Here is an 81,625-nt window from a genome sequence, read left to right on the forward strand (position 1 = left end):
GGTCCGACCCCGGCTTGTTGCCGCTGGGGTCCGCCAGCCTCCCTGGCGCCTTGCATACCAAAAAAAAACCGCGCGTCGGGCGACGCGCGGTTTTTTGTGCTTGGCCGGCAGGCCGGGTCAGAAGTTGGTCTTGAACTGCACGCCCAGGGTGCGCGGTTCGTTGGTGATGGCCGCCAGGTTGTTGATGTCGATCGCGCCGACCACCTGCACCTTGTCGGTGATGTTGCGGGCGAAGGCCGCCACCTCGTAGCGGTCCCACTTGTAGCCGACCCGCAGGCCGCCCTCGACCAGCGACTTGGCCTTGTACTCCTTGGCCTCGTACAGGAACATATTGTAGGTGCTGCGGTAGGCCCAGTCGGTCAGCGCGAAGAACTCGCCGTCGCCCATGGCGGTGCTGTAGCGCAGCGTGAAGTTGCCCTGCCACTGGGGCGCGCGCGGCAGCGGGTTGCCGTTGACGCGCGAGGTGCCGGCGGACGGGCCGGCCGGGTTGGTCGGCGTGCAGGGACCGCCGCAATAGCTGATGAACAGCTTGTCGTCCTTGATCTCGGTGTCGTTGTAGCTGCCGCCCAGGGTCAGGCGCAGCGAGTCGGACAGGTTGGCCTGGAAGTCCAGCTCGATGCCCTGGCCGATCACCTTGTCGGCGTTGATCAGCTGGTTCTGGTTGACGACGCCGCTGCCGGCGGTCAGCTGCTTGTCGGTGACGCGGTACTGGAACACGCTGGCCGACAGGCGGGCGCGCTTGTCGAACAAGTCCTGCTTGACGCCGCCTTCGACCGACAGCACCTTCTCGGCGTTGGCCACGGTCGGCCGGTCGCCCAGGCCGTACAGGCGGCCCTGGATCGACGGCGCGCGGTAGCCGGTGGCGACGCGGCCGAACAGGTTGCTGTTCTTGTCCAGTTCATAGGTGCCGGAGACGTCCCAGCTGACGTTGGACGAGTCGCGGTTGACCTGGAACGGGCCGGCGGTGACACCCTCGACCCGCTTGGCGGCGAATTCCTTCTTGTCGCTGGTGTAGCGCAGGCCGCCGCGCAGTTTCAACTTGTCGCTGACGGTGTAGTTGAGCGAGCCGAAGGCGGCCCAGGAGCGCGCCGTCTGGTTTTGCTGCGAATACGAGGACTTCTGCGGATTGCCCGGCAAGAAGGTGTCGAAGGCGATGCTGTCGATCTGCATCTCCTCCTTGAAGTAGAACAGGCCGGCGATCCACTGCAGCGGTCCCTTGTAGTTCGATTCGACGCGCACTTCCTGGGTCAGCTGCTTGTGGTCGGGCAGCAGGTCGGCCGTCTCCAGCGCGAACGGGATGGTGCCCGGCCCCATCGGCAAGGCGTAGGCGGCGCCGTAACCGCCGTCGACGTCGGCGCGGCTGTAGAAGTCGGCGCTCTCGTAGCCGCTGATCGAGTGCACGGTCAGGCCGTCCAGGTCCCAGCGCAGGTGCAGGTTGGCGCCCTTGGTGCGCAGATGCTGCGAGTTGGCGCCGTCGGTCGGATAGTCGCCGTAGTTGAAGCCGTCGACCAGCTCGCTGCTGCCCTTCTTGATCGCGTTGGCGCGGAACAGCGTGGCGCTGCCGTTCATGTTGCGGCCGTGCAGATTGAGCAGCGCGCTGAAGTCCTTGCCCGGCTTGACCAGCAATTGCAGGCGGCCGGCGTTGTCGTGGTAGCCCTCGAAGTCCCGGGTCGGCGCGTTCGGCTGGTTGTTGTGGACGCGGTTGTCGCGGTTCTGCGATTGCAGCGACAGGCGCAGCGCCACCGTGTCGCTGAGCGGCAGGTTGTAGGCGCCCTCGGCGTTCTTGGCGCCGTAGTTGCCCAGGCCGATGCTGGCGTAGCCCTCGGTCTTGAAGACCGGCTTGGCCGAGTCGAATTTGATGACGCCGGCCGGCGAGTTGCGGCCGAACAGGGTGCCCTGCGGTCCGCGCAACACCTCGACCTGGTCCACGTCGAACACCGGGAAGCCCTTCAACATCGGGCTTTCCTGCACGATGTCGTCGACCACCAGGCCGACCGGCTGCGAGGCGTTCAAGTCGAAGTCGGTGTTGCCCTGGCCGCGGATGTAGAAGCGCGGGAAGGAGCGGCCGTAGTCGGATTCGACGTTCAGGCTGGGCGAGCGGCCGGACAGGAAGCGGATGTCCTGGCCGCCGGAGGTCAACACGTCGAGCTTGTCGCCCTTCAAGGTGGTAATGGCCATCGGCACGTCCTTGATGTTCTCGGCGCGCCGCTGGGCGGTGACGATGACGGTCTCCAGCTGGTTGCCCTGCCTGGCGGCCGGCGCCGGCTCGGCGGCGGCATTCTCGGCGGCGGCGTCGGCGGCCCAGGCGGCCGACTGCGGGAAGGCGGCGGCGACCGCCAGGGCGATCAGCGAACGGGCGGCGAAGCGGTGTGTCTGGTTCTTCATCATGGACCAACTCCCTCGGGATGTGCGTGGATTAAGCGTGGATCGAATCGGATGCCGCCATGCGGGCGGGCCGCGTCGGACGACGGGCCGGTGCCGGATGGAAGATGTCAAATTATCCACCAAGCAGTTTGCAAAAAGTGCGGCTTCGGAAATGCTAGCATGAATAAAAATTGACAGGAAATCACTTTCTTCCGGTATTTATTCATATGAATTTCATATAAATAGACAAATAAAAACGTATTTGTCGAACATATAAATCCTGTGCATAGTTGTCAGCATAGCGTCCCAAGCGGGTGGCGGCGGCGCCCGCAAGGGGCTGGCGGACAGGCCCGCCGCCCGCCGGACGCGGCGCAGCGGCGCCGGCGGCGGTCTTGCAACGGCGCCGCGACAGGCCGGCCGAAGCGGCCCGGCGGTGTGGTTTTTTGCGCGCAACTGCCGAAAAAACCACAGTCCGGCGGCGCCCGCCAAGGCGCCGCTGTTGTTGCGGTGGCACCACAAGGAGCGCGGCGGGAGGCGAAGCCGGCGACAACCAAGTCTCGCTGATTTTGTTTTTACCAACAATTCGACGCCGCCGGCGTTTTCCATCGGCGGCGTTTTTAATGATGGTTGAACAATATTTTGGCGCGGCGGCGCCGAGGCGGGCCTCTAATAATCGGGCTTTCGGCGCCCCGGCCGGCCCCAAAGTACATGTTTAGCCCAATAAAAATATACAATATCGAACTTCCAGGAGCCAATTCATGAAACTTACACAATTTAGTTTGACGATTGCAGCATTGTTCGTTGCTGCCCAAGCGTCCGCGGCTGACCCAAAACTGGGCATCGTGTATGACGCAGGCGGCAAGTTCGACAAGTCGTTCAACCAGTCCGCTTTTGAAGGCGCCACGCGCTTCCAGAAGGAAACCAACATCAAATTCATCGAGGTGCAAGCCTCCAGCGACACCCAGGCCGAGCAGGTGCTGCGCGGCCTGGCGCGCAAGAACCTCGACCTGATCGCCTCGATCGGCTTCGCCCAGACCCAGGCGGTGCAAAAGGTCGCCAAGGAGTTCCCCAAGGTGCGCTTCGTGCTGATCGACGGCGTGGCCCAGGGCGCCAACGTCAACTCGGTGACCTTCAAGGAAGAGGAAGGTTCCTACCTGGTCGGCGTGGCCGCCGCCATGGCCTCCAAGAGCAAGAAGCTCGGCTTCATCGGCGGCATCGACATTCCGCTGATCCGCACCTTCGCCTGCGGCTACACGCAGGGCGCCAAGGCCGCCTTCGCCAAGGCCGAAGTGACGCAAAACATGGTCGGCACCACCTCCAGCGCCTGGAACGATCCGGCCAAGGGCGGCGAGCTGGCCCGTTCGCAGTTCGACCGCGGCGTCGACGTGGTGTTCGCCGTCGCCGGCGGCAGCGGCATGGGCACGCTGCAAACGGCCAAGGAAAAGGGCAAGCTGGCGATCGGCGTCGATTCGAACCAGAACGGCCTCTACCCCGGCAGCATCCTGACCTCGATGGTCAAGCGGGTCGACAACGCCGTCTACGACTCCTTCATGCAGATGAAGGCCGGCACCTGGAAGGCCGGCGTCACCGCCAAGGGCCTGAAGGAAGGCGGCGTCGATTGGGCGCTGGACGACAACAACCGCAAGCTGATCAGCCCCGAGATCGAGAAGCGCGTACTGGGTGCGCGCAAGGACATCATCGACGGCAAAATCAAGGTCATCGACTATCGCGTCGGCAATAGCTGCCCGGTTTAATTCCCCTCTTCACCACTGAACGCGCCGCCGGGGTCCGTCCCCGCGCGGCGCGTTGTTAATTAAAATCGATCCTATGCAGCCAGCTGTAGAATTTCGCAACATCTCCAAGCACTTTGGACATGTGAAGGCGAACACGGACGTCAGTTTCACCATCGCCAAGGGCTCGATCCACGGCCTGGTGGGAGAAAACGGCGCCGGCAAATCGACCCTGATGAGCATCCTGTACGGTTACTATCGCGCCGACGGCGGCGATCTCCTGCTCGACGGCCAGGTCCACCAGATCCGCAACAGCCAGGAGGCGATCCGCCTGGGCATCGGCATGGTGCACCAGCACTTCATGCTGGTCGAGAACATGACGGTGCTCGACAACGTCATGCTGGGCACCGAGGGCGGCTTCCAGCTGGCGCGCCACCGCGCCGCCACCGAGGCCAGGCTGCGCGAGATCTGCCAGCGCTACCGGCTCGACGTCGACCCGCTGGCCGTCATCGCCGACTTGTCGGTGGGGGCGCAGCAGCGCGTCGAGATCCTCAAGCAGATCTACCGCAGCGCCAACATTTTGATCCTCGACGAGCCGACCGCCGTGCTGACGGCGCAGGAGACCGCCTCGCTGTTCGAGATCCTGCGCCTGTTCAAGGAGCAGGGCAAGACCATCGTGCTGATCACCCACAAGCTGCAGGAGATCCTCGACATCACCGACACCGTCACCGTGATGCGCGGCGGCCGCGTGGTCGGCGCCGTGGCCACGGCCGGCACCTCGAAGGAGGAGCTGGCCAACATGATGGTCGGCCGGCCGATCGAGAACAACCTGCCGCGCGCGCCCTACAATCCGGGCGCGGCGATGCTCGAAGTGAGCGGCCTGCAGTTGCAAGACGCGCAGCAGGTCAAGCTGCTGAGCGACATCGGCTTCACCCTGCGCGCCGGCGAGATCGTCGCCATCGCCGGCGTGTCCGGCAACGGCCAGAGCGAGTTGATGGAGATTTTGTCGGGCATGCGCCTGCCCACCTCGGGCCGGCTGCGCTTCGAGGGCAAGGACCTGCCCTTCGCCAAGCGCGCCGACGCCGACGGCCTGCCGCGCACCTTCCGCGAACTGGGCATCGCCCACATTCCGGAGGACCGCCTGCGCGACGGCGTGGTGAAGAGCTTCTCGGTGATGCACAACACCATCCTCGGTTACCAGGACCAGCTGAAGAACCGCTGGGGCCTGTTCGACTTCAAGGCCATCGCGGCGCGCTGCGCCGCGTTGATGCAAACCTTCGACGTGCGCCCGGCCAACGGCGACCAGCGCATCGGCCTGCTCTCCGGCGGCAACCAGCAGAAGGTGGTGATCGCCCGCGAGGTGCTGGCGCAACCCAAGCTGATGCTGGTCGGCCAGCCGACCCGTGGCGTCGACATCGGCACCATCGAAAGCATCCACAAACAACTGCTGGCGCTGCGCGATAGCGGCGTGGCGATCCTGCTGGTGTCGGTCGAACTGGAGGAGGTGCGGGCGCTGGCCGACCGCATCCTCGTCATGTGCGGCGGGCGCATCACCGGCGAACTGAAAATTGAAGAATTCGACACCACCCGCATCGGCTTGCTGATGGGCGGGATGCACAAATCATGAACAACCACGACCTGCCACGCTGGGCGAGCGCCTTCGTCCTGCCCGTTTTGAATCTGCTGTCGGCCCTGTTGGTGGCCGCCCTGGTGATCTATCTGCTCGGTGAAAACCCGGCCGAGTCGCTGGGCATCCTGGTCAACAGCGCCATCGTCAACCCCGAGGGGCTGAGCTACACCCTGTTCTACGCCTCGACCTTCATCTTCACCGGCCTGGCCGTGTCGATCGCCATGCAGGCCGGCCTGTTCAACATCGGCGCCGAAGGGCAGATGTACTTCGGCGGCCTGGGCCTGACCTTGGCCATGCTGGCCTTCGACGGCTCGCTGCCGGCCTGGGCGCTGATCCCGGTGGCGATGGGCGGCGCCGCCCTGTTCGGCGCGCTGTGGGGCTTCTTGCCCGGCTATCTGCAGGCCAAGCGCGGCAGCCACGTGGTGGTGACGACGATCATGTTCAACTTCATCTGCGCCTCGCTGATGAACTTCATCATCGTCAAATACCTGATCCCGGCCGGCGAGCAAAACACCGCCAGCCGCGCCTTCGCCGACAGCGGCGCCATGCCGCGCCTGAACACCTGGTTCCCGATCCTCGGCGAGACCCCGCTCAACATCAGCTTCCTGCTGGCGATAGGCGCGCTGGCCGTGTACGGCCTGATGGTCAAGCGCTCGGCCTGGGGCTTCAAGCTGCGCGCCACCGGTCTGAACCAGCACGCCGCCCACTACGCCGGCATCCGCATCAGCAAGATGATCATCACCGTCATGCTGATCTCGGGCGCGCTGGCCGGCCTCGGTTCGGTCAACTCGATCATGGGCTCGACCCACTACCTGAGTTTGAACTTCGTCGGCGGCGCCGGCTTCGTCGGCATCGCCATCGCGCTGATGGGGCGCCAGCACCCGGTCGGCATCTTCCTGTCGGCCGTGCTGTTCGGCGCGCTGATCCAGGGCGGCTTCGACCTGTCGCTGGAAAAGCCGAACATTCCGACCGAAACCTTCATCTTTATCCAGGGCCTGATCATCCTGTTCTGCGGCGCCATGGAGAATTTCTACGCGCCGACGATCGCCGCCCTGCTCAAGCGCAACAAGGGATAAGGGAACCATCATGACATTCGACGACTTCCACTTCGCCAGCATCCTGGTATCGACCGTGCGCAACGCGCCGGTGCTCATCTTCGCCGCCATGGCCGGCCTGTTCGCCGAACGCTCCGGCGTGATCGACATCGGCCTGGAGGGCAAAATCCTGGCCAGCGCCTTCACCTCGGCGGCGGTGGCCTTCGCCACGCAGAACCCGTGGTACGGCGTGGCCGCCGGCGTACTGGTCTCGGTGGCGCTGGCCACCCTGCAGGGCTACGTCAGCATCACGCAAAAGGGCAACCAGCTGGTGGCCGGCATCGCCATCAACATCGCCATGAGCGGGTTGACCTTCGTGGTGGCGCAGTTCTTCTTCCAGCAGGGCGGCCGCACGCCGGACCTGGGCCAGGCGCGCCTGTTCGACGTGGTGTTGCCGGGCAGCGCCGCCGTCGAGGGCATCCCCTTCATCGGCTGGTTGTACGCGCATTTGATCGGCGGCCACTCGGTGCTGGTGTACCTGGCCTTCGGCCTGGTGCCGCTGGTGCACTGGGTGCTGTACCACAGCCGCTTCGGCCTGCGCCTGCGCGCCTGCGGCGAGAACCCGCACGCCGCCGACGCGGCCGGCGTCAGCGTCGAGCGGCAGCGTTACATGGCGATGCTGGTGGCCGGTGTGCTGTGTTCGTTCTCGGGCGCCTACCTGGCCATCGTGCAGAGCGGTTTCTTCCTGCGCGACATGTCGGCCGGCGCCGGCTACCTGGCCTTGACGGCCATGGTGTTCGGCAACTGGCGTCCCGTCTACACCTTCCTCGGCTGTTTGATGTTCGGCTTCTTCGGCGCCGTGCAGATCCAAATCGAAGGCGTCGACCTGCCCGGCATCGGCCGCATCCCCGGCTCGCTGATCCAGATGGTGCCGTATGTGGTGACGGTGATCGTGCTGGCCGGCCTGATGGCCAAGTCGGTGGCGCCGAAAGCGCTGGGCACGCCGTTCGTCAAGTCGCGCTAAGGCGCGCTTGACCCGAGGCGTGCGCCTCGTTTTGATTGATTGAGAAGCAAGCGATGGCGGTCCCGCAGAAGATGCGGACCGCCATTTTCATTGGCGATGCGACGGCGGCAATTGCCGATGAGCGGAAAGCACGTTCATGATTTCCACCAACTGCGACGTCTCGCGGTAAAGCACAATGTAGTTGCGGCGCACGACCATCTCGCGCATGCCGTCCAGCCGAGCCGACATCTTGTATAGCTTCGGATACTCCGGAAGCTTGCTGACTTTCTTCTCGATCTCCTCTTTCAGAAGTTGTGCGGCGTCGGGGTTGTCGTCGGCAATGCCGGCGACAATTCCCATAAGGTCAAGGCGGGCGCGAAGCCGCCACTCAAGACGCGGCCTTGTCGGCATGCTGTTTCCGCTTGGCGTCAATCACGGCTTGTACATCGGCCATGACCTGTTCATGCGAGAGATTGGAGGATGGGTCCGCGAGCGATTCGGCAAGCTGTTGCCTCATCCATTCGGTATGCGCTTCATCCTCGCTCGCGGCACGCATGCGCTCCAACCGCACAGCCAAAACCTCATCCATGTCGGCATCCTCGTCAAGGCTGGCCAGCAGTAACTGAGCGAGTTCCGCTCGCTCAGGCAAGGTTAGCTTTAAGGCATCAAGTGCCAATCGTTCAAGTTGAGTTTGCATGACACAGCCTCCGAACCGCAAATTTGAATTCTACTGCGGATTCGCACGAGCGAACGATGGCAGCGATTTGCGGACTTGGCCGACATCAAAAAAATGCCAAGACAAAGTGCGAGTGCGAGTGCGAGTGCGGCACGTGCAAATTCACCCCTCACTCGTCCACGCGCCTAAAACTCTTCCCACTCGCTGTCGGCGCTGGCCGAGGCCTTGGCCTTGGCGGCCGGACGCGCCGCCGGCTGGCTCGCGGCGACCGGCTTGGACGCCGGCCGTGCCGAAGCCAGCTTGACCGGCGTGGCCTTGGCGGCCGCCGCGCGCATCGGCGCGGAAGCCGGCGCCAAGGCGCGCGGCGCCGCCCTGCTCTCGTCAAGCTTGAACACGCTGACCGCCTGGGCCAGATGGCTGGCCTGCTCCTGCAGGCTTTCCGCCGCCGCCGCCGCTTCTTCCACCAGCGCGGCGTTCTGCTGCGTCACGCCGTCCATCTGGGTGATGGCCTGGTTGACCTGGGCGATGCCCTCGCTCTGCTCGTGCGTCGCCACGGTGATCTCGCTCATGATCGCCGTCACCCGGCGCACGCTGCTGACCACCTCGTCCATCGTGCTGCCGGCTTCGTTGACCAACTTGCTGCCGATGGCCACCTTGCCGACCGAGTCGTCGATCAAGGCCTTGATCTCCTTGGCCGCCGAGGCGCTGCGCTGGGCCAGGTTGCGCACCTCGCTGGCGACGACGGCGAAGCCGCGGCCCTGCTCGCCGGCGCGGGCCGCTTCGACCGCCGCGTTGAGCGCCAGGATATTGGTCTGGAAGGCGATGCCGTCGATCACGCTGATGATGTCGACGATCTTGTTGGACGACTGGTTGATCGAGGCCATGGTGTCGACCACCTGGGCCACCACGGCGCCACTCTTCTGCGCCACCTCCGAGGCGGAGCCGGCCAGCTCGTTGGCCTGGCGCGCGTTCTCGGCGTTTTCCTTGACGGTGCTGGTCAATTGCTCGATGGAGGCGGCGGTTTCCTCCAGCGCGCTGGCCTGCTGCTCGGTGCGGGCCGACAGGTCGCTGTTGCCGTGCGAGATTTCGGAGCTGCCGCGCGCCACGTTCTCGGCGCTGACGCGCACGTCGAGCAGCACGCTGTGGATCTTCTCGACGAAGGCGTTGAAGCCGGCGCCGATGACGGCCAGCTCGTCGGTGCCCTTGACGGCCAACTGGACGCTGAGGTCGGCCTCGCCGCTGGACAACCCGGTCATCGTCGCGCCCAGGGTGCGCAGCGGCGCGGTCAGGCGGTAGACCACGCCGATCAGGATGACGGCGGTGGCCACGGCGCAGATCAGCGCCACGGCCAGGGTGTACCACAGCAGTTCGCGCGCCGAGGCGGTGGCGACGCTTTTCGGGAAGCTCAGCTGCACGCTCCAGGGCGCGCTGTCGGCGTGGATGAACAGCGGCTGCAGCAGGTGGATGTAGCCGGCGGCGTCGGAAAACTCGAAGCCCTGGCCGGCGCGCACGGCGGCCAGGCCGGCCTCGGGGATGTCGTCGGCCTTCTTGCCGAGACGCTCGGCCAGCGGGTTGCTGGCGTACAGGCCGCCGTTGGAAACCAGGCTGAGCTTGGCGCCGTCGATCACCTTCAGCTCGGCCAGGATCTTGCTCAGCCGGGTCAGCATGAAGTCGGCGCTGGCGACGCCCTGGAATTTGCCCTCGACCATGATCGGCGCGACCAGCGAGGCCATCAGCACGTTCTTGCCGTCGACGGGATAGTTGTAGGGCTCGGTGAAGAACACCTTGCCGCTACGTTTGGGAATGTCGTACCAGTCGTTGGCGCCGGGCGCGCTGTCGAACACGATGGGTTCGATGTTGACGGCGCCGCCGTTGCCGCGCGTGAAGTAGGGCATGAAGCGGCCGCTGGCGTCGTACCAGGGCTTCTTGTCGGCGAAGTCGGCGTCCTTGCCGTCGAGCGCGTTCGGCTCCCAGGTGACGGCGGCGCCGATCAAGTCCTCCGAGCCGCCCAGCGTGGCCTTGACCATGTCGTGGATCTGCTCGCGCGCCAAGGCATGGCTGGCGCCACGGGTGGCGCGCATGGCGCCGGACAGGTTGATGACGGCCGACAGGTTGGTGCCGATGCGGCTTTGCAGCGCGCCGGCCACTTCGCGCGCCGAGGTGCGCGCCAGCTCCATCGCGGCGGCCTCGGCGCTGGCGCTGCTGCGCACGCCGATGACGGTGGCGGTGATGCCCAGGCTGAGCACCACCAACGCGGTGGCGGCGGCGCAGATCTTGCTGTTGAGCGACAGTTGCAGGGCGCGGCCGTTGGCGAAACGGCCGGGGCGCTGGGCGGAGGTGTCGAGGTTCATGCGGGATTCCTTTGTGGATCAGGGCGCGGCGGCGGGCGCCGCGCCGCTCGTTCAGAACGTCTTGGTCAGGGCCAGCACCAGGGTGCCGTCGGCCGGGTTCGAGGTCTCGACCACGCCGGCCGAGTTGGGAATGCCGAGCGTGTAATTGTCGTAGGCGTTGGTGGCGCCCTTGGCCTTGGTGTAGGCGGCCGCCAGCGTGAAGCCGCCCGGCAGGGTCTTGCTGACGCCCACTTTCAGGTCGCGCCAGTTCCACATGCTGTTGTTGGCGACGCGGCCGTCGCCGGCGTGCAGGTTCAAGGTGTAGCCGTCGCCTAGGTCGAGGTTGGCGCCGATGTCCAGGTAGCCGGTGCCGCGCGCGTCGACGATGCCGAAGAAGTCATGGCTGATGGTGTAGTTGTACTTGGCGTACAGCATCTTGTAGGTGGCGCCGAAGGACAGCTCGCTGTAGTCGTACTTGGTGGCGCTGGCCTTGTATTCGGCGCCCGGATACTTGTAGTAGTAGACGGCGGCGCTGTAGCCGAGGTCGCCGGCGGCGCCGGTGTAGGCGCCGTACAGGTCCCATTCCAGCGTGCCGTTCTCGATGTAGCGGTTGCTCATCGTCGACAACCAGGTGCCCACCGAGAAGCCGTTGGGAAAGGCGTAGTCGGCGCCGCCCTGCAGGGCCGGCTGGCCCCAGGTCTGGCGGAAGCCGCGCGAGATGTATTGCGACGCCAACGTGACGTTGGCCGTCAGCGGCGCGGCGGCCGGCGCGGCCGGCGCGCCATCGGCGGCGGCGCCGGTTTGGGCTTGCGCGGTGAAGGCGATCAAGCCCAGGCAAAGCGGCAGCAGCCGTTGCAAAACAGGTTTCATGTTCCATCTCTCCGTATCGTTGCCGGCGGCGCCATGTCGGCGCGCGCCGTTGTAGAGGTTTCCGGTCAGGGAACCGTGCTCGGTTCCGGCCGGTGACTACAATCTGCAGGCGGGGTTGAGGCCATGAAGAATGGTTGCCTGTAGGGGCGGCGAGCCTCCCCGCCGTCCGGCCGGACGGCGTGTGGAAAACTCCTAGCCCTAGCATACGAAGAATGCGTGGCGCATGTCAAACGTGCTCGGCCAAATAGCCGAATTCTGTTGCTAATTTGCAATTTTCAGAATTTTCTCCGGCATGGCTGGAACGGCAACAAATTGTGTGTTAGATACTGTTTCCATGTATCAACTTACTTCACGCGGCATCGGCGCCGGCGCGGCGGCGAACAGCGCCAGCGCGGCGTATTGCAGCAGCATGATGGTCTTGCCATCGGCGATCTCGCCGGACGCCACCATCGCCATCGCCTGTTGCATCGGCAACTCCAGCACCTCGATGTCCTCGCCCTCCTCGGCGAGGCCGCCGCCGGCGCCGACGCGCGCGGCGGGCGCATATTCGGCGACGAAGAAATGCAGGCGCTCGGTCACCGAGCCGGGACTCATGAAGGCTTCGAACACCTTGCGCACCGCGCTGACGCGGTAGCCGGTCTCCTCCTCCACCTCGGCCTGGATGCGCTGCTCGGCGCTGGCGTGGTCGAGCAGGCCGGCCGGCGTTTCGATCAAAAAGCCGTCGTGCCGCGGGCCGTAGCAGGGGAAGCGGAACTGGCGGATCAGGATCACGCTGCGCCGTTCCAGGTTGTACAGCAGGATGGTGGCGCCGTGGCCGCGGTCGTAGGTCTCGCGCGTCAAGGTTTGCCAGCGGCCGTCGCGGCGGCGGTAGTCGAAGGTGGTTTTTCTCAGCACATACCAGTCGTCGGACAGGGTTTCGACTTGGTGGATGCGGACGTGTTCTGAAACCTGTTCTGCGGGCATGGCGGCGCTCCTGGCGGGGTGGATGGGACTTGCATATTTAAACAATATCATGCAATATCGTGCAATATCAAGAAATTTCATGCAAAGGAAGCCGCCATGTTGACCCGCCAGCGCAAGGAGTTGCTGCTCAACCTGCTCAAACAGGACGGCCAGATCGTCGCCAAGGCGCTCAGCGAACAACTCGGCCTGTCCGAGGACACCATCCGCCGCGACCTGCGCGAGCTGGCGCGCGAGGGCCTGTTGCAGCGCGTCCACGGCGGCGCGCTGCCGCTGCCGGCCTCGCCGGCGATGGCCAACTTCGCCCAGCGCCAGCAGATCGCCGGCGAGGCCAAGCCGGCCATCGGCCGGGCCGCCGCCGCCATGGTCGAGCCCGGCCAGGTGGTGTTCATCGACGGCGGCACCACCGCCGTGCAACTGGCCCGCGCCCTGCCGGCCGAACTGCGCGCCACGGTGGTCACGCACAGCCCGTCGGTGGCGCTGGAGCTGGTCGAGCACGCCCACATCGAGGTGATCCTGATCGGCGGCCGCCTGTTCAAGCACTCCATCGTGACCATGGGGCCGGCGGCGCTGGAGGCGATCGCGCAAATCCGCACCGACCTCTACTTCATGGGCGTGTGCAGCCTGGACCCGCAGGCCGGCATCACCACCGGCGACTACGACGAGGCCGGCGTCAAGCGCGCCATCAGCCAGGCGGCGCGGCGCACCGTGGTGCTGGCCTCGCCGGAGAAACTGCGCACCGCCTCGCCCTACCAGATCGCGCCGCTCAGCAGCGTCGGCGCCATCGTCGTCCACGCCGGCGTCGACGAGGCCCTGCTGGCACCCTACCGGACCATGGGCATCGAGGTGGTGATGGCTGGAGGAAATTGCCTAAAAGCTTGATCCATTACTGTCCGGCATGGCACACTGACGGGGATTCTTCCCATGGACCGAGCAAGCGATGAAGCACACAAGGGCTGTCCGGACCGCCACCGCCTGCTGGGCGCTGCTGGCGGGACTGTGCGCGCCCCTCCCCTCCGCGGCCACCGATAGCCATCTGGTCTATCCGCTGACCACCTTCAACATCGACAGCCGCTACGACTACGACTGGACCGTGTTGCGCACCGCGCTGGAAAAAACCAGCGCGCGCTTCGGCTCGTTCGAGATGCGGCCGGCCGCCGCCAGCATGTCGCCGCAGCGCATCACCCAGGAGCTGGCGCAGCCGGCCGGCCGCATCAACATCTTCGTGCGCGCCACCGACGCCGAGCTGGAACGGGCCTTCCTGCCGATCCGCATCCCGGTCGACAAGGGCTTGCTGGGTTACCGCGTGTTCCTGGTGCGCCAGGAGGACCTGCCGCGCTTCGCGGCGGTGCGCGGCGTCAAGGACCTGCGCGGCCTGCGCGCCGGCCTGGGCAAGGACTGGGCCGACGTGGCCATCCTGCGCGGCGCCGGCATCGAGGTGGTCGAGGGTTCGACCTACGATGGCTTGTTTGCGATGTTGGACGCGAAACGTTTCGATTTCTTCTCGCGCGCCGCCGACGAGGCCGGGCGCGAATTCGCCGAACGCAGCGCCAGCCAGCCGCAACTGGCGTTGGAGCCGACCTTGCTGCTGCACTATCCGCTGCCGCGCTACTTCTTCGTGCGCCGCGACGCCGAGGGCGAGCTGCTGGCCAAGCGCATCGAAACGGGGCTGGAAACGATGATACGCGACGGCAGCCTGGACGCGCTGTTCCAGCGCTACAAGGGCAAGATCATCGAGCGCGGCGGCCTGCACCGGCGCCGCCTGATCGAGTTGCACAACCCGACGCTGTCGCCGCAAACGCCGCTGGGCCGCGCCGAGCTGTGGTACAACCCGCTTACCGACAAGTAAACCATGCGATAAGGGCCGCGACAGGCCTTCAGGTACAATGCCCATAGGCTGATGCGACTATCGCGCGGGAGTATGGTGATGTTGACAAATGAAATGAAGCGCCAGGTCTTCCTGAAATTCCGTACCGAGAATTATCGGGCCAGCCTTCGCCTTGAAGGCTTGGTTGAGCGCACGATAGACCTCAATAGGCCGGCGGTTGAACCGACCGCGACCACGCTCAAGACCAAGCATGTCCGCTAAATATGGAACAGGCCAGGACGGACAATATTGCTATCCCAACTCGGACGTACTGATCAACAAACTTGGCATTACTGACAGAGATGCCCTGGACGCTGCGGAAATCGAACTGAGCCAGGCCCGCATTGAGCAGTACGAGCCAAATTTCGATGACATTTCCCTGCCTGCCCTTCGAGAAATTCACTTCCATTTATTTCAGGATCTTTATGACTGGGCCGGCGAGCTTCGGGCAGTCGACATCAGTAAGGGCAACACACGGTTTGCGAACGCCAGCCGCATCGTGCCTGAAGCGAACAAACTGTTCCAACAGCTCGGGCAAGAAAACTATCTCATCGGTTTGCCGCGCGCACAATTCCTTGCCCGCTTGGCACACTATTTCGGCGAGCTCAATGTTATTCATCCATTTCGCGATGGCAATGGACGGGCCCAACGGCTGATGTTTGAAGTGATCAGCATCAATGCCGGCTTCGCACTGCGCTGGGCGCCTATTGAGCAGGCGGAATGGGTCGAAGCCAACATCGCCGCATACAACTGCCGGCTTGAACCGCTGACCGAACTGCTGAATCGCGCACTGACTCCCTTCTGAACACGACGCCGGGCGCCGACAAATCCCTGTGCAAGGCGCATCCTGGCGGAATCAATGGCCGGGAATCGCACTCTCCGGGCAAGAGGCCACACACACTTACGGCCAGATGGCCTGCAACAGCGCGGCCAGATGGTAGCCACCCTTGATCAACTGCTCCTTGGCGATGGCCGAGCTGGCCACCGGATAGTTGTCCGGCACGCTCAGCGCCCACACCTGGTAGACCTCGCCCTTGCCGCTGGTTTGATACGCCACCTTGCCCGGCGTGGCGTCGGCGTAGGCTTGCTTGGCGACGACCAGCGCGTCGTCGGCCCACTGGTGCGGCCAGCCGGCGGCGTCGCCGCCGTTGGCCGCCACCACCGGCTTGCCGGCGATGACGATCTGGGCGAACTGCTGCGGCGTGCGCGCGCCGACGCGGCGCATCGCGTAGTCGACCACCGTGCTGTCCCAATATGCGTGGAAGGGCCGGGTCAGCTGCCTGGGCTTGTCGCCGGCCGCCGCCGGCTTGACGGCCGCGACGGCCGCGTCGGCAGCGTCGGGCGCCGGCCGGGCCGGAATCAGCTGCGCGCCGGCGGCGCCGAGCTTGACGTCGTCGAGCAGCAGGTTGTTGCCGCCGCGCGCGTCGAACATGTTCACCGCGTCGATCTGCTTGGCCGCGCGCGGCAGCGCGTAGCCGCCGTCCTTGCCGACATAGGCGGCGCCGACGTGCAGCGGCTGGTGGATGTCGCCGGCCAAATGGGTGACGATCAACAAGGCCTGGCGCGGGCTGAAGCGCGGCGGAGTGCCGCCCGCCTCGCCCTTGCCGCGCAACACGGCGATGGCCTGGCCCAGCATCTGCACGATGTCGTCGTCGGCCGTGCCGACGGCGTGGTCGCGGTATTGCGTGTCCTGGAAGGGCACGTCGGTGTAGTGGTACTCGCTGTGCTTGGGATTGGCCGCCGTGTAGGCCTGCATTTCCTCGGTCTGCGGGCCGCAGAAGCTGCCCTTGACACAGTCGGCCCAGTTGGCCACCTGCTCCAGGCTCTCGCCCGGCAGCAGCAGGGCCGCCACTTGCTGCTGGGCGCGGCTGCCGGCGATCAGCTGGTCGGCGATGGCGCCGACGGCGCGGTGGCCGTCGCCGCCCCAGGCCAGCGCGTCGGCCGACAGGAAGATGCCGCCCAGCGCGGCGATGCGGGCCAGGCGCCTCATTCCGGACTCCCCTTGCTCGGCTTGGCGTAGAGCTTGTTGATGTCGAGCGGCTGGGCGTAGGCCGAGCTCCAGGTCTGCTCGTGCAACGCGGCCAGGCGCTGGGCCATTTTCTCGTTGCGCATCACCACCTCCAGGTTGCGCGACAGGTCCAGATAGCCGCCGCTCCAGTTGCTGGTGCCGACCCAGCCCAGTTTGCCGTCGATCACCATGGTCTTGCTGTGGATGACGCGGGCGAAGGGGATGAAGCCGGTCGAGGCGAGCGGCAAGGTGACGACGCGGATCTCCACATTGGGCAACACGGCCAGGCTTTTCAGATAGGACTGGGCCGGCATCTCCAGGTTCCAGTTCGACACCATCAACTTGATCTTGACGCCACGGTTGGCGGCCGCGCGCACCGCGTTGTCGATCACCGCGTAGTAGGGCCGCGTGCCTTTCGGACCGTAGCTGAGCGGGGCGTAGTCGAGCAGCTGGATGCGCACCTCGCCGCGCGCCTCGGCCAGCAGGGCCGGCAGGCCGCTCTCGGAGTCGCCGACGCCGGCCGGGTTGTAGGCGTTCGGGCTGGCCAGCAGGTAGGCGTCCTGGGTGTAATCGGCGGCCACCGGTTTGCTGTTGAGCACGGGCACCGTCCGGCCCTCGCTGCTCAAGGCCTGGGCGCGCCAGTCCTGCTCGAAGATCGCCTGCACCTGGCCGACCACCTTGGCGTCGCTGATGCGCAGGCCGGTTTCGTGGATGTGGCTGAACGAGCGCCAGTCGAAGTTCTGGCTGCCGACATAGGCGACGGCGCGGTCGACCACCAGATACTTGGCGTGGATGATGCCGTTGCCGGTCAACTTGCTGAAGTCGATGATGCGCAGGTCCAGATTGGGGATCGCCTTCAACTGGGCGATGGTGGCCGGCTCGGACAGGCCGACACCTTTCTGGTCGAGCAGGAAGCGGATCTTGACGCCGCGCTTGCCGGCCGCCGCCAGCCGTTCGACGACGCGCTCGAACGCGCTGCCGGCCTGGTTGACGACATAGAACTGGCCGATCACGATCTCGCTCCTGGCCTGGTCGAACAGCTCGCTCCAAACCGCCGCCGCGTCGCGCAGGTCGGGCGTGGCCAGGCTGGTCTCCAGCGGCGCGGTGTGGACCAGCTCGTAGCCGGGAATGCTGAAGTCGGCGTGGGCCAGACCGGCGGCGCCCAGCAGGGCGGGAAGTAATAGACGACGCATCGCAGGGGTTTCCTTCAGATGAAATAAGGGCGGAACCGGTGCTGCCGGCGCCGCGCCGTGGTGTTGTGTGGACTTAAGGGCACCTCGAAAAACCGTCATTCCCGCGCAGGCGGGAATCTATACCCCGCATATCCATTGGCTCAGCATGGGTTCCCGCCTACGCGGCGGTCCGCCGATGCGGAACGACAATTTGGTGGTTTTTCGAAGTGCCCTTAATAGGTGCTCTGGATGCGGCCCAGCGGTGCGGCGCTGCCGGCCCGCTTGCCGATCTGCTCGCGCATCTGCAGGTAATCGCGCAGCGCGTCGATGTCGCGGATGCCGGTGTTGGCGCGGCCGCCGCCCTGGATGAACAGCGGGTAGGCGTCGCCGCCTTCGGCCAGGAAGGCGTTGGTGGCGATGCGGTAGGAGCTGGTGTTGTCGAGCGGCACGCCGTTGAGCAGTACGCTGCCCGGCACCACGCGGCCGCCGTCGGGCTGGTTGCGGTTCCAGCTGTAGGCGAAGCCCTCGGACACCTGCAGCAGGCCACGGGCGGCGCTCTTCGGCCCGCTCCACTGCTGTTCCAGCAGGGCGATGATCTGCGCGCCGGTCAGGTTCATCACCACCAGGTCGTTGTTGTAGGGCAGCACGGCCTGGGCCTGGCCGGCGCTGGCCAGCAGGCCGCTGCCGGCGGCCAGGTCTTGGCGCATGCCGTGGTTGTTCATGAAGGCGATCTGGGCGCCGAAGTGGCGCGCGCCGACCAGCATCGAGTCGGCCACCAGGTCGCCCAGCGCCGACTCGCCGTGTTCGTTGAGGGTGCGCGTGACGGGCGCCAGCGCCAGCCGCGCCACCGGCTGCGCCAGGGCCGCCGCGCTGCGCTCGCGCACCTTTGCCAGGTAGGCGCTCAGCGCCGGATCGGCCGGGTACTGGCCCGGCGTCATCACCACGTTGCGCGCGCTGACCTGGCGCACGGTGTTGCTGGCGGTGTCGACCTGCAGCTGGATGCGGGTCAGCACGCGGCCGCCCATGTCGGCCTGGGTCACCAGGCGGTCGCCGACGCGGCAGGTGTAGCCGGTGTGGGTGTGGCCGCTGACCACCAGGCGGATCGCCGGGTCGAGCCGTTTGATGATGTCGAGCAGCGGCCCCTGCAGCTGGCTGCACTCGGCCTTGTCGAAGGCCTCGTTGGTGTGGCCGCCCTGGTGGATCAGCAACACGAAGACGTTGACGCCCTGCTTGCGCAGCTCGGGCAGCACGCGGTTGACGGAGTCGGCCTCGTCGGCGAAATTGAGGCCGGCGATACCCGACGCCAGCACCATGCCGACGGTGTCCTTGAGCACTGCGCCGATCAGGCCGACCTTCACGCCGCGCACCTGCTCGATGCGGTAGGCCGGCAGCACCGGCTTGTTGGTGACCATGTCGATGACGTTGGCGGCCAGGTAGCTGAAGCGCGCGCCGGCGTAGTCGGCGGCGAACTTGCAGGCCTTGTCGGCGCGCGGCGAGGCGCAGCCGCCCTTCTGCTGGCGCAGCAGCTCGACGCGGCCGGCGTCGAACTCGTGGTTGCCGACCGAGCTGGCGCGCAGGCCCAGCAGGTTCATCGCGACGATGCTCGGCTCGTCGGCCCACATCGCCGACATCGACTGGCTGGCGCCGATCAGGTCGCCCGAACCGACCAGCAGCAGTTCCGGGTCTTCCTTGCGCCACGCCTGCAGGGCCGCGCCCAAGGTGTCGATGCCGCCGGCCTGGACCGTGCGCTGGCCGCCGAACAGGCCGCCGGCGCTGCTGAACTTGCCCGCCTCCAGGTTGCCGTGGAAGTCGTTCAGGCCGACCAGGTTGATCGTCACCGTGTTCGGTGGCGGACGCTGGGCGCAGCCGGCCAGCAGGACGGCCAGCGCGGCGGCGGCGATCGGGCTCAGGTATTTTTTCATTGCTTCGGCACTTGGAGAGAATGGAATATTGTACAGCGCAAACATGACAATCCGCCCCGTCCGGCGGCGGCGGAAACAATTTACCGCGCCGGCGCCGGCGCGAAAAAAAACGGCCGATGTCGCCATCGGCCGTTCTGCGGATTCACGCTAGCGTGGCGGCGAGCTTAGAACTCGTACTTCAGGGTCGCTTGCACGGCCCATTGCGACTCGCCCTTGACCTGGCGCACGTCGAGGCTTTCCACCGCGTCGCGCACTTTGTAGATGTAGCGGCCTTGTGGGTCCAGACCGACGTAGTCGACGAAGCTGCGCGCCTGGCCGCCGTTCGATTGGAAGCCGACCTCGTTGATACGGCCCCATTTCTTGTTCAGCAGGTTGCCGAAGTTGAAGATGTCGAAGCTGAAGGTGGCCTTGTTGCCTTTGAACAGACCAGGAATTTCCTGGGCGATGCGCACGTCGAAGCTGTTGGTCCACGGTGCGAAGTCGGTGTTGCGACCGACCACGCCGCCGGCGTTTTTCTTCAGCACGCCGTTGGCGTTGACGATGGACCAGAACTTGTCTTCGTTGGCGTGGTTGCTGGCCGTGTCGCCGAAGAACGTCACTTGGCCCGAACCCGGCGCCGAAGGGATGTACATCAGATCGTTGCCGCCCAGACCGTCGCCGTTCAAGTCGTTGTTGATGGTCCAGCTGTACGGTTTGCCCGCGCGGCCTTCATAGAACAGGCCGACGGTGGTCTTGTAGGTGCCGAAGAAACGCTTCTGGAAGTTGACCAGGGCGTTGATGCGGTCCTTGACCAGGTAGCTCGAGTTCGAGTTAGCTTCTTCGTTCGGGTTGAACACCGAGCGGCCGTTCCAGTTCGAGGCCGACACCGACGAGGTCAGCGGCGACACTTCCTTGGCGTCCGTGTAGGTGTACGACACCGACCATGACAGGCCGTTGGTCATCGGACGGCTCAGCGAGACGGTGGCCAGGCTGCTGCCGCCCTTGCTGGTCTTGGTCGCCGCCAACACGTTGTTGTAGTTCGGGTTGTTCAGCGAGCGGTTCAGGAAGCCCGAGCAGACGCCGCTGGTGATGGTGCCGCCGGTGGCGGTCCAGCATGCCGGGTTGAAGCCCTGGGTGTTGTAGTACAGCTCACGACCGTCGGTGCCGGTCTTGGTCGCCGCGCCCAGGTTCAGGTTGCGGTAGTAGATGCCGTCCTTGTTCTTGGTGTACAGCGCCTCGGCGCTGAAGACCAGGCCGTACCATGGCAACTCGGTGTCGAAGGCCAGGTTGGACTTCCAGACCGACGGCTGGCGCAGACCGGGCGCCAAGAAGTCGACGTTGACGGCCGGCGAACCGAAGGTCGGCTGCTTGTTGATGTCAGGCGAATACAGGCCGGCGGTGCTGCCCGAGCAGGCCGGGAAGCCGGTCACGCCGCAACCCATGATGCGGGTGGCCATGCCGGTGTTGGCGAAGGGGTTGGACAGCCAGACGGTGGCCGCCGCGCCCTGGAACAAGCCGGCGCCGCCGCGCACCTGGGTCGGACGGGCGCTGTCGAAGGTGTAGTTGAAGCCGGCGCGTGGTTGCACCAGGTTTTGGCCGTCGATGGTCAGGGTGTTGTCCAGACCGAAACCGCCGGACTGGCGCGTGTTGCTGGCGGCGTTGGCTTGCACCAGCGGCAGGCCGGCCGCCGCGTTGCGGGTCGGACGGTCGCTCATGCGGGCCGAGTCGACGCGCACGCCGTAGCTGACGGTCAGGCGCGGCGAGACGGTCCAGGTGTCCTGCAGGAAGAGGCCGTAGTTTTTCAAGGCGAACTTGGCGGCCGAATCCTCCTGGCTGACGCCGGGATTGAGCAACTGCACCTGATAGCCCGAGAAGCGGCCACGGCTGTAGTTCTCCAGCACGGCCTGTTCGACCAGGGCGGCCGGCGCGCTGGCGCAGGTGATGGCGCCGAAGCTGTAGGTGAAGCTGGCGCTGCTGTTGGTGCAGTTGAAGGTGTAGTTGCCGAAGACGTTCTGCAGGAACACGTTGTACACCTTGTTCTTGCTGTAGTCGCCGCCGAACTTGACTTCATGGTCGCCCAGCGACCAGTTGGCGCCCAGATAGGCGTCCTGGGTCTTGGTGCCGAGGACGTTGACCATGCGGCTCTGGTCGGTGCCGAAGTTGAGGAAGCGGGTGCCGCTCGAGACCGTGCTCGGGGTGCCCGGTGGCAAGGCGCCGGCCACCGAGAAGCCGACCAGCGGCAGCTGGGCGTTGACCGTCGGTACGCTGTCGTAGTCGCGCGAGGAGACCTTGAATTCGGTCGAGAAGCTCGGCGTCCAGTCGGCGGTCCACTGGCCGACCATGGTTTCGATGGTCTTGGCCTGGTTGTACCATTCCGAGTTCAGCGACAGGCCGGTGGCCGTCAGGCCGGTGAAGAGAGGCTCGTTCTGCGTCGTCTTGGAGTAGCGGAACATGGCGCGGTGGTCGTCATTGATGTTCCAGTCCAGCTTGACCAGGGCGTCCTTGACGTCGAGCTTGGTGCCGCTCGGGATGGCCGAGGTGCCGATGTCGATGCCATACTTGTTCTTGGCGATCGATTGTGCCGAGCTGATCAGCGAAGGCGTGATGCCGACGTTGGTCAGGCTGCTGCCCAGCGGGCCGAAGGCCGGCGCCGAACGGGTCGACTCGAGTTTTTCGTAGTTGGCGAAGATGAACAGCTTGTCCTGGATCAGCGGCGCGCCCAGGGTCACGCCCTTGGTGGTTTCTTTGAACGGCGCCGGTGCGGCGTAGCTGTCGGTGGTGGCGTTGTAGCGGTCGCCGGCCATGCTGTCGTTGCGGAAGACGTAATAAACGCTGCCCTTGACGGTGTTGGTGCCGGACTTGGTGACGGCGTTGATGTTGCCGCCGGTGTAGCCTTTTTGGGTGACGTCGTAGTTGGCGACGTTGACCTGCACCGACTGGATCGCCTCGATCGAGATCGGCTGCTTGGCGGTCGGACTGCCGTTCGACTCTATGCCGAAGGTGTCGTTGACGGCCACGCCGTCGATGGTCAGCGAGTTGTAGCGCGAGTTCTGGCCGGCGACGGACATTTCGCCGCGCTCCTTGTCGGTCTGCGACACGCGCGGATCGCTACGGGCGTAGTCCTGCAGGTTGCGCTGGATCGAGGCCTGCATGGCGATTTCGCTGGCGCTGATGCTGGTGCCGGCGCCCATCGTGGTCTTGGAGAATTTTTCCGAACGGCCGCCGGCGGTGCCGGCGATGGTCACGGTCTGCACGGCCGGCGCGCCCAGGGTGGCGTCGACGTTGGCGGTTTCGGCCAGCTGGACGAAGACGTTCTCGCGCTTCTCGCTGACGCCGTTCTTGGTGATGGTGATCGTGTACGGGCCGCCCACGCGCAGGCCACGGGCAACGTAACGGCCTTCGGCGTCGGTCACCACGTTGTTGACCGAACCGGATTCGGTGTGCACGATGGTGACAGTGGCACCACCGGCCGGCTTGCCGTCGGTGGCGAAGATGCGCCCGCCGATGGCCGAGGTGGTGTTCTGGGCGAAGGCCGGTGCTGCCGCCAAGGCGATAGACAAGCTAAGCGCGATTTGCGTTAGCCGAAGCCGTTTGTGATTGATCATTGTATAACCCCAAAAAAGACTAATAGTTGTTTGGAACCCCAGCTGGTGGCAGGGGTCCCCTCTTTACTGTGTTGCAACTGGTCGGCCCGCCCATCGCTGGCCTGTCTTCGTGCCAAGACAAAAAATTCTGTGCCACCCTCTTCCATTCGGCGCCGCCATGCCTATCTGTGACTGGACGGCCCGCGCAGGTGCGTCCGCTACTACCGCGAACGTCGCGCTTCATGCGTATTTCTTGCACATATATCATCGAACGCGTCGCTCCCTCTGGGGCAACGCATAAGTGTAACGGTGCAATATTTCAAGCCTGTGACGTCTTTATGACAATCTTGTGACAGCCAGACCGGCCGCGCCGGCGGCGCCCGCCATCGATCTGTTCCACTATGAGAAAAGCAATAATCTTGCTTTTTTGGATCATTTCATCCCACTATGCATTAAGGCAATATGCATGACAAATACGATTTAATTTAGGAATTTATACGATAAACATATAAATAGCCCCGGCTTGTGCGGCGTTTTTCAGGCCGCCGGGCGTCTGCCGGGCCGCGCAAGGGCGGGATTATAAATGAGCCTTGCGCACTTGAAATTGTTTCATGTGGAAAATATTCAAAGCTAGAGGCGGCCCACCAATTTTGTGTAGTTTGCCGGCCACATTTATCGATGACGGCGAGGTGGTGGATGAATATGAATTTTATGACAAGGGACGGACGTCCATTGTGCGCACGGATGAAAAGGCGGCTGGCCTGTCATCCAGTGTTGTTATTTCGCCCGCCGGCGCTGGCGCCGGCGGGTTTGGGCTGCTGAACTGCCACTCAACCGCCACTCACGTTCCAGCGACTTACTTCTTCGATTTTTGCCCAGCTGCGGCGATCTCTGCCTCAAATTTCGCGAACTTGCCGTCCAGCGCCTTCAACAGGCGCTGTTTGTCGTCGCCCGCCAGGAAGGAATAGCGCAGGCTGTCATATGACAGTTTTTTGACTTCGGCGTAATCGGTCTTGTAACGGCTGGCGAACAACACGTACTCGCCGGACAGATTGTTACGCGACACGCCGGCGTCGTCGGTCGAGATGACGAAGGGCACGCCATATTTGCGGTACAGGGTGATCGGGTGGGCCTCGTCCTTGACGCCGAGGATGAAGTCGTTGCTGCTCAGGTTGATCTCGACGGCGATCTTCCGATCACGCATTTTTTTCATGATGGCCAGCGGATTGCTCTCGTGGGCGATGTCGATGCCGTGGCCGATGCGCTGGGCGCCGGCGACGTCGATGGCGTCCTGGATGTGCGAGGTCAGGCCCTCGGGCGGCACCACGCCGAGCGCCAGCTCGCCGGCGTGCAGCGCCAGGTTGACCTTCGGATACTTGGCTTTGAGGAACTTGAACATCTGCATGTGCAACATATAGTCGCGCATCGAGACGTTGACGCTCTCCTGGCCGACGATGTTGACACCGACGATCTTCGGACTCTGGCTGGCCAACTTGAAGCTCGACAGCATCGCCGAAAACACCTGCGACGGCGACAGCAGGCGCACCACGAAGGACTGGTAGCGCAGCGTGAACTGGGCGTCGTCGATGCCGGCGCCGCCGGTGTTGACGTCGTCCAGATAGGCGGTGATGCCGTCGTTGAAGCCTTTGTTCTGCTCCAGTTCGGCGCTATAGGCGGCCAGCATGGCGTCGTTGACGCCGCCGGCGATGGCCTGCTGGTCGAACTGCGCGTTCTTGTCCATCGGCGCCGAGTGGAACATGGTCTCGATGTAGCTGAGGTTTTCCTGGATGGCGCGCTGCTTCAGGCGTTGCAGGCCGTCGGCCGTGTTGAACGAGGAGATCGGACCGAAGTAGCCGAAGGTGTCGAAGAACTGGCGGTCCGGCGGCGACTGTTGCGTGCTGTGGTTGTAGAAGTCCTTGTCCGACCAGCGCTGCAGCAGCTGGGCCAGCAGGGTGTTGTTGTTCATCACGGCCGAACCGCCGACGCAGTCGCCGGCCGGGGCGTGGGTTTCGATCTGGTAGCTGGCCTGGTTGACGCAATAGCCCTGCTTGTCGATCCATTCCAGATACTGCTCGGCGTAAATCGCGCCGGAATAATGGTGGTGCAGGTCGCCGCCCTTGGGCATCAGGGTGAAGAACATGGTCAGCTCGGCCAGCTTGGGCTGGGGCGCGGCGACCAGCGCGGCGAAGTGGCGGCGGGTCAGTTCCGCGTTGCTGGCCGCTTGCGCGCTCAGCGGCAGGACGACCATGGCGGACAGCGCGGCGGCGACCATCAGGCTAGCGATTTTCTTTTGCATGGGCTCTTCTCAAGGTGGAGGTGGATGGGATTCAGGCGGCCTCGCGCGCGTGCACGCGGCGGCCGGCGGCGTAGGTGGCCGCCACCGCGCGGTCGTCGCCCAGCAGCGCCAGCGCGAACAACAACTCTTCCAGGCTGTCGCAATGGGCGCTGCGGCGCTGCAGCAGCGGCGTGGCCTGGGCGTCGAGCACGATGAAGTCGGCCTCGGCGCCGGCGGCGAAGTTGCCGATCGTGCCTTCGAGCCGCATGCTGCGCGCCGCGCCCAGGGTGGCCAGGTAAAACATGCGCAAGGCGGGCAAGTAACTGCCTTTCAGTCGCGCTACTTTATAGGCTTCATTCATTGTTTGCAACATGGAAAAAGAAGTACCGGCGCCGACGTCGGTGGCCAGCGACAGCAGCATGCCGGCCCGGTCGGCGCGGTCGAAGTCGAACAGTCCACTACCAAGAAACAAGTTGGAGGTCGGGCAGACGGCCGCCGCCGCGCCGCTGTCGGCCAGGCGGGCGCGGTCGCCGTCGTCGAGCCAGATGCAATGGCCGTACATGGCGCGCGGGCGCAGCAGGCCGACCTGGTCGTAGACGTCGAGGTAGCTGCGCGCCTGCGGGAACAGGCTCTTGACCCAGGCGCACTCGTCCTGGTTTTCCGACACGTGGGTCTGCACGAAGGTGTCCGGATAGGCGCGCGCCAACTCGCCGGCCAGGCGCAACTGCTCATCGCTGGAGGTCGGCGCGAAGCGCGGCGTGATGGCGTACAGCGCGCGGCCGCGGCCGTGCCAGCGCTGGATCAAGGCCTCGCTGTCGCGGGCGCCGGACTCGGCGCTGTCGCGCAGGAATTCGGGGCAGTTGCGGTCCATCAGCACCTTGCCGGCGACCATGCGCAGATCGCGCTTTTCGCTGGCGGCGAAAAAGGCGTCGACCGAGGCGGCGTGCACGCTGCAATACACCATCGCCGTCGTGGTGCCGCAGCGCAGCAGCTCGTCGAGGAAGAACTCGGCCACCTCGGCGGCGTGGGCCGGGTCGCCGAACTGGCGCTCGGTGGGGAAGGTGTAGCTTTCCAGCCAGGGCAGCAGGCCCGGCGCCGGCGAGGCGATCATCTCGGTCTGCGGGTAGTGGACATGGGTGTCGATAAAGCCGGGCACGATCAGCTTGCCGCTGTAGTCGTGCACGGTGGTGCCGGGCGGCAGCGTGGCGTGCAGGGCGGCGTAGTCGCCGGCCGCCCGCACCTTGCCGTCGGCGACGATCAGCAAGCCGTCCTCGTGCCAGGCATGGGCATTGTCGTGGAAGGCCGGATCGGCGTGGAAATGCAGCAAGCTGGCGCGGTAGGCTTGCAGTGGGGTGGTGGACATGATCTGCTTTCTAGTGCGAAGACGGTGGAGATGTTGGCTGTGGCGGTAGGGCGGTCGCGGCGAACTGGGCCTCCCATACCGTCATCAATTGGGCGCAGACGGAGGCGGCGATGACCGCCGGCGCCTTGTTGCGGATGCCGGCCAGGCCGATCGGGCAGACCATCGCGGCGATGCGTTCGGCGGCGTAGCCGCGCTGGCGCAGCCGGTGCTCGAACTGCATGCGCTTGGTGTGCGAACCGATCAGGCCGAACCAACCCACTTCGGCACGGGCCAGGATGGCTTCGCTGAGGCGCTGGTCCAGCGCGTGGCTATGGGTCATCACCAGATAACTGGCGCCGGGCGGCGCGGCGGCCACCAGCGCCTCCGGCGTGTCCGACGCCTCGGCGACGACGTTGGCCGGAAGGTCGGCCGGGAACATGGCGTCGCGCTCGTCGATCCAGCTGACGCGGCAGGGCAGCTCGGCCAGCGCGCGCACCAGGGCGGCGCCGACGTGGCCGGCGCCGAACAGCAGCAACTGCGCGCGCGGCGCCAGGCAGGGGTCGAGCAGCCAGCGGCGGCCTTGCGGCTCGGCCAGGATCAGGGCGGCTGTCGGCATGGCGGGCCGGCTTGGCGCGACGGCGGCATGGGCCGGCGTCGAGCCGGCGGCGCCCCGCCCCGTCGAGGCTGGCGGCAACAGAACGGCCAGGGCGGCGCCCGCCTCGGCGCGCTGCGCCGGCGCGCCGGCCAGCGCGGCGCCGTCACGGTCGAACAGCGCGGCGACGGCTGTGCCGTCGATGGCGCTGATGCGCAGGCAGTCCTGGTCGGCGTGGCCGCGCAAGCCGGCCAGCACCTCGGCCAGGGCGCCGTCGACCCGCTCGAACAACAGGTGGACGACACCGCCGCAGCACTGCCCCAGGCTGGGGCCGAGTGGAAAACGTTCGAGCCGGGGCGCGCCCCGATGCAACATGGCGCGGGCGATTTCCAGCGCGCGCATTTCCAGGTGGCCGCCGCCGATGGTGTCGCACTGGCCGTGCGCGGTCACCAGCATCTTGGTGCCGGCCTCGCGCGGCACCGAGCCCTCGCCCTTCGCCACGGTCACCAGGACCGCCGCTTCCCGGCAGGCGTTGAGCCAGGCGTTCACGCTGTCGCCTTCAAATTCCGGCGGCCACGGCCGCTTCCACCGCCGTGATGGCGCGCAGAATTTCTTCGCTGGTGGCCGGCGCGTTCAGCGGCGGATTGACGCGGTGGCCGCCGACGCTGGAGATGGCGTCGCGGATGGCGAAGAACACCGAGAACGGCAGCAACAGCGGCGGCTCGCCGACCGCCTTGGAGCGGTGGATGCTGTCCTCGACGTTGCGGTTCTTGAACAGCCGGACGCGGAAGTCCTCCGGGCAATCGGACACGCCGGGAATCTTGTAGGTCGACGGCGCGTGCGTCATCAGCTTGCCGGCCGGATTCCACCACAACTGCTCGGTGGTCAGCCAGCCCATGCCCTGGATGAAGGCGCCCTCCACCTGGCCCAGGTCGATGGCCGGGTTGAGCGACTGGCCGGCGTCGTACAGCGCGTCGGCGCGCAACAACTTCCACTCGCCGGTCAGGGTGTCGACCACCACCTCGGCGACGGCGGCGCCATAGGCATAGTAGGAGAACGGATGGCCGTTCATCGTCTTCGGGTCCCAGTGCAGGCCGGGCGTGGCGTAGAAGCCGTCCGACCACAATTGCACGCGGGCCAGGTAGGCCTTCTGCACCAGCTCGGCGAACGGCACGGCGTGGCCGTTGACGTGGACAGCATTGGCGGCGAAGCGCACGGCGGCCACCTCGCCACCGTACAGCTTGACGGCGAAGGCGGCCAGCCGCTCGCGGATCTGCCGCGCCGCGTCCTGCGCCGCCTTGCCGTTCAGGTCGGCGCCGGTGGAGGCCGCCGTGGCCGAGGTGTTGGCGACCTTGCCGGTGTCGGTGGCGGTGGCGCGCAAGTGCGCCATGTCCAGCCCCAGCTCGTGGGCGACCACCTGCATGACCTTGGTGTTGATGCCCTGCCCCATCTCGGTGCCGCCGTGGTTGACCAGCACCGAACCGTCGACATACACATGCACCAGCGCGCCGGCCTGGTTCAGGTGGGTGACGTTGAAGGCGATGCCGAACTTGAGCGGGGTCAGCGCCAGGCCCTTCTTCAGCACCGGGCTGGCGGCGTTGTAGGCGTCGATGGCGGCGCGGCGGGCGCGGTAGGCGCTGCTGCGCTCCAGTTCGGCGGTCAGCTCGACGATGACGTTGTCGACGATCTCCTGGCCATAGGGCGTGACGTTGCGGCCGCCGGCCGGCTGGCCGTAGAAGTTCAGGCGGCGGATGTCGAGCGCGTCGCGGCCCAGGTTACGGGCGATCTCGTCGATGATGTATTCGATGGCGATGGCGCCCTGCGGTCCGCCGAAGCCACGGAAGGCGGTGTTGGACTGGGTGTTGGTCTTGCCGCAGGCGGCGCGGATGTCGACGTCGGACAAGTAGTAGGCGTTGTCGAAGTGGCAGACGGCGCGCGTGGCGACCGGCCCGGACAGGTCGGCCGAATAGCCGGCGCGCAAGGTCATGTCGACCCGGGCGGCGAGGATCTGGCCGGCGGCGTCGTAGCCGACCTCGTACTCGTAGTAGAAACAGTGGCGCTTGCCGGTGACCAGCATGTCGTCGTCGCGGTCGGCGCGCAGCTTGACCGGACGCTTCAGCTTGGAGGCGGCGATGCTGGCGGCGGCGGCCCACAAGGCCGACTGCGATTCCTTGCCGCCGAAGCCGCCGCCCATGCGCCGGCACTCCACCTGGATCTTGTGCGCGTGCACGCCCAGCGCATGGGCGACCACGTGCTGCATCTCGCTCGGGTGCTGGGTCGAGCACAGCACGTGCATGCCGGCGTCCTCCTTCGGCATGGCGTAGGCGATCTGCCCTTCCAGGTAAAACTGCTCCTGGCCGCCGACGAACAACTGGCCCTTCAGCACATGCGGCGCCTGGGCGAACCTGGCCGGGTAGTCGCCGCGCTGCAATCGCATCGGCGGCAACACATACGCTTCGGCCGCCTTGGCCTGCTGCGGCGTGAAGATGGCCGGCAACTCCTGGTAGCCGGCCACGGCCAGACGGGCGGCGCGGCGCGCCTGGTCGTGGCTGGCGGCGACAACGACAAAGATGGGCTGGCCGACGTACTGCACCAGGCCATCCGCCAAAATCGGATCGTCGTGGATGATGGGGCCGCAGTCGTTCGTGCCGGCGATGTCGGCGGCGGTGTAGACGGCGACCACGCCGGGCGCCGCGCGCACCGCCGTCAAATCGAGCGACAGCAGCTTGGCGTGGGCCTTGGACGACAAGCCCAACGCGGCGTGCAGCGTGCCTTGCAGTTCGGCGATGTCATCGGTGTAGTTGGCCTGGCCCAGCACGTGCAGCACGGCGGACTCGTGCGCGTGCGGTTTGCCGACGGCGGCCCAGCCGGCGTCCTTGGCGGCTGTGGCCGCCTCGTTCTTCAACAGCGCTGTGCCGGCATCGTTCATGGTGTTTCCTTTCAGGCGCGGCAGGCGAAGGCGTTGACGGCGTCGGCCGCCAGCGGGGCGTCGACGCGGGTTTCCAGCCAAAAGCGGCGCAGCAGGTTTTGCGCCGTCGTCATGCGGTAGGCGCTGGAGGCGCGCATGTCCGACAGCGGCGCGAAGTCTTGCGCCAGCAAGGCCATCGCGCGGGCCAGGTTGGCCTCGCTCCAGGCTTGGCCGTTCAAGGCGGCCTCGGCTTGGGCGGCGCGTTTCGGGATGGCGGCCATGCCGCCGAAGGCGAGGCGGGCCTCCTTGACCAGCCCGCCGTCCAGGGTGACGGCGAAGGCGGCGCAGACGGCGGAAATGTCCTGGTCGAAACGCTTGGCCAATTTGTAGGTGCGGAACCGCAGGTCGGCGCGCGGCAAGGGCACGCGCACGGCCTCGACGAACTCGCCGGGCAGCAAATCTTTCTTCTGATAGTCGAGGTAGAAGTCCTGCAAGGGCATGCGGCGCTGGCCGCCGGCGCCGCGCAGCACGATGGAGGCGCCCAGCGCGATCAGCCAGGGCATCGAATCGCCGATCGGCGAGCCGTTGGCGACGTTGCCGCCCAAGGTGCCGGCGTTGCGGATCGGCAGCGAGGCGAAGCGCTGCCACATCTCGGACAATGGCGGATAGTGCCGGCACAGCGCGGCGTAGGCCTCGTTCAGCGACACGCCGGCGCCGATCTCCAGCACGCCGTCGGCCTCGCGCACGTGCTTCAAGGCTTCGACCTGGCCCAGGTAGATGATGTTGTTCAACTCGCGCATCTGCTTGGTGATCCACAGGCCGACGTCGGTCGAGCCGGCCAGCAAGGTCGCCTGCGGCTGGGCGGCGCGCACCTGCACCAGCTCGTCCAGGGTGCGCGGGGCGTGGAACTGCTGGCCGTGCGCCGCGTAACTGGCCATGGCATCGCGCCGCAAGGCTTGCAGTTGTGCGGTCAGCGCGGCGCGGTCGAAGCCGACCTTGGGCAACTGCGTCATGCGCCTGGCCGCGTCGATGATCGGGCGGTAGCCGGTGCAGCGGCACAGGTTGCCGGACAGGCAGTCGTCGATTTCCTTGCGCTGGGCCGGCTGGCCATCCTTGTCCAGATACATGCCCCACAGCGACATGACGAAGCCGGGCGTGCAGAAGCCGCATTGCGAACCGTGGCAATCGACCATCGCCTGCTGCACCGGATGCAGCGCGCCGTCGGCCTGTTGCAGGTCTTCGACGGTGAACAGGGCCTTGCCGTCCAAGGTGGGAGTGAGTTGGATACAGGAGTTGACGGCCTTCATTTCCAGCTTGCCGTCGCGCAGGCTGCCGAGCACCACCGTGCAAGCGCCGCAGTCACCCTCGGCGCAGCCTTCCTTGGTGCCGGTGCAACGCAGATCCTCGCGCAGATGCTGCAGCACGGTCTGCGTCGGCGCCGCCTGGGCGACCTCCTGCACGGCGCCACGGAAATAAAAACGGATCGGTTCTGACATTGTCGCCTCGGCTAACTCCAATCGGCCAGATTATCACCCGCCGGCGATTCTCCATATAAGAAAAAGCCGATGTCGGGTATCTGCCGTGGCGCATATCGGACAGACCCGGCATGGGTCCGCCGCGCCGTCCATTATCCGGCAAAAGGATGGTTCGCGTGCCAATGCTCGGCGATGTCGATGCGGCGGGTGATCCAGACCCGCTCGTGGCCCTGCACATAGTCGAGGAAGCGGGCCAGCGCGGCGGCCCGCGCCGGCCGCCCCAGCAGGCGGCAATGCATGCCGATCGACAGCATCTTCGGCCGGTTCAGGCCGTTCGGATCGCCCTCGGCGTAGAGCACGTCGAAGGCGTCCTTCAGATAGTCGAAGAACTGGGTGCCGGAGTTGAAGCCCTGCATGGCGGCGAAGCGCATGTCGTTGGTGTCGAGCGTGTAGGGCACGATCAGTTGCGGCGTCACGGCGGCTTGGCCGGCGGCGTCGGTGTGGGCGACCTGTTGCCAGAACGGCAGGTCGTCGCCGTAGTGGTCGGCGTCGTAGCGGAAACCGCCGTGCTCGACCACCAGCTTGCGCGTGTTGGGCGAGTCGCGGCCCGTGTACCAGCCCTGCGGCGTGCCGCCGGTCAACTCCCGGATGATGCCGACGGCCTCTTGCAGGTGGGCGCGCTCGGCCGCCTCGTCCATGTTCTGGTAGGAGATCCAGCGCAGGCCGTGGCAGGCGATCTCGTGGCCCAGTTGCTGGAAGGCGGCCACCGCCTCGGGGTTGCGCTTGAGCGCCATGGCCACGCCGAACACCGTCAGCGGCAGCTTGCGTTCCTCGAACATGCGCAGCAGCCGCCACAGGCCGGCGCGCGAACCATATTCGTAGATCGATTCCATGCTCAAATGGCGGGCCGGGAAGGCGGCCGCGCCGATGATCTCCGAGAGGAAGGTTTCCGACGCCGCGTCGCCGTGCAGCACATTGTTCTCGCCGCCCTCCTCGTAGTTGAGGACAAATTGCAGGGCGATGCGCGCACGATTGGGCCACTGGGCGTGGGGAGGCTTGGGGCCGTAGCCGATCATGTCGCGCGGATAGTTGTCGTAGGTAGTCATCGGTGTCGAAAATGGATGGGGACGGTGGCAATGGAGAATATACGTCCCATCATATATTGCCCCACTTGCATCGGTATATGATTTGCCGGATAAGCAGTTTCACTCAAACATATAGGACGGATCATGGGAAAGCTTAGTACGCACGTGCTCGATATCACCGTGGGCAAACCTGGCGCCGGCGTCGGCGTGGCCCTGTACGCGGTCAACGAGGCCGGCAAGGTGTTGTTGAAAGCGGACGTCACCAACGCCGACGGCCGCTGCGCCCCTTTGCTGGAGGGTGAGACGATGAAAGTGGGCAAATACGAGCTGGTCTTCAACGCCGGCGACTACTTCGCCGAACGGGGCGTCGAGCAACCCTCGCCGCGCTTCGTCGACCAGGTCACCCTGGCCTTCGGCATCGCCGACGCCACGCAGAACTACCACGTGCCGCTGGTGGTCTCGCCGTGGGCCTATTCCACCTACCGGGGCAGTTGAGGCCCACTTTCCCCGCCGGGATACCACGCATCCCGGCGCCGCCATGCGCGGCGCAATATAGCCAAACTTGCATGGAAGCGGCCCTTGCCTTAGAATTCAACACTCTGTGGCCGCGAATTCGGCCATGCCGCTCTGGGCCGGCGCCATCTTCTGGCCGACCAGTTTCCCATGCAAGTTTCTTTACGGTGACCCTTGGATACCGTGCCGTTTTGGGTGCAACTTCTTGCGCTCGCCCTCCTGATCCTATGCTCGGCATTCTTTGCCATGGCCGAAACCGCGCTGATGGCGGCCAATCGCTATCGTCTGCGGCATATGGCCAAACGCGGCAGCCGCCGCGCCATCACCACGCTGTGGCTGCTCGACCGCACCGACAAGCTGCTGTCGCTGGTGCTGATCGCCAACACCTTGATCAACGCCATGGCCACCGCCCTGGTCACCTCGATCGCCATCGACACCTTCGGCCATGACGACAACGTCATCACCGTCTCGACCGGCGTGGTGGCCTTCCTGCTGATCGTCTTCGCCGAGATCTCGCCCAAGGTGATCGGCGCCAGCTACCCGGAAAAGATCGCCCTGCCCACCGCCGTCGTGCTGAAACCGCTGATGGCCGCCGCCAAGCCGGTGATCTGGTTCGTCAACCTGTTCGTCGGCCTGGTGCTCAAGCTGTTCCGCATCAAGGCCGGCGCCCACGTCCAGGACGCCCGCCTGTCGCCGGAGGAACTGCGTTCCATCGTGCTGGAGGGCGGCAACTTCATCCCGCAGAAACACAAGAGCATCCTGCTCAACCTGTTCGACTTGGAAACCATCTCGGTCGAGGACGTGATGACGCCGCGCTCGCAGATCGAGGCGCTCAACCTGTCGCTGCCGGTCGAGGAGATCAAGCACGAGCTGACCACCTGCTACCACAACAAGCTGCCCGTCTACGAGGGCGAGATCAACCAGATCGTCGGCATCCTCCACGTGCGCAAGGCGGTGGCCCTGCTCAACCAGGAGGAGGAGCTGACCACCGAGCACTTCCGCGCCCTGCTCAGCACGCCCTACTTCATTCCGCAGGACACCGGCGTGTTCACCCAGTTGCAGTACTTCCAGGAAAACCGCGAGCGCCTCGGCATCATCGTCGACGAGTACGGCGAGGTGCAGGGCCTGGTGACCCTGGACGACATCATCGAGGAGATGATCGGCGAGTTCACCACCTCGATGCCGGGCGCCGCCCGGGCCGACAGCTTCGCCTGGAACGAGCAGGGCGAGTGTCTGCTCGAGGGCGCCACGACACTGCGCGACATCAACAAGCGCCTGGGTTTGACCTTCCCCCTGGACGGCCCGAAGACGCTGAACGGCCTGATGCTGGAGTTGCTGCAGGAAATCCCCGAGTCGCCGATCAGCGTCAAGGCCGGCAACTGCGTGATCGAGGTGGTGCAGGTGCAGAACCAATCGATCAAGGTGGTCAAATTGATACGCGGCGGCGCCAAGCGCAGCTGAGGCGCCGCCCCGGCGCCGGCCTCGGTCGCGCCGCCGGCCGCGCCGGCGCGCACGGTTGTTTCGTCAAAGAGACAAATGCTTTACAAAGCGCAACCCCGGGGGCATCATCGGATGGAGCGTTGCCGACCGGCCCTGCCGGCGCCGCAACCCTCCCACCGCAGTTCTCCTGATGGCGCGCACCCATGGCAGCAGTCATTCCCAACGCCACGCCCAGCACCGCCCTGCCGGGGCTGGCGCGGGCCCTGCTCCAGGCCGGGCGCCTCAGCGCGCCCCAGGCCGACGCGCTGCACAAAAAAGCCGGCAACGATAAGCAGGCCTTCATCGACGTGTTGCTGGCCAGCGGCGCGATCGACGCGCGCGCGCTGGCGCTGTTCTGTTCGGAAACCTTCGCCTACCCCCTGCTCGACCTGCACAGCGTCAACCTGGAGGCGCTGCCGCCCAAGGTCGTCGACCACCGCCTGATGCAGAGCCAGCGCGTGGTGCCGCTGTCCAAGCGCGGCAACAAGATGTCGGTGGCCATTTCGGACCCCACCAACATCCAGGCGCTGGACCAGATCAAGTTCCAGACCGAGTCCTCGGTCGAGCCGGTGATCGTCGCCCACGACGCCCTGCTGAACCTGCTGGCGGCGCTGAACAAGAACACCGAACAGAGCATCAACGACATGATCGGCGACGAGCAGGACATCCAGTTCGCCGAGGAGGACAGCGCCGCCGCCGCGCCCGAGGCCGGCGCCAACGACGTCGAGGACGCCCCGATCGTGCGCTTCCTCAACAAGATGCTGATGGACGCCGTCAACATGGGCGCCTCCGACCTGCACTTCGAACCGTTCGAGAAGTTCTACCGCATCCGCTTCCGCGTCGACGGCGTGCTGATGGAGCACGCCCAGCCGCCCATTTCGATCAAGGAAAAACTGGTGTCGCGCATCAAGGTGCTGGCCAAGCTCGACATCTCCGAGAAGCGCGTGCCGCAGGACGGCCGCATGCGCCTGATCGTCTCGCCGACCAAGACCATCGACCTGCGCATCAGCACCCTGCCCACCCTGTTCGGCGAGAAAACGGTGATGCGCATCCTCGACGCCACCCAGGCGCAGATGGGCATCGACGCGCTCGGCTACGACCCCGACCAGAAGGAGCTGCTGCTCGACGCCATCCAGCGCCCCTACGGCATGGTGTTGGTGACCGGGCCGACCGGCTCGGGCAAGACGGTGTCGCTGTACACCTGCCTGAACGTCATCAACAAGCCGGGCATCAACATCTCCACGGCGGAGGACCCGGCCGAGATCAACCTGCCCGGCGTCAACCAGGTCAACGTCAACGACAAGGCCGGCCTGACCTTTCCGGTGGCGCTCAAGTCCTTCCTGCGGCAGGACCCGGACATCATCATGGTCGGCGAGATCCGCGACCTGGAAACGGCCGACATCGCCATCAAGGCGGCGCAGACCGGCCACATGGTGTTTTCCACCCTGCACACCAACGACGCGCCGTCGACCCTGACGCGGCTGATGAACATGGGCGTGGCGCCGTTCAACATCGCCTCGTCGGTGATTTTGATCACCGCGCAGCGGCTGGCGCGGCGCCTGTGCAGCTGCAAGCAGGCGGTCGAGATCAGCGACGAGCTGCTGCTCAAGGCCGGCTTCCGCGCCGACGAGCTGGACGGCAGTTGGAAGCCCTACGGCCCGATCGGCTGCGAGCGCTGCAACGGCGGCGGCTACAAGGGCCGGGTCGGCATCTACCAGATCATGCCGATCACGCCGGCCATCGAGGCCTTGATCCTGGCCAACGGCAACGCCATGCAGATCGCCACCCAGTCCGAGAGCGAGGGCGTCAAGTCGCTGCGCAAGTCCGGCCTGGTGAAGGTAAGGAACGGCCTGACCAGTCTGGAGGAAGTGCTGGGCTGCACCAACGAATAGGGAGTCGGCATGGCCAGATCGAACGGCAACCAAGTCAAGGAATCGGTCTTCGCCTGGGAGGGCAAGGACAAGAGCGGCAAGACGGTGCGCGGCGAGCTGCGCGCCGGCGGCGAAGCCGTGGTCAACGTGACGCTGCGGCGCCAGGGCATCATGGTGACCAAGGTCAAGAAAAAGGTCTACCGCAGCGGCAAGAAAATCACCGACAAGGACATCTCCCTGTTCACCCGCCAGTTGGCGACGATGATGAAGGCCGGCGTGCCGCTGCTGCAATCGTTCGACATCGTCGGCAAGGGCCATGCCAACCCGTCCGTCTCCAAGCTGGTGATGGACCTGCGCGCCGACATCGAGACGGGCACCAGCCTGAACCAGGCCTTCCGCAAGTTCCCGCTGTACTTCGACCCGCTGTTCTGCAACCTGGTCGGCGCCGGCGAGCAGGCCGGCATTTTGGAGGACCTGCTGACCCGGCTGGCGATCTACAAGGAAAAGACCCTGGCGATGAAGGCCAAGATCAAGTCGGCGCTGATGTACCCGGTGTCGATCCTGGCGATCGCCTTCATCGTCACGGCGGTCATCATGATCTGGGTGGTGCCGGCCTTCAAGGAGGTGTTCGCCAGCTTCGGCGCCAACCTGCCGGCGCCGACCCTGTTCGTGATGGCGGTCTCCGAATATTTCGTGCGCTACTGGTATTTGATTTTCGGCAGCATCTTCGGCAGCCTGTACTTCTTCTTCCAGGCCTGGCAGCGCTCGCCCAAGGTGCAGCGCAACATGGACATCCTGCTGCTCAAGCTGCCCATCTTCGGCTCGGTGATCCGCAAGGCCACCATCGCCCGCTGGACCCGCACCCTGGCCACCATGTTCGCCGCCGGCGTGCCGCTGGTCGAGTCGCTCGACTCGGTCGGCGGCGCCGCCGGCAACGCCGTCTACCTGGACGCCACGCGGCGCATCCAGAACGAGGTCAGCACCGGCACCAGCCTGACGGTGGCGATGCAGAACGCCGACGTCTTCCCCAACATGGTGACGCAGATGGTCGCCATCGGCGAGGAGTCCGGCTCGCTCGACGCCATGCTGGGCAAGGTGGCCGACTTCTACGAGGAGGAGGTCGACGAGGCGGTGGCCTCGCTGTCGAGCCTGATGGAGCCGATGATCATGGTCATCCTCGGCGTGCTGATCGGCGGCCTGGTGGTGGCGATGTACCTGCCGATCTTCAAGCTCGGCTCGGTGGTCTAGGCGGCGCGGCCGGGCGGCCGCCGGCCGGCGGACCGCGCCGCATCGGGCGGCTGGCCGGCGTCGCATCGGCCGGCTGGCCGGCGTCGCATCGGCCGGCTGGCTGGCGCCGCATCGGCCGGCTGGCCGGCGCCGCGTCGGCCGGCGGCGGATACATCGTTAGTCGGCTACCGGCGCCACTTCCGCCTATGCGCTGGCCGACTCTGCGGATTTCTGTCAAAATTAGCAATTCGCCATCACCGCGAGCGCCGTCGCGCTGTGGCATGGAGCACAACGCTCCGGCCATGCCGGGCGCGCCGGGACTTGCCGGCCGCGCTGAACGGCGCCACACGCCCCAACCTTGACCACCACGAGCATGCACACCGACATCGACACCGCCGCCGACTTCCTGGCCAGCAGCAGCATCATCGACCACGACCATCCAGCCGTCGCCGCCCTGGCGCGCAGCCTGGCCGGCGCCAGCGCCGAGCAGACGGCGCGCAACTGCTTCGACTGGGTGCGCGACAACATCGAGCACAGCATCGACCACGGCCGCGACGAGGTCACCTGCGTCGCCTCCGAGGTGCTGGCCGCCGGCACCGGACTGTGCACGGCGAAGAGCCATCTGCTGGTCGCCCTGCTGCGCCAACACGGCATCGCCGCCGGTTTCTGCTACCAGCGCCTGCTGTTCGATGAGGCCGGCGGGGCCTATTGCAGCCATGGTCTGGTGGCGGTGTGGCTGGATGGCCACGGTTGGTATCGCTGTGACGCGCGCGGCAACAAGCCCGGCATCGCCTGCGCCTTCACCCCCGGCCGGGAAAATCTGGCCTTCGCCGTGCAGGCGCCGGGCGAGTGCCTGTACGACGAGGTGTGGGCCGAGCCGTGGGCGGAACTAGTGGCGCGCACACGGGCGCTGCGCTCGATCGCCGACTACCGCGCCGCGCCGCTCGACGTGGCGCCGCCGGTCGCCGCCGCCAATCGGCGCATCGCTGCCTGAGGTATTTGAGCTGTCCGAGGTGTCGGCCCGACAACTACTGGTCGAAATAACAGCTTGGCAAGAAGTGCTGCTATCAATTAACATTGTCCATAGTTAAACGTAGTTTAATTGCAACAGGATAGGAATATTATCCTAACAACAATCATATCTATGATTCAATAGTATTTCGCAAATATGCTGCGCGTGCGCGGCTGGAAGACGAATGGTGTCTGCCTCGATCAACTTGCAACAAAGCGTACACGGCGCCGACCTGCCGGATCACTTCCAGATCCGCAGCCAGCTCGGCGAGGGCAGCTACGGCCGGGTGTTCGAAGCCTGGGATACCTCCTTGTGCCGCGCCATTGCGATCAAACAGCTCAAGCAAGGCGCCGCCGCCCTCGATCCGGAACGTCTGATCCGCGAGGCGCGGCAGGCCGCAGCGCTCAGCCACAGCGCCTTTGTCAAAATCTTCTCGGTGGCCGGGGTCGGCGCCAATCAGGCCATCATCATGGAGCTGGTGCAGGGCAACACGCTGCGCCAGTGCATGCTGGATCGCACACTAAACCAGGCGCAGGCGCTGGAAATCGTCGACCAGATCGCCGCCGCCATGGCCGAGGCACATGCCAGCGGCCTGGTGCATGGCGACCTGAAGCCATCCAACCTCATCATCGAAGCCTCCGGCGCGCCGCGCATCCTCGACTTCGGCCTGGCACGCCAGATCAATCCGCTGGCCAACCCGTCGTCAATGACCGACCACAGCGACGGCACCATCGCCTACATGGCGCCCGAACGCCTGGGCGGCCAACCACCCAGCGTCGCCTCCGACATCTACGCCCTCGGCGCCATGCTGTACGAAATGCTGGCCGGCACCCGCCCGTTTGCCGACCTCGACGGCCTAGCCCTCGCCGCCGCCCACCTGCAATCGTGCTCCTCGCGCTGGCCCTTCCCGCCTGAGGTGCCGGCCGCTACCGTGGCACTCGTGCTGGCTATGACGGCACGCGATCCCAGCGTGCGGCTGCGCTCGATGGCGGCGGTGCGCCAGCGCATCGCCGCGCTGAGCGCGCCGGACGCCCCGGCGGCAACGGCGACGCGGCGGCGCTGGCGCGGCTGGCGCGGCGCGGCTGCTGCCGGCGCCGCCGTCGCGCTGCTGGGCGGCGCGCTGTGGCTGCTGGCGCCACTGCAACGCTGGCTGCCCGCCATGGCGCCGGCGCAAACGCTGCAGGCCGGCATGGAGGCGCTGCGCCACTACGACCGCGACGACAGCCTGACCGAGGCAACCGCCACCTTCCAGGCAATCCTGCGGCAGAATCCACGCCAGGCCAGCGCCGCCGCCGGCCTGTCGCTCGCCTACAGCATGCGCTACAACGGCGACGGGCGCGACCCGGCCCTGCTGGCGCAGGCCAACGCCAGCGCCCAGCAGGCGCTGCGGCTGGACGACCAACTGGCGCTGGCCCACGTGGCGCTGGGCGACACGCTGCTGGTGGTCGGCCAGCAGGAAGCCGCGCTGCCGCACTACTCCCGCGCCCTCGAACTCGATCCGCGCTGCCTGCTGGCGCTGATCGGCAAGATCAACTCCCTGCTCACCCTGCGCCGCTTCGACGAGGCAGAAACGCTGCTGCGTCAGGGACGCCAAATGCATCCGCGCGAACGGCGCCTGGCCGACCTGCTCGGCACGCTGCGCTTCCAACAGGCCGACTACACCGCCGCCGAGGCGGCCTTCCGCCTCAGCCTGCAACTCGACCCCGAGACCGTCTACGCCTACGCCAATCTGAGCATGGCCCTGCTGCGCCAAGGGCGCGGCGACGAGGCGCTGCAGGTACTGCAACAGGGCCTGCAGGTGCGCCCGAACGGCCGCCTGTACACCAACCTGGGCACCACACTGTTCGCCCGCGCCGACTACGCCGGCGCCGCACAGGCCTTCGAGCGCGCCGTCTCGGGGGCCAAGGGCAGCCCCAACGACTATCTGAAGTGGGCCAACCTGGCCGACGCGCTGCGCTGGCTGCCGGGCCGCGAGGCCGACTCGCAGCAGGCCTACCGGCGCGCCAGCGAGCTGCTCGCCGTGCAGCTCGAACGCACGCCGGACAACGCCGTGCTGGCCTCGCGCATGGGCTGGTACCGCGTCCGTCTGGACGATGCCGCCGGCGCCCTTAAATGGACCGAACGGGCACTGGCGCGGGCGCCGGCCAGTCCCGACGTGCAATTCCGCGCTGCGCTGGCGTACGAACTGGGCGGCCGCCGCCCGTCCGCCATCGCCGCGCTGATACGGGCGAGCACCCTGGGCTATCCCGCCCATTTGATCGACAGCGAGCCCGACTTGATCGCGTTGCGGCGCGATCCACATTATCAATCCCTCCTCCTTGAAAGTGCACAATGAAACTGGAAGCGCAAGCAGCCAACACGGAAGACAAAGCATACAAAGAAGTATTGTTGAAGGTATCGTTCGACGCCAACCAGACCAGCGACGCGCTGGACTGGGAGTTCCTGCCGAATTCGCGCCCGGTCAAGGGTGACCACGCCGGCGGCATCCTGTTCCAACCGGGTGAGATGCTGCACGTCGAAATCGACGGCCTGGGCAGCCACGCCAGCGGCTACCGTGGCTTCGAGGTGGTCGACTGCTGCCTGCTGACAAACCCGCAAATCATCCAAATCGGCGCCAAGCTGCCGCTCAAGTACGCCGCCCCCTCGCCGTTCTGCGGCATCGACCGCGCCGTTTACGTCCTACCTAACAAGTTCGAGGTGGTTCCGTGCACTGAACCGCACCCGAGCCGTCCACACGAGCACCGCGTCAAGCAAGTCTGGCAAGGCGAGCTGGAAGTGGCCAAGGCGCAGGGCCGCTGGGAAATATCCCTCTACGTCACAGTGCGGCTCAACTTCGGCGACGTCCGCCCGGCCGAGCTGCGCGTCTTCTCGTTCGATCCGGAAGGCGAAGTCGGCGACGGCGGTGCCCCACCTTAAGCAACAGCCCGCCGGCGCCGCCGCCCGCTCGCCCTGAGCAGGGCCGCGCCGGCCCGGCAAAAAATCCCCTCCAACAACAAAATCTGCGACGCCGGTCCGCCGCCGCCGGGCTTGCCGTGTTTTAATACGGGAATTCGCCCGCCGCCGCCTCGTCGAGACGGCGCGTCCGGGCCAACCGAACGCGGAAGCCGATACGATGTCCCCACACCCCCTGCTCTTCGCCGCTCCGGCCGACTTCGCCGTCAGCCTGCTGGCCGGCCTGTTCGGCTTGCTGTTCGGCAGCTTCCTCAACGTGGTGATCTACCGCGTGCCGAAGATGATGCAGCGCGAATCGGACAACTACGTCGCCGTCGAGAGCGGCCGCGAGCCGCCCCACGCCGACCGTTTCAACCTGATGGTGCCGCGCTCGGCCTGCCCGCACTGCGGCCACCAGATCGGCGCGCTGGAAAACATCCCCCTGCTCAGCTGGCTGCTGCTGCGCGGCAAATGCAGCGCCTGCAAGGCGCCGATCTCGGTCCGCTACCCGGCCGTCGAACTGCTCACCGGCCTGCTGTCGGCCCTGTTGGTGTGGCGCTTCGGCAGCGGCTGGGCCGGCCTGGCCACGCTGTTCTTCCTCTACAGCCTGATCGCCATGACCTTCATCGACGCCGACACCCAGTTGCTGCCCGACGACCTGACCTACCCGCTGCTGTGGGTCGGCCTGCTGGTCAACCTGAACGGCACCTTCGTGCCCTTGCAGGACGCGGTGATCGGCGCGGCGGCCGGCTATCTGGCGCTGTGGAGCATCTACTGGCTGTTCAAGCTGGCGACCGGAAAAGAGGGAATGGGGTATGGTGACTTCAAACTGCTGGCCGCGCTGGGCGCCTGGCTGGGCTGGGCCATGCTGCCGACCATCATCCTGTTGTCCTCGGTGGTCGGCGCGTTGGTCGGCATTGGCCTGATCGTCTTCGCCCGCCACGGCCGCAACAACCCGATCCCCTTCGGCCCCTATCTGGCCGCCGCCGGGCTGATCGCCATGTTGTACGGCAACTCGATTTCCGCTTACACCCTCGGCCTGCTGGGCTGAACCACCGATGACCATGTCCGCCACGCCCGCCACCGCCCCGCCCCCAGTCATATCCCCCCTCCCCTTCGCCGTCGGCCTGACCGGCGGCATCGGTTGCGGCAAGAGCACCGTCGCCGACATGTTCGCCGCGCGTGGCGCCAGCATCGTCGACACCGACCTGATCGCCCACCAGCTGACCGGGCCGGGCGGCGCCGCCATGGCCGCCATCGTCGCCGAATTCGGCGCCGAGTTCGCCGACGCCCACGGCGCGCTCGAGCGTGCCCGCATGCGCGCGCTGGTGTTCGGGGAGCCGGCGGCCAAGGCCAGGCTGGAGGCGATCCTGCATCCGCGCATCCGCGACGCCGCGCTGGCGGCCGCCGCCGCCGCCAGCGGCAGCTACGTGATCTACGCCGTGCCGCTGCTGTTCGAATCGGGCAGCTGGCGCGCCCGCGTCGCCCGGGTGCTGGCCGTCGACTGCCCGGAAAGCCTGCAAATCGCCCGCGTGATGGCGCGCAATGGCTTGCCAGAAGCCCAGGTCAAGGCCATTATGGCGACTCAGGTGCCGCGCCAACTGCGCCGCGAGTTGGCCGACGATATCGTCAGCAACGAGGGCGGCATCGCCGACCTGGCGCCGCAAATCGAGCGGCTGCACAATTTATACCTGGCATTTTCGAAAAGAACGACGACAATACCGTCGCAACGTTTGTAATTTTGCTTCGCTTGCTTCAAAATCACGGGATTGAGCGGGTTCCACACATAAAAAGGGATGTTATTTTGATTGTCTACGAATATCCTTTCAACGAGCGCATACGCACGTTGTTGCGGTTGGAGGATCTGTACGAGAAATTCAAGTTCTTTGTCCATCAAGAACATCCAATGCAACATCACGTCGCCCTCGCCACCATCTTCGACATGCTCGAAGTGGCCGGCCGCGCCGACCTCAAATCCGATCTACTGCAGGAGCTGGAACGCCAGCGGCAAAGCCTGCTCGGCTACCGCATGAATCCAAATGTCCAGGCGGAAACGCTGGACGCGATACTCGCCGAGCTCGACGACGTCAGCAGCGCGCTGGTGTCGGCCCAGGGCAAGACCGGCCAAAACGTGCGCGACAATGAATGGCTGATGAGCATACGCGGCCGCACCATCATCCCCGGCGGCGCCTGCGAGTTCGACCTGCCGTCCTACTACGCCTGGCAGAAACGCAGCGCCCAGCAGCGCTTCAACGACATCGCCAACTGGTTCGCCCCGCTGGCGCCGCTGTTCGACGCGCTGGCCCTGGTGCTGCGCCTGCTGCGCGACTCGGGCGGCCCGATCAAGATGATCGCCGTCGCCGGCAGCTACCAACAAATGCTGCAAGGCAAGGTCTACCAGATGCTGCGGCTGAGCCTGGACGAATCCTTGGGCGCGATCCCGGAGATTTCCGCCAACAAATACATGCTGTGGGTGCGTTTCACCACCCAGGGCGGCGACTTGAAACCCAAGCCGCTGGAAGACGATGTCCCATTTGAGCTGACGCTCTGTAACTTTTGAGAAGATGATTTGCGATGACCGTAGTTGATTGCCCGACCTGCGCCAAGAAGGTGGAGTGGAGCGAAAAGAACAAATACCGCCCGTTCTGCTCGGAGCGCTGCAAACAGATCGACCTGGGCGCCTGGGCCGAGGAAAAGTACGCCATCCCGGCCGCCCCGCCGGTCGATCCGCTCGACGAGGAATAGAGAGCTGTCGGCGATGACAGCCTCTTCACTTGTATAACTGATAAAAATCCAGATATTCGGGACTCATCTGCCCGCCCGACACGCCGGCAGCGATGCGCTCGAACACGATCGGGCTGATCGGCGGCGGCCGAAACAGGATTGTTTTCGCTGCGATGAGTTGGCGTAGCCGCTGTAGACTGATCTTGCGCGCCTTTGAGTACAGTATGTAGCTTCGGCGCCGGATGAAAGAGTGATCGCCAACCTCAAGGATGCACGCCGGGTCGTACGGAACGTTCGGGTAGATCGTCGTAGCGTTGACCAACAATATCGAGTCGTGCTTTGCCGGGTCGGTCAATACGACGAAAAAATGAAATTGCTCCTCCGACAAATCAGGACCGCTTGGTATTAAAAAAGCGTCTCTCCGGGCAATCGGAAAGTGGGCTGAGCTAATCATCTGCGTCAGCGAGCAACTTGTCCAGGTACTGCTGCGCCTTCATTTCTTTCGCCATCAATTCGGCGTCGGGCGCTGAAGCCCCAAGCGCCATAAAGACACGTTGCGCCGGAATCGGCGACGATGAACCCTTTGGATCTTTCCACTCCGCGCACTGATCATGCGTATATTTGACAAGATCCCATTGATTCATCTGGCCGAACTCTGCCCAGACGCCATCAACGATACTCATCGTCGCATCGCTCAAAGCATCCAGGTTCTTACGTGCAATCGCATGTTTGAGCCGCACTTCATGCTGTTCACGGTCTTCGACCAAGCCATCCCACTCATCCGACACAATAAAACCATTCGTCAGATCAAGCGATTGCGAAAGAACCGGCCCCTTTGGCATGGAGACCATTTGGTCATCAGAAACTTGAAATCCATGACGCTTCATGGCCTCGCGCTCGACAAGATATAGCAATTTTGTCAATTTGAGCACATTCAGACGACCGCCCGCTCGGTCGAGCAGCGCAGCGGCCAACTGTGCTGCTTCGCGTTTCTTAAACATGATATTTTCCTCGAAAATCAGCACTTCAACGACGCCGATTCACTTCATTCAGAATATACCCAAACCAGCCGGCGCGACGACGCGCGCTACCAATATAACGCATTGGCGAACGCTCCGTTTAGCTGGCATTAAAGACGCAACGGATGCCACCGGCGCAAGCTAAGGCAACGCCGCCGGATCGTGGCGGATCTGCTCCAGCCACTCCAGCAGCGGTATGGTCGCCGGCAACAGCGGCTCGACGCCGACCGCGCCCTGCCAGGCGAAGGCCTGGCCTTCCAGGCTCTGCGCCTCGCCGTGCCAGTCGCGGCTGATGAAGAAATGCAGCCGCACATGGGCGTGCGGATACACATATTCCACCCCGCACCACTCCTGCGCGCTCTCGACCACCATGCCCAGCTCTTCCATGAACTCGCGCTTGAGCGCCTGCAGCACCGTTTCGCCCGGATCGACTTTGCCGCCGGGGAATTCCCAGTAACCCTCGTAGGGCTTGCCGGCCGGACGCTGGCCGAGCAGCACGTCGCCGTTGGCGGCGATCAAGATGCCCACCGCCACGTCGACCGGCTTGAGCGCCGCCACCGCCGGCGCCGCCGCGTTCAGCGCCGTTGCCGCGCTCATGGCGTGCCTTCGGGCAGCTTGCCGGCGTGGTCCTTGGCGAACTGCCAAGCCACCCGGCCCGAGCGCGAACCGCGCTGCAAGGCCCAGCGCAGCGCGTCGGCGCGCGCCGCCGCGATCTGCGCGGCGTCGCAGCCGAACGAGCCCAGCCAGTGCGCCACGATGTCCAGATAGTCGTCCTGCTTGAACGGGTAGAACGACAGCCACAGGCCGAAGCGCTCCGACAACGAGATCTTCTCCTCCACCGTCTCGCCCGGATGCAGGTCGCCGTCCTCGTCGTGCTGGTAGCTGGCGTTGTCGGACATGCGTTCCGGCATCAAATGGCGCCGGTTCGAGGTGGCGTAGATCAGCACATTGTCCGACTGCGCCGCCACGCTGCCGTCCAGCGCCACCTTCAGCGCCTTGTAGCCGCTCTCGCCCTCCTCGAACGACAGGTCGTCGCAGAAGATGACGAAACGCTCGGGCCGGCCGGCCACCAGGTCGACGATGTCGGGCAGCTCGGCAAGGTCGGCCTTGTCGACCTCGATCAGGCGCAGGCCGTCGACGGCGAACTGGTTCAGGCAGGCCTTGATCAGCGAGGACTTGCCGGTGCCGCGCGCGCCCGTCAACAGCACGTTGTTGGCCGGCCGGCCGCGCACGAACTGGCGCGTGTTCTGCTCGATCTGCGCCTTTTGCGGGCCGATGTTGTGCAGGTCGTCCAGCGCGATGGTCGAGACGTGGGCCACCGCCTGCAGATAGCTGGCGCCGCCGCCGTTGCGCTTGCGCCAACGGTAGGCATGGCCCAACTTCCAGTCGGGCTCGCGCGGCGCCTGCGGCAGGATCGCCTCGACCCGTTGCAGCAGGGCCTCGGCGCGCACGAGGAATTGTTCCAGGGGGCTGGCCATGGCCATCCCTCAGGAACGGTAGTCGGCGTTGATGGTCACGTACTCGTGCGACAGGTCGCAGGTGTAGACGGTGGCCTCGGCGGCGCCGCGCGCCAGCTTGACGCGCACCGTGATCTCGCTTTGGCTCATCACGCGCTGGCCGTCCTCCTCCTTGTAGTCGGGGTTGCGGCCGCCGTTCTTGGCGACCCAGACGTCGTCCAGGTAGAGGTTCAACTGCTCGACGTCGAGGTCGTCGATGCCGGCGTAGCCGATGGCGCACAGGATGCGGCCCAGGTTCGGATCGGCGGCGAAGAAGGCGGTCTTGACCAGCGGCGAGTGGCCGATCGAGTAGGCCACCTTGCGGCACTCCTCGACGTCCCTGCCGCCCTCGACGGTGATGGTGATGAACTTGGTGGCGCCCTCGCCGTCGCGCACGATGGACTGGGCCAGGAACAGCGACAGTTCGGTGACGGCGGCGGCCAGCGCGGCGTACTCGGCCGAGTCGACCGAGTCCACCACCAGCGTGCCGGCGCCGGTGGCGATCAGCATGAAGGAGTCGTTGGTCGAGGTGTCGCCGTCGATGGTGATGCAGTTGAACGAGCGGTCGGCGGCGTGCTTGACCAGGGCGTCGAGCACCGGCTGGGCCACCTTGGCGTCGAAGGCCAGGAAGCCGAGCATGGTCGCCATGTTCGGCTTGATCATGCCGGCGCCCTTGCTGATGCCGCTCATGGTCACGCTGTGGCCGCCGATGCTGAGCGTGCGCGAGGCCGCCTTCGGCTGGGTGTCGGTGGTCATGATCGCCTCGGCGGCGTTGAACCAGCTGTCGGCGCGCTGGCCGGCGACGGCCTGCGGCAGGGCGGCGACGATCTTGCCGGCCGGCAGGGGTTCGAGGATCACGCCGGTCGAGAACGGCAGGATCTGTCCCGCTTCGCAGCCCAGCAGGCCGGCCAGCGCGGCGCAGGTCTCGTTGGCCAGGGCCAGGCCGACGGCGCCGGTGCCGGCGTTGGCGTTGCCGGTGTTGACCATCAGGGCGCGGATCGGCTTGCCGCCGTCGCGCACGGCGGCCAGGTGGGCCTTGGCGATCTGCACCGGCGCGGCGCAGAAGCGGTTCAGCGTGAACACGCCCGAGACGGTGGCCGTCGGCGCCAGCGTCAGCACCAGCACATCCTTGCGCTTGGGCTTCTTGATGCCGGCTTCGGCGAAGCCGATTTCAATACCGGCGACGGGCTTCAGGTCGCTGGCGACGGGCAGGGGGGAATTGACGGCCATATTCGGGTTCTCATGGGTGGGAAAAGGGAGCCGCTATTGTAATCCCTGACGCCATCCGATGGGTGCGGCGGACGCGGCGGCGGCGGCGGTGCGGCGGCGGGCGCCCCGCCGGCGGTCCACAACGGGCGCCGTTGCCCTCACACAACGGAAAAGCGTGTCCAGGATAAAAAGCCGGCGACAAGAAGATGCCGCAGGTACACACTCGACGCAGCGTCAACAAGCTGGCAAAACAACAAGGCGCCCACACCACCTTGGAGGGAAACCGATGAAACCAGTCACACTGTCACGCACCGCACTCGCACTCCTGGCGGCCTGCGCCGCCCTGCCCTCGCACGCCGAGGACGGCCCCGCCATCACCATCAGCGGCTTCGGCACGGCCGCGCTGACCATGAGCGACACCGACCAGGCCGAGTACATCCGCCCCGGCCAGGCGGCCGGCGTGCGCAAGGACCCGCGCCCCGGCGTCGACTCCAACTTCGGCGTGCAGGCCACCGCCAAGTGGAACGAGACCGTCTCCTTCACCGCCCAGGGCCTGATGCGCAAGTTCGCCACCGACCAGTACGGCGCCGAGCTGGCCTGGGCCTTCGCCAAGTACAAGGCCAACGACGACTTCAGCCTGCGCGCCGGCCGCATCGGCCTGCCGATCTACCTGATCTCGGACTTCCGCAACGTCGGCTACGCCAACACCATGCTGCGCCCGCCGGCCGAGGTCTACCGCCAGGTCTCGGTCGACCATGTCGACGGCGTCGACGTGATCTACCAGCACAGCTTCGACGACACCGCCGTCACCGCCCAGTTCGCCTTCGGCAAGTCGAAGACCCGCGCGCCGGGCAACTACTACATCGACTTCAGCACCGTCACGGCGCTCCACGTGGTGGTCGAAAACGGCCCCTTCACCTACCGCTTCGGCCGCGCCGACGCCAAGTTCTCGGTCAAGGACAACGTCGGCCTGAACGGCCTGAACGCGACGCTGCGCGCCGTCGGCCTGGCTGGCATCGCCGACGACCTCAAGCTCGACGACGTCAAGGGCTCGTTCACCTCGGTCGGCATGACGATGGACTACAAAAACTTCCTGATCCAGGCCGAGTACGCCAAGCGCAAGACCGAGTCGCTGGTGATCCACGACACCAGCTCCTGGTACGCCATGTTCGGCTACCGCTACGGCAAGTTCACGCCCTACTACATGTACGGCGACGTCAAGCAGGACAGCCGCAACGAGTACAGCGCGCTGCCCACCAGCGGACCGCTGGCGCCGCTCAGCGCGGGGGTCAACAGCACGATCAAGGCCGGCCTGCAGTCGAGCAACGCGATCGGCCTGCGCTGGGACTTCTACAAGGCCGCCGCGCTGAAGCTGCAGATCGACCGCATCAGCCCGCGCAACGGCGCCGGCGCCTTCATCAACGCCGCGCCGGGCTTCACGGGCCCGGTCAATGTGTACGCGGTCGGCATCGACTTCGTTTTCTAAGGGGCCAACATGCAAACCAGACCCGTCAAACTCGCCCTGTCCCTGCTCGCCGCCGGCCTGGCGCTCGCCGCGCCGGTGTGCGCCGCGGAGATCGTCGTCATCGTCAGCCCGAAAAACCCGGCCACCCGCATGTTCAGCGAACAAGCCTCGCAGTTCTTCCTCGGCAAGTCCAGCCTGTTCACGCCGATCGAGCGCAACGACAGTCCGCTGCGCAACGAGTTCTACCAGAAGGTGCTGGGCAAGGACGCCACCCAGGTCAAGGCGATCTGGTCCAAGCTGGTGTTCACCGGCAAGGGCAACGCGCCGAAGGAGTACAACTCCGACGCCGAGGTCAAAAAGGCCGTCGCCGCCGACCCCGTCGCCATCGGCTACATCGACAAGGCCCACGTCGACGACACCGTGAAAGTGATACTGACCGTGCCATAAACTGCGCCGGACGTGTTAACCGAAAGTCACAAACGGCGCCCGCGTGGCGCCTTTTTCACGTCCCGCCGCCGGCGCGCCGCCGGGTCCGTCGGCGCCACCGCCAGGGCGATATCGAATTCAAAAAATTACCAGAAAGACCATTAAAAAATCGCAGAAACGCATGATCATTTGTTAAATTTTCCCATATGATAATCAATATCCCCCTATGGATTGCTCAAAAAAACGACAGTTTTTAGTACACTCGTTCTATTCCATTCATTCCATTTTATCCCTGAAGAAAATTGGTCTAAGGTAACACCTGCACGCCCTACCCGGTTTGTAACAGGGGACTGGCGCACCACCGCCAAGCAGCAATCAAGAACCGAATATAAAAACACACGAAGGAATACGGCAGATGAAAAAACAACTATTGGTAGCATCCGTACTGGCCGCGCTGGGCTTGATGCAAGCCCGCGCCGGCGTACTCGACGACGGCAATCTGAGCATCAGCGGCTTCGGCACGCTGGGCGTGGCCAAGAGCAACACCGACGCGGTCGAATTCGCCCGCTACAACCAGGCCGAAGGCGTGGCCGACAAGGCCAAGATCGGCCTCGACTCCAACCTGGGCCTGCAGGCGACCTACAAGATCAACGAGATGTTCTCGGCCACCACGCAGATCCTGACACGCAAGAACACCAGCCAGAGCTTCACCACCGACCTGACCTGGGCCTTCCTGAAGATCAAGGTCAACGAGGAGGTCAATCTGCGCGTCGGCCGCGTCGTCGTGCCGACCTTCCTGATCTCCGACTACCAGAACGTCGGCTACGCCAACACCATGATGCGTCCGCCGGTCGAGATGTACGGCCAGGCGCCGATCGAGAACGTCGACGGCGTCGACGTCAACTACCAGCACGCCATCGGCGACTTCAACCTGACCACCCAGGCCTTCGTCGGCGTCAGCCGGGGCAAGCTGTTCGTGCCGACGGCCGGCGGCTCGGTCGCCACCTACCGCGCGCCCGCCGCCGGCATCAGCGTGGGCGGCGAATACGGCCCGTTCACGCTGCGCCTGGGCCATGCCCAAGCCAAGCTCGACAGCAACGACGTCGCGCCGCTGAACAAGCTGACCAACACCCTGAAGACGGTCGGCTTCGCCCAACTGGGCCAGGACATGACCCTGAACGGCGGCAAGCGCATCGCCTTCACCTCGCTCGGCCTGACCATGGACTGGCGCAACATCGTGGTGCAGGGCGAGTACGCCCAGCGCCGCGCCAAGGAGCCGGTCTACGTGCCCGACACCAACGCCTGGTACACCATGCTCGGCTACCGCTTCGGCAAGATCCTGCCGTACTACAGCCACGCCGCCTACAAGGGCGCCGGCCAGTCGGTCAACGTGCCGGCCAACTTCCCCAAGGCCGGTGCGCTGGCGAGCGCCGTCAACTACAGCTTCCTCAGCTCGTCCGAGCAGAGTTCGGACCTGATCGGCGTGCGCTGGGACTTCGCCAAGTCGCTGGCACTCAAGGTGCAGGTCGACCGCGTCAAACCGAAAGCCAAATCCGGTTCGCTGAACTTCGGTCCGGCCGCCGGCTACACCAACAATGTCACCGTGGTCGGCGCCGCGCTCGACTTCGTGTTCTGATCAGGAGGCCACCATGAAAACCACAATGACCTCGCTGTTGTTGACCGCCCTGCTGGGCACCACCCTGTCGGCCTCCGCCGAGACGGTCGTCATCGTCAGCCAAAAGAACCCGGCCACCCGCATGTTCTCGGAACAGGCCTCGCAATTCTTCCTGGGCAAGTCGGCGATGTTCACGCCGGTCGACCAGGCCGAAAGCTCGGCCATCCGCGCCGACTTCTACCACAAGGTGGCCGACAAGGACCCGGCCCAGGTCAAGGCGATCTGGTCCAAGCTGGTGTTCACCGGCAAGGCCACGCCGCCCAAGGAGTACAGCTCCGACGCCGAGGTGAAGAAGGCCGTCGCCGCCGATCCGAAGGCGATCGGCTACATCAACAAGAACTCGGTGGACGACAGCGTCAAGGTGATCCTCAGCCTGCCTTGATCGCGCCGCGGCCCGACTGAAGCGCCCGACGCCCGGCCCCGCCGGGCGTTTTTACGTCCGGGCGCCATCTCGATGCTGCCGAATGGCAAGCGATGGGTTATATTGACAAGTCAAATTGACAAGTCGGCAGCCTTCGCGGCGGCGCTAGCCCGCCCGCCGCCCGCAGCGGGAACGGAGCAGCCGTTCCCGGCAGCGCCGACCAGACGGAGACCCAAGCTTTGAACCTATCGCTGCGCACGAAATTTCTGGTGCTGAGCGCCGTGGTGCAGGCCCTGGTGGTCGCCTTGCTGATCTGGAACAGCCTGCGCCTGATGGACAACGCCGTCGGCAAGAACGCCGAGCGGGTCGCCCACGAATACGCCGTCACCCTCAACCTCTCGCTCAGCCCCTACGCCATCAACGGCAAGCTGGGCCAGCTGTCCGGCTACCTGGCCGAGATGCTGGCCGACCCCGAGGACAGCTTCCTGCGCTACATCGTCATCCTCGACGCCAAGGGCCGCCCGATCATCGAGATCGGCGGCAGCGCCGCCGCGTTGCCGCCGACGCTGCGCGGCGGCGCGGCCGGCGCCAACGGCGGACGCGGCGCGCGCACCTTCACCGAGGGCCAAACCCTGCACGCGCGCGCCCCGCTGCTGCTGCAGGACAACCAGGTCGGCACGCTCAACTTCGGCCTCTCGACCACCGACCTGACCCGCGCCAGCGACGAGGTGATGCTGCAGGGCGGCGCCATCTCGCTGGCCGGCTTCGTGCTCGGCCTGAGCCTGTTCTACCTGTTCACCCACGGCATCGGCCGCCGCCTGGCCGCGCTGACCGGCCAGTCGCGCCAGATGGCCCACGACCAGGCTTGGGCCGAACAGGGCGGCGACGAGATCGACATGTTCTCGCGCTCGCTCGACGGCATGAGCGCGGCGCTGCGCGAGCGCGTCGCCCAGCTCGAACAGTCCGAGCGCCGCCTGGTCGAATCGGAGGCCCGCTTCAAGATCCTGTTCGACATGGCGCCGCTGCCGCTCAGCGTGTCCGACCACGAGGGCCGGGTGATCGCCGCCAACCAGGCGCTGGCGCGCACCTTCGACTACCCGGTCGAGCAGCTGATCGGCATGCGCTCGGACCAGGTGACCTTCTGGGCCAGCGCCGTCGAGCGCGACCGCATCTGGAACATCTACCAGAACGACGGCGCGGTGCACGGCGCCATCGCCGGCGTCTGCCTGCCCGACGGCAGCGTCGGCAGCGTGGCGATCTGGTCGTCCTCGCTGGTGCTCGACGGCCGCCCGGCCATCATCTGGGCCTTGCTCGACCTGAGCGAGGAACTCAACGCCAAGCGCGAACTGAAGGACCTCAACGTCTCGCTGGAGAGCCGGGTGCGCGAGCGCTCGGCCGCGCTGGAGCTGGCCAACCGCGACCTCAGCGTGGCCCTGGAAACCTTGCAACGGACCCAGGACGAGCTGCTGGCGGCCGAAAAAATGGCCTCGCTGGGCTCGCTGGTGGCCGGCATCGCCCACGAGCTCAACACGCCGATCGGCAACAGCCTGCTGGCCTCGACCACGCTGGGCGACCGCGTCAACGAGTTCGAGGCGCTGGTCGAGGGCGGCGCGCTGCGCCGCTCCGAGCTGCGCGCCCACATGGAGGAGGTGCGCCTGGCCAGCGGCCTGATCTCCGGCTCGCTGCACAAGGCGGCCGACCTGATCTCCTCGTTCAAGCAGGTGGCGGTCGACCAGACCAACGACCAGCGCCGCAGCTTCGACCTGCTGACCGTGGTGCAGGACACGCTGGCCACCTACACGCCGCGGCTGCGCCAGGCCGGCTGCAGCGCCGCGCTGGCGATCGCGCCCGGCCTGACGCTGGACTCCTATCCGGGCAGCCTGTACCAGATCCTCAACAACCTCATCAACAACACCCTGGCGCACGCCTTCGCCCGTGGCCACGCCGGCACCATCACCATCTCCGCCGGCGACCTCGGCCAGGGCCAGGTCGAGCTGGTCTTCGCCGACGACGGCGCCGGCATGCCCGACGAGGTGCTGCGCCGCGTCTTCGACCCCTTCTTCACCACCAAGATGGGCCAGGGCGGCACCGGCCTGGGCATGCACATCGTCTACAACATCGTCACCGGCATGCTGGGCGGCCGCATCGCCATCGAATCGGCGCCCGGCCAGGGCACCACGGTGCGCATGGCGCTGCCGCGCTGCTCGCCGCAGCGCGGCTAAGGGCGCGGCCGACCCCTCGCAGCCGAGGGCGCAGCCGAACCCTCGCAGCCGAGGGCGCAGCCAAACCCTGCGGCGTGGAGCCGGGGTCGGACCCGCCGGGTCCGACCCCAGGTTTGCGCCGGTGGGTGCTGTGTGCGCCGCCGGCGCCTTGAATCCACAAAAAAAAGCGGAACAGCTTGACGCTGCTCCGCTTTTTTGTCGCCGCCGGGCTCGCGCCCGCTGGCCTAGGCTCAGGCCAGCTTGCCGTGGCAAGCCTTGAACTTCTTGCCGCTGCCGCAAGGGCAAGGATCGTTGCGACCCACCTTGTAGTTCATCGCGAAGTCAGGATCGTTCAGCTGCTCCTCCGACACGGTAGGCGCCAGCAGTTCTTCCGGCGCCGCGTTCGGGTTGAAGTCGGCGTGCTGGTAGTGCACGTTTTCCAGCTGAGGCGCCTGCATCGCCGCTTCGGCCGCGTCGATCTCCTCGCGCGACTGGATGCGCACCGTCATGATCAACTTAACGACGTCGTTCTTGATCATGTCGAGCATCTGGCCGAACAGTTCGAAGGCTTCGCGCTTGTATTCCTGCTTCGGATTCTTCTGCGCATAACCGCGCAGGTGGATGCCCTGGCGCAGGTGGTCCAGCGCGGCCAGATGCTCGCGCCAGTGGCTGTCCACGCTTTGCAGCATGACGTTGCGCTCGAAACCGCCGAAGGCTTCCTTGCCGACGATCGAGATCTTCGACTGGTACAGCGCATCGGCGGCGGCCAGCACGCGCTCCAGCAGTTCCTCGTCGGTCAGATTGGTCTCGGCGGCGAGCATCGCGCCCAGCGCCAGGTCGATCTGCCACTCGGCGGCCAGGGTGGCCTCCAGCGCCTTGATGTTCCACTGCTCCTCGACCGATTCCTCGGGCACGTATTCGCGCACGATGTCGGTGAAGGCGCCGTGGCGCAGCGACTCGATCAACTCGGAAATGTCGGTGGTCTCGAGCAGCTCGTTGCGCTGCTGGTAGATCACTTTGCGCTGGTCGTTGGCGACGTCGTCGTATTCCAGCAATTGCTTGCGGATGTCGAAGTTGCGCGCCTCGACCTTGCGCTGGGCCGACTCGATCGAACGCGAGACGATGCCCGCCTCGATCGGTTCGCCCTCGGGCATTTTCAGGCGGTCCATGATGGCGCGCACGCGGTCGCCGGCGAAGATGCGCAGCAACTGGTCGTCGAGCGACAGGAAGAAGCGCGAGGAGCCCGGATCGCCCTGGCGGGCGGCGCGGCCGCGCAACTGGTTGTCGACGCGGCGCGATTCGTGGCGCTCGGTGCCGATGATGTGCAGGCCGCCGGCCGCCACCACCTGCTCGTGCAGCGCCTGCCAGCCATCGCGCAGCGCGGCGGCCTGGGCCGCCTTGTCGGCGTCGCTCAGCTCGGCGTTCGCCTCGATGAACTTGATCTGGTTCTCGACGTTGCCGCCCAACACGATGTCGGTGCCGCGACCGGCCATGTTGGTGGCGATGGTGATGGCTTTCGGGCTACCGGCCTGGGCGATGATCTCCGCCTCGCGGGCATGCTGCTTGGCGTTCAGCACGTTGTGCGGCAGATCGGCCTTGGCCAGGATGCCCGACAACAGCTCGGAGTTCTCGATCGAGGTGGTGCCCACCAGCACCGGCTGGCCGCTGTCGTAGCACTCGCGGATCTCCAGCAGCATGGCGTTGTACTTCTCCATGGTCGACTTGTAGACCTGGTCCTGGCGGTCCTTGCGCTGCGACGGCCGGTTCGGCGGCACCACCACGGTTTCCAGGCCGTAGATCTCCTGGAACTCGTAGGCTTCGGTGTCGGCGGTACCGGTCATGCCGGCCAGCTTGCCGTACATGCGGAAGTAGTTCTGGAAGGTGATCGAGGCCAGCGTCTGGTTCTCGTTCTGGATCTTCACGCCCTCTTTCGCCTCGACCGCCTGGTGCAGGCCGTCCGACCAGCGGCGGCCCGTCATCAGGCGGCCGGTGAATTCGTCGACGATCACCACTTCGTTGTTCTGCACCACGTAGTGCTGGTCCTTGAAGTACAGCGCGTGGGCGCGCAGCGCCGCGTACAGGTGGTGCACCAGGGTGATGTTGGCCGAGTCGTACAGCGAGGCGCCTTCCGGCAGCAGACCCATGGTGGTCAGGATCGCCTCGGCCTTCTCGTGGCCGGCCTCGGTCAGCAGGACCTGGTGGGCCTTCTCGTCCTTGGTGTAGTCGCCCGCCACTTCGATCTTGCCCTTGCCGTCCGGGGTTTCCTCGCCGACCTGCAGGGTCAGCATGCCGGGCAGCGCGTTGATCTTGTGGTACAGGTCGGTGTGGTTCTCGGCCTGGCCGGAGATGATCAGCGGCGTGCGCGCCTCATCGATCAGGATCGAGTCGACCTCGTCGACGATGCCGAAGTTCAGCGCGCGCTGCACCCGGTCGCGTGCCTCGAACACCATGTTGTCGCGCAGGTAGTCGAAGCCGAATTCGTTGTTGGTGCCGTAGGTGATGTCGGAGGCGTAGGCGGCCTGCTTGGCGGCGTGCTCCATCTGCGACAGGTTGATGCCGGTGGTCAGGCCGAGCCAGCTGTACAGCTTGCCCATGGTCTCGGCGTCGCGCTGGGCCAGGTAGTCATTGACGGTGACGATGTGCACGCCCTTGCCCGACAGCGCGTTCAAGTAAGCCGGCAGGGTCGCGGTCAGCGTCTTGCCCTCGCCGGTGCCCATCTCGGCGATTTTACCGAAGTGCAGCACCATGCCGCCCACCAGCTGCACGTCGAAGTGGCGCATCTTGAAGACGCGCTTGCTGGCCTCGCGGCACACGGCGAAAGCCTCGGGCAGCAGCGCGTCGAGCGCCTCCCCCTTGGCGATGCGTTCCTTGAAGGCGGGCGTCTTCGCTTGCAGCTCGGCATCCGTCAGCTTTTCAATGACCGGCTCGAGCGCATTGATCTCGCGTACCGTTTTTTGGTATTGCTTGAGCAGCCGCTGGTTGCGGCTACCGAAAATCTGGGTCAGTAATGACATGCTTGAATTCTTGAAAAAAACGCCGTTTAAAAAGCTCTGTGGGGTGGAAAACGCCTGACCTTACGGAGTTCGACTATGGCAAAAGACGATGATTTTATCATGCGCCGCTGCCAAGATTGGGATATTGGCCTATATAACAATAGCCCAGGAGCAAACAATGCCACAAAACCAATACATTTAGCCACATTGCCGAAAAAAATCAGTGCCGCCGCCGGCCCCGCCTCGGCATGGAGGGGGCGGCTGTGATATGTTTCGCCGCATGCGATTCAACTCCTCCAACATCTCGCTCAAACGGCGCACCGCCGTCGGCGCCACCGACTTCCTGCGCCGCGACGACAAGATGGCCGCCCTGCTGCCGGCCATCGAGCGCATGGCCGCCCTGCAGAAGGACTGCGCCACCGCCCTGCCCTCGATGTTCAAGTATTGCGAGATCCTGCAGTTCGAGGACAACCAGCTGGTGCTGTCGACGCCCAACGCGGCGCTGGCGGCCAAGCTCAAACAGCAACTGCCCAAGCTGCAGGAGACCCTGGCGCGGCGCGGCTGGCAGGTGCACGGTGTCAAGCTGAAGGTGCAGATGATGAAGGCGGCCGAGGTCAAGGAGCAGATGCGCGCCCTGTTCCTCAACGAGGCGGCGATCAGCGCCTTCGACTCGCTGAGCGATTCGCTGGAGCAGTCGGCGCAAAACGCCACCCTGATCGCCGCGCTGAAGGCGATGGTGGCGCGCCGCCGCAGCGACTAGGCGGCCGGCCGCGCCAACGACAAGGGCGCCCCGTGGGCCAAACGCGGTTCAGTCAAGAAAACCCACAGGCGTGGAGCTGGGGTCGGACCCGCCGGGTCCGACCCCGGTACTGCGCCGTTGGGTGGTTTTTAGCCGCCGGCGCCAGGCCGCCGCGGGGTCGCGGTGTTAAGGGCACATCGAGTAACTCTGAATTCGTCGCTCCACATCGGCGGACCGCCGCGTAGGCGGGAACCCATGCTGCGCTAGACAAGATGCGACGTATAGGTTCCCGCCTGCGCGGGAACGACAGGGGTTTTTAGAGATGCCTTTAAGTCAGCGCCCACTCGCGCGCCATCTGGCGCAGATACGACGGCGGCGCCGTCTCGTTGCTGGCGAAGGAGACAATCTCGTAGGCGTCCGGATGCTTCAGCAACTCCAGCAGCAGCTGGTTGTTGAGCGCGTGGCCGGACTTGTGCGCCTCGTAGCTGGCCAGCAGCGGATGGCCGACCAGGTACAAATCGCCGATGGCGTCGAGGATCTTGTGGCGGACAAACTCGTCCTCGTAGCGCAGGCCGTCCGAGTTGAGGATGCGGTACTCGTCCATGACGATGGCGTTCTCCAGCGAGCCGCCGCGCGCCAGGCCGATGCCGCGCAACATCTCCACGTCCTGCATGAAGCCGAAGGTGCGCGCCCGCGCCACGTCGTGCACATACGACACGTCGCCGAAGTCGACATGGGCGCGCTGCGTGGTGCCGTCGACGGCCGGATGGTTGAATTCGATGAAAAAATCCAATTTAAAACCGTTGTACGGCGTCAGGCGCGCCCATTTTTCCTTGTCGCCCTGGCCTTCGCGGATTTCCACCGGCTTGAGCACGCGGATGAACTTCTTCGCCACCGGCTGCTCGAACACGCCGGCCTGTTGCAAAAGATACACGAACGACGAGGCCGAGCCGTCCATGATGGGGATCTCCTCGGCGCTGACGTCGATGTACAGGTTGTCGATGCCCAGGCCGGCGCAGGCCGACATCAGGTGTTCGACGGTGGAGACGCGGGCGCCGTCCTTGACCAGCACCGAGGCCATGCGGGTGTCGCCGACCGCCGCCGCGCTGGCCGGAAAGTCGACGATCGGGTCCAGGTCGACGCGGCGGAAGACGATGCCGGTGTCCGGCGCGGCCGGCCGCAAGGTCAGCTCGACCTTGCGGCCGGAGTGCAGTCCCACGCCGACGGTGCGGACCAATTCTTTGACGGTGCGTTGTTTTAACATGCCAAGATTATAGCGAAGTTGTCGAGCCCGCGTCGCCCGGCCGTTTCCGCCCGGTCAAGGATGTTCCGACTCGGCATGCACCGTCTCGCGCCGCACCAGATAGACGCCGCTGGCGATGATGATCGCCGCGCCGAGCAACGTGTAGCCGTCCGGCAGCACCTGCCACAACAACCAGTCGATCGCCACGCCCCAGGCCAGCGCCGAGTATTCGAACGGCGCCACGGTCGAGGCCTTGCCCTTGCTGAAGGCCTCGGTCATGGCCAGCTGGCCGAGGAAGCCGCTGACGGCCAGCGCCAGCAGCACCAGCATGTCCTCCTGGCGCACCGCCACCCAGCCCTGCCAGGACAGGGACAGGCCGCCACCGGCCATCAACACCAGCAGCGAAAACATGATGGACTCGTTGGCGTCGGTGCGGCTCAGCACGCGGCTGGCGATGGCCGAGACGGCGTAGCAGGCCGCCGCCGCCAGGATGGCCAGGCCGCCCATGGTGAGGAAGCCGCTGCCGTCGGGCCGCAGCACCACCAGCACGCCGACCAGGCCGACGCCGATGGCGCACCACTGCGCGGCGTCGACCCGTTCCTTGAGGATGAACACCGACAGCGCCGTGATCAAGGTCGGCGCGATGAAAAAGATCGAGTAGGCCTCGGCCATCGACAACGTTTTGAGGCCGTAGGCGAAGGTGGTCAGCATGACGATGCCGACCACGCCGCGCAGCAGGTGCAGCGGCCAGCGGATCTTCAGCACGCGGCGGAAGGCGCCGCGATAGGCCAGATAGCCGCACAGCAGCGGCAACGAGCTGAGCGCGCGCATGGCCGTCACCTGCATGGCCGGATAATGGGACGACAGCACCTTCATCGAGGTGTCCATGATGGAGAACATGGCGACGGCGATCAGCATCGCGTAGATGCTGCGCAGGTTTTCTTGGCGGGTCGGGGAAGACAGAGGAAGCTCCTGTTGCGCGGCAGCGGGGCCGCATGGAACGTCATCATGGCGACGTCCAGAGCCAGGACCGGACGCCGGGCGGCGTTGCGATCGGAATAATTATAGCAAGGTAATAATTCCCGCGTGGCGGGAGAGCCGGCGGTGAGGGCCGCCGACGGCATCACCGGCTTCAGGTCGTGCCACTTTGGGCAGTCAAGACCATGCCGGCACCGGCACCGTCACCAACATCAATCCAAATCCGCCAGACAGGCGTACGATGGCCAACATCCACCTTGCAGGAGCCAACCATGAACAAAACGGTAACCCTGACAGTGCAGAAATTGGGCGACGATCTGGTATTGCGTATTCCCGCCAAGCTCGCCAAGGAGCAAAGACTGACGGCCGGACAACAGCTTGAGATTCAACTAGACTCGTCAGCGCCTCCTGAACCGAGCGCGCTTGCCCCGCCACTGGCACAACTACTCGCTCAGTTCGATCCCGCCAAAGATGGCGGCGAAGCCATGGCGACGACGCCCACCGGCGTCGAGGCCATGTAATGACGGCGCCAGCGCTGTGGTCACCGCCAGCTACAATGAAAGCAATCCTTTTGCCGTCAAACTCGTCGGCAAACAAGGCGTCATCAGCTACATCCAGTCCCACCAACCAAAGTCATTCGATTGGAAAAAGCGCGGCGCCAGTCCGCATCCGATGAAGAAGGTGCGACCATCCTCCGTCTGCGCCAGCAACTCTCGTGGATAGAACACCTGCATGTCGACGCGCCCGGCAAACCCGCCCAGCACGGCATAGCTATGCGCCGCCTTCCTCAACACAAATGGCCGGCCTGCCCGCTGCCCGGATGCTGCGCGCCGCGCTCACTTCGCGCCACAGCGCGGATGGCACCGAGCTCATCGCCGGCAAAGGAACGGTAGGCGGCCAGGTTCTCCTGATCCATGATCTGGCCCAGGCGGACAGTATCGTCCTTGTCGACCGGACCAGACAAGGTTCGCCACAAATCCGGATCGGCGGCTTTGCCGACCCTCGCCTCCAGGGATTTTCAAACCGGCACCCAGCGCCTCTTCAACGGATCAACCTCCTCCGCGTCCGCCCGCGCATGCAAGGCAAACACCATCGCGCACATGGCGACACGCTTCCAGCCGACTTCAAGTTGCATCTCGAAATTCCTTTCATCGCTCAGTTATTAATACGATAGGAATGACGTCATTCCCGCGAAGGCGGGAATCCATGCCGCGCCAAAAAGGATGCGGCATATGGGAAAACGCATGCGGGGCATGGGTTCCCGCATGCGCGGGAACGACGGTTTTTTAGCAGTGCCTGCACTTCCGAGAACTCATTCAACGGGCAGGCGCAGCTCATGCGCCGCCCGCCACGTGCCGGCGCAAGACGTCCAGCGCCGCCTTGAGCGCGGCCACCATGGCCGGATCGGCGGCGATCTGCTCTTCGCTCAGTCTGGCGCCGACCAGCGGCAAGGTGATGCAGGCGTCGCCGACCACGCTGGCCGACATCACCGTGACCGTCTCCAGCAGCGCGGCGTGGGCGTGCACGGCGCGCGGCGCGGCGTTGAACAGCGCCACCGGCTTGCCGATGAAAGACTCGTTGCCAACCATCCAATCCAGGCCGTTCTTGATCGCGCCGCTCACGCCGTGCGCGTATTCCGGGCTGGCGATGACGACAGCGTCGGCCGCCATCAAGGCGTCCTTCAATCTGGCGACGACGGCCGGCGCGTCGACGATGTCTGGATTGAACAGCGGCAGTTCGCCCAGCTCCCGATAGATCCGCACCTCGATATCGGCCGGCGCCACGGCGGCCAGCACGCGCAGCAGCATCGAGTTGATCGAGGCGGCCCGCAGGCTGCCCGAGATGGCGAGTATTTTCATACGGCGGATTGGATGTCGTGTAAGTCGCGGAAATGCTGGCGCAGCAGTTCGATCGTATCGAAGGCGCGGCCAAGCGTGCCATCGTCGCACTGCGTTTGTTCGGGATGCTCGGCCAGGAACAGCAGCCAATTCGCCAGCGCGGCGAATTCCGCCTCGCGCAGGTCGTTGAAACAGCCCAGCAGATGGTCGTCCCAGTACGCCGGCGTCGGACTGCGATCGAGCATGCCCAGGATGGAGTCGGTCGGCGCCAGCCATTGCGCCGGATCGGCGGCGACCAAGGTCAGCACGCTCGGCAGATAGTAGGCGAAGGCGGCCGGCACAAAATGGTGGATGGCGTCGGACTTGGCATTCCACTCGGCGCAGCTCAAGCCGCGCCAGTCGCGGCCAAGCAAGGACAGCGCATCCAGCTGGTCGTCATCGTCGGCCCAACGGCTCACCGCGACGACCTGCTCGGGCAGCGCGCGCCAGCCGAAGGCCTCTTCGATTTCTTTGTTTATGGGCAATTTTTCCATAAACGCAATATAACGTATCGCCGACGCGGCGCACAGCACAAAAGCAAAACGGCGCCGCAGCGCCGTCTTGTTCACATCGAAAATGCTTGGACGATTACAGCTGGCCCAGCAGCGTTTCCGCGTTCGACACTTCGAACTTGCCGCCCTGCTCGATGTTGAGCTGGCTGACCACGCCGTTGTCGACCAGCAGCGAGTAACGCTGCGAGCGGGTGCCCATGCCGAACTTGCTGAAGTCGGCGTCCAGGCCCAGGGCCTTGGAGTAGGCGGCGTTGCCGTCGGCCATCATGCGGACGGTGCCGGTGGCTTTCTGGTCGCGGCCCCAGGCGCCCATGACGAAGGCGTCGTTGACCGAGATGCACCAGATTTCGTCGACGCCCTTGGCTTTCAGGTCGGCGGCGTGCTGCACGTAACCCGGCACGTGTTGTGCGGAGCAGGTCGGGGTGTAGGCGCCCGGCAGGCCGAAGATGGCGATCTTCTTGCCCTTGACCAGGTCTTGCACGTTGAAGGTGTTCGGGCCCAGAGCGCAGCCTTCGGTTTCGGTTTCTACGAATTCGGACAGGGTGCCTTCCGGCAGGGTGTCGCCGATTTTGATGGTCATGCTTGACTCCTCTTTTATAGTGGTTGACGGATATTCGCCGGGATCGATCAGCCCGCAAGCGGCGAGGCGCCGGCGGCTGGAATACCACCCAACGGCGGAGAGCCGGGGTCGGACCCGCCGGGTCTGACCCCAGGTTTGCGCCTCTGGGTTTGCGTAAGCAAATGGCATTCGCGCTGGGCGCGGCTCATCCCGGCATAGGCGTGCAGTATGCCTGAAGCTTTCAGATCCTGCAGAAAACCGCCCGGAAACGCGCCGCAGCGGACCGCAACGGCCCGCGAACGGAGCGCGCGCCGCGCCCCGGGTGGGCACGGCGCGGCGACCAGTTCCTAGTCCGCCTGCTTGCGCAGGAAGGCCGGGATGTCGTAGGTTTCCATGCCGTTCTTCTCCATCGCGCGCACCTGCTCGGAAGCCGATTCGCGACGCCATACCGCCGGCGCCTTCATGCCGTCGAAGGCCGGCGCACCGCCGCCGCCCATGCCGCTGGTGGCGCCCATCGACACCGAAGCGGCCGCGCCGCCGCCCATCGATGCGGAAGGCATCATCGGGCTGTTGTGGGTGCCGGTGCGCAGCATCTGCTGCGGCACCAGTTGCACGTGCTTCTTGGTCTTGCCCAGGCCGGTGGCGACCACGGTGACGCGGATCGCGTCACCCATCTCGTCGTCGTAGGCGATACCCTGGGCGATCGACGCGTCCGGCGCGGCGAAGGCGCGCACGGCGGCCATGACTTCCTTGATTTCCTTACCCTTCAGGCCACGGCTGGCGGTGACGTTGACCAGCACGCCGCGCGCGCCGGACAGGTCGACGCCGTCCAGCAGCGGCGAGGCCACCGCTTGTTCGGCGGCGATGCGGGCGCGGTCCACGCCGGAGGCGGTCGCCGTGCCCATCATGGCCTTGCCCTGCTCGCCCATGATGGTCTTGACGTCGTTGAAGTCGACGTTGATGTGGCCCGGCACGTTGATGATCTCGGCGATACCGGCCACCGCGTTGTTGAGCACATCGTCGGCGTGTTGCAGCCACTCGATCAGCGACTCGTCCTCGTAGATCTCTTCGAGTTTCTCGTTCAGGATGACGATCAGCGAATCGACGTTGGCCGACAGCTGCTCCAGGCCCTCGTCGGCGATGTCCATGCACTTCTGGCCTTCGTGCGAGAACGGCTTGGAGACCACCGCGACGGTCAGCGCGCCGAGCGACTTGGCGATCTCCGCGACGATCGGCGCGGCGCCGGTGCCGGTGCCGCCGCCCATGCCGGCGGCGATGAAGACCATGTGCGCGCCGCGCAGCGAGTCCTCGATGCGCTGGCGCGATTCCTCGGCCAGCTTGCGGCCGACCTCGGGCTTCATGCCGGCGCCCAGGCCGGTCTCGCCGATCTGGATGATGTTGTGCGCCTTGGAGGTCGACAAGGCCTGCGCGTCGGTGTTGGCGGCGATGAACTCGACGCCCGACATGCCCTTGTTGATCATGTGTTGAACTGCGTTGCCACCTGCTCCGCCGACTCCGACGACCTTGATGACGGTACCCAAAGATGCGTTATCGACCATATCAAACTCCATGATGTACTCCTATCAGAATGCGGTTTTCAAGCGCCAGTCCTCATATTGGTAGAAGAACTGGGGATTGAAAACTGCAGTTTAAGTTAAATTATATAAACCGTTGTTTTCGAATCGAATTGCCTACGCTGCTAAAAGAGCCAGTACCGCACCAACCTTAAAAATTACCTAAAAACCATTCCTTCATGCGCTGCCAGACCGCCTTCACCGAACCATCCTGACGCGTCACGATGTGACCGCGCAGGTATTGTTTTTTCGCTTCCAACAGCAGGCCGAGCACCGTCGCGTAGCGCGGGCTGCGCACCACGTCGGCCAGTTGGCCGCGATAGTCCGGCGTGCCCAGGCGCGCCGGCTTGAGGAAGATGTCCTCGGCCATTTCGACCATGCCCGGCATGATCGCCGTGCCGCCGGTCAGCACGATGCCCGACGACAGCACGCCCTCGTAACCGGATTCGCGCACCACCTGGTGCACCATGGCGAACAACTCCTCGACGCGCGGCTCGATCACCGCCGCCAGCGCCTGGCGCGACAGGTTGCGCGGACCACGGTCGCCCAGACCCGGCACTTCGAGCGACTCGCCCGGATCGGCCAGCACCTGTTTGGCGACGCCGTAGCGGATCTTGATCTCCTCCGCCTCCGAGGTCGGCGTGCGCAACGCCATCGCGATGTCGTTGGTGATCTGGTCGCCGGCGATGGGGATCACCGCCGTGTGGCGGATCGCGCCGTCGGAGAACACCGCCACGTCGGTGGTGCCGCCGCCGATGTCGATCAACACCACGCCCAGTTCCTTCTCGTCCGGCGTCAGCACCGCGTCGGCCGAAGCCATCGGCTGCAAGATCAGGTCGGACACTTCCAGGCCGCAACGGCGCACGCACTTGACGATGTTCTGCACCGCCGAGACGGCGCCGGTGACGATGTGCACCTTGACTTCGAGGCGGATGCCGCTCATGCCGATCGGCTCGCGCACGTCCTCCTGGCTGTCGACGATGAACTCCTGCGGCACCGTGTGCAGCAGCTGCTGGTCGGTCGGGATGTTGACCGCCTTCGCCGTTTCGATCACCCGCGCCACGTCGGTGGCGGTGACTTCCTTGTCCTTGATGGCCACCATGCCGCTCGAATTGAAGCTGCGGATATGGCTGCCGGCGATGCCGGCGTAGACGTTGCGGATTTTGCAGTCGGCCATCAGCTCCGCCTCCTCCAGCGCGCGCTGGATGGACTCGACGGTCGCTTCGATGTTGACCACCACGCCCTTCTTCAAGCCCTTCGATTCGTGCTGACCCAGCCCGATCACCTCGTGGCGCCCGTCGGACATCACTTCGGCCACCACGGCCACCACTTTCGAGGTGCCGATGTCGAGGCCGACGATCAGGTTTTTCGCGTCTTTTGTCATTTCTCTCGCCTACTGTGTATGCCTGCTGATTGGCTTTAAATTATTCGTATTTTTCTTTGCTGCCGCCGGTCGCGGTTTCGGCTTGGCGCCCTCGGCCGGAATCTTCAATCCCGTCGCCGACAAGGCCAACCCGTTCTGGTAACGCATATCGATGGTCTCGATGTTCGGCAGGTGGGTCACCAGTTGCGGGTAGATCCCCATCAGCCGGTCGACCCTTTCCTTCAAGGTGGTGCTGGTCTGCTCGCGACCCAGCGCCACGCTCATGCCGTTGTTCAGTTTCACCGTCCACGCATAGCGGGTCGACAGCGACAACGCCTGCGGCACCAGCTGCAGCGGGGCGAACCAGCCGCGCAGTTCGGCGAAGCGCGACAGCACTTCCTTCTCGCTGCCCTCCGGTCCGTCGAACTCGGGCAGCACGTGGTCCTCTTCCGCCTCGGCCAGGTTGGCGGTGAAGACATCGCCCTTGGTCGACAGCAGGCGGCCGTCCTCGCCCCAGGTGCCCAGCGCCTCGTGTTCCTCCAGCGCGACGATCAACTGGTCCGGCCATTCGCGGCGCACGGTGGCGCGGCGGACCCAGGGCACCGACTCGAAGGCCAGCCGCACCGCGTCCAAATTGGTGGTGAAGAAGTTACCCTTGATGCGACCCAGCGCGCCGTTGCGCAGCGTGAGATGGTTCACATGCTTGAGTTCATCCTGCGCCATGCTCTCGATGCGGATGGTGCGCAAGGTGAACATGGGCCGCTGCGCCAGCCACCAGACGCCCGCTGCCAGGCATGCCAGCAGCGCCAGGGCAAAGATGCCGTTGGCGGTAGCATTCAAGGCTTTAGCGTCTTGCCACATAGTCGATTACCCTTATACCTGGACGGCGGCGGGCGTCGCCGACCCGGCCATCTTCAAACGCGCCGCGCGCAAAATTTCCACACACAGATCCTCATAGCTGATGCCCTCGGCGCGCGCCGCCATCGGCACCAGCGAGTGGCTGGTCATGCCGGGCGAGGTGTTCGCCTCCAGCAGGAAGGGTTTCTGGTCGCTCTCGCGCAGCAGCACGTCGACCCGGCCCCAACCCTCGCAACCGAGCGTGCGGTAGGCTTCCACGGCGATGCGCCGCACCTCGGCGGCCAGCGCCGGTTCCAGCACGGCCGGGCAGAAGTATTGCGTGTCGTCGGTGAAGTACTTGTTCTGGTAATCGTAATTGCCCTTCGGCGCGACGATCTCAACGATCGGCAGCGCGCGCGCGTTGACACCCCGTCCGAGAATGGCGACGGTGAGTTCGCGGCCGGTGACGAAGGCCTCGGCCAGCACCGAGTCGTCCAGCGCGGCGGCGATGTCGTAGGCGGCCTGGAACTCTTCCACCGCGCCGACCTTGGTGATGCCGATCGACGAACCCTCGTGCGGCGGCTTGACGATCAGCGGCAGGCCCAGCTCGGCGGCCACCTTGGCCAGGTCGGCGCCGTTGTCGAGCACCGCGTACTGCGGCGTCGGCAGGCCGTGCATCAGCCAGACGATCTTGGTGGCGATCTTGTCCATGCCGACCGCGCAGGCCATCACGCCGCTGCCGGTGTAGGGAATGCCCAGTTGTTCCAGCGCGCCCTGCAGGCTGCCGTCTTCGCCGAAGCGGCCGTGCAGCGCGATGAAGACGCGGTCGAATTGTTCCGCCGCCAGCTCGGCCAGCGTGCGCAGGCCGGTGTCGAAGGGGTGGGCGTCGATGCCCTTGCTCAGCAGCGCCTTCAGCACGCCGGCGCCGGACATCAGCGAAACCTCGCGCTCGGCGGAGCGGCCGCCGAACAGCACGCCGACCTTGCCGAGTGCCTGTGCTTCAGTGGGAGTAATGTGGTTCACGTTCAGACCTTCGGATAGTTAGTCAGTTTTGCCGGCACGCCGCTGATCGAGCCCGCGCCCATGGTGATGACGACGTCGCCGTCGCGCACCACGCTCATGATGGTTTCCGGCATATCGCCGATGGCTTCCACAAAAATCGGTTCGGTCTTGCCGCGGGCGCGCAGCGCGTGCGCCAGCGCGCGGCCGTCGGCCGCCACCACCGGCGACTCGCCGGCGGCGTAGACCTCGGCCAGCAGCAGCACGTCGGCGTTGCCGAGCACCTTGACGAAGTCCTCGAACAGGTCGCGCGTGCGGCTGTAGCGGTGCGGCTGGAAGGCCAGCACCAGGCGGCGGCCGGGGAAGGCGGCGCGCGCGGCGGCCAGGGTCACCTCGGTCTCGACCGGGTGGTGGCCGAAGTCGTCGACCAGCGCGAACGTGCCGTTGTTGGCACCATCGGCGCCATCGGCGCCGACAATCGCCACCTCGCCGTAGCGGGTGAAGCGGCGGCCGACGCCGGCAAAGCCGGCCAGGCCGGCCTGGGTGTCCTTGTCCTCGACGCCGATCTCGCGGGCGATGGCCACCGCCGAGCAGGCGTTCTGCACATTGTGCATGCCGGGCTGGTTGAGCACCACGTCGAGGTCGGGGTAGCCGTCCTGGATCACCGTGAAGTGCATCTCCAGGCCGACCGCGCGGGCGTTCACGGCGCGCACCTCGGCCTCCTCGTGGAAGCCGTAGGTGGTCACCGGCTTGGTGACGAAGGGGATGATCGAACGCACGTGCTGGTCGTCGATGCACAGCATGGCGCGGCCGTAGAACGGCAGACGGTGGGTGAACTGCACGAAGGCCTGCTTGAGCTTGTCGAAATCGTGCTCGTAGGTCTCCATGTGGTCGGCGTCGATGTTGGTGATGACCTCGATCATCGGCGTCAGGTTGAGGAAGGAGGCGTCCGACTCGTCGGCCTCGGCCACCAGGTACTCGCCGGTGCCCAGCTTGGCGTTGGCGCCGGCGCTGGTCAGGCGGCCGCCGATGACGAAGGTCGGATCGAGTCCGCCCTGCGCCAGCACGGAGGCGACCAGGCTGGTGGTGGTGGTCTTGCCGTGGGTGCCGGCGATGGCGATGCCGCGCTTCAGGCGCATCAACTCGCCCAGCATGACGGCGCGCGGCACGATGGGGATCTTGCGGCCGCGCGCGGCCACCACTTCCGGGTTGTCCTGCTGGACGGCGGTCGAGGTGACCACCGCGTCGGCGTTGCCGATGTTCTCGGCGGCGTGGCCCTGGGCCACCTTGGCGCCCAGGCCGACCAGGCGCTGGGTCACCGCGTTGCTGCCCAGGTCGGAGCCGGTGACGGTGTAGCCGAGCGTGAGCAGCACTTCGGCGATGCCGCTCATGCCGCTGCCGCCGATGCCGACGAAGTGAATATTTTGTACTTTGTGCTTCATGCCAGTTGTTCCAATACGTTTGCGATCGCGTCGTTCGCGTCGCGCTTACCCGCCGCGCGCGCCGCCGTTGCCATGGTCTGGCAGGCGCCGCGCGTCAGCGTTTCGAGCAGGGTTGCCAGGCTTCTGGCGTTCATTTCCGTTTGCGGCATATGGATCGCCGCGTTTTGCCGCGCCATCCATTGCGCGTTGTCGCGCTGGTGGCTGGTGGTGGAGGCGACCAGCGGGACCAACACGCTGGCGACGCCGGCGGCGGTCAGTTCGGACAGCGTAATGGCGCCGGCGCGGCATATTATCAGATCGGCATCACGATAGGCGCACGCCATGTCGTCGATGAAGTCGACCACGTTGGCGTCCACGCCCGCTTGCGCGTAGGCGGCGCGCAGCGCATCGATGTTTTTCTTGCCCGACTGGTGGGTCACCAGCGGCCTTTGCTCGGCCGGGATCAGCGCCAGCGCGGCCGGCAGGTTGTCGTTGAGCGCCTTGGCGCCCAGGCTGCCGCCCACCACCAGAATGCGCAGCGGACCGCTGCGGCCGGCGAAGCGCTGCTCCGGTCCGGCCAGGTCGAGTATCTCCCGGCGCACCGGATTGCCGGTGACGATGGCCTTGCCGGCGGCGCGGCCGAAGTTGGCCGGGAAGCCGAAGCAGACTTTTTTCGCCAGCGGCGTCAGCGTCTTGTTCGACAACAGCAGCGCCGCGTCGGCGTTGACCAGCACCAGCGGCACGCCGCGCAAACGCGCCATCATGCCGCCGGGGACGGTGACGTAGCCGCCCATGCCCAGCACCACGTCCGGCTTGCGGCTGCCGATGTAGCCGAAGCAGGCGGCAAAGCCGGCCAGCATCTTGAAGCCGCCGCTGAGCGTGTGCTTGAGACCCTTGCCGCGCATGCCGGTGAAGTCGATGGCGTCCATCGCGATGCCGTGTTTCGGCACCAGCTCCTGTTCCATGCCGTGGGCGGTGCCCAGCCAGCTCACTTCCCAGCCGCGCGCGCGCATGGTTTGCGCGATCGCCAGGCCGGGGAAAATGTGGCCGCCGGTACCGGCCGCCATAATCATCAATCGTTTCATAATCTGCCACCACGCATCAGAACCCGGTTCTCGTAGTCGATCCGGAGCAGGATCGCGAGTCCGACGCAGTTAATCACCACACCCGTGCCGCCATAGCTCATCAGCGGCAAGGTCAAACCCTTGGTCGGCAGCAGACCGAGGTTGACACCCATGTTAATAAACGTTTGCACACCGATCCAGATGCCGATGCCCTTGGCGGTGAGGCCGGCGAAGGTCTGGTCGATGGCGATGGCCTGGCGGCCGATGTCGAAGGCGCGCTTGATGATCCAGTAGAACAGCGCGATCACCACCAGCACGCCGGCCAGGCCCAATTCCTCGCCGATCACCGCCAGCAGGAAGTCGGTATGCGCCTCCGGCAGGTAGTGCAGCTTCTCGACGCTGCCGCCCAGGCCAACGCCAAAAATCTCGCCGCGCCCGAAAGCGATCAGCGAGTGGGTCAGCTGGTAGGCCTTGTTCAGCGCGTTGTCCTCCTGCCAGGGATCGAGGTAGGCGAAGTAGCGCTCGCGGCGGAACTTCGACAGCGCGATGATCGAGCCGAAAATCGTCACCAGCACGGCGCCGATGCCGCCGAACCAGATGGCGTTGATCCCGCCGAGGAACAGGATGCCCATGGCGATGCAAACGATCACGCCGAAGGCGCCCAGGTCGGGCTCCAACAGCAGCAACAGGCCGACGCAGCCGACCGCCAGCGCCATCGGCATGAAGCCCTTGGTCAGCTTGTGCATGTATTCCTGCTTGCGCACGGTGTAGTCGGCCGCGTACAGCACCGCCACCACCTTCATCAACTCGGACGGCTGGATGTTGAACACCTTCAGCGACAGCCAGCGGCGGCCGCCGTTGACCACCACGCCGAGGCCGGGAATCAGCACCAGCACCAGCAGCACCAGGGTGCCGATGAACAGATACGGCGCGGCGCGCTGCAGGTCGGCGATGCGGATGCGGAAGACGAACAGGCCGGCCACCAGCGAGACGACGACGAACATCGCCTGGCGCATCAGGAAGTAGGTGTTCTGCCAGCGTACATAGTTGGCGAACTTGGGCGAGTCGGGCAGCGAGATCGAGGCCGAGTAGACCATCACCATCCCCAGCAGCATCAGCAGCAGGGTGACCCAGACCAGCGGCTGGTCGTATTCCATCATCTTCGACTGCCGGGCGCGACTGTCCATCGGCGTGCCGGCCGACGATCCAGAGAAGCGGAATGGCAGTTGGAAGGACATCAGATCTCCTGTCCGTGGTCGAGCGCGATGCCGCGCACGGCGTCGACGAAGACCTCGGCGCGGTGGGCGTAGTTCTTGAACATGTCCATGCTGGCGCAGGCGGGCGACAGCAGCACCGCGTCGCCGGCCTTGGCCAGCGCGCTGGCGCGTTGCACCGCCAACGGCAGGTCGGCGCAGTCCTCGATTTCGACACCGCTCGACTCCAGCGCGGCGCGCAGCGCCGGCGCGTCGCGGCCGATCAGCAGCACCGCGCGCACATAGCGCGACACCGGCTCGGCCAGCGGCGCGAAGTCCTGGCCCTTGCCGTCGCCGCCGGCGATCAGCAGCAGGCGTTGCTGCTCGCCGGCGAAGCTCTTGCCCAGGCCGACCAGCGCGGCCACGGTGGCGCCGACGTTGGTGCCCTTGCTGTCGTCGTAGTATTCGATCTGGTTGACGGCGGTGATCAGTTCGACCCGGTGCGGTTGGCCGCGATATTCGCGCAGGCCGTGCAGCAGCGGCGCCAGCGGCAGGCCGATGGCGCGGCACAGGGCCAGCGCGGCCAGCGCGTTGGCGGCGTTGTGCAGGCCACGGATTTGCAGGGCGTCGGCCGGCATCAGGTTCTTGATGCTGCACTCGGCCGGTTCGGGTGCCGGCTCGTTCTTGCGGCGCTTCTTCTGCTCGACCTCTTCGGCCGGCTCGGCGCTGGCCAGCCAGAAGATGCCGCGCTCGTTGTTCAGGCCGAAGCTGTCGGCCAGCAGCGGGGCGTCGGTGCCGAAGGTGGCGCCGGCGCCGGCCGGATCGGCCATCCGCATCACGGCGGCGTCGTCGCGGTTCAGCACGCGCACGGTGTCGGCGCCGAAGATGCGTTGTTTGTCGGCCGCGTAGGCGGCCATGCTGCCGTGCCAGTCCAGGTGGTCCTGGCTGAGATTGAGCACGGTGGCGGCGTCGGCCCGCAGGCTGAAGGTGGTGTGCAGCTGGAAGCTTGACAACTCAAGTACCCATACCTGCGGCAGGGTTTTCTCCGCCACCGCCTGGCGCAGCACGTCCAGCGCGGCCGGGCTGATATTGCCGGCGACGCGGACGGTCTGGCCGGCGCGTTCGCACAGTTGGCCGACCAGGCTGGTGACGGTGGTCTTGCCGTTGGTGCCGGTGATGGCGATGACTTTCGGCTGGTAGGCGCGTTCGTCCTTCAGCACTTCCAGCGCCTGGGCGAACAGTTCGATCTCGCCCCACAGCGGCAGGCCGCGCGCGGCGGCGGCCGGCGCGATCTCGGCCAGCTCGCGGTTCGGCGCCAAGCCGGGGCTGACGGCGACCAGGCTGATCCCCTCCAGCAGCTCGGCGCCGAACGGGCCGGCGATGAACTCGACGTCCGGCACGGCGGCGCGCAGCGCGGCCAGGCGCTCGGGCGCCTGGCGGGTGTCGGCCACACGCAGGCGCGCGCCGCACTCGGCCAGCCAGAGCGCCATCGCCAGGCCGGATTCACCCAGCCCCAATACCAGTGCGTGTTGTGCCAGATAGATCATCAGCGCAGCTTCAGGGTGGACAGACCAACCAGTACCAGCATCATCGTGATGATCCAAAAGCGCACGACGACCTGGGTCTCTTTCCAGCCTTTTTGTTCAAAGTGGTGGTGCAGCGGCGCCATCAGGAAGACGCGGCGGCCGACGCCGAAGCGCTTCTTGGTGATCTTGAACCAGGTCACCTGGATGATCACCGACACCGTCTCGGCGACGAACACGCCGCCCATGATGAACAGCACGATCTCCTGGCGCACGATGACGGCCAGGGTGCCGAGCGCGCCGCCCAGCGCCAGCGCGCCGACGTCGCCCATGAAGACCTGGGCCGGGTGGGTGTTAAACCACAGGAAGGCCAGGCCGGCGCCGGCCAGCGCGCCGCAGAAGATGATCAATTCGCCCGCGCCGGGAATATGCGGAATGAACAGGTATTTCGAATAGGTGGCGCTGCCGGTCAGGTAGGCGAACAGGCCGAGCGCGGCGCCGACCAGGATGGTCGGCATGATGGCCAGGCCGTCCAGGCCGTCGGTGAAGTTGACGGCGTTGCTGGTGCCGACGATGACGCAATAGGTCAGCGCGATGAAGCCCCACACGCCGAGCGGGTAGCTGACGGTCTTGAAGAAGGGCACGATCAAGTCGGCCTTCGGCGGCAGGTCCATCGAGAAGCCCGACTGCACCCAGGCGAAGAACAGCTCGAACACCTTGCCGGCGTTGGGCGCCGACACCGAAAAGGCCAGGTACAGCGCGGCGACGATGCCGACCAGCGACTGCCAGAAGTATTTTTCGACCGAGCGCATGCCCTCCGGGTCCTGCCGCACCACCTTGCGGTAGTCGTCGACCCAGCCGACCATGCCGAAGCCCAGCGTGACCACCAGCACCGGCCAGATCAGGCGGTTCGACAGGTCGCACCACAGCAGCGTCGAAACGCCGATCGAGATCAGCAGCAGCACGCCGCCCATGGTCGGCGTGCCGTGTTTTTTCAGGTGGGTCTGCGGACCGTCGGTGCGCACCGCCTGGCCGTACTTCATCGCGGTCAGCTTGCGGATCACGGCGGGACCGGCGCACAGGCCGATCGTCAACGCCGTGATGGTGGCGAACACCGCGCGGAAGGTGATGAAGTTAAAGACCCGTAACGGCCCCAGGTCTTGTTGAAAATACTGTGCGAGCCAAAGCAGCATGATTAGTGTGTTTCCTTGTTAGCTTGTTGCGATCCAATCAAATGCTGCACGACCCGTTCCATCTTCATGAAGCGGGAGCCCTTGATCAATACGGTTGCGCTCGACGTCACGGCCGCGTCCACGGCGGCCAGAAGTGCGTCGATGTGTTCAAAATGACGAATCGATGCGCCGTGCATGTGGCGCGCCAATTCACCGATGGTCAGCACCTGTTCGATGCCCTTGCTCTGCGCGTAAGCGCCGATCTCTTCGTGGAACTCCCTGCCCTGGTCGCCCACTTCGCCCATGTCGCCCAGCACCAGCACGCGCGGCGCGGCGGCGCCGGCCAACACGTCGATGGCGGCGCGCACCGAGTCCGGATTGGCGTTGTAGCTGTCGTCGATCAGCACGGCGCCGTTGGCGGCGGCCTTCCTTTGCAGGCGGCCGCTGACCGGCGCGAAACTGTCCAAGCCCAGTTTGATCGCTTCGACCGGCACGCCGGCGGCGAAGCTGCAGGCCACGGCGGCCAGCGCGTTGCGCACATTGTGTTCGCCGGCCGCTTGCAGGCGGACGAAGAACTGCACCGCTTCGGCGCCGTCCTGGAGGATGGTGATGAACATCTCGTTGCCGAAGTCGCCGGCGCGGAAGGTGCAGCTGACATCGGCCTCTTTCGACAGGCCGAAGGTCAGGACGCGGCGCGCGCCGGCCAGCCCCTGCCACAGCGGCGTGAACTCGTCGCCGTGCGGGAAGACGGCGACGCCGTCGGCCGGCAGCGCGGCCAGCACGGCGCCGTTCTCCAGCGCCACCGCCTCGACGGTGTGCATGAATTCCTGGTGTTCGCGCTGGGCGTTGTTGACCATGCCGATGGTCGGCGCGGCGATGGCGGCCAGGCGGCCGATCTCGCCGGGATGGTTCATGCCCAGTTCGACCACGGCGGCGCGCTGCGCCGCGTCCAGGCGGAACAGGGTCAGCGGCACGCCGATCTCGTTGTTCAGATTACCCCGCGTCGCCAGGCGGCCGTCTTCGCCATACGCGGCGGCCAGCACGGCGGCGATCATTTCCTTGACGGTGGTCTTGCCGTTGCTGCCGGTGACGCCGATGACGGGCACGGCGAACTTGCGGCGCCAGTAATTGGCGATCTGGCCCAAGGCGACCAGGGTGTTGGGTACGACGATGGCCGGCAAGGTCCAGCCGGCCGGCAATTCTTCCACCACCACGGCGGCGACGCCGCGCTCGGCCACCTGGGCCAGGAAGGCGTGGGCGTCGAACACCTCGCCGCGCAGGGCGACGAACAAGGCGCCGGCCGCGACGCTGCGGCTGTCGGTCGAGACGCCGGAAAACGTGAAGTCACCGGCGGCGCAGTTTTCCAGCCGCACGCCGGCGATACTAGGCAGAACCTGTGCCAATACAGCTTGCATCAGTTCGTCCTCATCATGGTCAGGCGGGCCGACAGCGCCAACTGGGCGTGGTCAGCGTCGGAGAACGGCAGCTTCTTGCCCTTGATTTCCTGGTAGGGCTCGTGGCCCTTGCCGGCCAACAGGATCACGTCCGGCTTGGCGGCGTGCTTGATGGCCGAGAGGATGGCGGCGGCGCGGTCTTCCACCGTCTGCAGCGCCGAACTCGGATGCTGCCGGTCCATGCCGGCGACGATCTGCGCGATGATCGCGTGCGGATCTTCGCTGCGCGGATTGTCGCTGGTGACCAGCACGTGGTCGGCGGTTTGGGCGATGGCGCCCATCTGCGGCCGCTTGCCCGGGTCGCGGTCGCCGCCGCAGCCGAACACGCACCACAGCTGGCCGCCGCGATCGGTCGCCACCTGGCGCAGCGCGTGCAGGGTTTTTTCCAGCGCGTCCGGCGTGTGGGCGTAGTCGATCACCACCATCGGCGCGTCCTGGCCGCCGACCTGCTGCATGCGGCCGGGGGCCGGCCGCAGCGCTTCGATGGCGTCGATGGCGGCGCGCAGGCCCAGGCCCTTGGCCAGCAAGGCGCCGAGCACGCCGAGCGCGTTGCTGATGTTGAAGTGGCCGACCAGATGGGTCTTCACCAGGGCCACGCCGAGCGGGCACTCCAGATGGAATTCGGTGCCGGCGTTGCGGCTGCTGCGGAACTGGCTGGCGCGCAGCATCAGCACGCCGTCCAGGTCGGGCTGGGCGGCGGCGTCGCGCAAGGTGTAGCCGATGACGGGGATGGCGCCGGCCAGCTTGCCGCGCACCTGATCGACCAGGCGCAGGCCCATGGCGTCGTCCAGATTGAGCACGGCGGTTTTCAGGCCGGGCCAGTCGAACAGGCGGGTCTTGGCGGCCTCGTAGGCGGCCATGTCGCCGTGGTAGTCGAGGTGGTCGCGGGTCAGGTTGGTGAACAGCGCGACGTCGAAGTGCATGCCGGCGACGCGGCCCTGTTCCAGGCCGATCGAGGACACTTCGATCGCCAGCGCGGTGGCGCCGGCGGCGCGGCTGTCGGCCAGGGTGCGGGCCAGCAGCACGGCGTCCGGCGTGGTGTAGCCGGTGACGTCGTAGTCGACTTCGCCGCGCGGCTTGAACAGGCCGACGCCCAGGGTGCCGATGACGGCGGCCGGTTCGCCGCCGCGCGACAGCGCCTGGCCGAGCCAGACGGCCGACGAGGTTTTGCCGTTGGTGCCGGTGACGCCGACGCTGAACATGGCGGCGTCCGGCATGCCGTAGCAGGCGTGGGCGATGGCGCCGGCGCGCGGCTTGAGCTGCTCGACGGCGATGTGCGGCACGCTCCAGGCGGCGTTCCAGTTGAAACCGGCCGGATCGTAGACCACCACGGCGGCGCCCTGCCCGATGGCCGTCTCGATGAAGTTGCGGCCGTCGCCGGCGTCGCCGGGATAGGCGAAGAACACGTCGCCCGGCTTGACGCGGCGCGAGTCGGAGGCCAGGTGCGCCAGCGGCGCCAAGGCGCGGATCTGGGCGGCGACGGCGCTCGGCGCGAAATCAGTTTTTGTCATGCGGGTGCTCACATGTTCTCCTGTTCGGAGTTCTCAGGAATGATGATATGGGTCACCGTGGAATCGGGCGTGATGTTCTTGGCGCGCAGCGCGTTGGCGACCAACGCGGCGAAGGTCGGCGCGGCGACGTCGCCGCCGACGTGGGCCGGACCGCCCGGCTCGTCGATCATCACGGCGACCACGAAGCGCGGATTGGACATCGGCGCCATGCCGACGAAATTGCCGATGTACTTGGTCTGCGAGTAGCGGCCGTTGACGAACTTTTGCGCCGTGCCGGTCTTGCCGCCGGTGCGGTAGCCGGCCACCTGCGCCTTGGGCGCGGAGCCGCCCGGCTGGGTCACCAGTTCGAGCATGTCGCGCATCTCGCGCGCGGTCTTGGCGCTGACCACCTTGGTGCCGGCCGGCGCCTCGTTGACCTTCTGGAAGGACAACGGGATGATGTCGCCGTCGCGGGCGAAGATCAGGTAGGAGCGGGCCAGCTGCAGCAGCGACACCGAGATGCCCTGGCCGAAGCTCATGTTGGCCTGCTCGATCGGGCGCCAGGATTTGTACGGACGGACGCGGCCGGCGACGGCGCCGGGGAAGCCGAACTTGGGCTGCTGGCCGAAGCCGACCTTGGTGAACATCTCCCACATCTCCTGCGGCGGCATTTGCAGCGCGATCTTCGAAGTGCCGATGTTGGACGACTTCTGGATGATGGTGGTGACGTCGGTCAGGTAGTGCGGGTGGGTGTCGTGCACCACCCGGTCGCCGATGACGAAGGAGCCGTTGCCGGTGTCGATCAGGGTGCCCGGCTTGATGCGGTTGGTGTCCATCGACAGCGCCACGGTGAACGGCTTGAGCGAGGAGCCGGGCTCGAAGGTGTCGGTCATGACGCGGTTGCGCAACTGGTCGCCGGTCAGCACCGAGCGGTCGTTGGGGTTGTAGGCCGGCCAGTTGGCCAGCGCCAGCACTTCGCCGGTGTGCACGTCGAGCACCACGGCGGCGCCGGCCTTGGCCTTGAACTTCTCCACCGCCTCTTTCACCTGGGTGAAGGCGATGTATTGGATTTTGCTGTCGAGCGACAGGGTCAAGTCCTTGCCGTCGTGCGGCTCGCGCACCGAGCCGATGTCCTCGACGATGTGGCCGAGACGGTCCTTGATGACGCGGCGGCTGCCGGGAATGCCGACCAGGGTCTTCTGCTGCGCCAGCTCCATGCTCTCCTGGCCGACGTCCTCGACGTTGGTGAAGCCGACCATGTGGGTGGTCACTTCGCCCTGCGGATAGAAGCGCTTGTATTCCTTGCGGGTCTGGATGCCTTCGATACCCAGCTTGGTGATCTGCTCGGCGACGTCCTGCTCGACCTGGCGCTTCAGGTAGACGAAGCCACGGTCGGAGTCGAGTTTTTTCTGCAGCTCGGCGTCGCTCATGCCGAGCAGCCTGGCCAGCGCCTTGAGTTTGGCGACGGGGGCGTCCTGCACGTCGTCGGGGATGGCCCAGATGGCCTTGACGGGGATCGACGAGGCCAGCACCTGGCCCTCGCGGTCGGTGATCTTGCCGCGCGTGGCCGGCAGGTCCAGCGTGCGGGCGTAGCGGATCTCGCCCTGCTTCTGCAGGAACTGGGTCGACAGGCCCTGCAACCAGACGGCGCGGCCGGCCAGGCCGGCGAAGGCGGCGAACAGCACGAACAGCACGACGCGCGAGCGCCACACCGGCAGGCGCACGGCGAGTACCGGGTTCTTCGAGAATGGCACGCCTTTCGACGCCGCCACGCGCGAGCCGCTGGCGTTGCTGTTGCGTGTCATTTGTCGCCTTCCGGCGACAGGTATTGGGTGCGCGCCGCCGTCAGCGGCGTCATGTTCAGGTCGCGCCGGGCGATCTGTTCGATACGCGCGTGCTTGCCCAGGGTCGACTGGTCGAGCTGCAACTGGGCCCACTCGATGTCGAGCTGGCGTGCCTGCGACTGGGTGCGCTCAAGTTCAATGAACAGGTGGCGCGCCTGGTATTGGGCGTTGACGAGCGACAGCCCGCAGCCGACCAATAAGGCCGTCAGTACCAGGTTGATCTTGCCGCTCACTGCGCACCTTGCGGGAAGGGCAGGCGACGGGCGACGCGCATCACCGCCGAACGCGAGCGCGGATTGGCGTCGACTTCGGCGTCGGACGGCTTGAACTTGGCCAGCAGCTTGAGCTCCGGCTGCGGCAGGTCGACCGCGCGGATCGGCAGGCGCCGGTCCGGCTGCGGCATGTTCGCCTTGCTGGCAAAGAAGCGCTTGACCATGCGGTCTTCCAGCGAGTGGAAGCTGATGATGGCGATGATGGCGCCCGGCGCCAGGCAGGCGTAGGCCTGGCTCAGACCGATTTCGAGATCTTCAAGCTCTTTATTGATGAAAATCCGGATAGCTTGAAAAGTGCGGGTGGCCGGGTCCTTGCCCTTCTCCCGAGTCTTGACCGCGCCTGCCACGATGCCGGCAAGCTGTCGTGTGCTTGAAATTGGCTCGACTGCCCGGCGAGCAACAATCGCCTTTGCAATCTGAAAAGCAAACCGTTCTTCCCCATATTCCTTGATCACCTTTTCCAGTGTCTGTTCGTTTTCGGTGGCGAGCCACTCGGCCGCCGAGATGCCGCGCGTGGTATCCATGCGCATGTCCAGCGGGCCGTCGTTGCGGAAGCTGAAGCCGCGCGCGGCGTCGTCCACCTGCGGCGAGGAGATGCCCAGGTCGAGCAAAATGCCGTCGACCTGCTCGACGCCCCGTTCGCTCAGCGATGCGCGCATGGTGGCGAAGCTGTCGTGGACGATCTGGAAGCGCGGGTCGGCGATCTGCCCGGCCGTGGCGATGGCCTGCAGGTCTTTATCGAAGGCGACCAGGCGCGCCTTGGCGCCCAGTTTGGACAGGATCAGGCGGCTATGGCCGCCCCGGCCGAAGGTGCCGTCGACGAACACGCCGTCGGCGCGCACGCCCGTCAGGTCGAGGGCGTCGACCGCCTCATCCAGCAGCACCGTACGATGCTGAAATTCCGGCACCGGTATTGTTGTCATCACGGAGCCTTAGAAGGAGAAATTATTGAGTACATCGGGGGTGCCGGCGTCGATCGCCTGCTGCTCTTTTTCGGCCAGTTTGGCCGCGTCCCAGATTTCGAAATGGCTGCCCATGCCGATCATCATGATCTCGCGCGCCAGGCCGACGGCGTTGCGCAGCTCGGGCGAAATCAGCACGCGGCCGGCCGAGTCGAGTTCGACGTCGCAGGCGTTGCCGAGGAAGATGCGCTGCCAGGCGCGGGCCGACATCGGCCAGGTGGCGATTTGTTCGCGGTGGTTTTCCCACACCGGGCGGGGGAAGAACAGCAAGCAACCGTCGGGGTGCTTGGTCAAGGTCAGGCGGCCTTCGCATTGGATGGCGAGCGCGTCACGGTGCTTGGCGGGGATAGACATCCTGCCTTTGGCATCGAGACTGATTGCGGACGCGCCTTGAAACACGGGATTACCTTTTTGACCTCAGAAATGGAACGAAGTTGTGTGACGTTGAAACAGGGGGAAATTTCCCACAAAAAGACACTTTTTCACACTGTTGCCCACTTTAGAGGAAGCAATGATAGTGGTCAAGCGCTTTCCGCCCGGCAAAACAGGGATTTTATTAATGAAATGAAGGACTTAGCGCACATCCTTGAAGCAGGGTCGCAAAAAAATATATCGATAAATTAGATACTTATGGAACATAGTGAATGTGCTACCTCATCTACACACATGTGTTTTTCGCCGTATCAGGCGGAAAATTTCATTGGAAAAATAGTGAAATAAATGCATATAGTTGCCAATAGCCAACAGTGCATGCACGCATCACACAAAGGCGATGGCGCTGCAAAAATGCGCTCGGCAGGTGGGGAGGGGATGTGATTTTTGGAGAGAATTGTCGCTATATCGCGCTTTGCGCGCTGTTACGCAGAGCGTCCGGCCTTCAAAAAAACGCCTGAAACGATGGTGTCCAACACCATGAATTAGCAAAAAATATAGCTTAACAAGATGGCAGTTGTATAGACAAATTTAGGAAAAAAACCACCTCGCCTGTCGCACAGTATACCGAAAATGGCCACTGGATTACTCAACAAGCGCGTGAAAAACGGCAAAAAACGGGACAAAAACCGGCCGCCGCAAGCAATGTCGTTCGGTTAAGAAAACCCACAGGCGTAGAGCTGGGGTCAGACCCGCTGGGTCTGACCCC

70 protein-coding genes are annotated in these 81,625 nt (G+C 65.5%); 28 read left to right on the forward strand and 42 right to left on the reverse strand.

Translation table 11 applies throughout. The features are described from left to right. Positions 1–117: 117 nt before the first annotated feature. A complete protein-coding gene (locus H7U20_RS17890; protein ID WP_199760595.1) occupies positions 118–2,385 on the reverse strand; it encodes a TonB-dependent receptor in 2,268 nt (755 codons plus the stop codon). 737 nt (positions 2,386–3,122) lie between these two features. On the opposite strand from H7U20_RS17890, the gene H7U20_RS17895 reads away from it, so the two are divergent. The 4 genes from H7U20_RS17895 (at position 3,123) to H7U20_RS17910 (ending at position 7,782) form a co-directional block, all read left to right on the forward strand. Further along, the gene (locus H7U20_RS17895) at positions 3,123–4,118 is read left to right on the forward strand and encodes a BMP family lipoprotein (RefSeq protein WP_199760510.1); all 996 of its coding nucleotides are present in this window, start codon (positions 3,123–3,125) and stop codon (positions 4,116–4,118) included. A 73-nt stretch (positions 4,119–4,191) separates the two neighbouring features. Continuing rightward, positions 4,192–5,721 carry an ABC transporter ATP-binding protein gene (locus tag H7U20_RS17900; protein ID WP_199760511.1) on the forward strand — a complete coding sequence of 510 codons (1,530 nt, stop codon included), beginning with the start codon at positions 4,192–4,194 and terminating at the stop codon, positions 5,719–5,721. Further along, entirely contained in the window at positions 5,718–6,800 is a 1,083-nt protein-coding gene (locus H7U20_RS17905; protein WP_199760512.1) for an ABC transporter permease, read from the forward strand. The genes H7U20_RS17900 and H7U20_RS17905 overlap by 4 nt, the downstream gene beginning before the upstream one ends. A 10-nt stretch (positions 6,801–6,810) precedes the next feature. Continuing rightward, on the forward strand, positions 6,811–7,782 hold the full coding sequence (locus H7U20_RS17910) for an ABC transporter permease (protein WP_199760513.1): 972 nt from the start codon (positions 6,811–6,813) through the stop codon (positions 7,780–7,782). Positions 7,783–7,869: 87 nt separating this feature from the next. On the opposite strand, the gene H7U20_RS17915 is transcribed toward H7U20_RS17910, so the two are convergent. The 5 genes from H7U20_RS17915 to H7U20_RS17935 form a co-directional block, all read right to left on the reverse strand. Then, complete coding sequence (locus tag H7U20_RS17915) at positions 7,870–8,172, reverse strand: type II toxin-antitoxin system RelE/ParE family toxin (protein ID WP_199760514.1); 303 nt, start codon at positions 8,170–8,172, stop codon at positions 7,870–7,872. Further along, on the reverse strand, positions 8,150–8,458 hold the full coding sequence (locus tag H7U20_RS17920) for a hypothetical protein (RefSeq protein ID WP_199760515.1): 309 nt from the start codon (positions 8,456–8,458) through the stop codon (positions 8,150–8,152). The genes H7U20_RS17915 and H7U20_RS17920 overlap by 23 nt, the downstream gene beginning before the upstream one ends. Positions 8,459–8,622: 164 nt before the next feature. Further along, entirely contained in the window at positions 8,623–10,788 is a 2,166-nt protein-coding gene (locus tag H7U20_RS17925) for a methyl-accepting chemotaxis protein (RefSeq protein ID WP_199760516.1), read from the reverse strand. Positions 10,789–10,839: 51 nt separating this feature from the next. Further along, positions 10,840–11,637, reverse strand: coding sequence for a TorF family putative porin (locus H7U20_RS17930; protein ID WP_199760517.1), 798 nt, complete (start codon positions 11,635–11,637; stop codon positions 10,840–10,842). 339 nt (positions 11,638–11,976) lie between these two features. Next, entirely contained in the window at positions 11,977–12,600 is a 624-nt protein-coding gene (locus tag H7U20_RS17935) for an NUDIX domain-containing protein (protein WP_199760518.1), read from the reverse strand. A 96-nt stretch (positions 12,601–12,696) separates the two neighbouring features. Between H7U20_RS17935 and H7U20_RS17940 the strand changes: the two genes are divergently transcribed. The 4 genes from H7U20_RS17940 (at position 12,697) to H7U20_RS17955 (ending at position 15,269) form a co-directional block, all read left to right on the forward strand. Continuing rightward, entirely contained in the window at positions 12,697–13,479 is a 783-nt protein-coding gene (locus tag H7U20_RS17940; protein WP_199760519.1) for a DeoR/GlpR family DNA-binding transcription regulator, read from the forward strand. Positions 13,480–13,537: 58 nt separating this feature from the next. Then, a complete protein-coding gene (locus tag H7U20_RS17945; RefSeq protein ID WP_233410863.1) occupies positions 13,538–14,446 on the forward strand; it encodes a substrate-binding periplasmic protein in 909 nt (302 codons plus the stop codon). A 78-nt stretch (positions 14,447–14,524) separates the two neighbouring features. After that, positions 14,525–14,686, forward strand: coding sequence for a YhfG family protein (locus H7U20_RS17950; RefSeq protein WP_199760520.1), 162 nt, complete (start codon positions 14,525–14,527; stop codon positions 14,684–14,686). After that, positions 14,676–15,269, forward strand: a complete 594-nt coding sequence (locus H7U20_RS17955; protein ID WP_199760521.1) for a putative adenosine monophosphate-protein transferase Fic — start codon at positions 14,676–14,678, stop codon at positions 15,267–15,269. Before H7U20_RS17950 ends, H7U20_RS17955 begins: the two co-directional genes overlap by 11 nt. A 96-nt stretch (positions 15,270–15,365) precedes the next feature. Here H7U20_RS17955 and H7U20_RS17960 read toward each other — a convergent pair whose 3' ends face one another. The 10 genes from H7U20_RS17960 to puuE form a co-directional block, all read right to left on the reverse strand. Continuing rightward, positions 15,366–16,454 carry a S1/P1 nuclease gene (locus H7U20_RS17960; protein WP_199760522.1) on the reverse strand — a complete coding sequence of 363 codons (1,089 nt, stop codon included), beginning with the start codon at positions 16,452–16,454 and terminating at the stop codon, positions 15,366–15,368. Further along, positions 16,451–17,665, reverse strand: a complete 1,215-nt coding sequence (locus H7U20_RS17965) for a phospholipase D-like domain-containing protein (protein ID WP_199760523.1) — start codon at positions 17,663–17,665, stop codon at positions 16,451–16,453. The genes H7U20_RS17960 and H7U20_RS17965 overlap by 4 nt, the downstream gene beginning before the upstream one ends. Before the next feature lie 212 nt (positions 17,666–17,877). After that, positions 17,878–19,566, reverse strand: a complete 1,689-nt coding sequence (locus H7U20_RS17970; RefSeq protein WP_199760524.1) for a bifunctional metallophosphatase/5'-nucleotidase — start codon at positions 19,564–19,566, stop codon at positions 17,878–17,880. Positions 19,567–19,730: 164 nt separating this feature from the next. Beyond that, positions 19,731–23,105, reverse strand: a complete 3,375-nt coding sequence (locus H7U20_RS17975) for a TonB-dependent receptor (RefSeq protein ID WP_370593176.1) — start codon at positions 23,103–23,105, stop codon at positions 19,731–19,733. Between the two features lie 880 nt (positions 23,106–23,985). Beyond that, positions 23,986–25,425: an adenosine deaminase family protein gene (locus tag H7U20_RS17980; protein ID WP_199760526.1), complete on the reverse strand. Its 1,440-nt coding sequence runs from the start codon at positions 25,423–25,425 to the stop codon at positions 23,986–23,988. A 31-nt stretch (positions 25,426–25,456) separates the two neighbouring features. After that, the gene (gene guaD, locus H7U20_RS17985; protein WP_199760527.1) at positions 25,457–26,767 is read right to left on the reverse strand and encodes a guanine deaminase; all 1,311 of its coding nucleotides are present in this window, start codon (positions 26,765–26,767) and stop codon (positions 25,457–25,459) included. 10 nt (positions 26,768–26,777) lie between these two features. Continuing rightward, positions 26,778–27,887, reverse strand: coding sequence for a xanthine dehydrogenase accessory protein XdhC (xdhC, locus tag H7U20_RS17990; protein ID WP_199760528.1), 1,110 nt, complete (start codon positions 27,885–27,887; stop codon positions 26,778–26,780). Positions 27,888–27,897: 10 nt separating this feature from the next. Next, positions 27,898–30,267 carry a xanthine dehydrogenase molybdopterin binding subunit gene (xdhB, locus tag H7U20_RS17995; RefSeq protein WP_199760529.1) on the reverse strand — a complete coding sequence of 790 codons (2,370 nt, stop codon included), beginning with the start codon at positions 30,265–30,267 and terminating at the stop codon, positions 27,898–27,900. 11 nt (positions 30,268–30,278) lie between these two features. Then, positions 30,279–31,742, reverse strand: coding sequence for a xanthine dehydrogenase small subunit (gene xdhA, locus H7U20_RS18000; RefSeq protein ID WP_199760530.1), 1,464 nt, complete (start codon positions 31,740–31,742; stop codon positions 30,279–30,281). A 131-nt stretch (positions 31,743–31,873) separates the two neighbouring features. Beyond that, entirely contained in the window at positions 31,874–32,827 is a 954-nt protein-coding gene (gene puuE / locus H7U20_RS18005; protein WP_199760531.1) for an allantoinase PuuE, read from the reverse strand. A 123-nt stretch (positions 32,828–32,950) separates the two neighbouring features. Between puuE and uraH the strand changes: the two genes are divergently transcribed. The 11 genes from uraH (at position 32,951) to yacG (ending at position 44,584) form a co-directional block, all read left to right on the forward strand. Next, entirely contained in the window at positions 32,951–33,301 is a 351-nt protein-coding gene (gene uraH / locus H7U20_RS18010) for a hydroxyisourate hydrolase (RefSeq protein WP_199760532.1), read from the forward strand. Between the two features lie 192 nt (positions 33,302–33,493). Continuing rightward, positions 33,494–34,780, forward strand: a complete 1,287-nt coding sequence (locus H7U20_RS18015; RefSeq protein WP_199760533.1) for an HlyC/CorC family transporter — start codon at positions 33,494–33,496, stop codon at positions 34,778–34,780. A gap of 182 nt (positions 34,781–34,962) precedes the next feature. Further along, positions 34,963–36,690, forward strand: a complete 1,728-nt coding sequence (pilB, locus tag H7U20_RS18020) for a type IV-A pilus assembly ATPase PilB (RefSeq protein WP_199760534.1) — start codon at positions 34,963–34,965, stop codon at positions 36,688–36,690. A 9-nt stretch (positions 36,691–36,699) separates the two neighbouring features. Then, positions 36,700–37,917 carry a type II secretion system F family protein gene (locus H7U20_RS18025; RefSeq protein WP_199760535.1) on the forward strand — a complete coding sequence of 406 codons (1,218 nt, stop codon included), beginning with the start codon at positions 36,700–36,702 and terminating at the stop codon, positions 37,915–37,917. Positions 37,918–38,254: 337 nt separating this feature from the next. Continuing rightward, complete coding sequence (locus H7U20_RS18030; protein ID WP_233410864.1) at positions 38,255–38,890, forward strand: transglutaminase-like domain-containing protein; 636 nt, start codon at positions 38,255–38,257, stop codon at positions 38,888–38,890. Positions 38,891–39,092: 202 nt separating this feature from the next. Next, positions 39,093–41,243: a serine/threonine-protein kinase gene (locus tag H7U20_RS18035; protein ID WP_199760536.1), complete on the forward strand. Its 2,151-nt coding sequence runs from the start codon at positions 39,093–39,095 to the stop codon at positions 41,241–41,243. A gap of 53 nt (positions 41,244–41,296) precedes the next feature. Next, positions 41,297–41,824: a hypothetical protein gene (locus H7U20_RS18040; RefSeq protein ID WP_233410865.1), complete on the forward strand. Its 528-nt coding sequence runs from the start codon at positions 41,297–41,299 to the stop codon at positions 41,822–41,824. 196 nt (positions 41,825–42,020) lie between these two features. After that, positions 42,021–42,890, forward strand: coding sequence for a prepilin peptidase (locus H7U20_RS18045; protein ID WP_199760538.1), 870 nt, complete (start codon positions 42,021–42,023; stop codon positions 42,888–42,890). 7 nt (positions 42,891–42,897) lie between these two features. Continuing rightward, entirely contained in the window at positions 42,898–43,578 is a 681-nt protein-coding gene (coaE, locus tag H7U20_RS18050; protein ID WP_233410866.1) for a dephospho-CoA kinase, read from the forward strand. Between the two features lie 65 nt (positions 43,579–43,643). Next, the gene (zapD, locus tag H7U20_RS18055) at positions 43,644–44,399 is read left to right on the forward strand and encodes a cell division protein ZapD (RefSeq protein ID WP_199760539.1); all 756 of its coding nucleotides are present in this window, start codon (positions 43,644–43,646) and stop codon (positions 44,397–44,399) included. Between the two features lie 14 nt (positions 44,400–44,413). Further along, positions 44,414–44,584 carry a DNA gyrase inhibitor YacG gene (gene yacG / locus H7U20_RS18060; protein WP_093388274.1) on the forward strand — a complete coding sequence of 57 codons (171 nt, stop codon included), beginning with the start codon at positions 44,414–44,416 and terminating at the stop codon, positions 44,582–44,584. 25 nt (positions 44,585–44,609) lie between these two features. Here the strand turns inward: yacG and H7U20_RS18065 are convergent, their stop codons facing one another. The 5 genes from H7U20_RS18065 to argJ all read right to left on the reverse strand — a co-directional run bounded on the left by H7U20_RS18065 (position 44,610) and on the right by argJ (position 48,308). Continuing rightward, entirely contained in the window at positions 44,610–44,951 is a 342-nt protein-coding gene (locus H7U20_RS18065) for a hypothetical protein (protein ID WP_233410867.1), read from the reverse strand. A gap of 58 nt (positions 44,952–45,009) precedes the next feature. Beyond that, on the reverse strand, positions 45,010–45,564 hold the full coding sequence (locus H7U20_RS18070) for a Panacea domain-containing protein (protein WP_199760540.1): 555 nt from the start codon (positions 45,562–45,564) through the stop codon (positions 45,010–45,012). 159 nt (positions 45,565–45,723) lie between these two features. After that, positions 45,724–46,179 carry an NUDIX domain-containing protein gene (locus H7U20_RS18075; RefSeq protein WP_199760541.1) on the reverse strand — a complete coding sequence of 152 codons (456 nt, stop codon included), beginning with the start codon at positions 46,177–46,179 and terminating at the stop codon, positions 45,724–45,726. Continuing rightward, on the reverse strand, positions 46,176–47,060 hold the full coding sequence (locus H7U20_RS18080; protein WP_199760542.1) for an ATP-binding protein: 885 nt from the start codon (positions 47,058–47,060) through the stop codon (positions 46,176–46,178). Before H7U20_RS18080 ends, H7U20_RS18075 begins: the two co-directional genes overlap by 4 nt. Positions 47,061–47,069: 9 nt before the next feature. Then, entirely contained in the window at positions 47,070–48,308 is a 1,239-nt protein-coding gene (gene argJ, locus H7U20_RS18085; protein ID WP_199760543.1) for a bifunctional glutamate N-acetyltransferase/amino-acid acetyltransferase ArgJ, read from the reverse strand. Between the two features lie 265 nt (positions 48,309–48,573). Here argJ and H7U20_RS18090 point away from each other — a divergent pair, with 265 nt between their 5' ends. From H7U20_RS18090 to H7U20_RS18110, 5 genes are all read left to right on the forward strand, one after another. Further along, positions 48,574–49,773 carry a porin gene (locus H7U20_RS18090; protein WP_199760544.1) on the forward strand — a complete coding sequence of 400 codons (1,200 nt, stop codon included), beginning with the start codon at positions 48,574–48,576 and terminating at the stop codon, positions 49,771–49,773. A 9-nt stretch (positions 49,774–49,782) separates the two neighbouring features. Continuing rightward, a complete protein-coding gene (locus tag H7U20_RS18095; RefSeq protein ID WP_199760545.1) occupies positions 49,783–50,199 on the forward strand; it encodes a type 2 periplasmic-binding domain-containing protein in 417 nt (138 codons plus the stop codon). Between the two features lie 394 nt (positions 50,200–50,593). Further along, positions 50,594–51,814 carry a porin gene (locus H7U20_RS18100; protein ID WP_199760546.1) on the forward strand — a complete coding sequence of 407 codons (1,221 nt, stop codon included), beginning with the start codon at positions 50,594–50,596 and terminating at the stop codon, positions 51,812–51,814. Between the two features lie 13 nt (positions 51,815–51,827). Then, positions 51,828–52,235 carry a type 2 periplasmic-binding domain-containing protein gene (locus tag H7U20_RS18105; RefSeq protein ID WP_233410868.1) on the forward strand — a complete coding sequence of 136 codons (408 nt, stop codon included), beginning with the start codon at positions 51,828–51,830 and terminating at the stop codon, positions 52,233–52,235. A 218-nt stretch (positions 52,236–52,453) separates the two neighbouring features. Continuing rightward, positions 52,454–54,436 carry a sensor histidine kinase gene (locus H7U20_RS18110; protein ID WP_199760547.1) on the forward strand — a complete coding sequence of 661 codons (1,983 nt, stop codon included), beginning with the start codon at positions 52,454–52,456 and terminating at the stop codon, positions 54,434–54,436. A gap of 230 nt (positions 54,437–54,666) precedes the next feature. Here the strand turns inward: H7U20_RS18110 and secA are convergent, their stop codons facing one another. Further along, positions 54,667–57,429: a preprotein translocase subunit SecA gene (gene secA / locus H7U20_RS18115; protein ID WP_199760548.1), complete on the reverse strand. Its 2,763-nt coding sequence runs from the start codon at positions 57,427–57,429 to the stop codon at positions 54,667–54,669. A 75-nt stretch (positions 57,430–57,504) separates the two neighbouring features. Between secA and H7U20_RS18120 the strand changes: the two genes are divergently transcribed. Both H7U20_RS18120 and H7U20_RS18125 read left to right on the forward strand, forming a co-directional pair. Further along, complete coding sequence (locus H7U20_RS18120; RefSeq protein ID WP_199760549.1) at positions 57,505–57,675, forward strand: hypothetical protein; 171 nt, start codon at positions 57,505–57,507, stop codon at positions 57,673–57,675. A gap of 13 nt (positions 57,676–57,688) precedes the next feature. Continuing rightward, on the forward strand, positions 57,689–58,168 hold the full coding sequence (locus H7U20_RS18125) for a DciA family protein (protein ID WP_233410869.1): 480 nt from the start codon (positions 57,689–57,691) through the stop codon (positions 58,166–58,168). Between the two features lie 307 nt (positions 58,169–58,475). On the opposite strand, the gene lpxC is transcribed toward H7U20_RS18125, so the two are convergent. Next, positions 58,476–59,411: a UDP-3-O-acyl-N-acetylglucosamine deacetylase gene (gene lpxC / locus H7U20_RS18130; RefSeq protein WP_199760551.1), complete on the reverse strand. Its 936-nt coding sequence runs from the start codon at positions 59,409–59,411 to the stop codon at positions 58,476–58,478. A 54-nt stretch (positions 59,412–59,465) separates the two neighbouring features. Then, entirely contained in the window at positions 59,466–60,308 is an 843-nt protein-coding gene (locus H7U20_RS18135; protein ID WP_199760552.1) for a DMT family transporter, read from the reverse strand. Between the two features lie 332 nt (positions 60,309–60,640). Between H7U20_RS18135 and H7U20_RS18140 the strand changes: the two genes are divergently transcribed. Together H7U20_RS18140 and H7U20_RS18145 are read left to right on the forward strand one after the other, a co-directional pair. Further along, the gene (locus tag H7U20_RS18140) at positions 60,641–60,889 is read left to right on the forward strand and encodes an AbrB/MazE/SpoVT family DNA-binding domain-containing protein (protein ID WP_199760553.1); all 249 of its coding nucleotides are present in this window, start codon (positions 60,641–60,643) and stop codon (positions 60,887–60,889) included. A gap of 275 nt (positions 60,890–61,164) precedes the next feature. After that, positions 61,165–61,542 carry a hypothetical protein gene (locus H7U20_RS18145; protein ID WP_199760554.1) on the forward strand — a complete coding sequence of 126 codons (378 nt, stop codon included), beginning with the start codon at positions 61,165–61,167 and terminating at the stop codon, positions 61,540–61,542. A gap of 160 nt (positions 61,543–61,702) precedes the next feature. Here the strand turns inward: H7U20_RS18145 and H7U20_RS18150 are convergent, their stop codons facing one another. The 18 genes from H7U20_RS18150 to mraZ all read right to left on the reverse strand — a co-directional run bounded on the left by H7U20_RS18150 (position 61,703) and on the right by mraZ (position 80,883). Continuing rightward, complete coding sequence (locus tag H7U20_RS18150; RefSeq protein WP_199760555.1) at positions 61,703–62,227, reverse strand: NADPH-dependent FMN reductase; 525 nt, start codon at positions 62,225–62,227, stop codon at positions 61,703–61,705. Continuing rightward, positions 62,224–62,814, reverse strand: a complete 591-nt coding sequence (locus H7U20_RS18155; protein WP_199760556.1) for a hypothetical protein — start codon at positions 62,812–62,814, stop codon at positions 62,224–62,226. Before H7U20_RS18155 ends, H7U20_RS18150 begins: the two co-directional genes overlap by 4 nt. Positions 62,815–62,833: 19 nt before the next feature. Next, positions 62,834–63,337: a peroxiredoxin gene (locus tag H7U20_RS18160; protein ID WP_199760557.1), complete on the reverse strand. Its 504-nt coding sequence runs from the start codon at positions 63,335–63,337 to the stop codon at positions 62,834–62,836. 326 nt (positions 63,338–63,663) lie between these two features. After that, positions 63,664–64,887, reverse strand: coding sequence for a cell division protein FtsZ (ftsZ, locus tag H7U20_RS18165; RefSeq protein WP_093388257.1), 1,224 nt, complete (start codon positions 64,885–64,887; stop codon positions 63,664–63,666). A 154-nt stretch (positions 64,888–65,041) separates the two neighbouring features. Continuing rightward, a complete protein-coding gene (gene ftsA / locus H7U20_RS18170) occupies positions 65,042–66,274 on the reverse strand; it encodes a cell division protein FtsA (RefSeq protein ID WP_093388256.1) in 1,233 nt (410 codons plus the stop codon). A 9-nt stretch (positions 66,275–66,283) separates the two neighbouring features. Further along, positions 66,284–67,114, reverse strand: coding sequence for a cell division protein FtsQ/DivIB (locus H7U20_RS18175; protein WP_199760558.1), 831 nt, complete (start codon positions 67,112–67,114; stop codon positions 66,284–66,286). A 12-nt stretch (positions 67,115–67,126) separates the two neighbouring features. After that, complete coding sequence (locus tag H7U20_RS18180) at positions 67,127–68,113, reverse strand: D-alanine--D-alanine ligase (RefSeq protein ID WP_199760559.1); 987 nt, start codon at positions 68,111–68,113, stop codon at positions 67,127–67,129. A 2-nt stretch (positions 68,114–68,115) separates the two neighbouring features. After that, positions 68,116–69,531, reverse strand: coding sequence for a UDP-N-acetylmuramate--L-alanine ligase (gene murC, locus H7U20_RS18185; protein ID WP_199760560.1), 1,416 nt, complete (start codon positions 69,529–69,531; stop codon positions 68,116–68,118). Continuing rightward, the gene (gene murG / locus H7U20_RS18190; protein ID WP_199760561.1) at positions 69,528–70,583 is read right to left on the reverse strand and encodes an undecaprenyldiphospho-muramoylpentapeptide beta-N-acetylglucosaminyltransferase; all 1,056 of its coding nucleotides are present in this window, start codon (positions 70,581–70,583) and stop codon (positions 69,528–69,530) included. The genes murC and murG overlap by 4 nt, the downstream gene beginning before the upstream one ends. An 8-nt stretch (positions 70,584–70,591) precedes the next feature. After that, positions 70,592–71,812 carry a putative lipid II flippase FtsW gene (ftsW, locus tag H7U20_RS18195; protein ID WP_199760562.1) on the reverse strand — a complete coding sequence of 407 codons (1,221 nt, stop codon included), beginning with the start codon at positions 71,810–71,812 and terminating at the stop codon, positions 70,592–70,594. Then, positions 71,812–73,314 carry a UDP-N-acetylmuramoyl-L-alanine--D-glutamate ligase gene (gene murD / locus H7U20_RS18200; protein WP_199760563.1) on the reverse strand — a complete coding sequence of 501 codons (1,503 nt, stop codon included), beginning with the start codon at positions 73,312–73,314 and terminating at the stop codon, positions 71,812–71,814. The genes ftsW and murD overlap by 1 nt, the downstream gene beginning before the upstream one ends. After that, the gene (gene mraY, locus H7U20_RS18205) at positions 73,314–74,483 is read right to left on the reverse strand and encodes a phospho-N-acetylmuramoyl-pentapeptide-transferase (protein ID WP_199760564.1); all 1,170 of its coding nucleotides are present in this window, start codon (positions 74,481–74,483) and stop codon (positions 73,314–73,316) included. The genes murD and mraY overlap by 1 nt, the downstream gene beginning before the upstream one ends. A 2-nt stretch (positions 74,484–74,485) precedes the next feature. Further along, positions 74,486–75,877: a UDP-N-acetylmuramoyl-tripeptide--D-alanyl-D-alanine ligase gene (locus H7U20_RS18210; protein WP_199760565.1), complete on the reverse strand. Its 1,392-nt coding sequence runs from the start codon at positions 75,875–75,877 to the stop codon at positions 74,486–74,488. After that, positions 75,877–77,427, reverse strand: coding sequence for a UDP-N-acetylmuramoyl-L-alanyl-D-glutamate--2,6-diaminopimelate ligase (locus H7U20_RS18215; RefSeq protein WP_199760566.1), 1,551 nt, complete (start codon positions 77,425–77,427; stop codon positions 75,877–75,879). The genes H7U20_RS18210 and H7U20_RS18215 overlap by 1 nt, the downstream gene beginning before the upstream one ends. 8 nt (positions 77,428–77,435) lie before the next feature. Beyond that, positions 77,436–79,211, reverse strand: a complete 1,776-nt coding sequence (locus H7U20_RS18220; RefSeq protein ID WP_199760567.1) for a peptidoglycan D,D-transpeptidase FtsI family protein — start codon at positions 79,209–79,211, stop codon at positions 77,436–77,438. Beyond that, a complete protein-coding gene (gene ftsL / locus H7U20_RS18225) occupies positions 79,208–79,483 on the reverse strand; it encodes a cell division protein FtsL (protein ID WP_099415077.1) in 276 nt (91 codons plus the stop codon). The genes H7U20_RS18220 and ftsL overlap by 4 nt, the downstream gene beginning before the upstream one ends. Further along, on the reverse strand, positions 79,480–80,445 hold the full coding sequence (rsmH, locus tag H7U20_RS18230; RefSeq protein WP_199760568.1) for a 16S rRNA (cytosine(1402)-N(4))-methyltransferase RsmH: 966 nt from the start codon (positions 80,443–80,445) through the stop codon (positions 79,480–79,482). Before rsmH ends, ftsL begins: the two co-directional genes overlap by 4 nt. Before the next feature lie 9 nt (positions 80,446–80,454). Then, positions 80,455–80,883: a division/cell wall cluster transcriptional repressor MraZ gene (gene mraZ / locus H7U20_RS18235; protein ID WP_199760569.1), complete on the reverse strand. Its 429-nt coding sequence runs from the start codon at positions 80,881–80,883 to the stop codon at positions 80,455–80,457. Positions 80,884–81,625: the final 742 nt, after the last annotated feature.

It is taken from the genome of Rugamonas violacea (assembly GCF_016461825.1).
GTDB lineage: Bacteria > Pseudomonadota > Gammaproteobacteria > Burkholderiales > Burkholderiaceae_D > Rugamonas.

What these genes read in the sequence shown, in the direction of transcription:
- H7U20_RS17890 (WP_199760595.1), bottom strand. Translation starts at nt 2,385, where the DNA reads ATGAAGAACCAGACACACCGCTTCGCCGCCCGTTCGCTGATCGCCCTG.
- H7U20_RS17895 (WP_199760510.1), top strand. Translation starts at nt 3,123, where the DNA reads ATGAAACTTACACAATTTAGTTTGACGATTGCAGCATTGTTCGTTGCT.
- H7U20_RS17900 (WP_199760511.1), top strand. Translation starts at nt 4,192, where the DNA reads ATGCAGCCAGCTGTAGAATTTCGCAACATCTCCAAGCACTTTGGACAT.
- H7U20_RS17905 (WP_199760512.1), top strand. Translation starts at nt 5,718, where the DNA reads ATGAACAACCACGACCTGCCACGCTGGGCGAGCGCCTTCGTCCTGCCC.
- H7U20_RS17910 (WP_199760513.1), top strand. Translation starts at nt 6,811, where the DNA reads ATGACATTCGACGACTTCCACTTCGCCAGCATCCTGGTATCGACCGTG.
- H7U20_RS17915 (WP_199760514.1), bottom strand. Translation starts at nt 8,172, where the DNA reads ATGCCGACAAGGCCGCGTCTTGAGTGGCGGCTTCGCGCCCGCCTTGAC.
- H7U20_RS17920 (WP_199760515.1), bottom strand. Translation starts at nt 8,458, where the DNA reads ATGCAAACTCAACTTGAACGATTGGCACTTGATGCCTTAAAGCTAACC.
- H7U20_RS17925 (WP_199760516.1), bottom strand. Translation starts at nt 10,788, where the DNA reads ATGAACCTCGACACCTCCGCCCAGCGCCCCGGCCGTTTCGCCAACGGC.
- H7U20_RS17930 (WP_199760517.1), bottom strand. Translation starts at nt 11,637, where the DNA reads ATGAAACCTGTTTTGCAACGGCTGCTGCCGCTTTGCCTGGGCTTGATC.
- H7U20_RS17935 (WP_199760518.1), bottom strand. Translation starts at nt 12,600, where the DNA reads ATGCCCGCAGAACAGGTTTCAGAACACGTCCGCATCCACCAAGTCGAA.
- H7U20_RS17940 (WP_199760519.1), top strand. Translation starts at nt 12,697, where the DNA reads ATGTTGACCCGCCAGCGCAAGGAGTTGCTGCTCAACCTGCTCAAACAG.
- H7U20_RS17945 (WP_233410863.1), top strand. Translation starts at nt 13,538, where the DNA reads ATGAAGCACACAAGGGCTGTCCGGACCGCCACCGCCTGCTGGGCGCTG.
- H7U20_RS17950 (WP_199760520.1), top strand. Translation starts at nt 14,525, where the DNA reads ATGTTGACAAATGAAATGAAGCGCCAGGTCTTCCTGAAATTCCGTACC.
- H7U20_RS17955 (WP_199760521.1), top strand. Translation starts at nt 14,676, where the DNA reads ATGTCCGCTAAATATGGAACAGGCCAGGACGGACAATATTGCTATCCC.
- H7U20_RS17960 (WP_199760522.1), bottom strand. Translation starts at nt 16,454, where the DNA reads ATGAGGCGCCTGGCCCGCATCGCCGCGCTGGGCGGCATCTTCCTGTCG.
- H7U20_RS17965 (WP_199760523.1), bottom strand. Translation starts at nt 17,665, where the DNA reads ATGCGTCGTCTATTACTTCCCGCCCTGCTGGGCGCCGCCGGTCTGGCC.
- H7U20_RS17970 (WP_199760524.1), bottom strand. Translation starts at nt 19,566, where the DNA reads ATGAAAAAATACCTGAGCCCGATCGCCGCCGCCGCGCTGGCCGTCCTG.
- H7U20_RS17980 (WP_199760526.1), bottom strand. Translation starts at nt 25,425, where the DNA reads ATGCAAAAGAAAATCGCTAGCCTGATGGTCGCCGCCGCGCTGTCCGCC.
- guaD (WP_199760527.1), bottom strand. Translation starts at nt 26,767, where the DNA reads ATGTCCACCACCCCACTGCAAGCCTACCGCGCCAGCTTGCTGCATTTC.
- xdhB (WP_199760529.1), bottom strand. Translation starts at nt 30,267, where the DNA reads ATGAACGATGCCGGCACAGCGCTGTTGAAGAACGAGGCGGCCACAGCC.
- xdhA (WP_199760530.1), bottom strand. Translation starts at nt 31,742, where the DNA reads ATGTCAGAACCGATCCGTTTTTATTTCCGTGGCGCCGTGCAGGAGGTC.
- puuE (WP_199760531.1), bottom strand. Translation starts at nt 32,827, where the DNA reads ATGACTACCTACGACAACTATCCGCGCGACATGATCGGCTACGGCCCC.
- uraH (WP_199760532.1), top strand. Translation starts at nt 32,951, where the DNA reads ATGGGAAAGCTTAGTACGCACGTGCTCGATATCACCGTGGGCAAACCT.
- pilB (WP_199760534.1), top strand. Translation starts at nt 34,963, where the DNA reads ATGGCAGCAGTCATTCCCAACGCCACGCCCAGCACCGCCCTGCCGGGG.
- H7U20_RS18025 (WP_199760535.1), top strand. Translation starts at nt 36,700, where the DNA reads ATGGCCAGATCGAACGGCAACCAAGTCAAGGAATCGGTCTTCGCCTGG.
- H7U20_RS18035 (WP_199760536.1), top strand. Translation starts at nt 39,093, where the DNA reads ATGGTGTCTGCCTCGATCAACTTGCAACAAAGCGTACACGGCGCCGAC.
- H7U20_RS18045 (WP_199760538.1), top strand. Translation starts at nt 42,021, where the DNA reads ATGTCCCCACACCCCCTGCTCTTCGCCGCTCCGGCCGACTTCGCCGTC.
- coaE (WP_233410866.1), top strand. Translation starts at nt 42,898, where the DNA reads ATGACCATGTCCGCCACGCCCGCCACCGCCCCGCCCCCAGTCATATCC.
- yacG (WP_093388274.1), top strand. Translation starts at nt 44,414, where the DNA reads ATGACCGTAGTTGATTGCCCGACCTGCGCCAAGAAGGTGGAGTGGAGC.
- H7U20_RS18070 (WP_199760540.1), bottom strand. Translation starts at nt 45,564, where the DNA reads ATGTTTAAGAAACGCGAAGCAGCACAGTTGGCCGCTGCGCTGCTCGAC.
- H7U20_RS18075 (WP_199760541.1), bottom strand. Translation starts at nt 46,179, where the DNA reads ATGAGCGCGGCAACGGCGCTGAACGCGGCGGCGCCGGCGGTGGCGGCG.
- H7U20_RS18080 (WP_199760542.1), bottom strand. Translation starts at nt 47,060, where the DNA reads ATGGCCAGCCCCCTGGAACAATTCCTCGTGCGCGCCGAGGCCCTGCTG.
- argJ (WP_199760543.1), bottom strand. Translation starts at nt 48,308, where the DNA reads ATGGCCGTCAATTCCCCCCTGCCCGTCGCCAGCGACCTGAAGCCCGTC.
- H7U20_RS18090 (WP_199760544.1), top strand. Translation starts at nt 48,574, where the DNA reads ATGAAACCAGTCACACTGTCACGCACCGCACTCGCACTCCTGGCGGCC.
- H7U20_RS18095 (WP_199760545.1), top strand. Translation starts at nt 49,783, where the DNA reads ATGCAAACCAGACCCGTCAAACTCGCCCTGTCCCTGCTCGCCGCCGGC.
- H7U20_RS18100 (WP_199760546.1), top strand. Translation starts at nt 50,594, where the DNA reads ATGAAAAAACAACTATTGGTAGCATCCGTACTGGCCGCGCTGGGCTTG.
- H7U20_RS18105 (WP_233410868.1), top strand. Translation starts at nt 51,828, where the DNA reads ATGAAAACCACAATGACCTCGCTGTTGTTGACCGCCCTGCTGGGCACC.
- secA (WP_199760548.1), bottom strand. Translation starts at nt 57,429, where the DNA reads ATGTCATTACTGACCCAGATTTTCGGTAGCCGCAACCAGCGGCTGCTC.
- H7U20_RS18120 (WP_199760549.1), top strand. Translation starts at nt 57,505, where the DNA reads ATGGCAAAAGACGATGATTTTATCATGCGCCGCTGCCAAGATTGGGAT.
- H7U20_RS18125 (WP_233410869.1), top strand. Translation starts at nt 57,689, where the DNA reads ATGCGATTCAACTCCTCCAACATCTCGCTCAAACGGCGCACCGCCGTC.
- lpxC (WP_199760551.1), bottom strand. Translation starts at nt 59,411, where the DNA reads ATGTTAAAACAACGCACCGTCAAAGAATTGGTCCGCACCGTCGGCGTG.
- H7U20_RS18135 (WP_199760552.1), bottom strand. Translation starts at nt 60,308, where the DNA reads ATGCTGATCGCCGTCGCCATGTTCTCCATCATGGACACCTCGATGAAG.
- H7U20_RS18140 (WP_199760553.1), top strand. Translation starts at nt 60,641, where the DNA reads ATGAACAAAACGGTAACCCTGACAGTGCAGAAATTGGGCGACGATCTG.
- H7U20_RS18145 (WP_199760554.1), top strand. Translation starts at nt 61,165, where the DNA reads ATGGCCGGCCTGCCCGCTGCCCGGATGCTGCGCGCCGCGCTCACTTCG.
- H7U20_RS18150 (WP_199760555.1), bottom strand. Translation starts at nt 62,227, where the DNA reads ATGAAAATACTCGCCATCTCGGGCAGCCTGCGGGCCGCCTCGATCAAC.
- H7U20_RS18160 (WP_199760557.1), bottom strand. Translation starts at nt 63,337, where the DNA reads ATGACCATCAAAATCGGCGACACCCTGCCGGAAGGCACCCTGTCCGAA.
- ftsZ (WP_093388257.1), bottom strand. Translation starts at nt 64,887, where the DNA reads ATGGAGTTTGATATGGTCGATAACGCATCTTTGGGTACCGTCATCAAG.
- ftsA (WP_093388256.1), bottom strand. Translation starts at nt 66,274, where the DNA reads ATGACAAAAGACGCGAAAAACCTGATCGTCGGCCTCGACATCGGCACC.
- H7U20_RS18175 (WP_199760558.1), bottom strand. Translation starts at nt 67,114, where the DNA reads ATGTGGCAAGACGCTAAAGCCTTGAATGCTACCGCCAACGGCATCTTT.
- murC (WP_199760560.1), bottom strand. Translation starts at nt 69,531, where the DNA reads ATGAAGCACAAAGTACAAAATATTCACTTCGTCGGCATCGGCGGCAGC.
- murG (WP_199760561.1), bottom strand. Translation starts at nt 70,583, where the DNA reads ATGATTATGGCGGCCGGTACCGGCGGCCACATTTTCCCCGGCCTGGCG.
- ftsW (WP_199760562.1), bottom strand. Translation starts at nt 71,812, where the DNA reads ATGTCCTTCCAACTGCCATTCCGCTTCTCTGGATCGTCGGCCGGCACG.
- murD (WP_199760563.1), bottom strand. Translation starts at nt 73,314, where the DNA reads ATGATCTATCTGGCACAACACGCACTGGTATTGGGGCTGGGTGAATCC.
- mraY (WP_199760564.1), bottom strand. Translation starts at nt 74,483, where the DNA reads ATGCTGCTTTGGCTCGCACAGTATTTTCAACAAGACCTGGGGCCGTTA.
- H7U20_RS18210 (WP_199760565.1), bottom strand. Translation starts at nt 75,877, where the DNA reads ATGCAAGCTGTATTGGCACAGGTTCTGCCTAGTATCGCCGGCGTGCGG.
- H7U20_RS18215 (WP_199760566.1), bottom strand. Translation starts at nt 77,427, where the DNA reads ATGACAAAAACTGATTTCGCGCCGAGCGCCGTCGCCGCCCAGATCCGC.
- H7U20_RS18220 (WP_199760567.1), bottom strand. Translation starts at nt 79,211, where the DNA reads ATGACACGCAACAGCAACGCCAGCGGCTCGCGCGTGGCGGCGTCGAAA.
- rsmH (WP_199760568.1), bottom strand. Translation starts at nt 80,445, where the DNA reads ATGACAACAATACCGGTGCCGGAATTTCAGCATCGTACGGTGCTGCTG.